Source organism: Methylobacterium sp. XJLW (genome assembly GCF_003254375.1).
GTDB classification, from domain to species: Bacteria; Pseudomonadota; Alphaproteobacteria; order Rhizobiales; family Beijerinckiaceae; genus Methylobacterium; species Methylobacterium fujisawaense.
The window spans coordinates 5,039,483-5,132,500 of record NZ_CP016429.1 but is presented as its reverse complement, the minus strand read 5'-3'; the positions used below and the strand labels follow the sequence as shown (position 1 = coordinate 5,132,500).

At 72.7% G+C, this 93,018-nt stretch carries 76 protein-coding genes, 2 pseudogenes and 2 riboswitches (2 of these 80 only partly in view); of the genes and pseudogenes, 45 read left to right on the top strand and 33 right to left on the bottom strand.

Annotated features, from left to right (window positions below):
- Together A3862_RS23685 and A3862_RS23680 are read left to right on the top strand one after the other, a co-directional pair.
- On the top strand, positions 1–784 hold the 3' portion of the coding sequence (locus A3862_RS23685) for a Do family serine endopeptidase (protein ID WP_043347519.1). The gene continues 674 nt to the left of window position 1, outside the view; the window shows 784 of its 1,458 coding nt (coding positions 675–1,458); the start codon falls outside the window, past its left edge; the stop codon is at positions 782–784.
- Between the two features lie 99 nt (positions 785–883).
- Complete coding sequence (locus A3862_RS23680) at positions 884–2,227, top strand: replication-associated recombination protein A (RefSeq protein WP_043756679.1); 1,344 nt, start codon at positions 884–886, stop codon at positions 2,225–2,227.
- 38 nt (positions 2,228–2,265) lie between these two features.
- Here A3862_RS23680 and A3862_RS23675 read toward each other — a convergent pair whose 3' ends face one another.
- Entirely contained in the window at positions 2,266–2,730 is a 465-nt protein-coding gene (locus tag A3862_RS23675) for an Lrp/AsnC family transcriptional regulator (protein ID WP_043385985.1), read from the bottom strand.
- 254 nt (positions 2,731–2,984) lie between these two features.
- Between A3862_RS23675 and A3862_RS23670 the strand changes: the two genes are divergently transcribed.
- Positions 2,985–3,995: a 1-aminocyclopropane-1-carboxylate deaminase gene (locus tag A3862_RS23670; RefSeq protein WP_043385983.1), complete on the top strand. Its 1,011-nt coding sequence runs from the start codon at positions 2,985–2,987 to the stop codon at positions 3,993–3,995.
- 209 nt (positions 3,996–4,204) lie between these two features.
- Positions 4,205–5,974, top strand: coding sequence for a gamma-glutamyltransferase (gene ggt / locus A3862_RS23665; protein ID WP_043756680.1), 1,770 nt, complete (start codon positions 4,205–4,207; stop codon positions 5,972–5,974).
- 173 nt (positions 5,975–6,147) lie between these two features.
- On the opposite strand, the gene purD is transcribed toward ggt, so the two are convergent.
- The 3 genes from purD to A3862_RS23650 all read right to left on the bottom strand — a co-directional run bounded on the left by purD (position 6,148) and on the right by A3862_RS23650 (position 9,174).
- Complete coding sequence (gene purD, locus A3862_RS23660) at positions 6,148–7,422, bottom strand: phosphoribosylamine--glycine ligase (protein WP_043385979.1); 1,275 nt, start codon at positions 7,420–7,422, stop codon at positions 6,148–6,150.
- 96 nt (positions 7,423–7,518) lie between these two features.
- Positions 7,519–7,866: a hypothetical protein gene (locus A3862_RS23655; RefSeq protein WP_043756681.1), complete on the bottom strand. Its 348-nt coding sequence runs from the start codon at positions 7,864–7,866 to the stop codon at positions 7,519–7,521.
- Positions 7,867–7,950: 84 nt separating this feature from the next.
- Positions 7,951–9,174 carry an oxalate decarboxylase family bicupin gene (locus A3862_RS23650; RefSeq protein WP_043756682.1) on the bottom strand — a complete coding sequence of 408 codons (1,224 nt, stop codon included), beginning with the start codon at positions 9,172–9,174 and terminating at the stop codon, positions 7,951–7,953.
- 191 nt (positions 9,175–9,365) lie between these two features.
- Here A3862_RS23650 and A3862_RS23645 point away from each other — a divergent pair, with 191 nt between their 5' ends.
- Both A3862_RS23645 and A3862_RS23640 read left to right on the top strand, forming a co-directional pair.
- Complete coding sequence (locus A3862_RS23645; RefSeq protein ID WP_043756683.1) at positions 9,366–10,637, top strand: efflux RND transporter periplasmic adaptor subunit; 1,272 nt, start codon at positions 9,366–9,368, stop codon at positions 10,635–10,637.
- Positions 10,638–10,894: 257 nt separating this feature from the next.
- Positions 10,895–13,321, top strand: coding sequence for a membrane-bound PQQ-dependent dehydrogenase, glucose/quinate/shikimate family (locus A3862_RS23640; protein WP_043761080.1), 2,427 nt, complete (start codon positions 10,895–10,897; stop codon positions 13,319–13,321).
- 94 nt (positions 13,322–13,415) lie between these two features.
- Here the strand turns inward: A3862_RS23640 and A3862_RS23635 are convergent, their stop codons facing one another.
- From A3862_RS23635 to A3862_RS23610, 6 genes are all read right to left on the bottom strand, one after another.
- Entirely contained in the window at positions 13,416–14,351 is a 936-nt protein-coding gene (locus A3862_RS23635; RefSeq protein WP_043345416.1) for a dihydrodipicolinate synthase family protein, read from the bottom strand.
- 116 nt (positions 14,352–14,467) lie between these two features.
- Complete coding sequence (locus tag A3862_RS23630; RefSeq protein ID WP_051044588.1) at positions 14,468–16,732, bottom strand: xanthine dehydrogenase family protein molybdopterin-binding subunit; 2,265 nt, start codon at positions 16,730–16,732, stop codon at positions 14,468–14,470.
- 10 nt (positions 16,733–16,742) lie between these two features.
- Positions 16,743–17,786 (bottom strand): FAD binding domain-containing protein, encoded by a 1,044-nt coding sequence (locus tag A3862_RS23625; protein WP_043756687.1) that lies wholly within the window; start codon positions 17,784–17,786, stop codon positions 16,743–16,745.
- Positions 17,783–18,274, bottom strand: coding sequence for a (2Fe-2S)-binding protein (locus A3862_RS23620; RefSeq protein ID WP_111474030.1), 492 nt, complete (start codon positions 18,272–18,274; stop codon positions 17,783–17,785). Before A3862_RS23620 ends, A3862_RS23625 begins: the two co-directional genes overlap by 4 nt.
- Positions 18,275–18,390: 116 nt before the next feature.
- Positions 18,391–18,621 (bottom strand): DUF2945 domain-containing protein, encoded by a 231-nt coding sequence (locus tag A3862_RS23615; protein WP_043385962.1) that lies wholly within the window; start codon positions 18,619–18,621, stop codon positions 18,391–18,393.
- Between the two features lie 100 nt (positions 18,622–18,721).
- Positions 18,722–18,985, bottom strand: coding sequence for a hypothetical protein (locus A3862_RS23610; protein WP_043756689.1), 264 nt, complete (start codon positions 18,983–18,985; stop codon positions 18,722–18,724).
- 157 nt (positions 18,986–19,142) lie between these two features.
- Between A3862_RS23610 and A3862_RS23605 the strand changes: the two genes are divergently transcribed.
- The 3 genes from A3862_RS23605 to A3862_RS23595 all read left to right on the top strand — a co-directional run bounded on the left by A3862_RS23605 (position 19,143) and on the right by A3862_RS23595 (position 22,218).
- Positions 19,143–20,387 carry a sensor histidine kinase gene (locus A3862_RS23605; protein ID WP_043345408.1) on the top strand — a complete coding sequence of 415 codons (1,245 nt, stop codon included), beginning with the start codon at positions 19,143–19,145 and terminating at the stop codon, positions 20,385–20,387.
- 128 nt (positions 20,388–20,515) lie between these two features.
- Positions 20,516–21,634, top strand: coding sequence for a hypothetical protein (locus A3862_RS23600; protein WP_083683397.1), 1,119 nt, complete (start codon positions 20,516–20,518; stop codon positions 21,632–21,634).
- A gap of 308 nt (positions 21,635–21,942) precedes the next feature.
- Positions 21,943–22,218 carry a CsbD family protein gene (locus tag A3862_RS23595; protein WP_236961471.1) on the top strand — a complete coding sequence of 92 codons (276 nt, stop codon included), beginning with the start codon at positions 21,943–21,945 and terminating at the stop codon, positions 22,216–22,218.
- Positions 22,219–22,287: 69 nt separating this feature from the next.
- Here A3862_RS23595 and A3862_RS23590 read toward each other — a convergent pair whose 3' ends face one another.
- From A3862_RS23590 to A3862_RS23560, 7 genes are all read right to left on the bottom strand, one after another.
- Positions 22,288–22,737 carry a BA14K family protein gene (locus tag A3862_RS23590; protein WP_075380026.1) on the bottom strand — a complete coding sequence of 150 codons (450 nt, stop codon included), beginning with the start codon at positions 22,735–22,737 and terminating at the stop codon, positions 22,288–22,290.
- 949 nt (positions 22,738–23,686) lie between these two features.
- A complete protein-coding gene (locus A3862_RS23585) occupies positions 23,687–25,393 on the bottom strand; it encodes a DEAD/DEAH box helicase (RefSeq protein ID WP_043756697.1) in 1,707 nt (568 codons plus the stop codon).
- A 9-nt stretch (positions 25,394–25,402) separates the two neighbouring features.
- Positions 25,403–26,191 carry a precorrin-6A synthase (deacetylating) gene (gene cobF / locus A3862_RS23580; protein WP_043345401.1) on the bottom strand — a complete coding sequence of 263 codons (789 nt, stop codon included), beginning with the start codon at positions 26,189–26,191 and terminating at the stop codon, positions 25,403–25,405.
- A 47-nt stretch (positions 26,192–26,238) separates the two neighbouring features.
- Positions 26,239–27,177 carry an ornithine cyclodeaminase family protein gene (locus A3862_RS23575; RefSeq protein WP_111474029.1) on the bottom strand — a complete coding sequence of 313 codons (939 nt, stop codon included), beginning with the start codon at positions 27,175–27,177 and terminating at the stop codon, positions 26,239–26,241.
- 142 nt (positions 27,178–27,319) lie between these two features.
- The gene (locus A3862_RS23570; protein ID WP_043756703.1) at positions 27,320–28,441 is read right to left on the bottom strand and encodes a DSD1 family PLP-dependent enzyme; all 1,122 of its coding nucleotides are present in this window, start codon (positions 28,439–28,441) and stop codon (positions 27,320–27,322) included.
- 59 nt (positions 28,442–28,500) lie between these two features.
- On the bottom strand, positions 28,501–29,640 hold the full coding sequence (locus A3862_RS23565) for a threonine synthase (protein WP_111474028.1): 1,140 nt from the start codon (positions 29,638–29,640) through the stop codon (positions 28,501–28,503).
- Between the two features lie 171 nt (positions 29,641–29,811).
- The gene (locus A3862_RS23560) at positions 29,812–31,074 is read right to left on the bottom strand and encodes a D-amino acid dehydrogenase (RefSeq protein ID WP_043385940.1); all 1,263 of its coding nucleotides are present in this window, start codon (positions 31,072–31,074) and stop codon (positions 29,812–29,814) included.
- A gap of 65 nt (positions 31,075–31,139) precedes the next feature.
- Positions 31,140–31,248: riboswitch (glycine riboswitch) on the bottom strand.
- A 3-nt stretch (positions 31,249–31,251) separates the two neighbouring features.
- Positions 31,252–31,354, bottom strand: a riboswitch (glycine riboswitch).
- Between the two features lie 168 nt (positions 31,355–31,522).
- On the opposite strand from A3862_RS23560, the gene A3862_RS23555 reads away from it, so the two are divergent.
- The 3 genes from A3862_RS23555 to A3862_RS23545 all read left to right on the top strand — a co-directional run bounded on the left by A3862_RS23555 (position 31,523) and on the right by A3862_RS23545 (position 33,009).
- Entirely contained in the window at positions 31,523–31,858 is a 336-nt protein-coding gene (locus tag A3862_RS23555) for a hypothetical protein (protein ID WP_043345389.1), read from the top strand.
- A 191-nt stretch (positions 31,859–32,049) separates the two neighbouring features.
- Positions 32,050–32,307: a hypothetical protein gene (locus tag A3862_RS23550; protein WP_043345387.1), complete on the top strand. Its 258-nt coding sequence runs from the start codon at positions 32,050–32,052 to the stop codon at positions 32,305–32,307.
- A gap of 96 nt (positions 32,308–32,403) precedes the next feature.
- Positions 32,404–33,009, top strand: coding sequence for a glutathione S-transferase (locus A3862_RS23545; protein ID WP_043345385.1), 606 nt, complete (start codon positions 32,404–32,406; stop codon positions 33,007–33,009).
- A 22-nt stretch (positions 33,010–33,031) separates the two neighbouring features.
- Here A3862_RS23545 and A3862_RS23540 read toward each other — a convergent pair whose 3' ends face one another.
- Entirely contained in the window at positions 33,032–33,505 is a 474-nt protein-coding gene (locus tag A3862_RS23540) for a DoxX family membrane protein (protein ID WP_043345382.1), read from the bottom strand.
- A 130-nt stretch (positions 33,506–33,635) separates the two neighbouring features.
- On the opposite strand from A3862_RS23540, the gene A3862_RS23535 reads away from it, so the two are divergent.
- A complete protein-coding gene (locus tag A3862_RS23535) occupies positions 33,636–33,989 on the top strand; it encodes a hypothetical protein (protein WP_236961469.1) in 354 nt (117 codons plus the stop codon).
- 63 nt (positions 33,990–34,052) lie between these two features.
- Here A3862_RS23535 and argE read toward each other — a convergent pair whose 3' ends face one another.
- Positions 34,053–35,285 carry an acetylornithine deacetylase gene (gene argE, locus A3862_RS23530; RefSeq protein WP_043385931.1) on the bottom strand — a complete coding sequence of 411 codons (1,233 nt, stop codon included), beginning with the start codon at positions 35,283–35,285 and terminating at the stop codon, positions 34,053–34,055.
- 184 nt (positions 35,286–35,469) lie between these two features.
- Between argE and A3862_RS23525 the strand changes: the two genes are divergently transcribed.
- The 7 genes and pseudogenes from A3862_RS23525 (at position 35,470) to A3862_RS23495 (ending at position 42,674) form a co-directional block, all read left to right on the top strand.
- A complete protein-coding gene (locus A3862_RS23525; RefSeq protein ID WP_053610475.1) occupies positions 35,470–35,772 on the top strand; it encodes a hypothetical protein in 303 nt (100 codons plus the stop codon).
- A gap of 65 nt (positions 35,773–35,837) precedes the next feature.
- Positions 35,838–36,703: pseudogene (locus A3862_RS23520) on the top strand (alpha/beta hydrolase).
- Between the two features lie 165 nt (positions 36,704–36,868).
- Entirely contained in the window at positions 36,869–38,788 is a 1,920-nt protein-coding gene (locus tag A3862_RS23515) for a sensor histidine kinase (protein ID WP_111474027.1), read from the top strand.
- A gap of 342 nt (positions 38,789–39,130) precedes the next feature.
- Entirely contained in the window at positions 39,131–39,460 is a 330-nt protein-coding gene (locus tag A3862_RS23510) for a hypothetical protein (protein ID WP_051044734.1), read from the top strand.
- 179 nt (positions 39,461–39,639) lie between these two features.
- A complete protein-coding gene (locus tag A3862_RS23505) occupies positions 39,640–40,317 on the top strand; it encodes a carbonic anhydrase (RefSeq protein WP_043385918.1) in 678 nt (225 codons plus the stop codon).
- Positions 40,318–40,320: 3 nt separating this feature from the next.
- On the top strand, positions 40,321–41,889 hold the full coding sequence (locus A3862_RS23500) for a SulP family inorganic anion transporter (RefSeq protein ID WP_236961467.1): 1,569 nt from the start codon (positions 40,321–40,323) through the stop codon (positions 41,887–41,889).
- A gap of 419 nt (positions 41,890–42,308) precedes the next feature.
- Positions 42,309–42,674 (top strand): hypothetical protein, encoded by a 366-nt coding sequence (locus tag A3862_RS23495; protein WP_043385916.1) that lies wholly within the window; start codon positions 42,309–42,311, stop codon positions 42,672–42,674.
- A 49-nt stretch (positions 42,675–42,723) separates the two neighbouring features.
- Here the strand turns inward: A3862_RS23495 and A3862_RS23490 are convergent, their stop codons facing one another.
- The 3 genes from A3862_RS23490 to A3862_RS23480 all read right to left on the bottom strand — a co-directional run bounded on the left by A3862_RS23490 (position 42,724) and on the right by A3862_RS23480 (position 45,015).
- Positions 42,724–42,954 (bottom strand): hypothetical protein, encoded by a 231-nt coding sequence (locus tag A3862_RS23490; protein ID WP_043351523.1) that lies wholly within the window; start codon positions 42,952–42,954, stop codon positions 42,724–42,726.
- Between the two features lie 182 nt (positions 42,955–43,136).
- The gene (locus A3862_RS23485; RefSeq protein ID WP_043756715.1) at positions 43,137–43,802 is read right to left on the bottom strand and encodes a hypothetical protein; all 666 of its coding nucleotides are present in this window, start codon (positions 43,800–43,802) and stop codon (positions 43,137–43,139) included.
- 118 nt (positions 43,803–43,920) lie between these two features.
- Positions 43,921–45,015 carry a replication protein RepA gene (locus A3862_RS23480; protein WP_043385909.1) on the bottom strand — a complete coding sequence of 365 codons (1,095 nt, stop codon included), beginning with the start codon at positions 45,013–45,015 and terminating at the stop codon, positions 43,921–43,923.
- Positions 45,016–45,829: 814 nt separating this feature from the next.
- Between A3862_RS23480 and A3862_RS23475 the strand changes: the two genes are divergently transcribed.
- Both A3862_RS23475 and A3862_RS23470 read left to right on the top strand, forming a co-directional pair.
- Positions 45,830–46,687, top strand: coding sequence for a TrmH family RNA methyltransferase (locus A3862_RS23475; protein ID WP_043385906.1), 858 nt, complete (start codon positions 45,830–45,832; stop codon positions 46,685–46,687).
- A gap of 169 nt (positions 46,688–46,856) precedes the next feature.
- Entirely contained in the window at positions 46,857–47,096 is a 240-nt protein-coding gene (locus A3862_RS23470) for a hypothetical protein (protein WP_085987657.1), read from the top strand.
- Positions 47,097–47,374: 278 nt separating this feature from the next.
- Here the strand turns inward: A3862_RS23470 and A3862_RS23465 are convergent, their stop codons facing one another.
- Positions 47,375–49,423 (bottom strand): methyl-accepting chemotaxis protein, encoded by a 2,049-nt coding sequence (locus A3862_RS23465; RefSeq protein ID WP_043756717.1) that lies wholly within the window; start codon positions 49,421–49,423, stop codon positions 47,375–47,377.
- Between the two features lie 802 nt (positions 49,424–50,225).
- Between A3862_RS23465 and A3862_RS23460 the strand changes: the two genes are divergently transcribed.
- Positions 50,226–50,651 (top strand): cupin domain-containing protein, encoded by a 426-nt coding sequence (locus tag A3862_RS23460; RefSeq protein ID WP_043761082.1) that lies wholly within the window; start codon positions 50,226–50,228, stop codon positions 50,649–50,651.
- A 3-nt stretch (positions 50,652–50,654) separates the two neighbouring features.
- Here A3862_RS23460 and A3862_RS23455 read toward each other — a convergent pair whose 3' ends face one another.
- Positions 50,655–51,836, bottom strand: coding sequence for an MFS transporter (locus A3862_RS23455; RefSeq protein ID WP_043756719.1), 1,182 nt, complete (start codon positions 51,834–51,836; stop codon positions 50,655–50,657).
- Positions 51,837–52,278: 442 nt separating this feature from the next.
- Here A3862_RS23455 and uvrA point away from each other — a divergent pair, with 442 nt between their 5' ends.
- The 7 genes from uvrA (at position 52,279) to A3862_RS23420 (ending at position 61,954) form a co-directional block, all read left to right on the top strand.
- Positions 52,279–55,398 (top strand): excinuclease ABC subunit UvrA, encoded by a 3,120-nt coding sequence (gene uvrA / locus A3862_RS23450; RefSeq protein ID WP_043345627.1) that lies wholly within the window; start codon positions 52,279–52,281, stop codon positions 55,396–55,398.
- Positions 55,399–56,079: 681 nt separating this feature from the next.
- Positions 56,080–57,060: a transporter gene (locus tag A3862_RS23445; RefSeq protein WP_043345625.1), complete on the top strand. Its 981-nt coding sequence runs from the start codon at positions 56,080–56,082 to the stop codon at positions 57,058–57,060.
- A 262-nt stretch (positions 57,061–57,322) separates the two neighbouring features.
- Positions 57,323–58,297 (top strand): S1C family serine protease, encoded by a 975-nt coding sequence (locus A3862_RS23440; protein WP_043345622.1) that lies wholly within the window; start codon positions 57,323–57,325, stop codon positions 58,295–58,297.
- A gap of 200 nt (positions 58,298–58,497) precedes the next feature.
- Positions 58,498–58,767, top strand: coding sequence for a GCG_CRPN prefix-to-repeats domain-containing protein (locus A3862_RS23435; RefSeq protein WP_043345620.1), 270 nt, complete (start codon positions 58,498–58,500; stop codon positions 58,765–58,767).
- A 283-nt stretch (positions 58,768–59,050) separates the two neighbouring features.
- Positions 59,051–59,197, top strand: coding sequence for a DUF1127 domain-containing protein (locus A3862_RS23430; RefSeq protein ID WP_012318555.1), 147 nt, complete (start codon positions 59,051–59,053; stop codon positions 59,195–59,197).
- Between the two features lie 76 nt (positions 59,198–59,273).
- A complete protein-coding gene (gene trmFO, locus A3862_RS23425; RefSeq protein ID WP_043345618.1) occupies positions 59,274–60,701 on the top strand; it encodes a methylenetetrahydrofolate--tRNA-(uracil(54)-C(5))-methyltransferase (FADH(2)-oxidizing) TrmFO in 1,428 nt (475 codons plus the stop codon).
- Between the two features lie 50 nt (positions 60,702–60,751).
- Positions 60,752–61,954 (top strand): Zn-dependent hydrolase, encoded by a 1,203-nt coding sequence (locus A3862_RS23420; RefSeq protein ID WP_043385894.1) that lies wholly within the window; start codon positions 60,752–60,754, stop codon positions 61,952–61,954.
- 66 nt (positions 61,955–62,020) lie between these two features.
- Here A3862_RS23420 and A3862_RS32475 read toward each other — a convergent pair whose 3' ends face one another.
- The 4 genes and pseudogenes from A3862_RS32475 to A3862_RS32160 form a co-directional block, all read right to left on the bottom strand.
- A complete protein-coding gene (locus A3862_RS32475) occupies positions 62,021–62,740 on the bottom strand; it encodes a CatB-related O-acetyltransferase (RefSeq protein ID WP_043345613.1) in 720 nt (239 codons plus the stop codon).
- Positions 62,737–64,443: a glycosyltransferase gene (locus A3862_RS32170; protein WP_236961465.1), complete on the bottom strand. Its 1,707-nt coding sequence runs from the start codon at positions 64,441–64,443 to the stop codon at positions 62,737–62,739. Before A3862_RS32170 ends, A3862_RS32475 begins: the two co-directional genes overlap by 4 nt.
- Positions 64,444–64,568: 125 nt before the next feature.
- Positions 64,569–64,733, bottom strand: a pseudogene (locus A3862_RS32165) (hypothetical protein); the annotation flags it as partial.
- An 81-nt stretch (positions 64,734–64,814) separates the two neighbouring features.
- Entirely contained in the window at positions 64,815–66,707 is a 1,893-nt protein-coding gene (locus tag A3862_RS32160) for a hypothetical protein (RefSeq protein WP_236961464.1), read from the bottom strand.
- A gap of 330 nt (positions 66,708–67,037) precedes the next feature.
- On the opposite strand from A3862_RS32160, the gene A3862_RS23405 reads away from it, so the two are divergent.
- The 4 genes from A3862_RS23405 (at position 67,038) to A3862_RS23390 (ending at position 70,644) form a co-directional block, all read left to right on the top strand.
- A complete protein-coding gene (locus tag A3862_RS23405; protein ID WP_043756726.1) occupies positions 67,038–67,670 on the top strand; it encodes a PadR family transcriptional regulator in 633 nt (210 codons plus the stop codon).
- A gap of 30 nt (positions 67,671–67,700) precedes the next feature.
- Complete coding sequence (locus A3862_RS23400) at positions 67,701–68,618, top strand: glycosyltransferase family 2 protein (protein ID WP_236961463.1); 918 nt, start codon at positions 67,701–67,703, stop codon at positions 68,616–68,618.
- Positions 68,615–69,571: a glycosyltransferase family 2 protein gene (locus tag A3862_RS23395; RefSeq protein WP_043756730.1), complete on the top strand. Its 957-nt coding sequence runs from the start codon at positions 68,615–68,617 to the stop codon at positions 69,569–69,571. The genes A3862_RS23400 and A3862_RS23395 overlap by 4 nt, the downstream gene beginning before the upstream one ends.
- Before the next feature lie 137 nt (positions 69,572–69,708).
- Positions 69,709–70,644: a hypothetical protein gene (locus tag A3862_RS23390; RefSeq protein WP_043756732.1), complete on the top strand. Its 936-nt coding sequence runs from the start codon at positions 69,709–69,711 to the stop codon at positions 70,642–70,644.
- Positions 70,645–70,653: 9 nt separating this feature from the next.
- On the opposite strand, the gene rutD is transcribed toward A3862_RS23390, so the two are convergent.
- The 4 genes from rutD to rutA all read right to left on the bottom strand — a co-directional run bounded on the left by rutD (position 70,654) and on the right by rutA (position 73,810).
- A complete protein-coding gene (gene rutD, locus A3862_RS23385; RefSeq protein ID WP_043379757.1) occupies positions 70,654–71,454 on the bottom strand; it encodes a pyrimidine utilization protein D in 801 nt (266 codons plus the stop codon).
- Positions 71,454–71,840, bottom strand: coding sequence for a pyrimidine utilization protein C (gene rutC, locus A3862_RS23380; RefSeq protein WP_043756735.1), 387 nt, complete (start codon positions 71,838–71,840; stop codon positions 71,454–71,456). Before rutC ends, rutD begins: the two co-directional genes overlap by 1 nt.
- Before the next feature lie 114 nt (positions 71,841–71,954).
- The gene (rutB, locus tag A3862_RS23375) at positions 71,955–72,716 is read right to left on the bottom strand and encodes a pyrimidine utilization protein B (RefSeq protein ID WP_043379752.1); all 762 of its coding nucleotides are present in this window, start codon (positions 72,714–72,716) and stop codon (positions 71,955–71,957) included.
- Entirely contained in the window at positions 72,716–73,810 is a 1,095-nt protein-coding gene (gene rutA, locus A3862_RS23370; RefSeq protein WP_043756738.1) for a pyrimidine utilization protein A, read from the bottom strand. The genes rutB and rutA overlap by 1 nt, the downstream gene beginning before the upstream one ends.
- Positions 73,811–74,262: 452 nt before the next feature.
- Here rutA and A3862_RS23365 point away from each other — a divergent pair, with 452 nt between their 5' ends.
- The 9 genes from A3862_RS23365 (at position 74,263) to A3862_RS23320 (ending at position 86,383) form a co-directional block, all read left to right on the top strand.
- The gene (locus tag A3862_RS23365) at positions 74,263–74,676 is read left to right on the top strand and encodes a DUF4864 domain-containing protein (RefSeq protein WP_043352578.1); all 414 of its coding nucleotides are present in this window, start codon (positions 74,263–74,265) and stop codon (positions 74,674–74,676) included.
- A gap of 593 nt (positions 74,677–75,269) precedes the next feature.
- On the top strand, positions 75,270–76,682 hold the full coding sequence (gene thrC / locus A3862_RS23355; RefSeq protein WP_043379743.1) for a threonine synthase: 1,413 nt from the start codon (positions 75,270–75,272) through the stop codon (positions 76,680–76,682).
- Positions 76,683–76,845: 163 nt separating this feature from the next.
- Positions 76,846–78,141, top strand: a complete 1,296-nt coding sequence (locus tag A3862_RS23350; RefSeq protein WP_043379741.1) for a M16 family metallopeptidase — start codon at positions 76,846–76,848, stop codon at positions 78,139–78,141.
- Between the two features lie 302 nt (positions 78,142–78,443).
- The gene (locus A3862_RS23345; protein ID WP_236952982.1) at positions 78,444–81,320 is read left to right on the top strand and encodes an EAL domain-containing protein; all 2,877 of its coding nucleotides are present in this window, start codon (positions 78,444–78,446) and stop codon (positions 81,318–81,320) included.
- A 302-nt stretch (positions 81,321–81,622) separates the two neighbouring features.
- Positions 81,623–81,787, top strand: a complete 165-nt coding sequence (locus A3862_RS32155; RefSeq protein ID WP_236961462.1) for a hypothetical protein — start codon at positions 81,623–81,625, stop codon at positions 81,785–81,787.
- A 108-nt stretch (positions 81,788–81,895) separates the two neighbouring features.
- The gene (locus tag A3862_RS23335; RefSeq protein WP_043352571.1) at positions 81,896–82,264 is read left to right on the top strand and encodes a hypothetical protein; all 369 of its coding nucleotides are present in this window, start codon (positions 81,896–81,898) and stop codon (positions 82,262–82,264) included.
- Between the two features lie 29 nt (positions 82,265–82,293).
- Positions 82,294–83,229, top strand: coding sequence for a ferredoxin--NAD(+) reductase (locus A3862_RS23330; protein ID WP_085987674.1), 936 nt, complete (start codon positions 82,294–82,296; stop codon positions 83,227–83,229).
- A gap of 88 nt (positions 83,230–83,317) precedes the next feature.
- On the top strand, positions 83,318–84,382 hold the full coding sequence (locus A3862_RS23325) for a hypothetical protein (protein WP_111474025.1): 1,065 nt from the start codon (positions 83,318–83,320) through the stop codon (positions 84,380–84,382).
- Between the two features lie 285 nt (positions 84,383–84,667).
- The gene (locus A3862_RS23320; RefSeq protein ID WP_236961461.1) at positions 84,668–86,383 is read left to right on the top strand and encodes a methyl-accepting chemotaxis protein; all 1,716 of its coding nucleotides are present in this window, start codon (positions 84,668–84,670) and stop codon (positions 86,381–86,383) included.
- A 76-nt stretch (positions 86,384–86,459) separates the two neighbouring features.
- Here A3862_RS23320 and A3862_RS23315 read toward each other — a convergent pair whose 3' ends face one another.
- On the bottom strand, positions 86,460–89,000 hold the full coding sequence (locus A3862_RS23315; RefSeq protein WP_075381880.1) for a glycogen/starch/alpha-glucan phosphorylase: 2,541 nt from the start codon (positions 88,998–89,000) through the stop codon (positions 86,460–86,462).
- Between the two features lie 436 nt (positions 89,001–89,436).
- Here A3862_RS23315 and A3862_RS23310 point away from each other — a divergent pair, with 436 nt between their 5' ends.
- Both A3862_RS23310 and glgA read left to right on the top strand, forming a co-directional pair.
- Positions 89,437–91,023, top strand: coding sequence for an alpha-amylase family glycosyl hydrolase (locus A3862_RS23310; protein ID WP_043756748.1), 1,587 nt, complete (start codon positions 89,437–89,439; stop codon positions 91,021–91,023).
- A gap of 567 nt (positions 91,024–91,590) precedes the next feature.
- A protein-coding gene (gene glgA / locus A3862_RS23305; protein WP_043761084.1) for a glycogen synthase GlgA crosses the window boundary here: on the top strand, positions 91,591–93,018 show its 5' portion. Its footprint extends 111 nt past the window's final position; the window shows 1,428 of its 1,539 coding nt (coding positions 1–1,428); its start codon is at positions 91,591–91,593; its stop codon lies off the right edge, out of view.

The window sequence follows — 93,018 nt, the reverse complement described above, 5'->3', positions numbered from 1 at the left end:
GATCAACCCGGGCAATTCGGGCGGGGCGCTGGTCGATCTGCGCGGCCAGCTCGTGGGCATCAACACCGCGATCTACTCGCAGTCGGGCGGAAGCCACGGCATCGGCTTCGCGATTCCCGTGGGCATGGTCAAGGCCGTGGTCGATGCCGCCCGCGACGGCGCGGGCATCGTGCGCCGGCCCTGGCTCGGCGCGCGCATCCAGAGCGTGACCCCCGACATCGCCGACAGCATGGGCCTCGACCACCCGACCGGCGTGCTGGTGGCGAGCCTGCAGGCCAAGAGCCCCGCCGAGGAGGCGGGCCTGAAGCGCGGCGACCTGATCCTCACCGTCGACGGCCAGGAAGTGGCCGACCCGGAGGCCTTCGGCTACCGCTTCGCCCTCAAGGGCATCCAGGGCAACGCCCGGTTCGGGATCCTGCGCGGCACGACCCGCCAGACGGTGGCGGTCAAGCTCGCTCCGGCGCCGGAGACGCGGCCGCGGGACATGCTCAAGGTGAAGACCCGCTCGCCGTTCCTGGGCGCGACGCTCGTGAACACCTCGCCTGCGGTGGCCGAGGAGATGCAGGTCGATTTCCCCGCCGACGGTGTGGCCGTGCAGGCCGTGGACGAGAACTCCATCGCCGCCCGGGTGGGGCTGCAGAAGGGGGACGTGATCGTAGCGGTCAACGGCGTGCCGATGGCGACCACCAAGGATCTCGACCGGGTCACCCGCAACAGCCTCAATTCCTGGGAAGTGGCGATCAACCGCAACGGCGAGGTCCTGACCTCGGTGTTCGGCGGCTGATCCCGGGCGAGCCCGGCACCGGCTCGCGACCGTGGGCAAGCGTGGGCAAGGTCGGGCGCGCCGCTTGCGCCGCCGGTCGCGCCCGGTGTTGATGCGCAGATGTCCGACCTGTTCGCTTCCGCGGAGCCGCCCTCCGCGCCGGATTCCGGCCGCGCCTCCGGCACCGAGGCGGGCCGCCCCCTCGCAGACCGCCTGCGGCCGCAGAGCCTTGCCGAGGTCGTCGGCCAGGAGCACCTGACCGGGGAGGGCGGGGCGCTCACGCGCCTGCTGCGCGGGCGCAGCCTCGGCTCGCTGATCTTCTGGGGACCGCCCGGCACCGGCAAGACCACCGTGGCGCGGCTGCTGGCGCAGGGCACGGACCTGCATTTCGAGCAGATCTCGGCGATCTTCTCGGGCGTGCCCGACCTGCGCAAGGTGTTCGAGGCCGCGCGCAAGCGCCGGGCGACCGGACAGGCGACCCTGCTGTTCGTCGACGAGATCCACCGGTTCAACCGGGCGCAGCTCGACGCCTTCCTGCCGGTCATGGAGGACGGCACCGTCACGCTGGTGGGGGCGACGACGGAGAACCCCTCGTTCGAGCTGAACGCCGCGCTCCTGTCCCGGGCCCGGGTGCTGCTGTTCCGGGCCCTCGATCCGGGCGCCATCGCGCGGCTGCTGGTGCGGGCCGAGGCGCTGACGGGCCGAGCCCTGCCGCTCACCGAGGAGGCGCGCGACGTGCTGGTCCGCATGGCCGACGGCGACGGGCGGGCGGCCCTGACCCTGGCGGAGGAGGTGTGGCGCTCGGCGCAACCGGGGGAGACTCTCGACGCGGAGGCCCTGCAGGCCATCGTGCAGCGGCGGGCGCCGATCTACGACAAGGCGCAGGAGGGCCACTACAACCTGATCTCGGCCCTGCATAAGACCGTGCGCGGCTCGGATCCGGACGCGGCGCTCTATTATCTCTGCCGGATGCTCGATGCCGGGGAGGACCGGCTGTTCATCGCCCGCCGGCTGGTGCGCATGGCGGTGGAGGATATCGGGCTCGCCGACCCGCAGGCCCTGGTGGTGGCCAACGCCGCCAAGGACGCCTTCGACTTCCTCGGCAGTCCGGAGGGGGAGCTGGCGCTCGCCCAGGCGGCGATCTACCTCGCCTGCGCGCCGAAATCGAACGCGGTCTACACCGCCTACAAGGCCGCGACCCGGCTCGCCAAGGAGGCGGGCTCCCTGCCGCCGCCGCGGACCATCCTCAACGCGCCGACCAAGCTGATGAAGCGGATCGGCTACGGCGAGGGCTACCGCTACGACCACGACGAGCCCGATGCCTTCTCGGGACAGGATTACTGGCCCGACGCGCTGGGGCGCCAGCACCTCTACGAGCCCACCGAGCGCGGCTACGAGACCCGCCTCGCCGAGCGCCTCGACCGGTGGGAGGCTCTGCGCAAGCAACGGCGCGGGGAGGCGTAGAGGCGTCCGACGTCATCGCGAGCGCAGCGAAGACAGCGTCATAGGTCGAGGGGCGCGTTGTCGATCACCTCCTTCATCACGAAGAAGGTCCGGGTCTGGCGCACCCCCGGCAGGCCGATCAGCGTGGCGCTGTGGAGGCGGTTGAAGTCGGCCATGTCGGAGACCCGGATCTTCAGCATGTAGTCGAAGTCGCCGGCCACGAGATGGCAGTCGAGGAGCACGGGAATCGCCCGCACGGCAGCCTCGAATTCGGAAAAGCTCTCGGGGGTCGAGCGGTCGAGCACGACGCCGACGAAGACCAGGGTACCGCGTCCGACCCGCATCGGATCGATCAGCGCCCGGACCGCCCGCACGAACCCGTCCGCGAACAGGCGCTGGATCCGGCGGTGGCAGGTGGCCGCGCTGGTGCCGACCCGCTCGGCGATCTCGGCATTGGCCATCCGACCGTCCGCCTGGAGCAGGCGCAGGATCTTCTGGTCGATCCGGTCGAGCCCTTCGGACATGGACGATTCTTTCATGTTCGACTGGAAAACCGGACTTTCCTGCGTGAGTTTGGCTTGGCAACGCAAGAGACCGGCCTTCGACGCCCAAAGATCGAGAGCACCTTTCATTGCAAATCGGGTAATTTTCCCTGCGCCTCGAAGATAGGAGCCGGGACCTCACGGCCCGGTCGTTCTCGGGGCCTCGCCTCGATGCATCCGGGCCGGACGGAGACCGCTCCTGCCCCCGGGCGCGTCCCGAGATCTGGAGAGACCCGATGCTGGCACAGTTCGAGCGCTATCCCCTGACCTTCGGCCCGACGCCGATCGAGCCGCTCAAGCGCCTGACGGCTCATCTCGGCGGCGAGGTTGAGATCTTCGCCAAGCGCGAGGATTGCAATTCCGGCCTCGCCTATGGCGGCAACAAGCTGCGCAAGCTCGAATACATCGTCCCGGACGCGATCAAGAGCGGCGCCGACACGCTGGTGTCGATCGGCGGCGTGCAGTCGAACCACACCCGCATGGTCGCGGCGGTCGCCGCCAAGATCGGCATGAAGTGCCGGCTGATCCAGGAGGCCTGGGTGCCCCACGAGGACGCCGTCTACGACCGGGTCGGCAACATCCTCCTGTCGCGGATCATGGGCGCGCAGACGCAGCTCGTGGATGACGGATTCGACATCGGCATCCGCGACAGCTGGAAGCGGGCGCTCGCCGAGGTCGAGGCCGAAGGCGGCAAGCCCTACGCGATCCCGGCCGGCGCCTCGGTGCACAAATACGGCGGGCTCGGCTATGTCGGCTTCGCCGAGGAGGTGCGCAAGCAGGAGGCCGAGATGGGCCTGCGCTTCGACTACGTGGTGGTCTGCACGGTCACGGGCTCGACCCATGCCGGCATGCTGGTGGGCTTCTCCGCCGACGGGCGCGCCCGCAACGTCATCGGCATCGACGCCTCCTGCACCCCGGCCCAGACCAAGGCCCAGGTCCTCGACATCGCGCAGAACACCGCCGCCCTGGTCGGCGCGGGCGACATCGTCGCCGACGACGTGGTGCTCAACGAGGACTACGCCTACCCGGTCTACGGCGTGCCCTCGCAGGAGACCGTGGAAGCGATCCGGCTCTCGGCCCGGCTCGAGGGGATGATCACCGACCCGGTCTACGAGGGGAAGTCGATGCAGGGCATGATCGACCTCGTGAAGAAGGGATTCTTCCCGAAGGGCTCGAAGGTGCTCTACGCCCATCTCGGCGGCGCCCCGGCGCTGAACGGCTACAGCTACACGTTCCGCAATGGCTGAGCCGGGGCGAACGCGCCTCCCATCCATCGCCTCATCCTGAGGTGACCGCGCAGCGGGCCTCGAAGAAGGGCTCCAGGGATCGCAGCGTCCTCTGGAAGGCTCCTTCGAGGCCTCCGCTGCGCCTCGGGATGAGGGGGAGGGTGGAGGCCGCGACTCTGGCCTGCAGTCCCCTATATGGCGGCGCGGGACCCGCACCGGAGAGGGCAGGGATGATCGCACCGGCACGCGCGCTGCTCCTGGCCGCCCTGCTCGCCCTGGGCGGCCCCGCCGCGCGGGCCGCCTCGGGGCCGGCCGTGGAGGCCGAGAACGGGATGGTGGTCTCGTCGCAGCGCCTCGCCTCGCAGGTAGGCGCCGACATCCTCCGGGCCGGCGGCAACGCCGTGGATGCCGCGGTGGCGGTGGCCTATGCCGAGGCGGTGGTGAACCCCTGCTGCGGCAATCTCGGCGGCGGCGGCTTCCTGGTGCTGCACGCCGCCGACGGGCGCAGCCGCTTCGTCAATTTCCGCGAGACCGCCCCGGCCGCCGCGACCCGGGACATGTACCTCGACGCGACCGGCACCGTGGTGAAGGGCGCGAGCCTGCGCGGCTGGAAGGCGGCCGGCGTGCCCGGGACCGTGCTCGGCCTCAACACCGCGCTGGCCGAATACGGCACCCTGCCGCTGACCCGGGTGATGGCGCCGGCGATCGCGCTCGCCCGGGATGGGTTCGTGCTGACCCGGGGCGACACCGACATCCTCGAATCCGGCACCACGCTGTTCGCAGCCCAGGCCAACGTCGCCCGGATCTTCCTGCGCCCGGACGGCAGCCCCTGGCGCCCCGGGGACCGGCTTGTCCAGGCCGACCTCGCCCGGACCCTCCAGGCCATCGCCGATCACGGCTCGGACGCGTTCTACAAGGGTGCGATCCCCGAGGCCGTCGAGGCGGCCTCACGGGCGGGCGGCGGCCTGCTGACGGCGGCCGACTTCGCCGCCTACACGGTAACGCAATCCGAGCCGCTGACCTGCCGCTACCGGGGCGCCACCGTCCTGTCGGCGCCGCCGCCCTCGTCGGGCGGCACCACGCTCTGCGAGATCCTCGGCATCCTCGACGGCTACGACCTGCGGGCGGCGGGGTTCAACTCCGCGCGAAGCGTGCACCTGATGGTCGAGGCCATGCGGCGCGCCTATGCCGACCGCAACCTGCTGCTCGGCGATCCGGCCTTCGTGGCGAACCCGGTCGACCGGCTCCTGTCGCCGGCCTATGCGGAGACGCTCCGGGCCTCGATCCGCCCGGACCGGGCGACCCCGTCCTCCGAGATCCGCCCGGATCCCGGCCTGGAGACGCGGGAGCGGGCCGAGACCACCCACATCTCGGTGATGGACAAGGCCGGCAACGCGGCCGCGCTGACCTACACGATCAACGGCTATTTCGGCGCCGGGGTGATCGCCGCCGATACGGGGTTCTTCCTCAACGACGAGATGGACGACTTCACCGTCAAGACCGGGGTGCCGAACCTGTTCGGCCTCGTGCAGGGGACGAAGAACGCGATCGAGCCCGGCAAGCGCCCGCTCTCCTCCATGGCGCCCACGATCGTGCTGCGGGACGGCAAGGTCGCGCTGGTGGCGGGCTCGCCGGGGGGCTCGCGGATCATCACGATCACCGCGCAGACGCTGATCAACATGCTGGATTTCGGCATGGCGCCGCAGGAGGCCGTGGACGCCCCGCGCATCCACCACCAGTGGCTGCCCGACACGGTCTACGCCGAGCCCTTCGCGCTCTCGGCGGACACGCAAGCGATCCTGCGGAGCATGGGCCACACGCTCGTCGAGCAGAAGCCCTGGGGGGCGCAGGAGCTGATCGCGGTACGCGCCGCGGCGCCCGCGCTCCCCGAGGCGACGTCCTCGGGCAACGACGCTTCGCGCACGCAGGGGATGCGGCCGGGACTGCTCTACGGCGCCAACGACAACCGGAGGCCCGCCGGCGCGGCGGTTGGAGAATAGGGCGCGGTCGGCTGTATCGGAACAACCCCGTCGTGGCGCAACCGCGCGGCGGAACCCGCTCACCAGCACCCTCAACGGTGCAGGCGCGGATCTACCGGCCGATGCGGGGCGCGCCTGCGGTGCGCTCGGAAAAGGGGGAGGGCCCGGGCTCGTGCGCCCGCGGACCCTGCCGCTCAGCCCTCTCCGGCCTCCCGTGCCACCGCCCGGAACCCGATGTCGCGCCGGCAGAAACCCTCCGGCCAGTCGATCCGGGCCACCGCCGCGTAGGCGCGACCTTGAGCGTCCGTGACGCTGTCGCCGAGCGCCGTGACCGCCAGGACCCGGCCGCCATCGGCCAGGAGCTGCCCGCCCTCGGCCCGGGTGCCGGCCTGAAAGACGTGAACCCCGTCGCCTTCGGCCCCATCGACGCCCCGGATCACCGATCCCCGGACCACGGCACCCGGATAGCCCGCCGCCGCCATCACCACGGTGAGGGCGGCCCGCTGGGCGTCGAATTCCAGGCTTACGCCGGAGAGGTCGCCCTCGCAGGCCGAGAGCAGCGCCGGCACGAGGTCGGAGGCGAGGCGCGGCATCAGCACCTGCGCCTCGGGGTCGCCGAAACGGGTGTTGTACTCGATCAGCTTGGGGCCGTCGGCGGTGAGCATCAGGCCGGCATAGAGGATGCCGGTGAACGGGCAGCCCCGCGCCCGCATGCCGGCGAGCGTCGGCGCGATGATCTCGGCCATCACCCGGGCCTCGATCTCCGGAGTGACCACCCGGGCGGGGGAATAGGCGCCCATGCCGCCGGTGTTGGGACCGCGGTCGCCGTCGAAGACCCGCTTGTGGTCCTGGGCGGTGCCGAGGGAGATGGCCCGCGTGCCGTCGCACAGGGCGAAGAAGCTCGCCTCCTCGCCGAACAGGCACTCCTCGACCACCACCTCGGCGCCGGGCTCGGCGAACAGGGCGGTCAGCGCGTCCTCGGCCTGGTCGAGGGTCTCGGCCACGGTGACGCCCTTGCCGGCGGCGAGGCCATCCGCCTTCACGACGATCGGGGCCCCCTGCTGCCGGACATAAGCCAGCGCCGGCTCCAGTTCGGTAAAGCGTGCGAAGGCGGCGGTGGGGATGCCGCAGGCAGCGCACAGGTCCTTGGTGAACCCCTTCGATCCCTCGAGCCGGGCGGCGTCGCGGGTCGGCCCGAAGGCACGGATCCCGGCAGCCTTCAGGTCGTCCACCAGCCCGGCGACCAGGGGAGCTTCCGGCCCGACCACCACGAGGCCGATCGATTCCGCCGTGCAGAAGGCCGCCACCGCCGCGTGGTCCGTGACGGCCAGGTCCGGCCGGTTCGTCCCATGGCGGGCCGTGCCGGGATTGCCGGGCGCCGTGAACAGGCGCGTGCAGAGGGGGCTCTGGGCCAGCCGCCACGCCAGGGCGTGTTCACGGCCGCCGGAGCCGATCAGGAGAATGTTCATGCGCACGCCACCATGGACCGAGCTTGTGGGCGAAGCCTGCCGGTGGGCAAAGGTTTTTTTCGGGCTGTCCCCGCTCTGCGCGGATATCCCGGCCGCTCAGCAGCCGATGCAGACGCCCGTGTTGACGCCCGTGTTGACGCTACCGCGCAGCCCACCCCCGTGGCGACCGAGATGACGGCCTCCATGGATTCCCCTCCGGACTCCCCCCCGGATGCCGCGATAGGGCAGGACGGGTCCGAAGGACTCGAATTGGACGTTGCGCTGGATCGTCTGGTTCAGCGTATTGAAGTCCGAGACCCGCTGCTGGTTGAGCGCCCGGATCTGACCCTGCAGGGCGAACGAGGCGTTGGCGGCGTTCGGGTCGTTCTGCTGCACCTGGGCCTGGGCGGCGCCGGCCGGGAGGGCGAGCGCCAGGGCGAGGAGCGCGCGGGATGCGGGGCGCATGGGTCCCTCGGTGCAACGTATCGCGATGTATCGTGTGGTCTTTCGAACTCGACGCGCCAGGATCGGTCCGGGTTCCGGGCCGCGTCAACCCGGCACGACCGGGGATTTCGTCTCCGGAAGGGTCGCGACCAGCTTGGCATCCAGCCCGGTATGCGCCTGGACCAGAGGATGCGGGGTCAGAGCCAGCCACTGGGTCAGGGAGATATCGGCATAGCGCGGGCTCTTGAAGATCTCCAAGAAGGTCAGTGTCGTGTCGCCGGTATTCTCGATGTAATGGCCCATGGCGAAGGGCACATAGCCCACATCGCCGGCCTGGTAGTCGAAGGTCCGGGCCTTCGATTCCGAGCCGAACACGGTCATCCGGCCCTTGCCCGAGAGGTAGTACTGCCATTCGTCGCCATTCGGGTGCCAGTGCAGCTCGCGCAGGCCCCCGGGCTCGACCTCGACCAGCGCTGCGGCGATCGTCACGGAGGCCGGGAACACCGTGGAATCGGTGATGCGCACGCTGCCGCCCCGGGTGCGGATCGGCTCCTGCGCCAGCATCCGGTGGCTGAACGACTTCGGCACCGGGCCCGAGCCGCCCATCCGGTCGGCCGTGAGCGGGCCGGGCTTCGGCCCGGGGAAGATGTAGAGCTCCTTCTCGGGGATCCGGGCGAAGGCGCTCTCGGGCAGGCCGAAATTCTTCGCGAGCACGTCCTTGGGCGTGTGCGCCAGCCAGTCGGTCAGCAGGAAGGTGGAATCCTCCGAGAAGCCGCCGTCGTCGAACACGAGCAGGAACTCGCAGCCGTCGATCCCGTCGGCGGCGAGCCCTTGGATCGAGTGCGGGATGCCGCCCGGGAAGTACCAGAGATCGCCCGCGCCGACATCGTCCGCGAAGGTGCGGCCGTCTTGGTCGACCGCGGTGATCCGGGCCTTGCCCTTGATCATGTAGGCCCACTCGGCCTCCTTGTGCCAGTGCATCTCGCGGACCGCGCCGGCCTTGAGCCGCATGTTGACCCCCGCCATGGCCTTCGAGACCGGCAGCTCGCGGATCGTGGTCTGGCGCGCCCAGCCTCCCTCCTCCAGTCGCATGTGGCTGTCGCTGAACGACCATTTCAGGTTCGGCATCGTGCCGTGGTCGGTGCCGGGCGGCGCCAGGGTGAACGGCTCCTCGGCCGCCCGGGGCTTATTCTGCGGCCCCAGGATATCGGCGCCCTTGCCCCGGCGCTCGGGGAGGGGCGCGGCCGGCCCGGCGGATTGCGCCGCAGCGGAGGACGCCACCATCGCGCCGCCGACGGCGATGACGGCACGCCTGGAAATCTCGGACATCGCACTCGGTCCCTGCTCTGTCGCAGGGTAACCGGACGCCGGCCGGGAGGATCCGCAACGGGGCACCATCGTGCAGTGCGGCATCTCGCCCGGAGCCTGCGCGCGATCTATATCTTGAATGCACGATCAGACGCGTCCCGATTGGGGGACGAGCGCCCGAGCGGTGCACGGGGCGCGACCCGAGGGCGAGGATGGCGGATCGGGACAGTTCAGCCGCGGGCGAGGCCGGCCGCGCCGCGTCCCACGGCCGCCTGTGGATCGCCCTGCTCGCGCTGGCGGGCGCGGGTCTCCTCGGCTACCGCCACTGGCCGGAACAGTCCCGGGCGGCGAGCTCGGAACCGGCTGCCGCGGCAAAGCCACCGGCTGTGCGGGTCGCCCGGGCCGCCCGGGCCTCCGACACCTTCAGCCTGACCCAGACGGGCACCACCCAAGCCTTCGATACCGCCGGCCTCTATCCACGGGCGACCGGCTACATCGTCGAGCGCAAGGTCGATATCGGCACGCACGTGAAGAAGGGCGACCTGCTGTTCCGGATCAGCGCGCCCGACCTCGACCAGCAGCTGGTCCAGGCGCAGTCGCAGGCGCTTCAGCTCCAGGCGGCGCTGATTCAGGCACGGGCGATGGTCGACCAGGCCGAGGCCAACCGTCACCTCGCCGACGTGACCAACCGGCGGACCGCGACGCTCGCCGGCACCGGGGTCGAGACCCGGCAGAACGCCGACACCTCCCAGGCCGGGGTGCTGGCGCAGACCGCCAATGTCGACGCCGCCAAGGCGGCCGTGAAGGTGGCCGAGGCCAACATCGCCGCGCAGGAGGCGCAGGTCGCCCGGCTCAAGGTCCTGACCGGCTTCGAGGAGATCCGCGCGCCCTTCGACGGGGTGGTGACCACCCGCAACAACGATGTCGGCGACGCGGTGACGGCGGACACGAACACGGGCGCGCCGCTCCTGACCCTGGCGCGGGACGACGTGCTGCGCATGGCGGTGAACGTGCCGCTCTACGCCGCCGACGACGTCCGCGACGGACTCGACGCCAGGGTCGAGGTGGCGCAGATCCCCGGCAGGGTCTTCCCCGGCAAGGTCTCGCGCTCGTCGACGACCCTGCTCTCCACCGCGCGGACGCTGGCGACCCAGGTCGACCTCCCCAATCCGGACGGCACGTTGCGAGCCGGGCTCTACATCACCGTCACTTTGGAGATCCCCCGGTCCTCGCCCGCCGTGACGGTGCCGAACGAGGCCCTGATCTTCGACCAGCACGGGACCCGCGTGGCGATGATCGAGCCGGCCGGGGACGGGACCGGCGTGGTGCGGATGCGCCCGGTCACGATCTTCCGCCAGACGCGCACGCTGCTGGAGTTGCGCGACGGCCTGAACGGCGGCGAGCGCGTCGTCGTGGGGCCGCCGGCCTCATTGCGCGACGGTGACAGGGTCGTCCTGCGTCCGGAGGACAAGGCGGGGGCGTGAACGGCGGCACGCGGTCCAGGGCGATCCGGCCGCCGTAGCCTGCCTCTGCTGCCTGCCGCTGCTGCCTGCCGCTGCTGCCTGCCGCTGCTGCCTGCCGGGCGTCAGGCCCCCCTGCAGGCGGGCCTGTCCAGCCTTGGGACATGTCCAGCCTTGGGACAGCCACAACCGGCATAAGCCGTCGGACAGACGGTGCTCCGCCGCGGGGTCGCCCCCCGGCGCCGTCATGGCCGGCTGGCTCAAGGATCAGGTTGATCGCCGTGGCACTCGGAACCCTCGCATTATCGCTCGCGCTGCTTGGCCTGGCCCTGGCATTCTTCGGGGCGAAGCTGGCCTTCGCGGGGGGATCGTCGTTCTACCTCGCCCTGGGGGTCGGTTTGCTGGCCTCCGGCATCCAGCTGGCCCGGCGCCGCCAGAGCGGCCTCTGGATCTATGCCCTGATTCTGGCGGCGTCCTTCATCTGGACGATCGTCGAGGTCGGGCTCGACAAATGGCAATGGATCCCGCGCGGCGCCCTGATCTTCGCCCTCGGCCTGGTCCTCTGCCTGCCCGTCGTGGTGCATCGCCTGCGGGACGCGCCCGAACGGGCCTGGGCGCCGAGCCTCGGAAACGGCCCGCTCGCCCTCCGGGCCGTCGTCCTGCTCATCGCGGCCGCGAGCACCGCTTCCTGGTTCGTCGATCCGGTCGAGACGCACGGCATCCTGCCGAAGGTCGCGGAGGCGAGGGCCGCCGTCGATCCGAGCGGCGTCCCCTATCCGGCCGACGACTGGGTCGCCTATGGCGGCACCAATCTCGGCCAGCGCTACTCGGCCCTCGAGGACATCACCGTGGGCAATGTCCAGGGCCTCACGGTGGCCTGGGAGCACCATACGGGCGACCTGCGCGGCGACAGCCGGACGGATTCGAAGGAATTCACCTTCGAGGCCACGCCGATCAAGGTGAACGGGCTGCTCTATCTCTGCACGCCCCACAACATCGTGCAGGCCCTGGAACCCGAGACCGGCCGGCTGGTCTGGGCCTTCGACCCGCAGATGGCGCGGGACGGCCAGTACCAGCACCAGACCTGTCGCGGCGTGTCCTACAACGACTCGACCGGCTACGCGCCGCCGGCGGAGGCGGATCCGGCGACGGCGGGCGCCGTCGCGGCGGCGGTCGCCGAATGCCCGCGCCGGATCATCGCCGCCTCGGTCGATGCGCGGCTCTACGCGCTGAATGCCGATACCGGACTCCCGTGCCGGACCTTCGGGGCGGACGGGTTCGTCGATCTGACGGCGCAGATGCCGAACCTCCGGCGTGCCGCCTATCAGCAGACCTCGGCGCCGCTGGTGACCCGGAACCTCGTCGTCCTCGGGAGCGCGATCGCCGACAATTACTACGCGGAGAATCCGTCGGGCGTGATCCGCGCCTTCGACGTGCGCACCGGCGCGATCGTCTGGAAGTTCGACGCCGGCAAGCCCGACGCGACCGAACCGCTGCAGCCCGGTGCGCTCTACGAGCCCAACTCGGCGGTGGCCTGGACGCAGTTTTCGGCCGACGAGGCTCTGGGGCTCGTCTACGTGCCGTTCGGCAACCGGGCGCCCGATCAGGTCGGCGTGTCCCGGTCGAAGGCGGACGAGGCCCTCGTCGACGCCCTGGCGGCTCTCGACCTGGAGACCGGCAGGCTGCGCTGGGCCTTCCGGACCACGTATCACGACCTGTGGGACCGCGATAACCCGTCCCAGCCGGTCCTCCTGACCCTGCCGCAGGGCGACGGGACGGTGCCGGCGATCCTGATCCCCACCAAGGTCGGCAATGTCTGGGTCCTCGACCGCCGCACCGGCGCTCCGATCCGGCCGGTCTCCGAGGTCTCGGTCTCGACCCGGACCGACATCCCGGGAGAGGCGCCGTCTCCGGTCCAGCCGGTCTCGTCGCTCCGCTTCACGCCGGCGCCGCTGAGGGAGGCCGACATGTGGGGCGTCACGCCCTTCGACCAGATCCAGTGCCGGCTCGCCTTCCGGTCGAACCGCTACGACGGCAACCCGTTCACGCCGCCGCAGGCGTCAGGCGGCGCGATCATCTGGCCCGGCAATATCGGGGTGTTCAACTGGGGCTCGGTGGCCGTCGATCCGGTCCATCACTGGATGATCGCGACGCCGCAATACCTGCCCTACCTCTACCGCCTGCTCCCGCGCCCGGCGAACGAGCCCGACCGGCGCCTCATCACCACCGATCCGGATTCCGCCCCGGGCAACGAGAATCTCGGCGGCCCCTACGCGGTGTCCATCGCGCACATGCGCTCGGCCCTCGGCGTCCCGTGCAACGCGCCGCCCTGGGGCGTGCGGGTCGGCGTGAACCTCGCGGACGGCACAACCGCCTGGAGGCACCGCAACGGCACCGTCGCCGGGCAGAAGATCGGCGGGGTCGCGGTCCCGATCCCGTTCGCCATGGGTATGCTGGCCCATGGCGGCACCCTGGCCACGGCCGGCGGCGTCGCGTTCACGGCCGCCACGCTCGACGACCGTATCCGCGGCTACGACATGCAGACCGGGGCGGTCCTGTGGTCCATGACGCTGCCGGCCGGCGGTCAGGCCACGCCGATGACCTATCGCGGCAAGGACGGCCGGCAATACGTGGTGATCGCGGCGGGCGGGCACGGCTCGCTCGGCACCACGCCGGGCGATTCGGTCATCGCCTTCCGGCTCCCGTGAGCCGGCGCCCGCGGCGCGAGCCCGGGGATCGCCGGCCTCGCGCCGGAACGGATGGCGCCGGAGGGCCCGGCTCTCCGACCGGGCAGGGGGCGTTCTAGCCCGCGAGCCGCGCCCGCGCGTCGATGCGGGCGAGGCGGGCCAGCAGGTACTCGACCTCGGCCTTCGCCTGCGCGGTGAGCGCCTGCGACGGCTTGCGCTGGGCGTCAGATGAAAAAATTCCCCGGCGCATGAACACGTATTTCCGCACCGCGAGCCCCAGCGGGCCCTGCTGCTGCTCGTAGCGCAGATAGGGGAGGTGGGCGTCGAACAGGTCGTGGGCGGCGTCGCGCTCGCCGGCCCGGCCGAGGCGGACCACGTCGACCAGCATCTCCGGGAAGGCGTAGCCGGTATTGGCCCCGTCGGCGCCGCGCTCGGTCTCGAAATCGAGGAACAGGCCGCCATTCCCCACGAGGATGGAGATGTGGCGCATGGAGCCGTCGCGCTCGAAGCCGCGCAGCGCCGAGATCTTCTCCAGGCCGGGCCAGTCCTCGTGCTTGAGCATCACGCAGGAGGGGTTCTCCGACACGATCCGGCGGATCACCCCCGGGGTCATCTGGACCGAGAAGGTGAGGGGGTAATCCTGCAGCACGAAGGGCACGTCCGGCCCGATCGCCTCGGCGGCGGTGCGGTAATAGCCGACCACCTGGTCGTCGGTGCGCAGCGTGTTGGGCGGCGCGATCATCACGCCGGCGGCGCCCAGCCCCATCACCTCCCGGGCGAGGGCCCGCATGGCCGCGAAGCCCGGCGCCGTGACGCCGACGATGACCGGCAGCCGGGTGCGCCCGAGGACGCGCTTGGCCACCGCGAGGCCCTCCGCGTGGTCGAGCTTGCCGGCCTCACCGAGCTGGCCGAGGATCGTCAGGCCGTCGACGGCCGCAGCCCCGAAGAAATCGGTCATCCGGTCGAGGGAGACCTCGTCGATCCGGCCATCCGGATGGAACGGCGTCGGGGCGATCGGCACGACGCCGCGAATGTCGCTGGTGAGAGGCATACCGGTCTCCGTGCTGCTGCGGCGACCGCCGGCCGCCGGTGGGTATGCCCATACTCAAAAATCCCGGGCGCTGCGACGCACCCGGGACGGGATCGGCCTTCGGTCAGGCCGTTCGGTCAGCCCAGCAGCTTGTCCAGGGTGATCGGCATCTCGCGCACCCGAACGCCGGTGGCGTGCCAGACCGCGTTGGCGATGGCCCCCACCGTGCCGGTGATGCCGATCTCGCCGACGCCCTTCACGCCGAGCGCGTTCACCACCGCGTCGTCCTCGTGGACCAGGATCGCCTCCATGGCGGGCACGTCGGCGTTCACCGGCACGTGGTACTCGGCGAGGTTGTCGTTGAGGAAGCGGCCGGTCCGCGGATCCATCTCGGCCCGCTCGTGCAGGGCGAAGGACAGGCCCCAGATCATCCCGCCGTAATACTGGCTCTGGACGAGGCGCGGGTTGATCACCCGGCCCGCCGCGAAGGCGCCGGTGAGGCGGCTCACCCGGATCTGGCCGAGATCGGGATCGACCTTCACCTCGGCGAAGACCGCGCCGTGGGCGTGCATGGCGTAGGACGCCTGCGCGGCCGGATCGGCCCCGGCCTTGCCCTGGCCCTCGATGCTGGCGCGGCCGGCCCGCTTGAGGATGTCCGTGACGGACTCGCCCCGGCCCGGATCGTCGCGCCGGGTGAGCCGCCCGTCCGCCGCGGTGACGCCGGCATTGCCGGCGCCGTAGAGCGGGGAGGCGGGGTCGTTGGTGGCCAGCTCCGCGAGCTGCCGGATCACGTCGGCGGCGGCCGCGTGGATCGCGCCGCCGGCGGTGGCGGTGTGGCCGGAGCCACCCGCGATCCCGGCATTCGGCAGGTCCGAGGAGCCCATCCTGAAGGTGAGGGCGTCCATCCCAATCCCGAGCCCGTCGGCGGCGATCTGGGCGAGCGCCGTCCAGGATCCCTGGCCCATGTCGATCGCCCCGAGCTCCACCGTGCCGGTGCCGTCGGCGCGGATCTCGGCCCGGGCCATCCCCTCGAAGATCAGCGCCGGGAAGGTGGCGGTGCCCATGCCGGTGCCGACCAGGAACCCGTCCCTGTCGCGGGTCTGGCGGGGCTGGAGCGGCCGCCCGGCCCAGCCGAAGGCCTCGGCGCCCCGCCGGTAGCAGTCCCGCAGGGCCTTCGAGGAGAACGGCTTGCCGGTGATCGGCTCGACCTCGGCGTAGTTGGCGAGCCGGAACTCCAGCGGGTCCATGCCGAGCGCGAAGGCCATCTCGTCCAGCGCGCTCTCCAGGGCGACGCTGCCGGTGGCCTCGCCGGGGGCGCGCATGAACAGCGGCGTGCCGGTGTCGAGGCGCACCGCCTCGTGCCGGATGGCGATGGCGGGGCTCGCGTAGAGGGTGCTGGTCGCCCGGCCCGCCGGCTCGAAGAAATCGTCGAAGCTCGACGAGGCGGTGCGGATGTGGTGGTCCAGCGCCGTGAGCTTGCCGGCGGCGTCGGCGCCGAGCCGGATCGTCTGCCGGGTCGGCCCGCGATGGCCCATGGGACCGTACATCTGGGTCCGGGTCGGCACGAGCTTCACCGGCCGGCCCACGAGCTTGGCCGCCATGCAGGCGAGCACCTGCGGCCCGGCCGGCACGCCCTTCGAGCCGAAACCGCCGCCGAGATAGGGGCTGTCGATGTGGATGTCCTCGGGGCGGATGCCGAACAGGCCGGCGAGCCGGGCCTGCGACATGGCGAGCGCCTGGGTCGGCATCAGGAGCGTCAGCCGGTCCCCGTCCCAGCTGGCCACCGCCGCGTGGGGCTCCATGGCATTGTGGTACTGGGCCGGCGTCTCGTAGGTGGCGGCGATCGTCTTCGACGCGGCCGCGAGCCCGGCCTCGACGTCGCCGTCGGTCTCCACCGGCGGCGCGCCGACGCCGACCGAATCCGGCGTGAAGGCCTCGCCGGAATCGAGCCCGATCCGCGGGGTCTCGGCCGCGTAGGTCGGGGCGAGCAGCCGGGCCCCTTCGGTGGCCGCCTCCAGGGTCTCGGCGATCACCACGGCGATGGGCTGGTTGGCGTAGCGGACCCGGTCGTTCTGCAGGAGGTCGAGGCGGAAGGTGAACGGCCCGTCCTTGGCATCCGGATCCTTGGCGAGCGCCGGGGCGTGCCCCGGCCGCATCACCGCCACGACGCCGGGATGGGCCTCGGCGGCGGCCACATCGAGGCCGGTGACGCGACCGCGGGCGATCCGGGCGACGCAGAGCGCCGCGTGGAGGGTCCCGGGGGGCAGGTTGTCGGCGGAGAAGCGGGCCTGGCCCGTCACCTTGAGGGGGCCGTCGCGCCGGGTCAGCGGCTGGCCGATGCTGGAGCCGTGCCGGATCGCGCCTGCGGGGCGGTTCGAGGCGGGCGTGGAGGTCGCGGTCATGCGGGTCTCCTCAGACGATGCCGAACGGGGAGGCGGGGAGCGCCGGGATCCGGGCGGGCGTCCCGGCGGCGGCCTGGGTCAGCGCGCGGATCGCCACCCGGCGGGCGAGCTCGATCTTGAAGGCGTTGGCCTCGCCGGTGGGCTTGGCGCCGGCCAGCGCCGCGGCGGCGGCCTTCGCGAAGGCCTCGGGGGAGGGTGCCTGTCCGGAGAGCGCCGCCTCGGCCTCCGCCACCCGCCAGGGCTTCAGCGCCAGCCCGCCCAGGGCGAGCCGGGCCTGCCCGATCCGGCCGCCGGCCTCCAGGGTGAGGGCGGCCGCCGCCGAGACCACCGCGAAGGCGTAGGATGTGCGGTCGCGGACCTTGAGATAGCGGGCATGGCCCCGGAACGACGCCGCCTCGGGGGGCAGGCGCAGGCCGGTGATCAACTCGCCCGGCTGCAGCTCCGTCTCCCGCTCCGGATGGTCGCCGGGGAGGTGGTGGAACGCGGTGAGCGGTACCTCCCGGGCGCCGTCCGGCCCGGCGATCTCCACCACCGCGTCGAGGGCGGCGAGCGGCACGCAGAAATCGGACGGGTGGGTGGCGATGCAGTGATCGCTCCAGCCCTGGACCGCGTGGATGCGGGTGGCGTGCCCCAGGGCCGCGCAGCCGGAGCCGGGCGCGCGCTTGTTGCAGGGCGAGACCGCGTCGGTGAAGAAGGGGCAGCGGGTGCGCTGCATCAGGTTGCCGCCGACCGTGGCGGCGTTGCGCAATTGCGCCGAGGCGCCGGCCAGCAGGGCCTCGGCCACCATCGGGTAGGTTTTTTCGAACATCGCGTCGTGGGCGAGGTCGCTGTTGCGCACCAGCGTGCCGATTCGGGTGGCGCCGTCCGGCAGCCGCTCGATCGACGACAGGCCGGGGAGCCGGGTGATGTCGACGACCCGCTCCGGGGTGGCGACGCCGCCCTTCATCAGGTCGACGAGGTTGGTGCCGGCGGCGAGGAAGGCGGTACCCGGAACCTGCCCGGCCGCCACGGCCTCCGGCACGCTCGCCGGGCGGATGTAGTCGAAGGTCCTCACGCCGCGTCCTCCCGGTGCTCCGCTTGGCCGGCCGCGTCCTTTACGGCCTCCAGGATGCCCGCGTAGGCGCCGCAGCGGCAGAGATTGCCGCTCATGCCCTCGCGGATGCGCTCCGGATCGGTACCGGCGTGGCCCTCGCGGATCAGGCCGACCGCGCTCATGATCTGGCCGGGGGTGCAGAAGCCGCACTGGAAGCCGTCATGGGCGATGAAGGCCGCCTGGACGGGCTGCAGCCGGTCGCCCTCGGCGAGCCCCTCGATGGTCAGCACCTCGGCCCCGTCGAGGCTCGCGGCGAGGGTCAGGCAGCTGTTGATGCGCCGCCCGTCCACCAGCACCGTGCAGGCGCCGCACTGGCCGCGGTCGCAGCCCTTCTTGGCGCCCGTCAGGCCGAGGCGCTCGCGCAGGAGATCGAGGAGGGTGACGCGCGGATCGTCGAGGGCGATCTCGCGCGGCTGTCCGTTCAGGGTGAGCCTGAGGGGAATGGTCATGCGGCGGTCCCGGCTTCGAAGGCTGGAACCGTTACAGATAGCCGCCGCCCCGCTCCCGGCGAGACCTTAAGCAGAAAGCGATGTGCGCAAGATCACGGCACGCACAGGTTGGGCGCTTATGCAGACTTGACCTTAACCTCCGAGACGGATTTCAGCACCGTCTTGCCCTTGGCGGTCTTGATCTCCAGGGCCGGCTCCGCCTTCGAGGCCTCGCGCTTGACCGTGTTGCCCTTGATGGTCTTCTTGACATCCTGGGTGTGGACCTTGGTCACCTCGCCCGAGACGGTGCCCTGGCCCCACTTGTAGGTGACATCGTCCCCGGTCTTCACCTTCGCCTTGGCGGTCATGTGCGTCTCCATCGTGGATGCGGGGAAAGGCGCCCCGGGGCAGGGGCGTTCCCGGGTTTCCACGGCCGGAATGCCGCAGGCGGATCGACCCGTTCCCGGCTCACCGGCCGACCTCCCGGCGCAGGGCCGCGACCATCGTCTCGACCGCCGCCTGCGCGGTCTCGCCGAGGTCGATGTCGGTCTCGCCGGCGGTGACGAGGCCGCGCCCCTCCAACTCCTTGACCCCCTCCGGATCGGCCTCGTGGCCGGCGCCGTCCCGGCGGACCACCGCGGTGACCTTTTCGCCGCTGACGAGGCGGTGATAGGCCGCGAAGGCGAAGATCGAGAGGGCCTTGTCGGAGAGTCCGTTCACGTCGTCGGCCATGCCTGGCGCCTCCTGCGCTCCGCGCGTCGTATCCGATGGGCGAACGCCGGACGGGGCCGGGGGCTCCGGACCCCGGCCGGGGTGCGACGACGGGTGCGCCCGTCCGAGCGGCGACGCTTCGCGCCGGGCCCGCCTTCCTGCTAGTCTCACAGCTCCCATGACAGCGCATACCGACCAGACCGAAGTGGAACCCAGCCCCGAGGCGGCCCGCCCCCCCGCGCCCCCCGATCTCGACTATCGCCTGCGCCAGCAGGCGATCCTGTCCGAGTTCGGCGTCGAGGCTTTGCGCGGCACCGATGTCGACCACCTGCTGCAGCGGGCTGCGGAGCTGTGCGCGCAGGGCATGGGCGCCGAGTTCTGCAAGGCCCTGGAGTACCAGCGCGGCGCCGACACCCTGCTGGTCCGGGCCGGTGTCGGCTGGGGGCCCGACGTGATCGGGCAGGCCCGGATCGGGGCGGACCTCGCCTCCCCGGCGGGCTTCGCCCTCAAGACCGGGCGGCCGGTGATCTCGAACCACCTCGCCGACGAGACCCGGTTCCGGACGCCGCAGCTCATGGCCGATCACGGCATCCGCCGGGCGATCAACGTGCTGATCGAGAACCGGGACGGCGCCTTCGGGGTGCTGGAGGTGGACGACACCCGGGAGGGCATGTTCGAGGAGGCCGACATCGCCTTCATGCAGGGCTTCGCCAACCTGCTCGGCGGCGCCATCGAGCGCCAGCGCACCGAGAGCCTGCTGCGGGCCGCCCTCGCCCGGCAGGACCTGCTCGCCCGCGAGATGAGCCACCGGGTCAAGAACAGCCTCGCCATCGTGGCGAGCCTGCTCGCCCTCCAGGCCCGGGCCGCCGAAGACCCGGCCGTGCAGATGGCCCTCGCGGATGCGCGCAGCCGCGTCGAGGCGATCGCGAGCGTCCACGACCAGCTCTGGCGGCAAGGTGACAAGGACGGCGACAAGGCGGCGGGCGAAGGGGAGGGGGTCCCGGGCGAACTCGACCTCGCGCCCTTCCTGGAGAAGCTGGTGGCCAACCTCGCCAGCGGCGTGCCGGGCCAGCGGCTCGCCTGCACGGCCTGCCCGCAGCGGATCTCGGCCGACCGGGCGATTCCCATCGGCCTCTTGGTCAACGAACTCGTCACCAACGCGCTCAAATACGCCTATCCGCCCGAGACGCACCCGGGAGGCGGCGAGATCCGGATCCGCGCCGAGCGCCAGCCCGGGAGCCTCGTGGTCGAGGTCGCCGATGACGGGATCGGGCTGCCGGCGGAATTCGAGATCGGACGCAACTCGAAGAGCCTCGGCATGCGGGTGGTCGGCAGCCTCACGCGCCAGCTCGGCGGCAGCCTGACGATCCCGGCCCGGGGGAAGGGCGCCTGCTTCCGCCTGGAGGTGCCGCTGGACGGCTGAGCGCAGCGCCCGGCCGGGGCGGGGACGGGAGAAGGGCCCTGCCCCGTCGCGACCGGGGGCGACGGGCTCGGCGAGACAGAGCGCGAGATTGAGCGCGAGACAGAGCGGATGCAGTGACCGGGATCAGGATGACGGGGGCGCCCCTCGCCGAACGGCTCCACGCCTTTCGGAGCCTCGGGGACAATTGCGAGTTCGGCTTCGTGCAGCGCTACGGGGGGGTCGAGCCCTCCGGCCTGCTGCGCTTCTCCTACACGCCGATGGCGGACCTGATCCGCGGCCTGCGCTGCGGCTTCGCGGATTTCGGCGTGCCGGGCGACCTGCGGCTCTCCGTGAGCGCGGGCGGCACCTACTATTGTCACAGCCTGGCCTACAACATCTGGGCGAATACCGGACATCCGGCCGGCTCGATCGCGCCGGAGGTGCTGCTGGAGCGGGAATACGGCCGGCTGGCCCATCTCAAGCGCAAGATGCTGGACGACCTCGCCGACGGCTCGAAGATCCTGGTGCGCAAGGTCGGCCGCGACGAGCCTGAGGCCGACTTCGCCCGCTTGGCCGAGGCGGTCTGGGCGCATGGGCCCTCGACGCTGCTGCGCGTGACCGAGGCCGGGCCGGACTGGGCTCCCGAGCCGGCCCGGCGCGTCGCCGACCGCCTGATCGCGGGACGGGTCCGCCGCTTCGCGCCGGCGGAGCAGGCCTGGGAGGTCGACCTCGAACCCTGGATGCACCTCGTGGACAGCACCTACGCGCTGGAGCGCGGCGCGGCGCCGAGCCGCCTCGACGCCGCCGCCTTCCCGGAGGCGCTGCCGCTGCCGGGCCGCCTGCGCCGGCATGTCGGCCGGCACCGGGCAAGGGCGCTCAGCGCCTACACCCGGGCGGTGGATCCCGCCGGCTTTCGCGCCGATGCGGTCCACGTGTTCTCGAGCTGGGTGTGGATTCCGGAGGAGTTTGCCGGGGACCGCATCTTCGCGGCGGCCGGCTATGCGCGGCTGGGCTGGCGCGACGCCGACCTGTCGCGGCGGCGGTGCTGGCAGCGCGTCTGGGCCGCGGGTCGGCTGCGGCCCGACGCGACGCGGGAGCCCGTCGGGCTCGGGATGATCGGCACGTGGCGGGACGGATTCTGGTCCGCCGGGGCGCGCTTCGCCGAGGGGCCGATCCCCGGGGATGAGCCCGCGCCGGACCTGCGGATGCCGCCGTTCCGGTTTCCGGGCCAGGATCTCCTCGGACGGCTGCGGCCGCGGTTCCGATAGACCGCCGGGCCCACCGGATCCGGGCTCAGCTTTCGCTTCCCAGAGCGCGGAGGAGTGTGCCGAGGTGGCGTCGTCGGTCCAGCCTCCGGCCCGATGCGCGTGGCCGCCGGGGCGGAGGCCGAGCCCTGGATGCGGGCGGCGTGACGGACCTTGAAGGAGGGCGGGGATCGGAGACGATCGGGCCGCCCGCGCAGGGAGCCGGTCCCGGGATACCGGTTCGATTCCGGCCGATCCGATACGGCTGCACCATTGCCCGGGCGCGCCCCGCCCGTAAATCGCGCTCCCTCGCACAGAACGGGAGATTCCGGATGCGCAGCAGATCGATGATGACCCTGGGCGGCAGCGTCCTCGCCCTCGCCCTCGCCGGCCCGGCCTGCGCCGACGACACCCCGACCACGGCGGGTGCGGTCGATCGGCTCAAGGGCCTGACCAACGAGGCGATCGGAAGCGCGAAGCGCGGGGTCGGCAACCTGACGGAGGACGAGGCCCTCAAGGCGGAGGGCCGTGCGCAGAAGCTCCGTGGACAGGCCGAGCAGGGGCGGGGCAGGGCCAAGGACGTCCGCGAGAACGCCCTCGACCAATAGGGATGCGGCGGGCCCCGGCCGCGCCGGGCGGCCGGGGCCCGCTCCCGTCGGGGCAGAAGCGGGAGGAGCCTACGGGCAGGGATGGCGCAGGCCGTCATAGCCCAGGTAGGTCCCGGAGGCCGGGTCGTAGGAGGCGTAGCGGGCGGCGCAGGACGCCGAGCCGCGCACGACGACCGGGGCGGCGTAGACGGGTGCGGGCGCCCCGTAGACGGCCACGGGCCGCGCCGCGGCGTTGGCCGCCGCCGAGCCGATCACCGCGCCGGCGGTGAAGCCGAGCAGGCCGGCCCCCACGGCCGCCCCCACGCCGGGACCGCGGCGGTCGCCGTAACCCCAGCGGCCGTACCCGCCGCGGTGCCAGCCTCCCCAACCGGCATGGTGCCAGCCGCCACGGAACTGAGCGTACGCGGTGGGAAGGGCGCCGGCCCGGAGGGCCTCAACCGCCTGTCCGGATGCGGCCTGAACGGGGGCAGCGAGACCCGCCAGCACGGCCAGAGTGGCGACGCCGGTCACGATCCTCATCGGTTCTCTCCATTCTCCAGAGGGGTGGAAATGCCCGCATCAGGCATTCACGAAGCCCAGTAACAATGGATCCGCAGGACCGTTCCAGTCGTGAGAAAGATCATTTTTGTCGCACCGGACGGGTCTAAAACAATCCGATACGAACAAGAGCGACGCGGGCGCGGCGTCGGGCCTCCCTCATCGCTGCCGTTGGCGTTCGGTGCGGGGATCCGCATCAGCCTCGTCTTTCGGTACGGCGCAGCTGACCATCGCCCGGGGGCGCGAATACAGGATCCGGTATCGGGCTGCTTGGACCAGCGCACCTCGGGCGATCCCGTCGACGGCCTGGCACCGCATGGCACCGCACGGCACCGCGGGCGCCCGCGGCGATGCGGCGGACAATCGTGCCGCGGGGAGGGGGCCCGAACAGCCCTCCCCGGGTGATCGCCCGGCCCGTCCCGCTGGCCGGTGCGCGGCCTCGGTGCGGCTCTGAAGTCGGACCGGTCAGGCGTCAGGGCGGTCGGCAGACGCACGGAACGCAGGGGCCGGTGCGCGGACGGTGACAGAAACCGGCGCCCGCCGCGGGCACCATTGCCCAAATGTTTTTCAAATGTACATTTTTTGTTCCACGGCCCGCCTGAGACCGGCCCTCGCTCTGGTGATATCCAGAGTTCGCATAAGATATATTATGGAACATAAGCGTCATCCTCGCTCGGGCGAGGGGGCTTGGCTCGGCTTCCGACCCGGTTTGGCGCTCAGGTTCGGCGTGTCGAGCGGACCGGTTCGTAACCGGGATCCTGTCCGGCTCTGTGGCCGGCGCCGGCGGCGCGACCGGGACCGGTGCCGGGACGGCCCGCCGGGCGAGGGCCGTTCGAGCGCCCTCCCCGGTCCCGCCCCTCGGACGGCCTCAGGACCCGTCGGGGCCGTTGCGGCGCGCCGATGGCGGCGAAGCGATCATCCGGAGACGGCGTCAGCCGGCGGGACCGGGCGTCCGGCGCTCGCCCAGGATCCGGCCTTCGCGGGTGCGACACTCGATCTGCTCCGATACGCGGCCCGGTCGGACACGGACGGCGGCCGGCCGCGCCAGGCTCCCGGCGCCCTCCAGGAAGCCCGCGGCGGTCATCGGCGCGTCGCGCCCGCCGCCGAGACCCCGCCACCAGGACACCGCCTTCTCCCGCTCGTAGCCGCTGCGCTCCGGCCGCAGGCGCACGCGCCAGCCGGCCTCGGCGGCGCCGTCCCGCCAGCCGAGCACGAGGTCGAGTCCGTCCGGCGCGGCTTCCAGGTTCAGGGTCGTGACCGGATGCCAGGCGGCCCCGGACCCGCCGGTCTCCGGCGCGGGGGCAGGGCCGGCCGGTTCGGGATCCGGCAATCCGGGATCCGCCGAGAGGATCGCCAGCTCGTCATCGGCCGCGGCCTCGTGCGGGGCCTCGGCGTCCGCGTCCGCCTCCGGCTCGGTCCAGCAGGCCTCGCAGGTGGAGGCGTTCAGCGCGATCAGGGCGCCGCAGCCGGGGCAGGGCTTGGCGCGCGGGGCCCCTGCCCCGCTCAGGCCCTGGGTGGCGCTCCGGACCGTCACGGCGTCCACGGGACCGTGCATCCGCACCAGCCCGGCATAATCGAGGATCAGCGCGTCGGCCTTGCCGGGGGCGCAGCGCAGCGCCCGGCCAACCTGCTGCACGTAGAGCCCGGTGCTGCGGGTCGGGCGCAGCAGCGCCACCAGATCGACCTCGGGGACGTTGAAGCCGGTGCCGAGCACGCCCACCGAGGTCAGGCAGCGGATCTGTCCGGCCCGGAACGCCGCCACGATCCGGTCGCGCTCCCGGCGCGGGGTCTCGCCCGAGACGCTCTCGCAGGCATACCCTTCCGCCCGCACGGCGTCGCGGACGGCGTCCGCATGGGCGAGGCCGGCGCAGAAGGCGAGCCAGGCCCGGCGGGAACCTCCGTATTCCGCGAGTTCGGCGACCGCCGCGCGGGTGATCCAGTCGCGGTTGACCGCCGCCTCCAGCTCGCCCGGGATGTAGTCGCCTCCCCGCCGGCCGACGCCGGAGACGTCGAGCTGGGTCAGCGTCGCCTTGGAGACGAGGGGCGCCAGGAAGCCGCGCCGGATCAGCGTGAACGTGTCGGCCTCGTAGGCGATGCCGGAGAACAGCCGGTGCTCGCCCGCGTCGAGGCGGCCCGAATCGAGCCGGTAGGGGGTCGCGGTGAAGCCCGCCACCCGCAGCCCGGGGGTCAGCGCCCGCAGGCCCGCCAGGAACCGGCCGTAGCGGGTGTCGGCGGCGCGGGGGATCAGGTGGGCCTCGTCGACGATCACGAGGTCGCGGGGCCCCACCGCGTCGAGCCGGTCGGCCACCGACTGGATGCCGCAGACCAGCACCTGCGCGTCGGCCTCCCGCCGCCCGAGCCCGGCGGAGAAGATCCCGGCCGGCGCCTCCGGCCAGGCGCGGCTCAGTTCCGAGAAATTCTGGGCGACGAGTTCGCGGCTGTGGGTGACGATCGCCACCCGGGCGAGGGGGTCTTGCTCCAGGGTCTCCCGGGCGAGGGCCGCGATGACCAGCGCCTTGCCGGCCCCGGTGGGCAGCACGATCAGGTGGCCGGGCGCCGCATCGTCCGCCCCTCCCCGCGCCCAGGCGGCCGAGAGCGCGTCGAGGCTGGCGCGCTGATAGTCCCGCAGGCGCAGCATGGCGGCGGTCTAAGCGGGTTTGCCGGTCCTGTCCGTGGCGGCGCGGTCACGGCGCAGCAGGTAGATGTCCATGATCCAGCCGTGGCGGTCCCGGGCCTCCGCCCGGACCCGGCGGATCGCGTCGCCCGTATCGCCCAGCCGGCCGGAGAGCAGGATCTCGTCCGGGCCGCCGAGATAGGCGCCCCAGTAGATCGTCAGGTCCGGGTCGAGATGGCCGAAGGCCGGGTCGCCGTCGAGCATCACCACGACGCTCTCGGCGTCCGCCGGCCAGCCCGCCGCGAGGCGGCGGCCCGTGGTGATCAGCACCGACCCGCCGATGCCGTTCAGCGGCACGCCGTGACGGGCGGCGAGCACCTGCACGCTCGTCAGGCCGGGGATCACCGTCCGGGTGACGGCGACGCGCCCGCGGTCGGCGATGCGGTCGAGGATGCGGAGCACGCTGTCGTAGAGGGCCGGGTCCCCCCAGGCCAGGATCGCCCCCACCTCCCCCGGCCGGAGATGCGCGGCGAAGGCCGCCTCCAAGCGCTCGGCCCGGGCCGCGTGCCAGGCCGCGACGGTGCCGCCGTAATCGGCCGGGCGGCGCTCCCGGGGCGGGTCCTCCACGGTGACGACCCGATGGGGCTTGGCGATATGGGCCGCGCAGATCCGGCGGCGGATCTCGACGAGGTCGGCGGTCTCGGCGCGCTTGTCGAGGACGAACACCGCGTCGACGTCGGCGAGCGCCCGCACCGCCTGGAGGGTCAGGTGCTCGGGGTCGCCCGTGCCGATGCCGATGACCCGGATCTGCCTGTCCTGCATGCCGTCCGTCCTCCGCCGGGGCGGGGGAGGGCCGGCGCCGGCCTCCCCTACAAGCGCGCGTCGGCTTTGGCGAGGATCGCCCGGGCGATGGTCAGGTCCTGCAGGGCGATGCCGGAGGAGTCGAACACGGTGATCGCCTCCGGATCGGTCCGGCCCCCCTCCCCGGTCCGGAGCACGTCGCCGAGGGCCCGCAGGCCGGCGGAAGCCCCCGCGGAGGCGTGCTGGAACTCCCCGATGGTGCGCGACTGCTCCGGCAGGTCGCAGAACAGCTGCGCCCGCTCCAGCAGGGCCGGGGGCAGTTCCTGCTTGCCCTTCGCGTCCGCCCCCATGGCGGCGACATGCGTGCCGGGGCGGACCCAGTCGGCCTCGAACAGCGGCGCGCGGGCCGGCGTCGCCGTGACGATCACGTCGGCGGCCGCGCAGGCCTCCCGGGGCGCGGCCGCCCGCACGGCGATCCCCGAGGCCCCCTGCCCCGCCAGGCGCTCGGCGAAGCCCGCGACCTTGGCGGCGTCCCGGGCGACCACCAGCACCGTCCGGATCGGCAGGATCCGGGCGAGCGCCGCGCACTCGAACTCCGCCTGGTTCCCCGCCCCGAAAACGGCGAGCACCGCCGAATCCGGCCGGGCGAGGACGCTGGCCGCCACCGCGTCGGCGGCGGCGGTCCGGTAGGCATTGACGCGGCCCGCCTCGATCACCGTGTCGACCCGGCCGACAGCCTGGTCGAACAGAAGGATCACCGAATTGTGCCGCGGCAGGCCCCGGTCCGGATTGCCCGGCCAGAACGAGCCGACCTTCAGGCCGGCATAGTCGGCCGTCGAGCCCGACTTGATCGAGAACCGGTTGGTCGGCTCCGAGCCGTGCCCGAGCACCGCCGGGAACAGGGTGGTGCCCGGGGCGACCGCGGCGATCAGCACCTCCCGGGCCGCCTCGAACGCCATGGCGTGGTCGACCAGGGCCGCGGAGTCCTCTTCCGAGATGAAGCGCATGGATTCGAAGACCTCCAGAGTCCGGGTTTCAAAAGGGCGTGCCCTTTCGCGGGTGCAGGGCGGCGCCCTGCGGTCGGGGACGCCCGAGCGTCGGGGCGCCGCCCCGACACCCCGCCGAAGGGCTTCAGCCCTTCGGAATCCCCTACAGGGTCATGCCGCGGGCGGTGACCGGCCAGACGGCCTCGACCCGGCCGTTCCGCACGCCCACGTACCAGTCGTAGACGTTGACCGTCGGGTCGCAATGGCCGGGGATCAGCTTCAGGCGCTCGTTGAGCTTGAGCACGTTGCCGGGATCGCTGATCACCCCGTGCTCGTCCGAGCACTTGATGTACGCCACGTCGTCGCGGCCGAACACCACCGGCAGGCCGCTGTCGATGCTCTGCGCCTTCAGGCCGGCATCGCAGATGGCCACATCCGCCTTCGCCTTGCTCATGATCGCCGTGACGATGAACAGGCTGTTCTCGAATTCCGCGATCGGCCGCCCCTCCGCGTCCTTCACCCGCTGGTAGTCCGCGTCCATGAAGACGTAAGAGCCGCATTGCAGCTCGTTGTAGACGCCGCTGCCGCCCTCCAGGGCGAAGCTGCCGGTGCCGGCGCCCGCGACGATGTCACAGGCCAAGCCCTCGGCCTTCAGGAGGTCGACGGTGCGCTGCGTCGCGTCGATCGCCGTCTGGATCAGGGCCTTGCGCTCGCCGAAGTCGCGCACGTGCTGGGCCTTGCCCTGGTAGGCCTGCAGGCCCGCGAAGCGCAGGCCCGGCGCCGCCGCGATCTTTTTGGCGATCGCCACCGCGGCCTCGCCCGGGGCGACGCCGCAGCGGCCGGCGCCGACATCGATCTCCACCAGGGCCTCGAGGGTGACGCCGTACCGGACCGCCGCCGCCGAGAGGTCGTCGACATTGCCGGGGTCGTCGACGCAGACCAGCACCCGCGCCCGGGTGGCCAGAGCCGCGAGGCGCTCGATCTTCTTCGGCGCCACCACCTGGTTGGAGACCAGCACGTCGCGGATGCCGGCGCTCACCAGCGCCTCGGCCTCGCTGACCTTCTGGCAGCAGACGCCGCAGGCCCCGCCCCGCTCGATCTGTACAGTCGCGATGTCGGAGGATTTGTGCGTCTTGGCGTGGGCCCGGTGGCGCAGGCCGTGCTCCTTCATGAAGCGGCCGAGCGTGTCGACGTTGCGCTCGAAGGCGTCGAGATCGACCATCAGGCAGGGGGTGTCGATCTCCTCGACCGGCATGCCGACGCAGGCGGGAATGTTGTTGCGCATGGTCCGTCTCCTCCGGATCGGGGTGTCTTGATCGGGATGTCTTGGTCAGCAGGCCTGGGTCACGGGGCGAGGCCCAGAAGCTCGGCGATGCGCGGCGTCGCCTTGATGCCCGTGCCGGTGAGCACCACCACGGAGGTCTCCCCGGGCCGGATCGCGCCGCTTGCGGTGAGGTCGGAGAGCGCCGCCGCCGCCATGGCGCAGGTCGGCTCGACGTAGAGGCCGGTGCGGGCGAGCTCCATCAGGGCCGCCTCGATGGCCGCCTCGGAGACCGCCACGGTGCCGCCGCCGGACCGGCGGAGCGCCGCCAAGACCTCGCGGCCGCGCACCGGCTGGGCGATCGAGGCGCCCTCGGCCAGCGTCGGGCGCGGGGTCACCGGCACGAAATCGTCGGCGCCCGCCGCGAACCCGGCATGGAGCGGCGCGCAATGGGCCGGCTGGACCGCGTAGAGCCGCGGCAGGCGGGCGATCTCCCCCCGGCGCAGCAGCTCCGAGAAGCCGATGTCGCAGCCGAGGATGTTGCTGCCCGCGCCGCAGGGGATGATGACGGCGTCGGGCGCGGAGAAGCCCAGATCCTCCCACAGCTCGTAGGCCAGCGTCTTGGTGCCCTGGAGGAAATGGGCCTGCCAGTTGTGGCTGGCGTAGAAGATCTTCTCCGCCTGCCGCACGGCGGCGTCGGCGGTGTCCTGGCGGGTGCCGGGCACCAGCTCGACCGCGGCGCCGGCGGCGCGCATCTGCACGGTCTTGGCCGGCGAGGTCGAGGCCGGGACCAGGATCTTGGCCCGCATCCCGGCGGCGGCCGCGTAGGTCGCCACCGCGGCGCCGCCGTTGCCGGAGGAATCCTCCAGCACCGCGGCGATCCCCTGCTGGCGCAGGATCGACAGCATCACGGACGCGCCCCGGTCCTTGAAGCTGCCCGAGGGCGCGAACCATTCGAGCTTGAAATGGGCGTGGCCGCCCCGCCAGGGCCGGTGCACCAGCGGGGTGCAGCCCTCCCCGAGGGAGACCGGGTCGGAGACCGCCACCGGCAGGGCGGCGGCGTAGCGCCAGAGGGAGCGCTTGGCCGTGTCGATCTCCCCGCGTCCGATCCCCGGCAGGTCCGTGATCATCAGCGGACCGCCCGTCTCCGAGCGCCAGCGGGGCGTCTCGATCGGGTAGGTCGCGCCGGTGGCGGGGTCGAGATAGGCGGCAGATGGAGGCATCGCGGCTCGGTTTCCGGGGCGGTTCGGGAAGATAATACAAAATAATCTTGGTCGGCGCGCCTCCCTTCTCGCGGAGACGACGCCGGGCCGAGGCGGGCGGGGCCCGCCTCGTCAGGGCTCCGCCCCGACAACCCGCCAAAGGGCTTCAAGCCCTTTGGAAACCCGGGCCTCTCAGGCCGCGAGCGGCAGGATCGTCCGCTCCGGGGCGTGCTCGGCGGCGATCGCCCCGGCGACGATCTCGGCGGTGGCCCCCGAGAGGGTCCAGCCGAGATGGCCGTGGCCGGTGTTGTAGAAGACCCCGGGCCGGCGGCCGCGACCGACCTTGGGCAGCATGTTCGGCAGCATCGGGCGCAGGCCGCTCCAGGCCACCACCCGGTCGGTGTCGACCAGCGGGAACTGCTCGCGGGTCCAGTCGACCAGCGGCTGGATCCGGTCGTGGCGGATGTCGCGGTTGAAGCCGTTGAACTCGGCGGTGCCGGCGACCCGCAGGCGCTCGTCGCCGAGCCGGCTCGTCACGATCTTGGCCGCCTCGTCGAGGATGCTCACCTCGGGGGCCGCCTTCTGGGCCTCCGGAGTCAGCAGGTTCACGGTGATCGAGTAGCCCTTGACCGGGTAGACGTTGACCCGGTCGCCGAGCATCGCGGCGAAATGCCGGCTGGCGCAGCCCGCACAGATCACCACCGCGTCGGCCTGCAGGACCTGCGTGTCCCCGGCAGGATGGCCCGCAGCGCGCCAGCCGATGTCATAGCCCCCCTCCCCCGGCGCGATCGTCTCGACGCTGGCGTCCTGGACGAAGCGGACGCCCCTGCGGGCGCAGGCGGAGGCGAGCCCCCGGGTGAACTTGTGGATGTCGCCGGTGGCGTCGGAGGGCGTGAAGAAGCCCCCGTGATAGGTCCCGGCCAGCGTCGGCTCGATCGCCCGGATCTCCTCCGGAGTCACGGCGTAGCGCTCGAGGCCGCCCTCCCGCAGCAGGGCGTTGACTCCGGTCGCCTTCTCGAAGCTCGCCCGGTCCCGGTAGAAATGCAGGATGCCGCGGGTCTTCAGGTCGAAGTCGATCCCCTCGGCCTCGGCCATGGCGAACAGCGCCTCCCGGGCCTTCAGGGCCAGCCGCACGGTCTCCACGGTGTTCTCGCGGTAATGGGCGATCTCGCGGACGAACGCGGCCATCCAGGACAGCTTGTGCCAGGAAGGCTTGGGATTCATCAGCAGCGGCGCGTCCCGGCGCATCATCCAGCGCAGGCCCTGCATCACGGTGGAGAGCTTGTTCCAGACCTCGGCGTTGCAGGCCGAGAGCTGGCCGCCATTGGCGAAGGAGGTCTCCATGGCGGCGTAGCGCTGCCGGTCGAGGACGGTGACGCGGTAGCCGCGCTGGGCGAGCGCATAGGCGGTCGTCACGCCGGTGATGCCGGCGCCGATCACGGCGATGTGGGTCATGGGCTTGGACTCCGGGACGTGGACGCGTGGAGGCCGCCTCAAGCGGTCGGCCGGTTGCGCGCCCCATCTGTCCCGGTGCCTGAGAGCTTGATCCGTCCCGCCCTGGCGCGGCGAAGTACGGACGTCCCCTTCGGCGGGTGCCCACGGGTTCCCCCGCTGCACCTCTCTCCAGATCGCCCTGACGACACGGTTCCGGTGCCTGAGAGTTTCCGGGGCGGTTGCTCCGTCGGCGCCGGGTCCCCTCTGCTGGGAAGATCCCGGTCTCTCCCGCATCGTCACGATGGGCTGTCCCTGGATACGCCGATCGGCCGCAGGGGAGAAGCCCGCCCGTCCCGCCGGCGGCCGATTTCACCGACAGCCGCTGCGCGTTGTCACCGCCACCCACGCTCTCCGCCGGAGCGATCCCGGCCGCCGCCGGTTGACGCTGGATTCTCCGGGAGACACCCCGATGCTGACCAGGACCGCGATCTACGAGGGCAGGGTGCGCGACGCCCGGGAAGAGGAATTCTTCCGCCGGGTCCGGGACGAGCTGGAGCCGTTCTGGCGGCGATTCCCGGGCGTCACCGCCGTGCGGATCCAGCGCGTGGTCTCGAAGGACGCCGACGCGCGGCCGATCGCCATGATCCTGGAGATGGACTTCCCCGATCAGGCGGCGCTGGATGCCTGCCTCGCCTCTCCGATCCGCCCGGAATCGCACGCCGCCACCGAGGCGGTGATGGAGATGTTCGACGGCCGCTTCTACCATCTGGTCAGCACCGGGCGCACCATGTCGCTGGTGGATTAGGACCCGGCCTCGGAAGGTCAATCTCCGCTCGAACGCAACGGCAAGTTTACCGCATATAAACCTATACTGACATATTATAATAGCCTGAAGATAAAATATCAGGCCTGAACATCAGTTGATCCAGCACTCTTTAAGGGTCTCGGCGCAGGTTCCGCCCGAGCGACACCCTTCTTGTTCAGGCGGACGGCGCGATGGCGAAATGGATTCCTGGCGCGGCCGTCTTCGGCCTCCTGTGCCTGATGATCATCCCGGCTCCCGGGATCTGGGGCGTCCTGATCGGGGCTGCCTGCGTGCTGGCCATCGTCGGCAGCCTGTGCATGCTCGCCCTCGATCGGGTGGCGAGCGCCATCCTCGTCTGGCGCTCGCGGATGCGGGCGCGACGCCCGAGCCCGAGCCGGAGCCGGAGCCGGGTGGTCCATGCCGGCTCCAGGATGACCCGGAAGGTCTGAGCCTCCGGCGGGGCGCCGGGGGCTGGATTCCCCGCGGCATCGGTGCAAGGTCCCGGCGCCGCGACCACGGCGCCTAAGACCAACCGGGACGGTCCGATGAAGCTCCTCTACTCCCCCGCCTCGCCCTATGCCCGCAAGGTGCTGGTCCTCGCCCACGAGACGGGACTGATCGACCGGATCGCCGTCACCGTCGCCGGGGCCTCGCCGACCGGGCCCTCCGCGGAGGTCGCCGCCCACAATCCGCTGGGCAAGATTCCCGCCCTGGTCCTGGAGGACGGCACCGCCCTCTACGACAGCCGGGTGATCTGCGAGTATCTCGACGGCCTCTCGTCCGGGCCGCGCCTGTTCCCCGAAGGCGCCGCCCGCTGGGACGCGCTGACCCGGCAGGCGCTGGCCGACGGGCTGCTCGATGCCGCGCTGCTCGCCCGCTACGAGCGCGTGCTCCGCCCCGAGCCCCAGCGCTGGGACGCCTGGGAGGCCGGCCAGATCGGCAAGATCCGCGCGGCGCTGGACCGGTTCGAGAGCCTGGTCGGCGGGATGCCGGCACTGGATATCGGCACGGTCGCGATGGCCTGCGGGCTCGGCTACCTGGACCTGCGCTTTCCCGATCTCGCGTGGCGGGAGGGCCGTCCGGCGGTCGCGGCCTGGTACGCGCAGTTCGAGCGCCGGCCCTCCATGGCGGCCACCGTGCCGAAGGGCTGAGCTCCCGCTGCGCCGGGCCCCGCTACGGCCGGGCCCGGTCCGCGATCGCGTAGGGATGGGTCGAGCCGAGGGGATCGGCGAGGAAGTCCTGGACCGTCCCGGCGCCCGTGCCGAAGGTGATGAGCAGGAAGCCGCCCGCCAGGGCGAAGTTCTTTAAAAAATCCCAGAACAGCGCGCGGCCCTTGCCCCCCGCCCAGAAATCCCCCGGCACCCAGAACTGCTTCCACAGCAGCGCCGTCACCCCGCAATAGCCGGCGAGCACGAAGGCGGCGGCCCGGTCGGCGACCCCGGTCAGGATGCAGAGCGACATCCCGATCTCGACGCCGAGCCCGATCAGGATCAGCACCGTTGCGGGCGCCGTGGCATGCACGGCCTCCCGCGCCTGCCCGACCGCGCCCCGGAAGTTCAGGATCTTGTCGAGGGCGCTGAACGGCAGGAACAGCAGCACGAGGAGCAGGCGGACGCTGAACGCGATTGCGACGCTGAGGCTGGCCATGCGCTGAACGGTCTCCCGATCCGGCCCGGTTCGGGCCGCCGATCCAAGGCGCTGATCCAAGCCGCGAGCGGCGCAAAGGTTTCGCGCGGCCCCGCCGGCCGCGTGCAGATCCTGCCCCCCGAAGCGCCCCGTGCGGGCCGGCTCCGGCGGTGCGCAGCGCGTCTTCGATCACGGGCGGCATCCCGGCAACGTAGACTCGGACGCCTCAGCCGAGACCGGCCTGCGCCGCGCCCACCTCGTCGAGGCGACGGCGCCCGGCACTCTCGAGAACGCCGTTCAGATCCGCCCGTGGCACGCCGACGTGCTTCGGCTCGGCGGCCCCAACATACACCTCGCGCGCCACAACTTCGTCCTGCCGCTGGTGTGCCGCCTGGTGCATCCCGGCTCCGGAAGCTCGGATGTCGGCCAGGGCGGGACGTCGAGAGCCGAGAGCGAAGCCGAGTCCCGGCGGCTGGTCGACCGCTTCGGCCGCATCCCCTGGTGAGGTCGCGCCGCGCGGCGGACGCCCTGCGGGCCGGAAGCGCGCTCGACCGGCGCGGATGTTGGTTCAGACTGGGAGCGCCCCTCGGGACGATGACGCGGAGCCGGTCGTGCAGGTGCGGATCAGCCGCCGCACGAAGCCCGCGCACGCCTCAAGTTCGTCCCGGGTGACGTACTCGTCGGCCCGGTGGGCCCGGGCGATGGAGCCCGGTCCGATCACCACGGCGGGCACGCCGCCGAGCCGCTCGAACAGCCCACCCTCCGTGCCGTACGAAACCTTGGCGTGGCCGTTGCGGCCCGCGAGGCGCTTGGCCAGGGTCACGATCTCGGCCTCCGGATCGGTGTCGAGGCCCGGATAATCGATCAGCGGCTCGACATCGACGCCGCAGGCCGGATCGCCGGCCCGCATCAGCGGCGCCAGCGTCCCGGTGGCGTACCCGATCGCCGCGGCCGCCAGCGCCGCGGCATCGTCCGCGCCGATGGCCCGGTACTCGAACGCGACGCTGCAGGTGTCGGGCACGATGTTGAGCGCCGTGCCGCCCCGGACCACGCTCGACAGGCCGGTGGTGTGGGGCACGTCGTAGAGCGGGTCGCGGGCCCCGTCCCGGGCGATGGCCTCCGCGGACAGGCGGACATGCTCGATGAAGCGGGCGGCGTATTCCACCGCGTTGACACCCTGGGGCGCCAGGGCCGAGTGGCTGGCCCTGCCCCGGAAGGTGAGGCGGGCCGCCGACTTGCCCTTGTGGCCGACCACCACATCCATCCCGGTGGGCTCGCCCACGAAACAGCCGAGCGGCCGCGGCACGCGCTCGAGCATCCGGGCGATCAGCGGGCGCACGCCGAGGCACCCCACCTCCTCGTCGTACGAGATCGCGAGGTGGATCGGGGTGGCGAGATCCGCCGCGACCATTTCGGGCAGGAGCGCGAGGCAGACCGCGAGGAACCCCTTCATGTCGGAGGTGCCGCGCCCGTAGAGCCGCCCCCCCGCCTCCCGCAGGGCGAACGGGTCCGACGACCAGGGCTGGCCCTCGGCCGGCACCACGTCGCTGTGGCCGGAGAGCACGTAGCCGGGGCGGGTCTCGAACGGCCCGACGCTGACCAGCAGCGCCGCCTTCCGGCCGGTCGGATCCGGCACCCGCTCCACCGCGGCGCCGTGGCCCCGGCAATAGGCCTCGGCCCAGTCGATCAGCGGCAGGTTCGAGCGGTCGCTCACCGTGTCGAAGGCGACGAGCGTCCCGAGCAGCGCCACCGGATCGGGCGGGCCGGAGGGCGGCAGGACGGTCTGTGCGGGCTCTGTCATGGATGGCGTCCTGCAACCGCGCGCGAATCGGCCCGGATGGGGCGCCCGGATTCCTACGGGGTTTTCGGCGCTTCGGGGATCCCGGGCAACGCCCGGACCGCCCGACCGGTCCCGGGAACCGGTGCGGCACCCGAGCGTCGCTCTCGGGGGTGGCCGCCGGAGACCGCCCCTGGGAGCCCGAACCATGCGTCGCCGTCCCGCTCCGATCCGCGCCGCCCCGATCCTCGCGACCCTGTTGCCGGCGGCCCTGCTGCTGGCCGCCCCGGCCGAGGCCCGGCCACAGGCCGGGACGCCGCGCCATCGCGTCGCGTCCGACATCGACCGGACCCTCGCCCGAAGGGCGGCGCGGGACCGGCCGGACTGGCGGGTCTGGCAGCGGCCGCTCGTCCCGGCCTTCGCTCCGGCGACGCGCGAGCGGGTCGCGGCCCCGCCCTTCACGGGCTGGGGCTACGGCGGCACCCTCCCGGGGGCCTGGCCCGGCTTCTGATCCGCCTCGACCCGGGCCCGACCGCCTGCCATGGTGCGGGCGACCGAAGGCCTGAGACGGACGCGATGGTGCTGGAGTTCCGCCTGGACGATCCGACCCCCGCGGATCCGCGCCGCCGCTGGAACGCCCTCGCGCAGGAGGCGCGGGACGCCTGCTACGACAACACCCGCGCGGTGGCCGACAGCGCCGCCCAGGTGGCCGCCCGGAATGCCGCCTCGGCCGCCTACCGGGCCGCGCATCCGGCGGGCCTCGACGTGCCCTACGGCCCGGGCCCCGCAACGCCCTCGACCTCTACCCGGCCCGGGACGGGGCGGCGCCCTGCCTGGTCTTCATCCATGGCGGCTACTGGCAGCGCGGCGCGCGGGAGCTGTTCGCCTGCTTCGCGCAGGGCCCGAACGCCGCCGGCTGGTCGGTGGCGATGGTCGGCTACACCCTGGCGCCGGAGGCGAGCCTCACCCGGATCGTGGCGGAGATCGGCGCGGCCCTCGACTGGCTCGCCGCCCACGGGGCCGCGCACGGGATCCGCGGCCCCCTGATCCTGTCGGGCTGGTCGGCCGGCGGGCTGCTCACCGCATTGCATCTGGGCCATCCGGCGGTGGCGGCGGGGCTGGCCATCTCCGGCGTCTACGACCTCGCGCCGATCCGCCAGACCGAGCTGGACGCCAAGCTGAGCCTCACCGACGCGGAGGTCGAGACCCTGTCCCCCCTGCGCCGTCCGGCGGTGGCGAAGCCGCTCTGCATCGCCTACGGCTCGCGCGAACTGCCGGCGCTGATCCACGACGCCCGCAACCTGCACGCCCTGCGGGCGGCGGCCCACGCCCCGGGGGCCCTGCTGCCGGTGCCCGATGCCGAGCACTTCTCGGTGCTCGACGCCCTGCGCCGGCCGGGCGGGATCCTGGTCCGGGCGGCCCATGCCCTCCTCGAGGGCTGACGATCCGGGCAATGGGACGATTCCGGGCGTATTTACAACTCCCGATAGAAATTTCGCATCGCCGGAGACCGCTCCCGTCTTGCTGAGGCCCGCGGCGCGTGCTGAGACGGGGGTGCGGGCGCGATCTCCCTCCTCCGGGAGCCGGCCGGATCCGAGGGAGATCGGATGCAAGCGGTCGCGCGATCGGAAACCCCTGCGGCGGCGGCCCGCGCCGATCCCGCGGACCGGGCCGACCGCCGCCGCCGCGGATGGGGCACGCCGCGGCTGCGCGTCGTCCTGGCTTTGGGCTTCGGCACCCTCGGCTTCCTGGCGACCCTGGCGCTCGCCGCCCTTGTGAGCCGGGAGGCGACCCGACGGCTCGAGGCGGAGGTCGGCGGCCAGCTCGCCGAGATCGCCGGCCAGATGGCCCGGAACCTCGATATCGGGATGTTCGAGCGCTGGCGCGACATCCAGATCGCCGCCGCCTCGGACAGCCTGCGCGATCCCGGAACCGCGACGGCGGCCAAGCGCGCCGTGATGGAGCGGCTCCAGGCGACCTACCCGGCCTATTCGATCATCGGGCTGGTCGACGCCGACGGGCGCGTATCCGCGACCAGCACGGGCGCCCTGGAGGGCGCGGACGTCTCCGGCCGGGACTATTTCCGCCGCGGCCTCGAGGGGCCCTATGTCGGGGACGTGCATCCGGCCAAGCTCCTCCAGAGTCTGATGCCCCCGGTCGACACCGGTGCGCGCGGGGCGGCGCGGGAGCCGCTGCGCCTCGTCGATGTCGCGGCCCCGGTCCGGTTGCCGGACGGCCGCGTCCTCGGAGTGCTGGCCGCCCATCTCGACTGGACCTGGGCGCGCGACATGGCGCGCATCCTCGAAGGCGCGCTCCGGGGCCATCGCCAGGGGGCCGAGATCCTGATCCTGTCCCGCGACGGCACCGTGCTCCTCGGTCCGCCCGCCCTGCAGGGCGCGGCCCTGCCCCGGGCGGTCCTGACCGGCGACAGATCCCTCGATCCGCAGGGCACGAGCCGGGTCGGGCCCTGGCCCGACGGCGCCGCGGCGTATCTGAGCGCCCACGCGTCCACGACCGGTCACCGGGACTATCCCGGTCTCGGCTGGCAGGTGGTGGTGCGGCAGACGGCCGACCGGGCCCTGACCGCGGTGGCGGCCCTGCGCGGGGACATCCTGGTGGCGGGCAGCGTGGTGGCGCTCGCGGCGGCACTGCTCGCGTGGCTGCTCGCCGGCCTGATCGCCCGCCCGCTGCTGGACCTGGCGGTGGCCGCCGAGACGCTGGGCCGCGACCAGCGGCCGCCGCCGCTGCCCCGCGCCTTCGTGCGCGAAGGCGCGATGATCGCCGACGCCCTGGGCGCGGCGGCGGACGAGCTCGCCCGGCGCGCGGACACCCACCGGCTGCTGATCGATGAACTGAACCATCGGGTGAAGAATACCCTCGCCACCGTGCAGGCGATGGCGGCCCAGAGCCTGAAGAACCTCGGCGGGGACGCCGCGGCCGGGCGCGACGCCTTCGAGGCGCGGCTGCTCGCCCTGTCGCGGGCCCACGACATCCTGACCCGCGAGAGCTGGGCGAGCGCGGACCTGCGCGGCGTCGCGACCCAGGCGATGCGGCCCTTCCTGGGCGCGGAAGTCCCGGGGGGCGCTCGGTCCGGCAGCGATCTGGCGAGCCAGACCTCATCCGGTGCGCTGCCGCCGCGCATCAGCCTGGAAGGTCCCGACCTGCGGCTGCCGCCCGAGGGCGCGCTGGCGCTCACGATGATCCTGCACGAATTGTGCACCAACGCGGTCAAGCATGGCGCCCTGTCGGTTCCGGGCGGTCGCGCGGCGCTGGTCTGGACGGTGGAGGCCGGCCCAGACACCGATACCCTCCGGGTGACATGGTGCGAGTGCGGCGGCCCCCCGGTCGTCCCGCCGACGCGGAAGGGATTCGGCACCCGCCTGCTGGAGCGAGGCTTTGCCGGGAACAGGACCGCCAGCCTCACCTACGAGGCTGCGGGCGTCGTCTACAGGGCGGCCAATCCCCTGCCCGCCCCCGGCCGCGCGGCCGCGCAGCCCACGCCGCGTCTGCAGGCCGGACGGGCCTGATCCCGCTCCGGCCCGATCGGCTTTCCCTCCCGTTCCACCCCGACATCGACCCCGCCTCGCGGCGTCGGGACAGCGGCCGCGCATTCCCTTAGCCCGGCCCCACGGTCCGACAGAGCCCGATCCGGCGCATCGGAACCAGATCCGGCTTTAATCCCGGCGCTGATTTCGTGACGAGACAAAGACGTGCGCAAACACACTCTGTAGTACATTGGTGATGGATTAAAGTCTTCATTGATGTGATGTGCTGAGACGCACATGAGATTTGCAAGAGTTTGACTAGGTTCGACTGACCGGCAGGGATTCGGTGTCCCCGGCCACAAGACGAACGCGCGAGGAAACGCCATGCCCCAGTCACGACACGTCCCGATCCGCGGCACCACCGTCGGCCTCGCCCTGGGCCTCCTGGCCGGACTCCTCGGCGCGCCCCTGGCCGCGCAGGCCGGCGAAGGCGGCGGCGGGAGCCGCCAGGCCGCCGGCGGGGGCCACATGAGTTCCTACGTCAGCGATCCCCATCACGACCCGCGCTCCCTGCACTCGCAGCGCGCCGGGACCGGTCAGCTCCTCGGAGCGCCGATGCTCCACGAGAGGGCCGGCACCACGGTGGCGCGCCGCCGCGCGGTCGATCCCCACTGGGCGTCCGGAACCGTAGAGCCCCGCCGGGCCCGACGCTGAGACCGCCCGCCCGGCTCCGGGACGGCTCGCCTTCCTCCCCCCGGCCTGGCCGGGGGACCTTCACCCCGACCCAAACGCTCGGGCCGCACGACCCGCCCCCCTCGGGACGGGTCGTGCGGCCCGAGCGGTGTGCCCGCCCCGGTTTCTCCCCCGGTTCTCCCAGCGTCAGAGACCCCTTCATGAACAACATCATCCAGGGCATCGCCAGCTTCCAGGGCAACGTCTTTCCCGGACAGCGGCAGATGTACCAGCAGCTCGTGCGCGACGGTCAGCAGCCGAGCGCGCTGATCATCGCCTGCGCGGATTCCCGGGTCTCGCCGGAGCACATCACCCAGGCGGGGCCGGGGGACCTGTTCGTCTGCCGCAACGCCGGCAACATCGTGCCCCCGGCATCCGACGTGGTCGGCGGCGTCTCCTCGGCGATCGAGTATGCCGTGGTGGCGCTGGGCGTGCGCGACATCGTGGTCTGCGGCCATTCCGATTGCGGCGCCATGAAGGGGCTGATGAACCGGGATCTGCTCAAGCGGATGCCCAGCGTCGCGTCCTGGCTGCGCCACGCCGAGGCCGCCGAGCGGATCGTCTGCGAGGCCTATCCCGAGGGGATGGACGCGCAGGCCCGTCACCACGCCCTGGCCCTGGAGAACGTGGTGGTCCAGCTCGCCAACCTGCGCACCCATCCGAGCGTCGCCGCCGCCCTCGCCAAGGGGTCCCTGCGGCTGCACGGTTGGTTCTTCGAGATCGAGACCGGCGCCCTCCTGGCCTATGACGGCGCGAACGGGCGCTTCCGGCCGATCGCCGGGGCCGACATGCCCGTGGCGCAGGATTCCTCCACCGGCAGCCGCCTGCAGGCGGCCTGACCCATGCGGATCCCCAGCAGCCTGACCGCCGCCCTCGCCCCGGGCGGCGCCATCCGGACGAACCTCGCCCGGGACCTGCCCGCCTCCGTGGTGGTCTTCCTGGTGGCGCTGCCCCTGTGCATGGGCATCGCCATCGCGTCCGGCGTACCGCCGGAACGCGGTCTCGTCACCGGCATCGTCGGCGGCATCGTGGTCGGCCTCATCGCGGGCTCGCCGCTCCAGGTCAGCGGGCCCGCCGCGGGGCTCGCGGTGATCGTGTATGGGTTCGTGCAGGCGCACGGGCTCGACGCCCTCGGCCCGGTCCTGGTGGTGGCGGGCCTCGTCCAGCTCGCCGCCGGCGCCCTGCGGATCGGCGGCTGGTTCCGGGCGATCTCGCCGGCCGTGGTGCACGGCATGCTGGCCGGCATCGGGATCCTGATCGTCCTGGCCCAGATCCACGTCCTGACCGACGCCCTCCCCCGGGCGAGCGGCCTGGACAACCTCGTGGCAATCCCGGCCGCGTTCTTCGACTTCGTCACCGGCACGGGCGACCGCACCGGCGCCGTGATCGTCGGCGGGTTCACCATCGCGGCGATGATCGCCTGGGAGCGGCTGCGCCCGGCGCGGCTCCGGCTCCTGCCCGGGGCGCTCGTCGGCGTGCTGGCGGGCAGCCTGGCGGCCGGCCTCGGTGGCTTCGCCGTCAAGCGCGTGGCGGTGCCGGAGGCGCTCTTCTCCGGACTCGCCCTGCCGGGGGCCGAGGCCTGGGCGCGTCTCGCCGAGGCCGAGATCCTGATCATGGCCCTGGTCATCGCGGTGATCGCCAGCGCCGAGAGCCTGCTCTCGGCGGCCGCTGTCGACCGGATGCATGACGGCCCCCGCACCCGCTTCAACCGGGAGCTCGGCGCCCAGGGCATCGGCAACCTGATCTGCGGACTCCTCGGCGCGCTGCCGATGACCGGGGTGATCGTACGCTCCTCGGCCAACGTCCAGGCGGGGGCGGTGAGCCGGGCCGCCACGGTGATGCACGGGACCTGGATCCTGGCCTTCCTGCTCGCCCTGCCCTGGCTGCTCGCCCTGGTGCCGACCGCGAGCCTTGCCGGCATCCTGGTGGTCACCGGCTGGCGACTGGCGAGCCCGGCCCACGCCCTGCACCTGCAGGCCCGCTACGGCTGGCTGACCGCCGCGATCTGGCTGGCCACGATGGCCACCGTGGTGGCGGTGGACCTGCTCTCCGGCGTGCTCACGGGCCTCGCCCTGAGCCTCATCCAGGCCCTGCCGAGCCTGCGCAAGGGCCGGCTCCGGATCGAGCACGCGGCGGCCCCGGAGGTGCCCGGCGTGCCGGAGCTGCGCCTGTCGGGGGCGGCGACCTTCCTGCAGCTTCCGAGCCTCACGGCGGCCCTGGAGCGTACCCCCGAGGGTGGCGAGGTCCGCCTCGCCACCGACAACCTCGCGGCCATCGACCACACCTGCCTGGAGATGATCGGCGACTGGGCGAGCCGGCGCAGCGCCGCCGGCAGCCGGATCGCCGTGGTCGGCGGGTCGGGAGTCCCGCACGACCGGCTCGCCGCCGCGGTGGCGGCCCCGGCCCACTAGGAAGCCCTGTGCCGAAGGGGCAGACCCTTCGGCACAGGGCGCGTCGGAGCAGGCCGTTCGGACGCGGGCCCGAAGCGGACGCGGGGCGGGCGGGGTCCGGGCGGGATCCGAAGGCGGGACCGTGGGTCCTGCGGCGGCGCCCCGATGTTTCCACGCGGATCCGAGCGGACGGCGCCCCCGGGCCTGTCCGCGTCGCGGCAGACGGTCGCGGCAACCGGTCGACGGGGCCGCCTTCCGGTCCGTCCCGACGCGGGCCGGGAGCCGCCCGGGTTCGTCGGAACCCGGAATTCCATCGTTTTCACAACCGGTTAATCCTGAATCTTTGCGCCCCCTTAACGGGCGGACCGCCAGACTCGCCGCTACGGCAGGCCCGCTGCGCGGGATCGGCCGCGGAATGGTACTCGTCAGGAGCTTCGTCGATGATCAGGTTCCTCGCGGCTTCGGCCGCATGCCTGGTCCTGTGCGGCGCCGCGGCGGCGCAGGACATGCCCGGCCTTGCGACGCTGCATCCGCCCGATCCCGCCCAGCCGGTGGCGGCGAGCGCCCCCGTCCCGATGCCGGACGGCGGGGTGGCGCCGGGACTGCGCCTGGGATCCGTTCCCGATCCGGACGCGGCCCGTCCCGACCCGGTCCCGACGCCCCCCGGCAGCCTCGCGCTCCGCAGCACCGCGGCCGACGCCGCGCAGACGACCGCCAGCCTGAAGGCCCCGTCCGCCACGCCCAAGCCGTGGTGCGCGCAGGAGCGGCGGGTCGGCACCGGTCTCGGTTTCTGCCTCGTCAATTGAGCGGTCCGCCCGGGCCGTGCCGGGCTCTGCCCCGGACCCGGTCGCCGGCTCAGGAAGCCCCGTAGACTGCGACCGCGTCGAAGGTCTCGCCGTCCTCCGGGGCTTGGTCGCGAGAAGCGACGAGGGAGGCGACGAGGAGGACCAGCACGGCCGCTGCGACGGCCGCGACCGCGAGCGGCCGCGTGATCAGATCCGCATGGGCGCGGGCGGCGTGGATCACCGCGCAGCCGAGAAGGAAGATGCACACCTGCGCGGCCGGCGTCGCGAAGGCCGCCGTCATCGCGGCGTCCCGGTCGTCCAATGCCGGCCGATCACGCCGATCGGGTCCATGACGGTGTTCATGACCGTGTCCATGGCACGCCCTCCCCGGCTGAGGCTGCCGATGCCCGGCTTGACCCGCAGGCGGTCGGCCGCGCCGGCCGGCGTGCCCGAACATGCGGGCGCGGGCGACCCGGCCGGGCGTCACGTCTGCGTGACCGGGCCCCCTCGGGCGGGTTCCGGATCCGGCGGCGCCAGGGCGTAGGTGGCCTCACCGACCCGGCTCAGGGGCCCGCCCGGCCCGGACCGCTTCCACAGGCGCGTGTTGAGGGCCGCCACCGGATCCCGCCCGGGCAGGGTGAAGCCCTGCCCGACGAGCACCTCCAGGATTTCGGCCGCGTGCAGCGGCCGGCCCGCGCGCCCGATCGCCGCGCAGGCCGCCTCCACCACGGCCCGGCCGTAGCGGCGGGCCCCGGCGGCATCCTCCGTGAAGGCGATGGCCGGCGGGATGGCGCCGCGGGCGCCGGCGGCATCTGTCCGGACCACGGGACGCGCCTCCGGACGCACTTCCGGACGGGCTTCCGCCCCCCGTCGTCCGCGCGGCGCGCCGGAATCCTCCGCCGCCGGTCCGGACCGATCCCCCGGCACGCCCGGGTCCCCCAGCGCCGGATCGTCGGCCGGGTCTCCGCGAAGGCGCGCCCCCGGCTCGGGGACCGGATCCGATGCCGCCCTCGCCCCGGATCCGGCGGCTCCCAGGCGGCGGCCGAGTTCGAGGTAGAGCACGAGGTCGGCGATCTGCCGGTCGAGGGCCTCGCGCTGGCGCCGCAACGCGGCGAGCCGCGCCTCGATCTCGGATTCCGACAGGCCCACGCGATGGTCCCTCCGACCTGAGGGAACATCTACCCGTTCTCAGCACCGGTGGGAATGCTCTAAGTCGGAATATTCCGTACCGCCTGAGCGACAGTCGGAATATTCCATCCGGCGAGCCTTATTCCCTTGCCCGCTTCCGCATTCCCTTGGCGGCCGGCCTGGGCGGCACGAGCAGCGTGCTCGGATCGGCCGGATGCAGGGTCAGGCCGCCCTCGTCGAGGACCAGCGGCAGCCGCGGGAAGACCTCGCGCAGATGCGCGAGATCCGCCTTGAACGCCTGCCGGAAGCTGCGGATCGAGGCGTTCTCGGCGCCGAACTGCGCGTGGAGGTTGGCCCAGGTCAGGCGGAGCGGTCGCTGCAGCGACCGCAGGCGGTAGCCGGTCCAGAACAGCAGGTCGAGCTTGCGCGCCGAGCCCGAGAAGGCCCGGGCCGCCCGCACGTCCACCGGCAGGGCGTGCCGGATCAGGGTCTCGTAGAATTCGGGGTCGAAGCGCACCGTGCGCCCCGCCTCGTCGGCCCCCTCGCCGGCGCGGGGGCGCCACAGTTCCAGGCTGCGGAACGGCGGAACGTTGAGGGTGGTGGCGCTGTCGCGCCCGTCCCAGAGGCCGATCTGCATGGAGCAGGCGGCCAGCCGGTTCAGCTGCTCCTTGAACTGGCGGATGGTGCCGCGCTCGCCCCCCGTGACCGCGAAGCCCATCTCGCGCATGAAACCCGACAGGGTCTCGGCCACCTTCACGGTGGGGCTGCGCTGGCGCACGGCCTCGGTGCAGAGGTGCAGCAAGACCAGCCGGGCCTTCGGGCCGTAGGGCAGCCCCTGGGGCTCGAAGGCGCCCGTCTCCGGATCCTTGATCCGGCCGGCGATCAGGCTGAGGGAGTTGCGCCCGTAGCTGCGGGAGAATTCGCGCACCGGCCCGGGGTCGCGGTAGGGCAGGCCGCACAGCGCCAGGACCGAATGGATGTGCTGGAGGCTCGACGGGAGCGCCGGCTCGCTCTCGATCACGAGGCGCACCGCGTCGCGGCGGCGCTGGTCGCGCGACAGGCCGGCCCGGCGGCTCTCCTCCTCCCCCAGGAGGGCGGCCTGGGCATCGCGCTCGCGCTGACGGTGGAGCACGTGCTCCACGATCTGCGCGAACAGAAAGCCGCCGCGCGCCGCCTCGATCTCGGCCTGCAGGTCCGGGTCGTGGATCCCGGCGATCTTCTCCTCGATGCTCATCGCCCCTCGGTCCGCGGCACAGGGGCGCGTTCGTCCGGCGAACGGGAGAACGGCCCGATCCTGCCATGCCACGATTCGGACGCCGCGGACCCGGTTCGATCGGGCTTGTCCCGGCAATCCACGCTTCCCCACTCCCGGCCCGCCCCCGAATGCAGGCGCATGACCGGGGCCGGGTGACCGCGGCCCCCCTCCGGCCCCGCGCGACGCAGAGTTCGATACGGGGTCCGTCCGCCGCCCGATCCCACGCAGAGTCCGATACGCCCACCCGCCCGCGTTCCGTCCCCGTTATCCACCGGCGCGGGCCGGAATCCCCGCCGAATCCGATACGCGGCCGCGCAGATTCCGATACGCCACGTCGCCGGTCCGGCGCAGAATCCGATACGCGGCCGCGCAGAGTTCGATGCGCACCCACGCAGAGTCGGATGCGCAAAACCACATCAACCCCATGGCCAAAATGAGGAATTTCCGACTGCATATAACTTGCCGAACTGACTCTCTGAAAGACTCTCCCAGATAATCTTCCTAGTGTCGGAGAGCCTGTTCGTTCTGACGAACGAACCCTGACCGCACCGGAAGCGCACAGGGTACGAAGGGAATGTATGATGGTTTTCCACATTCCCTCGAATTGCCGCCGTCACCGCTTGACGATCCGCAGAGCCTGGATGGCGGCGGGCCGGCCGGCTTCGTCACGGGGACCGTCGCGATCCCCGCGATGGCGGCTTGACGCGGGCGATGCCGCCCGGTTTCTCGGAGTCGTCCCAGAGGGCCCTCAGATGAAGAGCGTGCCGATGCCTCCCTTCCCGATCGAATCCCGATGACGGACCGCCGCGATGACGGCCGTCCGTCCGGCGGTCGCCCCGCCCCGAATCGCCCGCACGGGCCCCGACGTCCGGCTCTGCGGCCCGGCAACCGCCCCGGCAGCCGTCCCGGCGCGGCGGGCCGCCAGCGGGAGGCGGACGGCGACGGGCCGGCCGTGCTCTATGGCTGGCATCCCGTGGTTCAGGCCCTGGGCAATGCGCAGCGCGGCCTGCAGCGGCTGCTCGCCACCGAGAACGCGGCGGCGCGGCTGGAGGCGGAGTTCGGCGGCGCCTTGCGGATCACCCCGGAACTGGTCCGGCCGAGCGAGATCGGCCGCCTGCTCGGACCGGACGCCGTCCACCAGGGACTGTATCTCGAGGCCGAGCCCCTGCCCGCCCCGGGGCTCGACGATCTGCCCGCCGACGCGCTGCTGCTGGCGCTCGACCAGATCACCGACCCGCACAATGTCGGGGCGATCGTCCGCACCGCCGCGGCCTTCGGGGTGGCGGGGATCGTCACCACGGCGCGCCACGCCCCGGGCGCAACCGGGGTCCTGGCGAAATCCGCCTCCGGCGGCCTGGAGCACGTGCCGTTCGTGACCGTCCGGAACCTCGCCGAGGCGCTGATCGCCCTGGGGGAACGCGGCTTCACCCGGGTCGGCCTCGATTCCGACGCGCCGGAAAGCCTCGACGCCGTGACGGTCGCCCGGCCGCTGGTGATCGTGCTGGGCGCCGAGGGCAAGGGGCTGCGCGAGCGCACCCGGAGCTGCTGCGACCTGCTGGCGCGGATCCCCTTCGCGGGGGCGATCCGCAGCCTCAACGTCTCGAACGCCGCCGCCATCACCCTCTACGCCCTCGGCCGGACCGAGACCTGACCGAGGCCTGACCGCGACGCGGACCGACGGCCCGGTCGCGACACGTTCGGAAACACGGAACCGGCGCCGGAAACCCCTCTTCCGACTAGGCAGTTTCCGCAACTTCCCGTAGAGTTGCGGATGAGGGGGGCGTAGGCTGGAAGGCTGCGTCCGGATGCTGGACGATGTGATGACCTATGGCGGCTGGGCCGTCGGCCTGGTCGCTGTCGGCGTATGGACTTGGCTCGCGCGGCGTGCCTTTCCGAGTTTCGAATCCTTCGTGAGGGGCTTCGACGACGAGCTGCAGCTGGGCGCCAGCCCGGAGGAGCGCGCGCGCAGCGCGCGCTGGCATCAGGTCCGTCAGGCCGCCGTGGCGCTGACGGCCGTCGCGGCCCTGTGCCTGTCGATCGGGTTCGCGATTCCCGACTGAGCCCACCGATTCGGCCGCGCCGGATCCGCGCGCTCACCGCCTCGGCCAGATCGATGTGGCGCTCCTGACCTTCCGGCACGGTTCCGGAGGCCGGCGTGGACTGAGGGCGCGGGGCGTCCCGGCGTTGGGCCGCGGCAGGACCCACGACAGATCCCGGATTCGAAGGCGCCGGGACCCTTCGCGGGTGCAGGGGGTGCCCTGCCGTCGGGCATGGCCCGGTGACGCCGGGGCGCCGCCCCGACACCCCGTCCGAGGGCGCGCCCTTCGGAAGCCCCGGCTCAAGCCGCCCGGATCCGGGTGAGGAAGCCCTCCGCGGCCTCCCGCAGGTCGCTGGCTTGGCGGGACAGGTCCCCTGCTGCCCGCAGCACCTGTTCGGAGCCCCGGCTGGCCGCGGCGGCGGCCTCGCCGACGCCCGCCATGTGCCCCGAGACCCCGCGGGTGTCCTGCGAGGTCTGGGCGGTGGTCCGGGCGATCTCCGCGGTGGCCGCGCCCTGCTCCTCGACCATGGCGGCGATCTCGGCCCCGATCCGGGCGAGGTTGCGAATCACCTCGGTGATGCTGCCGATGGACCGGACCGAGGCCTCCGTCGAGCCGGTGATCTCGGCGACCTTGGCGGCGATCTCCTCGGTGGCCCGGCTGGTCTGGGTGGCGAGGTCCTTGACCTCGGCGGCGACCACCGCGAAGCCGCGGCCCGCCTCGCCGGCGCGGGCGGCCTCGATCGTGGCGTTGAGCGCCAGCAGGTTGGTCTGACCGGCGATCTGCGAGATGATCGCGACGATCTCCCCGATGCTCCCGGCCGCCTGGGCGAGACGGTGCACCTCGCCGGCGGTCCCGTCCGCGTCCCGGGTCGCGGCGGCGGCGAGGTCGGCCGAGGCCCCCACCTGTACGCCCATCTCCCGGACCGAGGCGGTGAGTTCCTCGGTGGCCGCCGCCACCGTGTCGGCCGAGCGCGCGGCCGAATCGGCGGATCCGGCCACCGTCCGGCTGAGATCCGTGGTGTCCTGCGCGGTCCGGGCCATGCCGTGCGCGGAGGCCTCCAGCTGGGCGGCCGCCGCCGAGACGGCCGCGACGATGCCGCCGACCTGGCGCTCGAAGCTGTCGGCGAGGCCCAGGGCGGCGGCGCGCTGCGCGGCACTCGCCTCGGCGGCGAGCCGCTCCTGCGCGGCCCGGGCGGCGCGACGCTCGGCGACGCTGTCGCGGAAGGCGACGGCGGCGGCGGCGATCGCCCGGACCTCCCGCGGGCCCCCCGACGGGATCGCCAGATCGGCCGTCCCCTGGTCCCGGCCGATCGCGGTCAGAACCTGCGCCATCCGGGCGAGGGGGCGCGCGATCGCGGTGCCGAGCCAGACCGCGAGGCCGGCCGAGAGGGCGAACAGGGCGAGGCCTCCGGCGATCCAGAGGGTCAGCATCCGGTCCGCCCGGGCGCGCAGGGCGCCGGCGGCGGCCTCCAGATCGGCGGTGAGCCGGTCCTCCACGCCCTTCAGGGCATCGATGCGCTGCGTGGCGAGGCCGAACCAGGAAGGCGCGTCGCGGAAGGCGAGCGGCGTCCCCGGCATCGTTTCCTGGGCGATCCTGCGCAGGCGCGCGACCGCCCGGGCCGGCTCGGTCGCCTCGGCGGCGTCGAGCAGGGTCGTCTGGGCGGCCTCGGCCCCGGCCCGGAACAGGCCCGCATAGGTCGCCTGCTCGGCCGAGAGGGTGGCGAGCCGGCGCGCGGCCGCGAGGTCCAGGTTGCCGGAGGCGAAGACCGCCGAGGCGGCGGCCCGCTCCTGGCCGGCGGCTTCCTTCATGGCCAGGAAGGCCGCGTAGGCGTTCGCCCGGGCGGCGAGGCCGGCCTCGTCGATCGCCCCGCCCATCGCCCGCACGAGCCCGAGCCCCTCGCCGATCAGGCCGGTGTAGTAGCCGGCCGCCTGGGGGACGCCGGCCGTCAGGGCGTCCACCGCCCGCCGCTGGTCGGCGAGCCCGGCGAGCGCCTGGCCGAAACCCGCGCCGCGCGCCGCGAAGGCCGGGCCGTACTGCGTGGCCGCCGCCATCGCCCCGGGAAGGTCTGCGAGCGCCGCGTCGGTGCGCACGCGCTGGGCGGCGAGTTCGGGCCCGAACTGTGCGCCCTTCGCGCCCAGGAACAGGCTGGAGGCGCCGCGCTCGCGCTGGGCCTCATGCACGAAGGCGCTGATCCGCGAGGCGAGGCCGACGAGGCTCTCCACCCGGTCCATCTCGGCGCGCCGCGCCCACTGGTCGGACACCGTCCAGCCGGCGGCCCCCGCGAAGGCGAGGCTGGGGGCGAGCGCCACGACCAGGATCCGGGCGCGAAGCGAGGAGAGGAGGATCATCGGCGGCAGGACATCTCGGAGAACAGAACGGAGCTTGGCCGCAGGTCATAAAGATCTGGTTATGCTGACCTGCCCGGATTCGGTGCAGCTCTGCCTGATCGGATGGCAGTTTCGATCGGGGCGGCGCTGTCGGTGTGCAGGTTTGCCAGGTCTTCAGCGCGGGGATCATCGGTTCCGGGGATCGCCCGTGCGGGGGCGGGCCGTCTTTCATCAGCGGCGGTACTTCGGCGGAGGCCGTCCGGGGAATTCGCTCCCCCGGTTCTATTGCGGGGCGCGGGATCGTGACCCTGCGCCGGGTCATGCGGGACCGCCGCCGCCGGAGCGCCCTGAACCGCCGGGTCCTCTCCAGCGGGGGGCGACAGCTGCGCCTTTCCGCGCCCCGGCCCGCGTCGTCTCCGCCACCGCCGCCCCCCGGGCCGGGATCGTCGCTCTCGCCACCCCGCTCGTCACCCCGATCGACGACCCGGAGCGGCTGATTTCGGGCTCCGCAAGCGCCGGAGCCTGTGGCGGCCCCGGGCGTTCCCGTCGTCCCGGCGCGCGATGTGCGGCCCGCAGGATGGGCGGCCCGCAGGATGGGCGGCCCGCAGGACGTCGCCGCCGGGGCGCACGCCTCGACGGGCTGTCTCGCCGCGTTGACGCGGGGCGCCTGCGCACCACCCTGGGTGAGCATGACGGGGGGATCGACGCCGCGAGCCCGCGGCGCGCCCCGGCGCCGATCGAGAGCGGGCGGGCCGAGGACAGGATCGTGCGCGACGGTCTTCGGAGTGAGGAGGACGTGATGTCGGAGGCGGAGGCGGAGGCGATGGCGGACGCGGCGGGGACCGGCATCTTCGACGTGGCGGCGCTGGCGGCGGCGCTGCCCGGCAGCGCCCAGACCCTCCTGGTCGACACCTATCTGACCGACCGGGAGGCGGCGAGCGCCCGGGTGTTCCGGGTCTACCGGCCGACTCCGCCGCACTACCACGCCACCTGCGACGAGTATCTCTACTGCCTGTCGGGCCGGGGCACGGTCTGGCTGGGCGACCCGGCCGCCGCGACCGCATTCGGCCCCGGTCAGCTCCTGGTCTTCGAGAAGGGCACGGTCCACGCCATGCCGGAGATCGATCCCGCGGAAAAGGTGGTGTTCCTCGCGATCGACACCCCCCGGCGGGCGCCCACCGACATCGTCTTCGTGAACCCAGAGGACGGCAGCCCCGCCACCTTCATGGCGCGCAACGCCGAGGCGTGAGCCTCACACCGGCAGGGACCGCCCGGCCGCCGCCACGGCGAGGAGCAGGGCCGCCACGAGCAGGAGCGCGGCGGACAGGCCCAAAGCCTGCGCGGCGAAGCCGATCAGCGCCGGGCCCGCCAGCACCCCGGCATAGCCGAGCGTCGTCACCGCCGGCACCGCCACGCGCGCGGGCATCGCGGTCTGGCGGCCGGCCGCCGTGAACAGGACCGGGACGATGTTGGCGCAGCCCGCCCCGACCAGGGCGTAGCCGGCGAGGGCCGCCTCCCAGGCCGGGACCAGGACCGAGAGCGCGAGTCCGGCGGCCGCCAGGAGGCCGCCGAAGACCACCACGGGCCGCCGCCCGAGCCGGGCCACGACCCGATCGCCGGCAAGGCGCCCGGCCGTCATCGTCACCGAGAAGGCCGCGTAGCCGAGCGCCGCCCAGGCCGGATCGAGGCCTCGCTGCTGGATCAGGAACACCGCGCTCCAGTCGAGGGCCGAGCCCTCGGTGAGGAACACCACGAAGCAGAGCAGGCCCAGCACCAGCACGATGCCCCGGGGGCGCGCGAAGGCGGGGACTCCGCTCCCCCCTGCCCGCTCCGCCGGCAGGATCCCGGGCCAGGCGGCCGCGAACAGGGCCGCGATCCCGGCGACCAGGAGCAGCACGCTCCAGCCCGCGCCGAGCCCGGCCGCCAGCAGGCCGCTGGCGATCAGCGCCCCCAGGATGCAGCCGAGACTGTAGAGGCCGTGGAAGCCCGACATCATCGGGCGCCCGCTGGCGTGCTCCACCACGACGGCCTGCAGGTTCATGACGCAGTCCACCGCCCCCATCCCGGCGCCGAACAGCACCAGCGCCAGGGTGAGCTCCACGAGCCCATCGCCCACGGCCAGCACCGGCAGGGCGAGGCCGATCGCCAGCGTGCCGGCGAGCAGGACCGGCCGGAAACCGAGCCGCGAAGCCGCCGCCCCGGCGCTCGGCATCGCCAGGATCGAGCCGATGCCGAAGGTGAGGAGCAGCAGGCCGAGCCCCGCCGCGTCGAGGCCGGCGCGGTCCTGCACCAGCGGCACCAGGGGCGCCCAGGTGGCGTTGGCGATGCCCACGATCAGGAACAGCAGCCGCGTGGACACGCTCTGTCCGCGGGCCGCATTCCGGTCCCCCGCCCCGCCGAGGGCGACCGGGTCGGTCAGGTCGAGCGCTGGCATCGGCACCTGTCGATGGAGTCGAGTCCGAGGGTGGATCCCGGCGACGTGGGGCCTCGGTTCCCGCGGTGCAACACCGGGCCGTCGTCGCGCGCGCCGTGCCGCGCGCCCGGAGGGGACACCGGCGGCCCCATGCGTCGGCGACTCGCCCGGTTCCTCGCAGGCGCCCTCGCGCGCCCGCTCGGACGACCGGTTGGACGCCCGCTCGGGCGCTGCCGGAACGCTTTGCCGCGCGCGCAAGGGCGGCGGCTCGTTCGCCGAGCGGTTGCCGCCGTACGCGTTTCGTTCTAGCAAGGGCGGCGCATGACGGACCTGCGTCCCGCCGGCCCCACCTTGCCGTCGGCCCCCTCGGGCTCGACATGTGTCGGAGCGGCGGCTGGCCCGCGCGCGAATCCGATCCGGATCCGATCCGACTGCGTCGACGCCTCGAAAGACCGCCGCCCTCATGGCCAAAGCCCAAGCTGGAAGTCGTGCCGCAAGCCGCGCCGGCGCCGCCCAAGCTGCCCCGACAGCCGCCGCGCAGACGGCGTCCAAGGCTCCGAAAGCCGCCACCGCCGCCCCGGCCCCGCAGCCCAAGCCGGCCCGCGCGAAGTCCGAAAAGCCCGCCCGCCCTGGGGCGGCTGCCGAGGCCGCGATCGACGCCAAGCTGGCGGCCCTGTTCGACGCCGCGCCGGCGAGCGCCCATGACCGGCGGGTCATCGCGGTCCGGGGGGCCCGGGAGCACAACCTCAAGAACGTCGACCTGACGATCCCCCGGGACAAGCTCGTGGTGTTCACCGGGCTGTCGGGCTCGGGCAAGTCGTCGCTGGCCTTCGACACGATCTACGCCGAGGGGCAGCGCCGCTACGTCGAGTCGCTCTCGGCCTATGCCCGCCAGTTCCTGGAGATGATGTCCAAGCCCGACGTCGACCAGATCGACGGGCTGTCGCCGGCGATCTCGATCGAGCAGAAGACCACCTCCAAGAACCCCCGCTCCACCGTCGGGACGGTCACCGAGATCTACGACTACATGCGCCTGCTCTGGGCGCGGGTCGGCATTCCCTACTCGCCCGCCACCGGCCTGCCGATCGAGAGCCAGACCGTCCAGCAGATGGTCGACCGGGTGCTGGAACTGCCGGAGAAGACCCGGCTCTACCTGCTGGCCCCCGTGGTCCGCGGTCGCAAGGGCGAGTACCGCAAGGAAATCGCCGAGTACCAGAAGAAGGGCTTCCAGCGCCTGCGCGTGAACGGCGAATACTACGCCATCGACGACGTGCCCAAGCTCGACAAGAAGTTCAAGCACGACATCGACGTGGTGGTCGACCGCATCGTGGTCCGGGCCGATATCGGCTCGCGGCTGGCCGAGTCCTTCGAGACGGCCCTGGAGCTGGCCGATGGCATCGCGGAGGTCGTGTTCGCGGATGCCCCCGAGGGCGAGACGCCCCGGACCATCACCTTCTCGTCGCGCTTCGCCTGCCCGGTCTCGGGCTTCACCATCGCGGAGATCGAGCCCCGGCTGTTCTCGTTCAACAACCCGTTCGGCGCCTGCCCGACCTGCAGCGGCATCGGCCACGAGATGCGGATCGACCCCGAGCTGGTGATCTCGGACCCCGGCTTGAGCCTGAAGCGCGGCGCCGTCGGCCCCTGGGCGAAATCGACCTCGCCCTATTACGGGCAGACCCTGGAGGCGCTGGCCGAGCATTTCGGCTTCAAGACCAGCGTCCCGTGGCAGAGCCTGTCGGAGACGGCCCGTGCCATCGTGCTCTACGGCTCGGGCAAGCAGGCGATCCGCTTCGCCTACGACGACGGGTTGCGCAAGTACACGGTCAACAAGCCCTTCGAGGGCGTGATCCCGAACCTGGAGCGCCGCTACAAGGAGAGCGACTCGGACGCCGTCCGGGAGGAGATCGGGCGCTTCATGAGCGAGACGCCCTGCGCCGCCTGCGGCGGCAAGCGGCTGAAGCCCGAGGCGCTCGCCGTGAAGGTCGCCATGGCCGACATTGCCGATGTCACGGCCCTCTCAGTCAGTGAGGCGCATCGCTGGTTCTCGGAGCTGCCGGAGAAGCTGACGGCGAAGCAGAACGCCATCGCGGTCAGAATTCTCAAGGAAATCCGCGACCGGCTGAGCTTCCTGGTGGATGTCGGCCTCGAATACCTGACGCTCGCCCGCGGCTCCGGCTCCCTCTCGGGCGGCGAGAGCCAGCGCATCCGGCTGGCCTCGCAGATCGGCTCCGGCCTCACCGGCGTGCTCTACGTCCTGGACGAGCCGTCGATCGGCCTGCACCAGCGCGACAACGAGCGGCTGCTCGGCACGCTCAAGCGCCTGCGCGACCTCGGCAATTCGGTGATCGTGGTCGAGCACGACGAGGACGCGATCCTGCAGGCCGATTACGTGGTCGATGTCGGCCCGGGCGCCGGTATCCATGGCGGCGAGATCATCGCCCAGGGGACGCCCGCCGAGGTCCTGGCCAACCCGGCCTCGCTCACCGCGAAATACCTCACGGGCGAGATGGCAGTCCGGACGCCCACCGCGCGCCGAAAAGGCCGCAAGGGCAAGCTCGGCCTGTTCGGCGCCCGGGGCAACAATCTGAAGGATGTCGATGTCGAGATCCCGCTCGGCACCTTCACCTGCATCACCGGCGTCTCGGGGGGCGGCAAGTCCACCCTGGTGATCGACACCCTCTACAAGGCGATCGCCAAGAAGCTGAACGGCGCCCTGGAGCACCCGGCCCCCTACGGACGGCTGGAGGGGCTGGAGCACCTCGACAAGGTCATCGACATCGACCAGTCGCCGATCGGGCGCACGCCGCGCTCGAACCCCGCCACCTATATCGGCGCCTTCACGCCGATCCGCGACTGGTTCGCGGGCCTCCCCGAGGCCAAGGCGCGGGGCTACCAGCCGGGGCGCTTCTCGTTCAACGTGAAGGGCGGGCGCTGCGAGGCCTGCTCGGGCGACGGCGTCATCAAGATCGAGATGCACTTCCTGCCCGACGTCTACGTCACCTGCGACGTCTGCAAGGGCAAGCGCTACGACCGCGAGACCCTGGAGGTGAAGTACCGGGCCAAGTCCATCGCCGACGTGCTCGATTCCACCGTCGAGGAGGCGGCCGAGCTGTTCAAGGCGGTGCCGGCGATCCGCGACAAGCTCGAGACCCTGAAGCGGGTCGGCCTGCACTACGTCCATGTCGGTCAGCAGGCCACGACCCTGTCGGGGGGCGAGGCGCAGCGGGTGAAGCTCTCCAAGGAGCTGTCGAAGCGCGCCACGGGGCGCACCCTCTACATCCTCGACGAGCCGACCACCGGCCTGCACTTCCACGACGTCGCCAAGCTCATGGAGGTGCTCCACGAGCTGGTCGACCAGGGCAACACCGTGGTGGTGATCGAGCACAACCTCGAAGTGATCAAGACCGCCGACTGGGTGATCGACATGGGTCCCGAGGGCGGCGACGGCGGCGGCCGGGTCGTGGCGCAGGGCACGCCGGAAGAGATCGCCCGCTCCAAGGCCAGCCATACCGGCCGGTTCCTGCGCGAGGTGCTGGAGCGGCGCCCCGCGGCGCCCGCGCGCCGAGGCCGCGCCGCCGAGTAGCGCGCCAAACCTTCCGGGTAAGCTGCGGCGTCGGACGCACCGGCGACAGGGCCGGCCGCGGGCCCTCCCCCACACGGGACGGGCGGGACGCGCGGCCCCGGAGGATCGGCCCCTCCGGGGACGCGCAAATCCGCGAGCCCGACGGGACGAGGCAGGCGGTTCGGACCGGCCCGATCGCAGGCCGGCGCGGCAGTTTCTGCCGGGTGCCGTCCGCATATCCGCCCGGCCGGGCGGTGATTCGAGCCGCGGGGCGCCGGTTCGGGCCAGCCGCGGGCCGGTTCGAAGCCGGATTCCGGTCCGGATCCCGGCCGGGCGGCCCGCCCGGCGGCCTGCCCGATCACCTCCCCGGCCTTGCCGGATTCTCCCGTGCCCCGGCGCGACAACAGCTTGACCATTCAACGATATTTTGCCGGACCCCCCGTTTGGGCAGGGTCTGTGGACAGTGTTGCATCGCCGCAAAAATGCGGCTTTTGCGCAACGGTTCAGCCGGTTGTGGCGTTTCGGCGAGCATTCCACTGTCTTTCCGCAGGTCTCTGTAGAATAGTCGCAGACGTTGAGACGGGCAGGCTCCGTGGGGGCGCTCGGTAGGTCCGAAGCCGGCAGCCGCGATTGGCGAGCAGACCGGCAAGGAAGTGCCGAATGCGGGACGGAAGCCGTGGGACCTTGGGAAGGAATGAGAAAATGATGAAGAACTGGCTCGCGGCCGGCGCGGTCGCGCTCACGGTCGGCATGACCTCGACGATCGCCCAGGCGCAGACCACCACGGTTCCCGGCGAGCAGGTCGGCCTCGCCGTCGGCGCGCCGCTGCCGGAAGGCCTCTACGCGATCAACACGTTCACCTACCGCCGCACCGACGCGCCAAACTCGCCCGACACGGCCGTCAACATCCCGGTCCTGGTCTGGTCGACCCCGTTCGTGCCGTTCGGCGGCCGCGTCGAGCTGCTCGTGGCGCCCCCGACCGTGTTCGCCTTCACCCGCAACCCGGCGGGCGTGCGCAACAAGGACATCTCGATCAACGTCGGCACCTTCGTCGGCGGCATCTGGGCCTTCGACCTCGGCAACAACTTCGGCGTCAGCTTGCTCGGCGGCGCCTACCTGAACGACCTGAACGGCGACCGCGGCTCGATCATCACCGCGAACGGCACGACGGCCACCCCGGTCCTGCCGCAGCTCTCCTCCAACACCTACCGCTTCGGCATCGCCGGCAGCTACACCGGTGACGGCTGGAACATCACCGCCAACCTGACCGCCAACATCTACGACTCGCCCGGCCGCTTCCCCGGCCAGGTCGGCGCCGCCATCGGCCCGATCCGCCTCTCGGACGCCCTGAACTTCGACCTCACCGCGACGAAGAAGTTCGGCAACTTCGAGATCGGCCCGATCGCCTACGGCACCTACAACTTCGACATCAGCCAGGCCAGCGCGGCGGCCGGCAACCGCGGCCGCTTCGCCATCGGCGGCCTCGTCGGCTACGACTTCAAGATCTTCACCGTCCAGGCCTACGTCGCCCGCGACGTCGTGACCGGCGCGCAGTACACCAACGCCTTCGGCCGCACCCGCGACAACTACTCCACCGACGGCTGGATCCGGTTCATCGTGCCGCTCTACTCGCCGGCCCCGGCCGCCTCGCCGGTCCCGGCGGCCCTGGTCCGCAAGTACTGAGACCAACCCGAGACACCGGGCTCCCCGCCGCGCGGCGGGGACGCCCGGATCTCCGACAGGCCGTCCTCCGGGACGGCGCGCCGCCCGGCACCGCCGGGCGGTTTTTTGTTGTGCCGGCCCCGCCGCGGGCCGCCCCGAACGGGCCCGTTCCATGGGTCGCAACCGACCGCGGGTGACGCGGGCGGCGCTGACATCCTATGGTGTGCCGATGGCGCGGCTCCGGCGCCGACCGGAGCGCAGGCGGACGAGCCGAAGGAAAGTCATGGCGACGCAGGGCGAGTGGAAGATCCCCGCGCAGGCCCAGCCCAGGCCCGCGGATTACGGCTACGACCTCGACCGGGCGCTCTCGGCCGTGCTGGCCCTGTCGGCGCGGATCCCGGAGAGCGCGTTCACCGCCGAGACGCTCGGCACCGAGCGCGCCGGCAACGGCGTGGTGATCCGCGAGGACGGTCTCGTGCTCACCATCGGCTACCTCGTCACCGAGGCCGAGAGCGTCTGGCTCACCACCCGGGACGGCCGCTCGGTGCCCGGCCACGTCCTCGGCTTCGACGCCGCCACGGGCTTCGGCCTGGTCCAGGCGCTCGGCGATCTCGGCGTGCCGGCCCTCCCGCTCGGCCGCTCGGCCGGGCTGAAGACCGGCGACCGGGCCGTGCTGGCGGGGGCGGGCGGGCGCCAGCGCTGCGTCGCCGTCGAGGTCGTGGCCCGGCAGGAATTCGCCGGCTACTGGGAATACGTCCTCGACGAGGCGCTGTTCACCGCCCCCGCGCACCCGCATTGGGGCGGCACCGCGCTGATCGGTCCCCAGGGCGACCTGCTCGGCATCGGCTCGCTGCAGCTGCAGCAGGGCGGCGCCGGCGCGGCGCGGCCGATCAACATGGTGGTGCCCATCGACCTGCTGACGCCGATCCTCGAGGACCTCGCCACGCGCGGGCGGGCCAACCGGCCGCCGCGCCCCTGGCTCGGCCTCTACGCCACCGAGAGCGAGGAGGGCATCGTCGTGATGGGCCTCGCCGATAACGGTCCGGCCGAGACCGGCGGCCTCCAGGCCGGCGACGTGATCGAGGCGGTGGCCGGCGAGCCGGTGGCCGATCTCGCCGCCCTGTTCCGCAGCGTCTGGGCGCTCGGCGAGGCCGGGGTGCGGGTGCCCCTCACGGTCCGCCGCGAGGGGCGCGGCGTGAAGCTCGCTCTCGTCTCCGGAGACCGGGAGCGGTTCCTGCGCACGCCCTCGCTGCACTGAGGCCGCCCGGAGCGCGCAGCCGTCGCGCTCCGGGCGGCGTCGCCGCGGGTGCCGTCGTGGGTGCCGTCGTGGGTGCCGTCTTGGGTGCCGTCTTGGGCCTGTACCGGGCACAACTTACGGCTCAGCGACTGTTCAGGTGGCGGCGTCGAATCTGCAACGACCGGCTCCCGATCCGCCGGAAGCGTTGAGGAGATCCAGTCATGACGGTTCTGAGCGCACCGCGCGCGAAGGCGCTCGTGATGGCCGCCGCGATCGCCGGCGGCCTCGGGCTCGCGGGCACCGCCGAGGCGGCCGGGGGCTGCGGCCCCGGCTTCCACCCGAATCCCTGGGGCATCTGCCGGCCGAACTGGGGGCCCCGGCCCTACGGATACTGGCGGCGGCCGATCTACTATGGTGGCTATGGCGGCTATTACCGGCCGCGGCCGTTCTACCGGCCCTACGGCTTCTACGGGCCGCGCCCGTTCTACTGAGCCTCGCGCCGGGCGATTCGAACGGCATGACGGGCGTCCCGCCGACCGGCGGGGCGCCCGTCGCGCGTTGTGGGAGGCTTTCCGGGGCCTGCATGCGCACAAAGAATGACCATTTGGAAACCTTGCCGGTTTCTTAAGCTCGGTATGCACTTTCCGCAGGTCTGATGCTTGACCTTGCGACTCCTGCTGCGCTGCGGCGGGATTATATGTGCGTTGCACCAACAAGAGGCAGCGATGCGCAATGAGGCGCCGTCGTCTGCTCGAACAGAGGTCACAGCACACCATGTCCGCCGCCCGTAGCGTCCTGAGCCGCGTCCGCGCCTATCTCCGGTACCGCGACACCGTTTCCCAGCTGTCCCGCCTGTCGGACCGCGACCTGGCCGATCTCGGCATCAACCGCAGCGAGATCCGCGGCGTCGCCCGCGTCTGATCCCAGCGTCCGAGCCGAACGCCGTGAAGGACCGTTGCCCGTTGATCCGGGCGGCGGTCCTTCGCTATTTTCAGGCATGACACAGACCATCCATATCGTCGGCGGCGGCCTCGCCGGATCCGAGGCCGCCTGGCAGGTGGCCGAGGCCGGCCATCGCGCCGTGCTCCACGAGATGCGCCCCGTGCGCGGCACCGAGGCCCATCAGACCGACGGGCTCGCCGAGCTCGTCTGCTCGAATTCCTTCCGGTCGGACGACCCGGAGGGCAACGCGGTCGGGCTGCTGCATCAGGAGATGCGCACGCTCGGCTCGCTGATCATGCGGGCGGCCGACGCCAATCAAGTGCCGGCGGGCGGGGCGCTGGCGGTCGACCGGGAGGGGTTCTCCGCGGCGGTGACCCGGACCCTGGAGCAGCACCCCAACGTGACCCTGGTCCGCGGGGAGGTCGAGGGGCTGCCGCCGGAGGCGTGGGGCCCCTGCATCGTCGCCACCGGCCCGCTCACCGCACCCGCCCTCGCCGAGGGGATCCGGGGGCTTACCGGGGCCGAATCCCTCGCCTTCTTCGACGCCATCGCGCCCATCGTCCACCGCGACTCGATCGACATGGAGGTGGCGTGGTTCCAGTCCCGCTACGACAAGCCGGGGCCGGGCGGCACGGGGGCGGACTATCTCAACTGCCCGATGAACCGGGAGCAGTACGACGCCTTCGTGGCCGCCCTCGTGGCGGGCGAGAAGATCGGGTTCAAGCAATGGGAGGGCACGCCCTATTTCGACGGCTGCCTGCCCGTCGAAGTGATGGCCGAGCGCGGGCCCGAGACCCTGCGCCACGGCCCGATGAAGCCCGTGGGGCTCACCAACCCGCGGGACCCGCTGGTCAAGCCCTGCGCGATCGTGCAACTGCGCCAGGACAACGCGCTGGGCACCCTCTACAACATGGTCGGCTTCCAGACGAAGCTGACCTATGCCGAGCAGGTCCGGATCTTCCGCACGATCCCCGGCCTGGAGCGGGCCGAGTTCGCCCGCCTCGGGGGCCTGCACCGCAACACCTATCTCGACAGCCCGCGCCTCCTCGACGCCACCCTCCGGCTGAAGGCCCGGCCCGCCTTGCGCTTCGCCGGCCAGATCACCGGCTGCGAGGGCTACGTGGAGAGTGCCGCGGTCGGGCTGATGGCCGGCCGCTTCGCCGTCGCCGAGGCGGCCGGCCGGCCCCTCGCCCCCCTGCCCCAGACGACGGCCCTCGGCGCGCTCATCGCCCACATCACCGGCGGCCACGTCGCGGCGGACGGCGAGGCCAACGCCCCGCGCTCGTTCCAGCCGATGAACGTCAATTTCGGCCTGTTCCCGCCGCTCGCGCAGGCCCCCCGCAACGAGACCGGCCGGCGCCTGCGCGGGCCCGAGAAGGCCGCGCTGAAGAAGCGCGCGCTCACCGACCGGGCCCGGACCGACCTCGCCGCCTGGATGGCGGGGACGCAGCCGGCGGACTGGAGACCTGCGGCGGCGGAATAGGAAGGCGCATGCGGCTTGCAGGGGGGCGCCCTCCAGCATCCGGGCCCCGCATGATCGAGATCGACACCCGCGCCTTCCTGGCCGACCTGTACGCCCTGCGCGAGATCGGCCGGTTCCGCACCGGCGTCCACCGGCCGACCTTCTCGCCCGAGGACATGGAATCCCGCCGCTGGCTGATGGCCAAGCTGGAGGCCTGCGGGCTCGCGGCCTCCATCGACGGGATCGGCAACGTGCTGGGGCGCCACCGCGGCCCCGGCCCGCATCTCCTGGTCGGCAGCCATATCGAGACCCAGAACGAGGCCGGCTGGCTCGACGGGGCGCTGGGGGTCGTGGCCGGGGTGGCGCTGGCCCGGGCCGGCCTGCCCGTCGACGTCGTCGCCTTCGCGGACGAGGAGGGGCATTTCTCCGGCGGTTTCCTGGGCAGCCGCTCGGCGATCGGCGACCTGACCGAGGCCGAGATCGACGAAGCCCGCAACCGCACCGACGGCACCCCCCTGCGCGCGGCGCTCGAAGCCGCGGGCCTGGCCGGCCTGCCCCGGATGCGGCTCGATCCGGGCCGCTACCGCGGCTTCCTGGAGATGCATATCGAGCAGGGCACGCAGCTCGAATCCGCCGGCCTGCATCTCGGCGTGGTGAGCGGCATCGTGGCGATCTGGCAGTTCCGGATCGTGTTCGAGGGCAACCAGGACCATGCCGGCGGCACCACCATGGCGGAGCGCCGGGACGCGGGCCTCTCGGCGGTGCGGCTCCTGGCGGCGATCGACCAGGCGTTTCCGAAGGTCTGCGGCCCGCGCAGCACCTGGACCACCGGGCGGATCACCCTGGATCCCGGCGGCTTCAGCATCATCCCGGGCCGGGCGGAGGTGTTCTTCCAGTTCCGCGACGTGGCGATGCCGGTGCTGGAGCGGATGGAGGCCTGCCTGGAGGCGCTGGTGCGCGAATCGAACCGGCGCGAGCGCTGCCCGGCGACGCTGACGGCTCTCTCCAAGGCGATCCCCGCCCCTTGCGACCCGGACCTGATGCGCGCCCTCTCGGAGGCCGCCGAGCGGGTCTGCCCCGGCGGATGGCAGGTGATGCCCTCGGGGGCCGGACACGACGCGCAGAACGTCGCCCGGATCCTGCCGGCCGCGATGCTGTTCGTGCCCTCGATCGGCGGCATCAGCCACCATTGGGCGGAGGATACGAGCGACGCCGACCTCGCCCTCGGGGTGCGGGCGCTCGGAGACGCGGCCGCCCGGGTGCTGGCGGGGTGAGCGTACCGTGCCCCGGGCTCTCTGCCGATCGGCCGGAGGGAACGGGCCGTCGCGGCGCCCCGGACCTCAGGCGCCCGGCAGCAGCGACTGGATCGGGATCAGGTCCGGCCGGTATTCCTGCATCCCGCCGGCGATCCGCTCCTCCACGGCGTCGAGGAATTTCTCCGGGTCGGTGATCGAGCACTGGCGCAGGTCCCAGAAGGCGTAGCGCCACCACTGCACCTTCAGGTAGCGCTCGATCAGCGCGTCGGGGAAGCGCATCTTCACGATCCGGGCCGGGCTGCCGGCCACGATCGCGTAGGGCGGCACGTCCTTGGTCACCACCGCCATGGCGCCGATGATCGCCCCGTCGCCGATCGTGATGTCGGGCATCAGGAAGGCGCCGTGGCCGATATAGACGTCGTTGCCGATGCGCACGCGCTTGGGCCACAGATAGGGGCCGCAGATCTCGTAATCCTCCGCCCGCGGGTCCAGGCGGTCGAACACCGCCGAGTGGTGCGTGTAGAACAGCGGCGAGGTCGAGCCGCAATGGACCGGGTGGCTGCCGCGCCCGACCTGGACGCTCTCGCCGATCGAGCAGTAGCGGGCGATGTCCGCGCCGAAATAGTAGCCGCTCACCGCGTACGAGAAGGCTCCCATGGTGAGGCAGTAATCGATGCCCATCCACTTGATGCTGCACGGTGGCTCGAAGGTGCAGTCCTCCGGCAGTCCGAACGGAGCCGGATGCAGCACCGAGATGCCGCGCCGCAGCATCTCCTGCTTCATGTCCTCGTTGACGGAGATCATGCGGCGTCCTCGTCGATGCGGCGGCGTTCCGACCCGGCCGGTGCCGGGTCCAGGCCATAATAATCGTGCAGCAGGTCGCCGTAGACGGCGGCCCGGATCGGTCCGGAGAATCGCCCCGCATCCGAGACGTCGAGGGCGAGCAGCCGGTCGTTGAAGGCGGCCGGGTCGGTGACGAGGGCGCAGGGCAGCAGGTGGCCGTTCGGATAGGCGCGCAGCCGCTCGGCCGGTGCGCCGAGGTCGAAGGCCGCCACCGGCAGGCCGGTGCGCAGCGCCAGCGTCAGCGCGTACGAGTAGGTCTCCGGCCAGATCGCCGGCAACAGGACCAGGTCGGCCGAGACCCGCCAGACCAGGTCCAGGGCCTCGTGGTCGCCGGCGTAGCGCCCGGTCTGGGCGACCCCGACCTGCTCCAGGCCGACGGCCAGGGCCGGGTCGGAGAAGCCCACGATCGAGAAGCGCAAAGGCAGCTTCCGATCCTGCGCGTCGGTGGCCAGCGCCTGCAGGAACAGCCCGCCCTTCGTGGCGCTGATCGCGCCGAGCACCGCGACGCGGCGGACGCGTCCGGGCCGCTGCAGGGCGGTGGAGCGCACGCTGCGCTCCGGCTCGACATGCGGCCGGACCGTGACCGCGAGATCCGGGTACACGCCCCGGATCCGGCCCGCCGTGTCGGCGGACGGCGCGAACACCCGCGAAGCCCCCGCCAGGAACGCCCCGAACGCCGCCCGCCGCTCCCCCGGATCCGGCTCCTCGAACCCGTCCGCGTCCGAAGCCAGACAGGCCCGGCACGCGCTGACCGGCGCCAGCCCGCAATAGCGCCCGTCCGGCTGCACCAGGTGGTTGCGGTGGCAGACCGGCGAGTAGTCGTGCAGCGTCCAGGCGTAGGGCCGGCCCGACCCCGCCACCCGATCCATCAGCGCCCGCGCCGCCGCCCAGCGCAGCCCCGCCAGCGAGTGCACGTGGATCAGGACCGGCGCCAGCTCTGCGATGAAGCCGGCGAGTTCGTCCGCGTCCCGCGGCAGGTACAGGCTGTCGAGGTTGGGCAGGTACAGGAATTCGGGGCTGCGGTAGGCGACGTGGACCTCGAGGTTGCGGGTCCGGTCGATCTGCAGGAGCACGACGCTCAGGCCCTCGGCCCGGGCCTGGGCGACCATGTCGTCGATGTGCCGCTGGATGCCCCCGCCCCAGGAATGGGTCACGTACAGGAGCGCCCGGCCGGCGAAGTGCCGGGCCAGCCGCGCCCGGTCGAGCCGCGCCCGCCCGCGCCGGCCGGGATCGGCCTGGACGAACTGGCCGACCCGGGCCGGGTAGTCGGGGTGCTTGGCCAGCAGGGCCGCCTGGCCCTGGACGTACTCGCCGCCCTCGTCGAGCCCGAACGAGATCTGGCCGGCATGGTAGACGAACACGTCCTCGGCGAGCAGGTTGACGAAGCCCGCCTTGATGGCGCGCAGGCACCAGTCGTTCTCCTCGCCGTAGCCCTTGCCGAAGGCCTCGGCGTCGAGGGTGCCGACGGCGTCGAGCGCGGCGGCGGTCATGTACATGCAGAAGCCGACGCCGGTGGGCACGGGCACGGCGTGGCCGCGGTTGACCTGCGCGGCCATGCGGTCGAGATCGGCGCGGTCGATCTCCAGCGGCATGGTGTTGTTGGCGTTGAAGCGCGGGTAGGAGCAGATCGTGGCGTTGTTGGACAGCGGCGTGACGCTGCCCACGCGCAGCCCCGCCCCGGGTTCGGCCTCAGGTTCGGCCCTGGGGCGGCCTCGGGTTCGACCTTGGGGTCTGCGTGGGCGACGAGCCGGTCGAGCCAGTCGCCGAAGACCTGCGCGTCGGAATTGAGCAGGACGACGGCGCGGCCCTGGCGCAGGCCGAGGGCGCGGTTGACCGAGCGGACGAAGCCGAGGTTGCGTTCGTTCTCGACGAGGTGGAACAGGCCGCGGCCGGCGAGCCGGGCGAGGTCTGCGGTGAGTTCCGGGTCGGGGGAGCGGTCGTTGACGGCGAGCAGGGTGAAGGGGTGGCCTGGGCTGGGACAGGCAGGCGTGGAGGGCGCGCAGGGTCTCGCCGCGGCCCTTGTAGACCGGGACGATCACGACGACCCGGGCCTGGTCGATGGGCAGGGCCCGGGCAGGCGGTCCCATGCGTCGGGCGCGGGGGCCTCCATCGGCGGGTAGGTGCCGAGATCCTCGGGGGCGGCCATCAGCCCGGCGGCCCGGCCCGTGCGCACGTAGTGCAGGAACGGCGACTCCCCCGCACCCAGGAGATGGCCGTAGGTCTCCCTGTAGAACGCGATGGAGAAGGTCGCGCTCGGATCGCGCCCCTCGTGCTGGCCGTAGGCGACGAAATGAGCGAGCGGTCCGCCGGGGGCGTCGGCGGCGTCGGGGTTGCGCTTGGCGTAGAAGGCGGCGTCGAAGAACGGCGCGATCAGGCGGGCCTCGTCGGCCAGCGCCGCCGCCCGCGAATCCGGCGTGCCGTAGCGGGGGTGGAAGGCACCGGCCGAGATGTCGGCGCCGTGCAGGAGGGCCGTGGCGAGGACGTGAACGAGGGGCGCCAGCCCGGTCTCGCGCACCCCGGGATGCGCGTCGCAATAGGCCTGTCCGTCGAAATCCGGCCTGGGGTTGCGGCCGTTCCGCCAGCCGGTGTCGCAATAGTCGCGCACGGCGTCGTCCGCCTCTGACAGCCCGTAGCGCGCCCGGTAGAAGCCGTGGTCGAAATGCCCCGCCACCAGCCGCGCCTGCAGGTCCAGGAGCCCGTCCCGGTCGCAGGCCGCCTGCCCGATCGCCCCAGCCAGCCCGTATCGGCGATCGGCGCCCGCGCCGGGCGCAGGCCGCAGACGCCCAGCAGCGCGGCCAGCGTCGAGCGCCCGGGCCCCGGGTCGCGCAGCTCCCGCCAGCCCGCCTCGGCGAAGTGCAGGTACGGCTCCCGCCCGCCCACGTCCGGGTAGGTCGCCCGGTACCAGTCCGCATCCACCGCCGGCAGGTTCAGCCGGTGCGGCTCGGCGAACGGCGCGCCCCCGGACAGCCGGGTCTCGGCGACGTAGCGGAAGAACGGGTCGTCGCCGACCGCCCGGCTGCCCGCGCGGGCCTGCACGAAGCCGGCCGGGTCGAAGTCCGGCCGCGGGCTGACCCGCGCCCGCCAGCCCTCCGCCACGTAGTGGCGCAGCAGCGCGGCGTCCGAGGCCCCGGCCAGCGCCTCGGCCTGGGGCCGGGCAGGCGCTGCCGGTAATGGGCGGCGTCGAAGTAGGGGCGAGGGTCTCCATCCGCAGGGCCAGCGCCGCGTCCGGGTCCGGCCGGGCGGGTCCGCCGTTGCGGACGTAGTGCACCAGCGGGTTCTGGGTGGCGAAGGTGAAGCCGCGGGTGAGGCAGTAGGCCAGGGTGTCGAACTGCGGTGCCGGCTCGCGGCCCTCGCGCCAGCCGGAGGCCATGTAGTGGTCGACCGGATCGACGCCGGCGGCGGCGAGGTCGGGGTTGTTGGCCAGGTAGAAGGCCCTGTCCACGAGGCGGCGGGCGAGGCGCTCGGCCTGGGCCGTGTCGGGCTTGGGCAGGGGCGCGCCGGCCGCCCCGCCCGCGTTGCTGCCCTCGCCGCCACCCTCGCCGCCACCCTCGCCGCCGGCCCGGGCGCGCCGGCGCGTGAGGGCGTGCAGGAACGGGTTGATGCCGGCCCGGGCGAGGTAGGGGCGGTCGGCGAGGTAGGCGGCGGAGTCGAAGTCGGGGCGCGGGTCGCGGCCCTCACGCCAGCCGTGGACGAGGTAGTCGCGCACCGGATCGGCCGTGATCCCGTACCAGCTCGCGTAGAAGGCCGCGTCGACATGCGGGGCGAGGGCGCCGATCAGGCGCGCCTCGAGATCCGCACCGGTCGCCGCACCGGCCCAGCGGCGGTGCAGCGCCGCCGGCTTGGCCAGCGGATCGCGCAGCCGGCCGAGGCGGCGCCGCATCCGCGTCAGGGCCGAGGTCCGGCCGGTCCCGTCGGAGCCGCGGCGCATCTCAGGACTCTGCGGAGGGGCGTTCGCCGCGGGCCGTCACGAGGCGCGGCATCCATCGGCCGCCCGCCGGGCGGGCGCGGTCGAGGCGCGGGGCTCTGATCGGGTCATGGGCGGCAGCTGGCGGGCAGCGTCGGGGGCGCAAGGCGGCGCGGGAGCGGTCATCCTGTCGGACACCTGTCGCACTAACGGAACCGGCGGAATCCGTAAACCGTGGGTCGCCGGCACCGTCCGCCCAGGATGGCTGCCTCGCGGGTCGGAGGCAGGCGCCTTGCGGGCATCCGGTTTTCGATATATCTTATATTTAGACATATCGAAATCGAGTCGAAAATCATGCGCCCACACCGCCCGGATGTCCTCCACGCCGATCCCTTCGATGCCTTCCGCGTCCGCGCCCATCGCGGTCCGATGGGGGGCGATCCCCGCGGGCGGCACGGTCCGCACGGCCACCACGGTCGCGGACCCGGGGAGCGCCGGATGTTCGGCCGGGGCGGCCGGGGCGACCTCGCGCGCTTCTTCGCCCACGGCGACCTGCGCCTCGTCATCCTGCACCTGATCGCCGAGAAGCCGCGTCACGGCTACGAGATCATCAAGGCGATCGAGGAGCGGGTCGGGGGCGCCTACAGCCCGAGCCCCGGGACGGTCTACCCGACGCTCACCCTGCTGGAGGAGCTCGGGCACGTCACGGTCACCCCCGGGGAGGGCACCAAGCGGTTGCACACGATCACGCCGGAAGGGCAGTCCGTCCTGGACGGCAACCGCCCGGTCCTCGACGCGATCCTCGCCCGGATGGCGGAGGCCGAGGCCGCCCGGGGCGACGGTCCGCCGCCCTCGGTGGTGCGCGCTCAGGAGGGTCTGAAGCTCGCCCTGCAGATGCGGCTCGCCCGCGGTCCGCTCAGCGCCGAGCAGGCCGCCGCCGTCACGGCCGCGCTGGAGGCGGCGACCGCCGCGGTGGAACAGGCGTGAGGGATCGCGATCGCCGCCGGGACGCGACCGGTGCCTGACCCGCGGCTCAGCCGCCTCATGCTCGGGGTCACCCTGTTCCGGCCGGGTCCGGAACAGGTGGAGCGCCTGTGCGCCCTGGCCTCGGCCGGCTTCGCGGCGGTGATCGCCTTCGACAATGGCGGCCTCCCCGCCGGGGCGGCGGAGCGCCTCGCCCGGGCCGGCGTCACGCTGCTGTCGGAGGGGACGAATCTCGGCATCGCCGAGGCGCTCAACCGGATCGCCGCGGCCGCCCAGGCCGCGGGCGCCGGGGCCCTCCTCCTCCTCGACCAGGATGCCGAACCGCCCGGAGATCTCGCCGCCGCGCTGCTGACGGCCCAGGACCGGCTGCGGGCGGCCGGGATCCCGGCGGCGGTGGTGGGCCCGGCCCCGGCCCCGGCGCCCGGCCACAAGGCGCCCGCCTACCCGCCCCGTCCCGGCGCGCCGGGGCATGGCGACCTCGCCCCGGTGCAGTTCCTGGCGACTTCGGGCTCGCTCGTCGACCTCGCCGCCTTCGCCCGGGTCGGGCCCTTCCGCGGCGACTTCTTCATCGACGGGGTCGAGCTCGAATGGTGCTTTCGCGCCTGGAGCCTCGGCTACAGCTGCTACCAGACCCGCGCCGTCGCGATCCCGCACCGCGTCGGCGGCGGGACGATCCGCGCCTTCGGGATCGCGATGCCGCGCCAGCCCCTGTTCCGCATGGGGACCTATCTGCGCAACGCGATCTACGCGTGGCGGCTGCCGCACGTGCCGCTGCGCTGGAAGCTCGCCCAGGCCGCCTACCTGCCGCTCCAGGCCGGGCTGTACTGGGCGGATTCGGGCTGGCGGCCCGCCGTGCTGCTCAGGCTCCTCGCGGCCGCCCGCGATGGCGCCCTCGGGCGCCTCGGGCCGCCCCGGGATCTGCCCAGAGATGAGCCGAGAGATCTGCCGTGACCGACCGCCCTGCCCTCGACGTGGTGATCGTCAACTGGAACGGCGGCGGGCTGCTGCGCGCCTGCCTCACGAGCCTCGCGGCCGCGCAGGACGCCGCGGCCGTGCAGGTCACCGTGGTGGACAACGCCTCGACGGACGGCTCCATCGAGACCCTGCCCGCCCTGCCCCGCCCGCTCCGGCTGATCCGGAACGCCACGAATCTCGGCTTCGGCCGGGCCTGCGACCAGGGCGCCGCCGCCGGCGACGCCCCCGCGATCCTGTTCCTCAACCCGGACACGCAGGTCGCGCCCGACGCGCTCGGCGTGGCTCTGGCCGCGCTGATGGCCGACCCGCGGACCGGGATCGTCGGCGCGCGCCTCGTCGAACCCGACGGGCGGACCGCGCGCTCCTGCGCCCGGACCCCCTCGGCGCTGGGCCTCCTCGGCCGCGCCCTGGCGCTGGACCGCCTCGGCCTCCTGCGGCCGCACTTCCTCCTCGAATGGGACCATGCCGCGGACCGCGCCGTCGACCAGGTGATGGGCGCCTTCCTGATGATCCGCCGCGACCTGTTCCGGATGCTCGGCGGCTTCGACCCGCGCTTCTTCGTCTACTGGGAGGATGCCGACCTCTGCGCCCGAACCCGGGCGGCGGGCTTTTCCGTGCGGCACGTGGCCGGGGCGGTCGCCCGCCATCTCGGCCAGGGCACGACCCGGCAGGTGCGGGCGCGGCGGCTGTTCTACTTCCTGCGCAGCCAGATCCTCTATGCCGGCAAGCACCACGGCGTCGCCGCGGCCCTCGCCCTGACGGCGGCGAGCTTCGGCGCGCAGGTGCCCCTGCGGCTCGCCCTGGCCCTCGCCCGCCGCTCCCCCGGGGAGGCCGCGGAGGTCCTGCGGGCGGCGGGCCTCCTGGCCGCGGCGCTGCCGGGGCTCGTGCCGGACCTCCTGGGGTCCGCGCGCGCGCGGGCCGCCGGCTGAGCGGGCCGGCTGAGCGGGATGGCGATGCCGCACGCGACCCGAAGCGCCCTCCGCGCATCCCCGCTCACATCCGCCGTCACATCCGCCTGCCGCCTCATCGGCCGGGCCGGGGCCGCGGCGCCGCACCGGATGCGGCCGTGAACCTGACCTTCGCCGGGGACGGCCGGTTCTGGGCCTGCGCCTTCCTGGGCCTCGGCCTCCCGGTCTGCCTCGCGCTGGCGTGGGTCGGTCAGCCCGGCGAGACCCCGTCCGCCCTCGATGCCTTCGTCCGGCTCGCCCGCATCGCCGCGTTCCTGAGCCTGGGTGTCGCCGCCCTGGCCGTGGCGACCCGGGGACGGGCCGCGCTGTTCGCGCTGCTGTGCTGGCCGGCCTCCCTCGCGGCCGCCTCCGGTCCGGACGGGCTCGTCCTCGCGCTGGCGGCCCTCGCCGCCGCGCTGCTCAGCCCCCGGCCGATGACGGGCCGGTACAGGCCGGCGCGCCTCGCCGGAGCGACGCTGGCGATCGCCCTGGTGGTGCTGGCGCGGCCGGCCTGCGCCCCCCTCGCCGGGATGCTGCTGGTGCCGTTCCCGCCGCCGGGACGGCTTGCCCGCACCTGCCGGGAGCGGCTGCCCCTCGCCGCACTCGCCCTCTTGCCGGCCCTTCTGCCGGCCCTTCTGCCGGCCCTCTCGGCTGCGAGCCTCGGGACGCCGCACCCCGCCGGAGCCGGGCACGGGCCCATGGCCCTGCCCGTCCCGCTGCCCGGTTTCCTCTCCGGGCTCTGGGCCGTCGCGCTGCTGGTGCCGCTGGTCGCGCTGCGGCGCGGCCCCCTGCCCCCGCGGGCGGAGCGGCTGTGGCTCTCGGGGGGCGCGCTGCTCGGCCTCTGGCTGATGGTCGGGGCGCAGGCCCTCGCTCCGGCGGGCGGCCCCGGCGGGCTGCAGATCCGAGACCTCCTGCCGCTGGCGCCGATGCCGATTCTGGCCTTCGCCCGGGGGCGGATCGGCACCGCGGCGGCCCTGCGCTGGCCGGCCCTGCTCGTGGTGCTGGCCGCCGCTCTCGACGCGGTGGCGCTGCCGATGATCGCGCTGCGGCTGTAGGAGAAACGCTCAGTCCCGGTCGAGGAAGTCCAAGAGTGCCCGGTTGAACGCCTCGGGCCGGGTGACGCTGTGGGCGTGGCCGCCGTCGGGGGCGAGGGCGAGCCGGGCCTTGGGCAGCGCCGCCGCCAGCCGCTCGGACCGCGTGTAGGGCACCAGCACGTCGTCCCGGGCCGCCATCACCAGGGTCTCGTGGCCGATCGATCCGAGACGCTCCGCCACCGTGAAGCGCTCCAGGGCGGCGATGCGCGCCAGCACGGTCTCGGCGCCTGGGAAATGCGCCAGCGCCTGCGCCTCGTCGCGGGCGACGCGCTCGGCCTGCGCGGAGAGCCAGGGCGCCGGGTACAGGAAGATCGCCTGGGCCCGCACGAAGGCCTCCGGGCCGCCCCCCGCCAGGATCGCCCGGCGGGCCGCGAAGCAGCGGCGCGTGGCCGGGTCCAGGGCATCCCAGCCGTTGATCACCACGATCCGCCCGACCCGGTCGGGCGCGTCCAGCGCCATCTGGAGGGCGATCAGGCCGCCCAGGGCGTGGCCGACCACGTCCGCCCGATCGATCCCGGCTTCGTCCAGCACCGCGCACGCGTCCCGCGCCATGGCGGGGATGTCGTGGTCCGGCCCGAGGGGGCCGGGCGAGCGCCCGGTGCCGCGATGGTCGTAGGTGACGACCCGGAACCGCGCGGTCAGGGCCGCCATCTGCGGCGCGAAATAGCCGGCCCCGCCGCCGAGCCCCGGCGAGAGCAGCACCGGCCGCCCGTCCGCCGGGCCCGCCACCGCGTGATGGAGGGAGGCCGCCCCCGCCGCGCGCCTGGCCATCAGCGGCCGATATGGGCGACGGAGGCGATCTCCACGCGGGCCTCGGGCTTCACGAGGCCGCACTGAATGCAGTAGCGCGCCGGTTTCTCGCCCGGAAAATACTCCGCGTAGACGGCGTTGATCGCCGCATAGTCGGCCCAGTCCGCCAGGAAGACGTGGTTGAAGGTGACGTCGGCCATCGTGCCGCCCGCGGCCTCCACCACACCCTTGATGGTCTCCAGCACGTGGCGGGTCTGGGCCGCCGCATCGCCGACATGGACCACCTGGGCATCCGCATCCAGCGGCAGCGTGCCCGAGACGTACAGGACCCCGTCGGCCAGCGTGCCCGGCACGTAGGGGGCCAGCGGCTTGCCGGTTCCCGGCGGTATCACGACCTGCTTGGGCATTCCCCTGCGCCTCCCGCACGCGACCTGTCGGCCGGCCCTTGCAGGCTGCGCGGGAGGCCGCAGCGCGGCGGCGTTCGGGCACCCTGCCGGTCACCGGCCGGATGCGCGATGCACTTATCCGGCCAGGTCGACGCCGGCAGCGTCAACCGCAGCGGGTGAAGGCGCCCCGAGGGCCCTCTCGAAGGCGGGGACGTCCGAGACCCAGCCGAAGAAGGTCTCGATATTGGCGAGCGCCGCGTGGTGCAGGCTCTCCGGCCCGGCCTGGTGCGTGGCGTCGGCCAGCACGATCCCGAAATACTCCCGGTGGAACCCGTCCCGCAGGGTCGACTCGACGCAGACGTTGGTGGCGATGCCGGTGAAGACCAGCGTGGTCACGCCCCGGGCCCGCAGGGTGCTGTCGAGGGGCGTGTTGTAGAAACCGCTGTAGCGCGGCTTGCCCATCACGATGTCGCCGGGCTCCGGCCTCAGGGCGTCCACCAGCGCGTAGTCCCAGGATCCCTTGGCGAGAAGCTGCGTGTTCGCTTCAGGATTCCGGCGCATCGTCTTGAGGGCGTTGGATTTGTGCCAGTTCGGCGAGCCCGGGCCTCCGGCCTCGACATAGGCCGGGTCCCAGCCGTTCTGGAACCACAGGACCGGAATGCCGGCGGCCCGGGCCGCCGCCACCGCCCGGGCGATCCGGGCGATCACCGGGCCCGTGCCCGACACGTCGAAGCCGGCCCGGTCGAGGTAGCCGCCCGGGCTGGCATAGGCGTTCTGGACGTCCACGACGATCAGGACCGTGGTCGCTGGATCGAAGGCGATCGGCTCCGGGCGGGCCGGCAGGATGACGCCGCCGTGGCGGCCGTTCGGGTCGCGATATCCGGCGGGGGCGTCCATCAGGCCACCTCGGGCAGCGGCGCCGCCGTCACGTGCCGGCGCGACCGCATCAGCGGCTGGATCCGCGTCCCGAACGCGTCGAGGCCCTTGAGGAAGTCGTCGAAGACCAGCAGCACGCCCTCCACCCCGTCGATGGTCATGACGGCGTCGAGCATCGCGGCCACGCCGGCGTAGCTGCCCACCAGGGTGCCCATGTTGAGGTTCACCGCCGAGGCCGGGTCGGCGAGCTGGCGCACGTTGGTGTCGCCGCCGGACTTGGTGTCGGCCGCGCCCTGGAGGCCGAGCCACGCGATCGCCTCGGAATCCGCACCCGCCTTGTAGTGCGCCCAGGTGGCCATCGCCGCCTCGTCGGTCTCGTCGGCGATGATCATGAACAGGGCGAAGGCCGTCACCCGCCGCCCGGTCCGCGCGCTGGCTTCCGCCAGCTTCTCCACCACGGGGGCGAAGGCGGTCGGCGTGTTGAGCCCCTTCCCCAAGCAGAAATTGTAGTCCGCGTACTGGGCCGTGAAGGCCAGGCCGGCGCCGCTCTGGCCGGCGCAGATGATCTTCATGGGGGCCTGCGGACGGGGGCTCAGCCGGCAATCGTTCATCTGGAAGAACGTGCCCTTGCGGTCGCTGACACCCGTCTCCCACAGATCGCGCAGAATCTGAGCATACTCCGCTAAATAGTCGTAACGCTTGGCAAAATACTCATCCCCGGGCCAGAGGCCCATCTGGTCGTATTCCGGCTTCTGCCAGCCGGTGATGAGGTTCAGGCCGAAGCGCCCGTCCGAGATCGAGTCGATGGTCGCGGCCATGCGGGCGACGATGGCGGGCGGCAGGCACAGAGTCGCCGCGGTGGCGAACAGCCGGATCCGGGTGGTGACGGCGGCGAGCCCCGCCATCAGGGTGAAGGATTCGAGGTTGTGGTCCCAGAACTCGGTCCTGCCGCCGAAGCCGCGCAGCTTGATCATCGACAGGGCGAAGTCGAGGCCGTAGCCCTCCGCCTTCAGGGTGACCGCCTTGTTGAGCGCGAAGCTCGGGCGGTACTGCGGGGCGTTCTCCGAGAGCAGCCAGCCGTTGTTGCCGATCGGAATGAACACCCCGACGCTCATGGCCGGCCCGGCTCCGGGCGCCGGCCCCGCTCCGGGCACCGGCCCGGCTCCACGGTCCGGAGCGGCCGCGTCCGGGATCGCGTCCAAGGGCGGCCTGGTTCGGGGGCCGGCGCGATCGTCCGCATGGCTCTGCATCATCGTCCCACGCTCCGTCCGGTCGGTTCCGCCGGAACCGAGTCGACGCGCGGAGGCTCGCAAAACCGCGGCGGAGGGTCAAACCCGCGGCGCCCGTGCGGCGCGAAAATGCCTATCTTTCCAGCGGCTTGAACAACTGAGGCGCGATGTCTGCTCAACCCGTGCGCGCGTCCCGTCCGGCCGCGCCGACCCGCCGAGACAAGCTTTCGTGCGGCAAGATTACCGGCGATGTCGGGCATCGATTGCCGTCGACGGAGCGGAGACCATCTTCACACGACAATGATAAATCTCGATCCGACCCTGCCGGAGTGACATCGATGCGCGTGTGGCCCGTCCTGCTCCTCGTCCTCGGCCTCGCGGGACCGGCGGTGGCCGACGAGGCGGCGCGCGCGGCGGCCCGGGCGGTGATCGCCAAGCAGGAGCAGGCGCTGGGCCGCGACGACGCGCAGACCGCCTACGAGCAGGCCGCGCCGGGGATCCGGGACCTGTTCCCGAATGCCGACCTGTTCATCGGCATGGTCCGGAACCAGTATCGTCCGGTCTACCGCCACCGCAGCTTCGTGTTCGGCGAGGCGCGGGACACGGACGAGGCGGGCGTGGTCCAGTCGGTGGCGATCCAGGACGAGTACGGCATCGACTGGACGGCCGAGTACAGCCTCGCCCGGGACGCGGACGGGCAGTGGCGCATCACCGGCTGCCGCCTGGTCAAGGCACCCGGCGCGCGCGCCTGAGGGGTGCCCGCCACCGTCGCGGCGGGCACGGGCCTGTCGGCCTCAGGGCCGGAACGCCGCGAGCCTGTCGAGCATCTGCAGGGCGACGTCGGCGCAGGCCTTCGTCGAATCGTCGTCGGCGCATTTCACGTCGAGGCGCGCGTCGCCGCGCTCCAGCACGATATGGGCGGCCCGCGACGGCGGTGGCGGCGGCGGCGGAGGTGGCGGCGGGGGCCCGTCGGGCCCGGGGCCGCGTCTCGGGTCGCCGGGCGGCGGCGGCGGGGTGGCGCGCCGGCCTCGGGGCCGGGCCGCGGGCCGCCGGGCGGCGGCGGTGGGGCCTGCGCGAAGGCGGCGGTGCCGCACAGCAGCGCCGCGGCACCCGCGAGGGCGATGAGTCGGGTCATGTCGGCTCTCTCCGAGGCTCGATCCGCCCCGCCGGCTGGGGCGCCACGGGGTGCGCCGGCTCTAGGGCGTGCCCGGGAAACCGGCCCTGAACCGGCCCGTTCAGCCCCGGTTAAAGGCCGGGCCCCCCGGGCGGACCGGCCGCGTCGTCCGGAGCTTTCGACAGGCCCGCCCGCATCGTGTAGAGGGAGCGCCTTCCCTCGGAGGACCCTGTGCTCCACGTCTCGACTCGCGGCGCGGCCGCGCCGCTCTCCTTCTCGGACGCGCTCCTGGCGGGCTTGGCCCGCGACGGCGGGCTCTACGTGCCGCAGACCTGGCCGCAGATCGGCCGTCCGGAGATCGCCGCCCTGGCGGGCCGCCCCTACGCGGAGGCCGCCAAGTGCGTACTGCGCCCGCTGATCGACGGCGACGTCGCCGGTCCGGACCTCGACCGGATGATCGACGCGGCCTACGCGACGTTCCGCCACCCGGCGGTCTGCCCGCTGACCCAGCTCGACGACAACCTGTTCCTGCTGGAGCTCTTCCACGGGCCGACGCTCGCCTTCAAGGACGTGGCGATGCAGCTGCTCGGGCGGCTCATGGACCACGTGCTGACCCAGCGCGGCGCCCGTGCCACCATCGTGGGCGCGACCTCGGGCGATACCGGCTCGGCCGCCGTGGAGGCCTTCGGCGGCCTCGACCGGGTCGACGTGTTCATCCTCTACCCGCACGGGCGGGTCTCGGAGGTCCAGCGGCGGCAGATGACCTCGGTGCCGGCGCAGAACGTCCACGCGCTGGCCGTCGACGGCACGTTCGACGATTGCCAGAACCTCGTCAAAGCCCTGTTCCAGCACGCCGATTTCGCCGACGCGGTGCGGCTGTCTGGCGTCAACTCGATCAATTGGGCCCGGGTCGCCGCGCAGGCGGTCTACTACTTCACCAGCGCGGTGGCGCTGGGCTCGCCGCACCGCCCGGTCTCCTTCGCGGTGCCCACCGGCAATTTCGGCGACGTGCTCGCCGGCTGGGTCGCCAAGCAGATGGGCCTGCCGGTCGGGCGGCTGATGATCGGCACCAACGCCAACGACATCCTGGTGCGCACCCTGGAGCACGGCGCCTACGAGCTGCGCGGCGTGGTGCCCACCACCTCGCCCTCCATGGACATCCAGATCTCGTCGAACTTCGAGCGCCTGCTGTTCGAGGCGCTGGGGCGCGATTCCTCCTCTCTGTCGCGGCTGATGGCGGGGCTGAAGCAGTCCGGCGGGTTCTCGCTGAGCCCCGAGGTTCTCGCCACGGTCCGCTCGGACTTCGACGCCGTCGCGGTGCCGGAGCCTGACGTGATGGAAGAAATCGCCCTGACCCAGGCTGCCACCGGGGTGGTGCTCGACCCCCACAGCGCCATCGGCGTGCGGGCCGGGCGGCGGCTCCTGGAGCAGGATCCGGCGACCCCCGTGGTGGCGCTCGCCACCGCGCATCCCGCCAAATTCCCGGACGCGGTCGCCAAGGCCACGGGCGGCCTGCGCCCCGCCCTGCCCCCGCACCTCGCCGACCTGATGGACCGGCCCGAGCGCCTGACCCGGGTGGCCAACGACCAGGCCGCTCTGGAGACGCTCATCCGCGAGCGCGCCCGCATCACGAGGGGGGCGTGAGCTTGGCGCGAGTCGCGCGACGAGCCCCCTCTCCCGAGCGGGAGAGGGTTGGGGTGAGGGTCGAGAACCGTCCGGAGAGGTCGCACCCCTCACCCTGTCCCTCTCCCGCACGGGAGAGGGGACCCGCGCCGCATCCGGCACCCCGCGCGACGACGAGCCGTCGATGAACCAGCACTTCTCCACGCACGCCGCCTCGCCGTCCCTGCGCACCACGCGGCTCGACAACGGCGTCACGGTGGTCACCGAGCCGATGCCCGGGGTCGCCACCGCCAGCCTCGGCGTCTGGGTCGGGGCCGGCTCGCGCAACGAGCGCGCCGACGAGGCCGGCCTGTCCCACCTCATCGAGCACATGGCGTTCAAGGGGACGCGGACGCGCTCGGCGCAGAAGATCGCCGAGGAGATCGAGAATGTCGGCGGCGAGATCAACGCCGCCACCTCCACGGAGGGGACGAGCTACACCGCCCGGGTCCTGGGCGAGGATGCCGGCCTCGCCCTGGACGTGATCGGCGACATCCTCACCGATTCGGTGTTCGACGCGGGCGAGCTCGCCCGGGAGAAGGGCGTGATCCTGCAGGAATACGCCGCCGTCGAGGACACCCCCGACGACGTGGTCTACGACGCGTTCACGGAGGCCGCCTTCCCGGACCAGCCGGTCGGCCGGCCGATCCTCGGGCGGCCCGAGACGATCCGGAGCTTCGACGAGGCCGGCATCCGCGCCTATCTCGACCGGGAATACACGCCGGACCGCATCGTCGTCGCCGGCGCCGGGGCCGTGACCCACGAGGCGATCGTGGCGGCGGCCGAGCGCCATTTCGGGGGGCGGCCCGCCAAATCCGCCCCCGCCTCCGTGCCGGGCGTCTACGGCGGCGGCGAGCGGCGGATGCCGCGCAAGCTCGAGCAGGCCAACGTGGTGATCGGCCTGCCGGGCCTCTCCTTCCGGGACGACCGCTACTACGCGCTGCACATGTTCGCGCAGGTGCTGGGCGGCGGCCTGACCTCGCGGCTCTGGCAGGAGGTGCGCGAGACCCGCGGCCTCGCCTACGAGATCCAGGCCTTCCACTGGCCCTTCTCGGATTGCGGCCTGTTCGGGATCGGCGCCGGCACCGCCGGGGCGGACCTGCCCGAACTCGTCGACGTGACGCTGGCGGCCACCGCCCGGGCGGCCCGCGACCTCGACGCCGTCGAGATCGCCCGCGCCAAGGCGCAGCTCAAGGTCTCGCTGCTCTCGGCGCTGGAGACGCCGGGCGGGCGCATCGAGCGCAACGCCCGCCAGATCCTGGCCTGGGGCCGGGTGATCCCCGCCGGAGAGGTGATCGACAAGGTCGACGCCGTCACGGTGGCGGATGTCCGGGCCGCGGCGGCCGCGATGCTGCAGGGCACGCCGACGCTGGCGGCGATCGGCCCGATCCGCAAGCTGCCCGCCCTCGACAAGATCGCGGGTGCGCTCCGGGCGGCCTGAGAGGCGGTCGGATCTCCGCGAACAGGGATCCGGCTCCCCCGCAGCCCGAGGCGCCCGCCGACGCGGGCACCGCAGGCTGCGGGCGCGCGGGGGATGGACCGGTTCCGAGACGCTCAGAATCCTGCCGCGGAGCCGCCCCCCGCCCCGCCCAACTTGATTTGGCCGCAAAGGGGCGCGATCCGCGGGCGGTGGACCGGCCCCGGGGCGACCTTGCCCCAGGTGAGGCCCACCCCTATCGATCAAGGCCGCCCGGGCGGCTGACGCCGAACCTCGCACGGCCGGAAGTCAAGACACCCTTGCGCATCCTCGCCCTCCTCCTGTCCCTGGTCGGCGGTCTCGTCGGTGCCCTCGCGCTGGGGGGGCCGGCCCGGGCCGTGGAAGCGGTCCGCGTCACCCTCGACGCGCCGGTGATCGACCTGACCACCGCGATCGAGCGCTACCGCTCCGACGGCGACCTGATCCAGATCTCCACGGCGCCCGGCAAGGACGGCATCGTCCGCCGCATCGTCGTGAAGGCCCGCGACGCCGGCGCGCGGCCCGACTGGATCGTGTTCGCGCTCACCAACGACACCGACGAGCAGATCGACCGCATCCTCGTCGCCCCGCATTTCCGGCTGGTGGATTCCGGGGTGATCTGGCCCGATCTCGGCGGCTCGCGGATCGCCGCCATCACGGCGAGCCAGGGCATCCGCCCGGAGCGCGACGAGAACCCGGAAGCCGACCAGTTCACCATCACGCTGGATCCCGGCGCCACCGTCACCTACGTGGCCGAACTGCGCGGCTCCAACGTCCCCCAGCTCCGCCTCTGGGACCAGGACGCCTACCGCCGGAAGGCCGCAGGCCTGACCCTCTACAAGGGCATCATCATCGGGATCAGCGGCCTGCTGGCCCTGTTCCTGACCATCGTGTTCGTGGTCAAGGGCGCGATCATCTTCCCGGCCGCCGCCGCGCTCGCGTGGTCGGTGCTCGCCTATGCCTGCATCGATTTCGGCTTCCTGCAGCGGGTCTTCCCGGTCACCGAACTGGCCGAGCGGGTCTACCGGGCCTCCGCGGAGGCGGTGCTCGGGGCGACGCTGCTGGTCTTCCTGTTCGCCTATCTCAACCTCGCCCGCTGGCACGTGCGCTACAGCCATGTGGCGTTCTTCTGGCTCGCCTTCCTGGCCGGCCTCGTGGGGCTCGCGGTGTTCGACCCGCCGGTGGCGGCGGGCGTGGCCCGGATCTCCATCGCGGCGGTGGCCGGCATCGGCCTGCTGCTGATCGTCTACCTCGCCGCCCATAACGGCTACGACCGCGCCATCCTGCTGGTGCCGACCTGGCTGCTCCTCGTCGTCTGGGTGACGGCGGCGGGCTTCGCGGTCACCGGCCAGATCGGCAGCGACCTCGTGCAGCCGGCGCTGATCGGCGGCCTCGTGCTGATCGTGATGCTGATCGGCTTCACGGTGCTCCAGCACGCCTTCGCGGGGGGCGGGCTCAGCCACGCCCTCGTGTCCGACACGGAGCGGCGTGCGCTGGCGCTGACCGGCGCCGGCGACGTGGTGTTCGACTGGGACGTGCCCGCCGACCGGGTCTTCGTCGGCCCCGAGATCGAGGGCCAGCTCGGCCTCGCCCGGGGGACGCTGGAGGGGCCGGCCACCAACTGGCTCGGCGCGCTCCACCCCTTCGACGTGGAGCGCTACTCGGCGGCCCTCGACACGGTGATCGAGGAGCGGCGTGGCCGCATCGTCCACGATTTCCGCCTGCGCTCGGAGGCCGGCGCGTTCTTCTGGTACCGGCTGAAGGCGCGGCCCGTGATCGGCGCCGACGGCGAGGTGATTCGGGTGGTCGGCACCATCGCGGACGTCACCGAGGTGAAGACCGCCGAGGAGCGCCTGCTCCACGACGCCGTGCACGACAGCCTCACCGGCCTGCCGAACCGCGAATTGTTCGGCGACCGGCTCGATGCGGCGCTCGCCTTCGCCGGCCAGGACCAGCGCCTCAAGCCCACCGTGATCGTGCTCGACGTCGACCGGTTCAAGGGCATCAACGACGCCATCGGCCTGTCGGCCGGCGATTCGATCCTGCTGACCCTGTCGCGCCGGCTCGGCCGGCTGCTGCGGCCGCAGGACACCCTGGCCCGGGTCGCGGGCGACGAGTTCGCGGTGATCCTCCTGTCGGAGCGCGACCCCGACCGGATCCTGGCCTTCGCCGAGATGATCCGCCGGGCGATCGCCACGCCGATCACCTACGCGGACCGGGAGATCTTTCTGACCGTCTCGATCGGGCTCGCCCTCTACGAGGCCGGCGCCAACCTGAAGCGCGACGAGGTGTTCAAGAGCGCCGAGATCGCCATGATCCAGGCCAAGCGCAACGGCGGCGACCGCATCGAGGTGTTCCGCGCCCATATGCGCACCGACCGCTCCGACCGGCTGATGCTGGAGAGCGACCTGCGCAAGGCGATCGAGCGCAACGAATTGCGGGTGCTGTTCCTGCCGGTGGTCCGCCTCGAGGACCGCACGGTGGCGGGGTTCGAGACCGTCCTGCGCTGGGACCATCCGAAGCTCGGCCGCATCCCGGCCTCGACCTTCATGCCGCTCGCCGAGGAGAGCGGCTTCGTGGTCAATCTCGGCATCTTCGCCCTGGAGCGCACCGCGCTGGAACTCGCCGCCTGGCAGCGCTCCCTGGAGGTCGAGCCGCCGATCTTCGCGGCTTGCAACCTGTCCTCGCGCCAGCTCCTGCGCCACGACCTCCTGCACGACGTGAAGACCGTGCTGGCCCGCTCCGGGGCCCTGCCCGGCTCGCTCAAGCTGGAATTCAGCGAGAGCCTCGTGATGGAGAATCCGGAATACGCCGCGCAGATGCTGGCCCGGATCCACGACCTCGGCGCCGGCCTGTGCCTGTCGGATTTCGGCACCGGCTACTCGGCGCTCTCCTATCTCCAGCGCTTCCCCTTCGACACGATCAAGGTCGACGCGACCTTCGTGCGCCAGATCGGCACCGGGCAGACCGCGATCCTGCGCTCCATCGTCCGCATGGCGAGCGAGTTGAACCTCGCCATCGTGGCGGAGGGCTGCGAATCGGAAGCCGACGCCCAGGCGCTGGCCGGGCTCGGCTGCGAATACGCGCTGGGCCCCGCCTTCGGCGAGCCGATGACCATGCTGCAGGCCCGCCAGATCGTCGGCGCGGCGCCTGAGGCGGCCTGAGATCCCTCCTGCGGGGCCGACAGGTGTGCTGCCGGCCACCGACACCATCGCGGCCGGGGATGCGATGACTCCGGACCACGTCAGGCTCGTGCGGGACGGCTTCGCGAAGGTGCGGCCCATGGCCGGGACGGCCGACCTGCCCTGAGGCCGCCTGTTCGAGGTCGCCCCGCAGGCGCATCGCATCCCCGCGGACAGGACTGAGCAGACGCTGACGCCGACGGCCATGCTCGGGCCGGCGGGGGGCCCGCCCGAACCATCCGGAGACCGCGGCGCCGGCGCTCCAGGCTTCGGACGCAAGGCCCGTGGCCTACGGCACGCAGGACGCCCCCTGCGCGCCGGTGGGCGCGGCCCTGCCGTGGCCCCTGGAACAGGGCCTCGGCGCGGACTTCACCCCGGAGGTCCGGGGGGCCCGGACCGAGACCGACGCGCTGGCCGCCCGCGCGATTCAGCAGGCGGACGCGGCCTGAAGGCCGAAACGGCGAAAGCCGCCGATCGGCTTAAGCCACCCTTAACCATGTTCGACCAAGCTCCTGTGGATGGACGGGCCCTTCAGCGCCCGGGAAGGGGATGGTCGGATGGCCGAGGCGGCACGGCGTTACCAGCAGGCAGGGGGCTCCGACCTCGTGCGCCGCCTGATGGCCCGGCCGGTCCGGCTGGAGCAGCAGGCCCGGACCCGGATGCCGCTCCGCGATCCCCGCCATGCCGATCCATCCCCCGAGGCCTTCGACGATCCGTCGGATGCGCTGGACGAGGCCGACGAGATCGCCCGCCTCGAGACCGAGCTGCAGGTGATGAAGGCGGTGCTCCGGGCCCAGCGGCAGGAGGTCGAGTCGCTGCGGGCGCAGCGCCAGCTCCTCACCGACTCGGCCCCGACCGACGATGTCCGCGCGACCCGCGAGCGCTGGGCGGCCCTGGTCGACTCGCTCCTGATCCGCGCCCGCTGATCCGTCACAAGCGCATGCGGGGGAGAGCCATGGGGGCGCGCTGCTCGCTCGTCGTCAACGGTCGGTCGGTGCGTGTCTCGACCGGCGATACGCCGCTGGAGGCCGCGCTGGCCGAGGGCATGATCGCCCCGCTCCAGGCGCAGCCCGGCAACCTGCTCGCCGGCCAGGGCCTCGCTCAGGGCAGCGCCGCACCGTCCGGTCGCCGTCATCCGGCCCGCCGGGCCAGGGCCGAGGCCCTGCGCCCGGCCCTCCCCGGCGCCCCGATCCAGGGCCAGGAGGCGGCGGCGCCGCCGCCCGTGGCCGTCCGCAAGGGCACGGTCACGGAAATCCGCCGGCTCAGCCCCGGAATCCTCGAGGTCGTCGCGACCCTGACCCGGCGCCCCACCGGCGAGCCGGGCCACCAGGCGCTGGTGACCTTCGCGGGGCTGCCCACCCTGACGCTGTCCCCGACCCTGCGGGTCGACGGCACGACCGAGATCAACGACGTGGTGTTCCACGTCGCCCGCGACCCCGAGGGCGATCCCCTCGACGCGCTCCGCCTCGACCAGCCGGTGCGCCTCAAGGGGCCGGTCGGCCGGGGGCAGTACCGCCCCGGGGGCGGGCGCCTCGTGCTGGTGGCGGCCGGCGCCGGCTTCGGCGCGATCTGGGCGATCGCCCGGGCGGCCCGCTACGTCGAGCCCGCCCGCGAGATGGCCCTGGCCGTCGGCGCCCGCGACGCCCTGGACCTCTACATGCGCGAGAGCCTGGACTGGCTGCGCCGCACCGGCGTCGGCCGGATCGTGCTCTGCGCCGATCGCGGCCGCCAGCGGCCGCCGGACGTGCGCTCCGGCCCGCTCAGCGCCCACCTGCCGAGCCTGCGCGCCACCGACGTGGTCCACGTGGCGGGCGACGTCTCGACGGTCGGCGCCGTGCAGGTGCTCGCCGCCGCGGTGGGCGCCCGCTGCTACCCGATCGTGATCGACTGACCGCCGTCGCCTCGACGCGGCGGCGTCCGGCTGCTACCGGCGCCGGGCCGGCCGCACGGGGCCGATCCTGAGCCCGATCCGAGCCCCGATGGTCCGCGTCCTCTGCCTCGGCTACAGCGTCACGGAGCTGCCGGGCTATGTCGAGCGGGCCAACGCCCTGGCCGAGGCCGAGGGGCGTCCGGTCACCTTCCTCCGCAGCGGCTGGGGCGGCCATTCCCTGCCCTCCATCGCCGCCCTGATCGACGAGATCCTCGACGCGCTCCCCTGCGACGGCGTCCTCCTCGAGCTGTTCACCGGCAACGTCCGCTACTTCGACGGCGCGACGATGCGGGCCTATCTCGACGACATCCTCGCGGCGACCGCCCGGCGGGACCTGCCCGTCGCCTTCCTCAACCTCCACCAGGGCGGCGTCGACTACGCGGCCGAGCCCGTCGCCGGCCTGCTGGCGGAGTACCGCGCCCTCTACGGGATCCCCTATCTCGACATCGCCGCCCCGGTGGCGGCCGCGGGCGCGGGCGACATCACCTACCTCCTGACGGATGCGACCCACGTCACGCCGGTGGGCGCCGACCTCTACGGCACCCTGGTCTACAGCTTCCTGCGCGCGCCGCCCCCGGGCCGCGCCTATATCGACCGGTTCCGGACCCTGCCGGGCCGGTTCGAGGCCGTGCCGCTGCGCGCCCTCCCCGGTCTGACCTGCGGGTTCGCCCTGCGCCGCAACGGCATCCCGCTGGACTTCCTGGAGATTCCCGAGGGCACCCGCGTCACCGTCCCCCTCGGGCGGTCCCGCGACGTGATCGGTCTCCTCGTGACCTACGGCCCCCAGGCGGGCACGCTGACGGTCCAGGACCCGGCGAAGGGACGGGGGCACGATCTCGTCGCCTACGACGAGTTCTCCTACTACACGCGCTCGATGTTCCGCAGCGTCACCCTCCCGGCGGCGCGCGCGCTGACGATCGCGCAATCGGCGGAGCGGCCGGACATCGCTCTGCGCAAGGGCGCGCCGGATCCGGGCCCGCGGATCGGGCGCGTGTCGCATGTCGTCTGCCGGCGCAGGCTGAGCCTCGCCCAGCGCGCCGCGCGCCTGCTGCACCGGCTGCGGCGCGGCCTGCGCCGCCTCGGACCGCGGGTCGGCCTCGTCCGCGGGGCCTGAGATTCCGGCCCGGGCCGGGCGCGAAGGGGACGCCGGGCCTCACGGCGCCCGCCCGCGCCCGCCGGCGAGACCGCTCCATCCCCGACCCGGATCGGCCAGGCTCTCCCGGACGCGCGCCCACACCGCTCGATCGGTTCAATGGCTCTGATGTATTTCTTCGATATTATCAGTATTTGCATATGAATAAATATTCGTTTCATTCTTCGAGTGATCTGTCGTCGCCAGATGATCGTGGCAGCGCGTGGATCTCTGCCGCGGTCTTGTGCTAAGGGATATTTTGAGTTCATGAGGGGATCGGACGATATGCGATTTCTACGGAATGCGAGCCTGCATGTAAAAATGTCGTTGCCCATCGGTTTCTTGGTGATCGTCACTGCGGGGGTCGTATTTTATTCGATTTCAGGTCTCAAATATATGGAGGAAAGGAATAGATATCTGGTAGATTATTATTTCGCCAGGCTCGAGATATTCGCGAAAGTTCGCGAAAAATTCGTCGATGCCGCGCTCATGAATCGCAATTTGATCATCGGCCGACCGGAAGGGGACCTCCCGCTCTTTCGCAGGCGCTTCGACGAGGACGTCAAGGCCGTGGCCGACAGCATCGAGACGCTGGCCGAGGGCTCGCGGCGCGAGGAGATCGCGGCGATGCAGCGCCAGATCGGGGCGATCGCCCGGGACTATTTCGACCTGCTCGACCGCTCCAACTACCTCGCCCTCCGGAACGACCGGTCTGCGGCGATCCAGGTCGGCGTCGTCGCGAGCCGTGAGGTCCGGGCGCAGTTCGACAAGGCGGCCCAGGATTACGAGGCGCAGGCGACGGCCCGCCTCCGCGAGGCGAGGCGCGCGTCCCGGCAGGAGGCCGAGCAGGCGCGGACGGTCCTGATCGGCTCCGCCCTGGCGGGCCTGCTCGCCGCCTTGAGCCTTTCCGCGGTGATCGTCGTCTTCGGCGCGACGCGGCCGCTGCAGCGCCTCGTCGCCGTCCTGCGGCGCATGGCGCAGGGCGACGTCGAGGCCGCGATCGTCGAGGCGCAGCGCGGCGACGAGATCGGGATGGTCGGGCGGGCGGTCGAGGCGATCAGGACCATGGTCGCCCGCAACGCCGCCGCGGAGGCCGAGCGCCGACGGCGGGCGGACGCCGAAGCCGCCGCCGTGCGCAAGGAGGCCACGATGGACCTCGCTCGGACCTTCGAGGAGGCGGTGGCCAGGATCGTCGAGCAGGTCTCGTCGGCCGCGGGAGAACTGGAGGGCACCGCCCACCAGATGACGACGACCGCCCAGGAGACGGCCAGCCAGTCCGGCGCGGTGGCGGCGGCGGCCGAGGCGGCGGCGGCCAACATCAACGCGGTGGCGGCCTCGACCGAGCGGCTCGGCAGCGCCATCCAGGCGATCGGCCATCAGGCGAGCGGCTCGTCCGACCTCGCGCAGCAGGCGGTCGGCGAGGCCGACCAGACCGCCGGCCTCGTGGCCGAACTGCAGCAGGCGGCCTCCGAGATCGGCGACGTGGTGCGGCTGATCGCGTCCGTCGCCGAGCAGACCAACCTGCTCGCGCTCAACGCGACCATCGAGGCGGCGCGCGCCGGCGAGGCCGGGCGCGGCTTCGCGGTCGTGGCGGCCGAGGTGAAGGCCCTGGCCGAGAAGACCGCCAAGGCGACCGACGGGATCGCCGCCCAGATCGGCCGGATCCAGGGCGTGACCGGTTCCGCGGTCGGCGCGATCGGCGGGATCATCGACCGGATCCGCGAGATCAACGGCGTGGCGATCGCGATCGCGGCGGCCGTGGAGGAGCAGGGCGCGGCGACCCAGGAGATCGTGCGCAACATCGCCCACGCGACCCGGGGTGCCACGGCGGTGACCGGCACCATCGTCGGGGTGGTCGAGGCCTCGGAGCGCACGGGCGTGGCGGCCGATCACGTGCTCGCGGCCGCCACGGCCCTGTCACGCCAGTCGGAGCGGCTGTCGGCGGAGATGGACCGCTTCCTGGTCGGCGTTCGCGCCGCCTGAGGGCCGGAGCCTTCCGGAGCGGGCGGGCCCCGCGCCGACCCGCTTCCGCATGGGAGCGGGTCGGGCGGCCGACGGCTCAGCCCAGGCGGACCCGCCAGATCTCCTCGGCGTATTCGCGCATCGCCCGGTCGGAGGAGAACCACGCCATGCGGGCGGTGTTGCGGATCGCCTTCGCCCACCAGCCGCGCGGATCGCGCCATGCGGCGTCGATGGCGCGCTGTACCCGCCAGTAATCGTCGAAATCGGCGGTGAGCAGGTACTGGTCGCGCCGGCGCAGGTCGTCGGTGAGCGGCCGGAACCGGCCCGGCTCCTCCGGCGAGAACCGCCCCGCGGCGATCATGTCGAGGGCCGCCGCAAGCCGCGGCGAGGCCTGGATCGCCTTGGCCGCGTAGTCCGGCTCGGCCTGCCGGGCCTTCACCCCGTCGGCCTCCAGGCCGAAGATGAAGATGTTGTCCGCCCCGACATGGTCGCGGATCTCGATGTTGGCGCCGTCGAGGGTGCCCACCGTGAGCGCGCCGTTGAGGGCGAACTTCATGTTGCCGGTGCCCGAGGCCTCCAGCCCAGCGGTGGAGATCTGCTCCGACAGGTCGGCGGCCGGGATGATCGCCTCGGCAAGGCTCACCGAGTAGTTCGGCAGGAACACCACCTTCAGCCGGCCCGCGACCTCGGGATCGTCGTTGACCGCCTTGGCGACGTCGCAGGCGAGCTTGATGATCAGCTTGGCCTGGACGTAGCTCGGCGCCGCCTTGCCGGCGAAGATCTTCACCCGGGGCGTCCAGTCCCGGTGCGGCTCGGCCTTGATCGCCTGATAGAGCGCTACGGTCTCGAGGATGTTGAGAAGCTGGCGCTTGTACTCGTGGATGCGCTTGACCTGTACGTCGAACAGCGCGGCCGGATCGACGTCGATGCCGGTGCGCTCGGCGATGAGGTCGGCCAGGGCCTCCTTGCGCTCCCGGCGCACGGCCGCGTAGCGCGCCACGAAGACTGGGTCCTCGGCATGGGCTTCCAGGCCCCGCAGCAGCTCGGGATTGTCCAGCACGCCGGCGCCCACCGTCTCCACGGCGAGCCGGGTGAGGCCGGGATTGGCGTTGTGGAACCAGCGGCGGAAGGTGATGCCGTTGGTCTTGTTGACGATCTTGTCCGTGTCGAGGGCGTGCAGGTCGGAGAAGACCGTCGAGCGCATCAGGTCGGTGTGGAGCGCCGAGACGCCGTTGACCCGGCGCGCGCCGTGGAAGGCGAGATGCCCCATGCGCACCCGCCGCCCGTGCGACTCGTCGATCAGCGAGATCGAGGCGAGGTAGGCGGCGTTGTCGGAGGCGGTGTCCTGGCGGGCGTGCTTGGCCTGCTCCTCCAGATGCATCCAGTTGATCAGGTAGATGATCTGCATGTGGCGCGGCAGCAGCCGCTCCATCAGCTCCACCGGCCAGGTCTCCAGCGCCTCGGGCAGGAGGGTGTGGTTCGTGTAGTGCAGCGTGTGCGTGGTGACGTGCCACGCATCCTCCCAGGAGAGGCCGTGCGCGTCGATCAGGATGCGCATCAGCTCCGGCACCGCGATGGCCGGGTGCGTGTCGTTGAGCTGGATCGCGGCGTGGTCCGGCAGGGACCGGACGTCGCCGCGCTCGGCCACGTGGCGGGCCACGAGATCCTGGATCGAGGCCGCGGTGAAGAAGTATTCCTGGCGCAGGCGCAACTCCTGGCCCTCGGCCGAGGAATCGCTCGGATAGAGCACCCGGGAGATCGCCTCGGCGCGCATCCGCGCCGCCACCGCGCCGACATGGTCGCCGCCGTTGAACCGGGCGAGGTCCACGGGCTCGCCGGCCTCGGCCTTCCACAGGCGCAGGGCGTTGACGTGGCGCCCGCGCCAGCCGACCACCGGCACGTCGTGGGCCACCGCCCGCACGGTCTCGGCCGGCTGCCAGTGCCGCCGGATCACCCCCTCCTCCGCGGAGGACATGGTCACGGTGCCGCCGAAGCCGATGGCATAGGTCGCCTCGGGCCGGGCGAATTCCCAGGGATTGCCCTCGGCGAGCCAGGTCTCCGGCGCCTCGCGCTGCCAGCCGTCCTCGAAGGACTGGCGGAACAGGCCGTGGTCGTAGCGGATCCCGTAGCCCATGGCCGGGATGCCGATGCTCGCCATGCTCTCCATGAAGCAGGCGGCCAGCCGCCCGAGGCCGCCATTGCCCAGAGCCGCGTCGGGCTCGGCTTCCTGCACGGCGTCGAGGTCGACCCCGAGTTCCCGCAGGGCGGCGCGGGTGGTCTCGGTCAGGCCCAGGTTGTTCATCGCGTCCGACATCAGCCGGCCGATGAGGAATTCCAGCGACAGATAGTAGACGCGCTTGTTCGGCACGCTGCGCTCGGCGGCCAGGGCGGCCGCCACGATTCGCTCGCGCAGGGCCAGGGCGGTCGCCGCGAACCAGTCGCGCGGGCGTGCGGTCTCGGGCGTGCGGCCCAGCGCGAAGGTGAGCTTGGCGCGGATCGACTCCCGCAGGTCGACCCCCGCGTCACCACTTGCGGACAGCACCGGGGCGGTCCAGGAGCCTGCGGCCGGGGCCTCGGGAGCGCGCTCGTCGCGCGCGACATCTTGTGGCACAGGCCGGGTCAGAACATCGTTCAACACGTGCGGGTCCCCCAAAGTCGTCGCCCCGGATTCTAGCGCCGGGGGTATCGTGGGCGGATTATCTCTTTTGATGGATTGCCGCCGCATGAACGGACGGACGATCCGTGCCCCGAAGCATCCGACGATGCGGTCGGCTTCCGGCGAAGTCGTGGCAGCGCCGCTCGATCGGAGCCCGCGGGTACGCTGAGAGACATATGGCGCGGCGGCGTGACATTCCAGGCACAGATCTGCGCGACGGCGCTGCGCGAAGGTCATGCACGCCGGCGATGCGGCTCACGGTCATGCCCGGGACGCGGTTCTCGACGGGCGCTCCGTGTCGGGCGCGCCGATCCGCGCCCGCCCGGCACGCGCCCGGAGCGCGCCCGGAGCGCATCCGTCGCCGGTCGCCAGCACGCCGGTCAGCGGTTAAGCGTGGGCCGCCAACGGGAGGGGCAGCATGACCGACACTGTCTGGTGGAAGCGCGGGACCGTCTACCAGGTCTATCCCCGCTCCTTTCACGACACGAACGGCGACGGGGTCGGCGACCTGCCGGGCATCACGGCGCGGCTGGACTACCTCGCCTGGCTCGGGGTCGACGCCGTCTGGATCTCGCCCGTCTACCCCTCGCCCATGGCGGATTTCGGCTACGACGTGGCCGATTACTGCGGGATCGATCCGCTGTTCGGCACGCTGGCCGACTTCGATGCCCTCGTGGCGGAGGCCCATCGGCGCCGGCTGAAGGTGATCCTCGACTTCGTGCCGAACCATTCCTCGATCGCGCATCCGTGGTTCGCCGAGAGCCGGTCGTCGCGCACGAGCCCGAAGCGCGACTGGTACATCTGGCGCGATCCCGCCCCCGACGGCGGGCCGCCCAACAACTGGCTGTCGAATTTCGGCGGCCCGGCCTGGACGCGCGACGAGGCCACCGGCCAGTACTACTACCACGCCTTCCTGGCGGAGCAGCCGGACCTGAACTGGCGCAACCCCGCCGTGCGGGCGGCCATGCACGACGTGCTCCGCTTCTGGCTGGAGCGCGGGGTCGACGGGTTCCGGGTCGACGTGATCTGGCACCTGATGAAGGATGCGGGGTTCCGCGACAACCCGGCCAATCCCGACTACGCGCCGGGTTCCCCGGAGATCAACCGCTTCACCCAGGTCTACTCCGCCGACCGGCCCGAGATCTTCGACGTGATCGCCGGCATGCGGGCGGTGCTGCGCGACTACGGCGAGCGCGTCCTGATCGGGGAGATCTACCTGCCGGTGGAGCGGCTGGTCGCCTATTACGGCCCCGACCTTACCGGCGCCGACCTGCCGTTCAATTTCCAGCTGATCCAGACCCCGTGGCGGGCCGACGCGGTGGCCGAACTCGTGGCCGATTACGAGGCGGCCCTGCCCGAGGGCGGCTGGCCCAACTGGGTGCTGGGCAACCACGACCAGCCGCGCATCGCCGCCCGGGTCGGGCAGGCGCAGGCCCGCATCGCCGCGATGCTGCTGCTGACCCTGCGGGGCACGCCGACCCTCTATTACGGCGACGAGATCGGGCTCGGCCATGTTCCGATCCCGCCGGAGCGCGCCCGCGATCCCTGGGAGTACAACGAGCCCGGGCACGGCCGCGACCCGGCGCGCACCCCGATGCAGTGGGACGACAATCCCCAGGCCGGCTTCTCCACGGCCGAACCCTGGCTGCCGCTGGCGGAGGATTGGGCAGCCTGCAACGTCGAGAGCCAGCGCTCGGATCCGGGCTCGATGCTCACCCTGTACCGGCGGCTGCTCGCCCTGCGCCGCGACCAGGCGGCGCTCGCCGTGGGCGGCTACCGGGAGGTGCCGCTGGGGATCGCCGCGGTGTTCGCCTACGAGCGCTTCGCCGACGATGCCGTTCTGCGCGTGCTCCTGAACTTCGGCGCGGCGTCGCAGGATCTGCCGCTGCCCGAGGGCGACTGGACCGTGCTGCTCTCGACCCGTGCGGGGCGGGCGGGCGAGACGGTCGGCCTCACCCTGGCGCTCGGACCCGCCGAGGGGGTGATCCTGCGCCGCGGCGGGTGAGCCGGACCGGATCCGCCCATCCGGGCGCGGCGCCTCGGCGCGGGCGCCGGTCCAACGGCCCGGCGGCGCCTCATGGTCCGAGCCGGGGGCACGACATGGCTTGCGGCCGGAGCCTTTGGCTGCTGCGGCCCTCGACCGTCATCACGCGCGCGCGGCGGTGCGGTGCCTCAGGGCTGCGCGCCGTCGGCCGTCGGGCGCGGGGTGGATGGCCTCGCTCCGCTCGCAGAGACGGCAGGGCCGAAGCCCCCAGCCGGACACGGTCCAGGCGCGCAGAACGTGATTCGGGATAGGGCGGTGCCGCTGCGGCGCGGCCCTGTGCATCGACGTCGGGCCGATGCCGCCCCATCCCGGAAGCCGCCCGGCCCGCCGAAACTTGCCGCGCCGCCACGATTTCGTGCTGCGACGCCACATAGGTAAGTGAAGCTTAATTCTCACGGTGGCCTATTTTGTGCGTCGCAGCGGAACCGTCGCGACGGAGGAGTATTAGCCGTGGTTGAGATCGCGACAGCCGTGCCTGCCCGATCGTCTGCCAGACCGGGGCATTCCGCCCGGCCAGGATCAATGCTGATGCTCGATACGCGCCGTGGTGGTTCCTTCGCCGAGTGGTCGTCCGGCGAGGGGGACGGCGTCGTATCCGTACCGGTGCCGGCCCGTCCGGCCTCGCTGCGCCGCCGCATCCTGTACGCCACGCCCGAGATGGCCGACTTCGTGAAGACCGGCGGCCTCGGCGAGGTCTCGGCCGCCCTGCCCCGGGCGCTGGTGCCGCACTACGACATCCGCGTGCTGATCCCGGGCTACCGGCAGGTCCGCGCGGCGTTCCCCGAGATTCCGGTGGTCGCCCGTCTCGAGGGCTTCGCGGGGGTTCCGGCCTGCGACCTCGGCCTGGTCGAGGCGGCCGACGGCCTGCGGATCTACGTGCTGCTCAGCCCCGACCTCTACGAGCGCGACGGCACGCCCTACGGCGACCAGCACGGCGATTTCGGCGACAACGACCTGCGCTTCGCCCGCCTCAGCCTCGCGGCGGCGGACCTCGCCGCCGGCGCCGACCCCGACTGGGCGGCCGACCTCCTGCACCTCAACGACTGGCAGGCGGCCCTGGCCCCGGCTTATCTCGCCTGGCGCGGCCGGCGGGTGCCGAGCGTGCTGACGATCCACAACCTCGCCTATCAGGGACTGTTCCCCCGGGACGCCCTGCCCCGGCTCGGCGTGCCGGAGGCGGCCTTCCAGGTCGACGGCGCCGAGTTCTACGGGCAGCTGTCCTTCCTGAAGGCCGGCATCTTCTACGCCTCGCAGGTCACCACGGTGAGCGAGACCTACGCGCGGGAGATCCAGACCCCCGAGTTGGGCTGCGGCCTCGACGGGCTGCTGCGCACCCGCGCCGGTCAGGGCCGGCTCGCTGGCATCCTCAACGGCATCGACGAGACCTGGGACCCGAGCACCGACCCGCACCTCGCCACGCGCTTCGAGATCGACGACTGGAAGGGCAAGCGGGCCAATGCCGAGGCGGTACGCCAGCAATTCGGCCTCGCGGTTTCCCGCGGGCCGCTCTTCGCCATCGTGTCGCGCCTCGTCCACCAGAAGGGCATCGACCTGAGCCTGCAGGCCGCCGAGGCGATCGTGGCCGAGGGCGGCCAGCTCGTGGTGATCGGCCAGGGCGAGGGCCGGTTCGAGCAGGCGCTCCGGGGCTTGGCCAAGCGCCATCCCGAGGCGGTCGGCGTGCATGTCGGCTTCGAGGAGGCGCAGGCCCGGCGGATGTTCGCGGGCAGCGACTTCCTGCTGATGCCCTCGCGCTTCGAGCCCTGCGGGCTGGCCCAGATGTACGCGCAGCGCTTCGGCTCCCTGCCGATCGTGCGTCGCACCGGGGGCCTCGCCGACACGGTCGAGGACGGGGTGACGGGCTTCACCTTCGCGGAGGCCTCGGCCGCGTCCTTCGGGGCGGCGGTCCGCCGGGCGCTGGAGGCCTTCGGCCAGAAGAAGCGCCTCAACGCCATGCGG

Bases quoted from the DNA above. Each gene is read 5' to 3' on its own strand.
- A3862_RS23680 (WP_043756679.1), top strand. From the start codon at position 884: ATGTCCGACCTGTTCGCTTCCGCGGAGCCGCCCTCCGCGCCGGATTCC.
- A3862_RS23675 (WP_043385985.1), bottom strand. From the start codon at position 2,730: ATGTCCGAAGGGCTCGACCGGATCGACCAGAAGATCCTGCGCCTGCTC.
- A3862_RS23670 (WP_043385983.1), top strand. From the start codon at position 2,985: ATGCTGGCACAGTTCGAGCGCTATCCCCTGACCTTCGGCCCGACGCCG.
- ggt (WP_043756680.1), top strand. From the start codon at position 4,205: ATGATCGCACCGGCACGCGCGCTGCTCCTGGCCGCCCTGCTCGCCCTG.
- purD (WP_043385979.1), bottom strand. From the start codon at position 7,422: ATGAACATTCTCCTGATCGGCTCCGGCGGCCGTGAACACGCCCTGGCG.
- A3862_RS23655 (WP_043756681.1), bottom strand. From the start codon at position 7,866: ATGCGCCCCGCATCCCGCGCGCTCCTCGCCCTGGCGCTCGCCCTCCCG.
- A3862_RS23650 (WP_043756682.1), bottom strand. From the start codon at position 9,174: ATGTCCGAGATTTCCAGGCGTGCCGTCATCGCCGTCGGCGGCGCGATG.
- A3862_RS23645 (WP_043756683.1), top strand. From the start codon at position 9,366: ATGGCGGATCGGGACAGTTCAGCCGCGGGCGAGGCCGGCCGCGCCGCG.
- A3862_RS23635 (WP_043345416.1), bottom strand. From the start codon at position 14,351: ATGCCTCTCACCAGCGACATTCGCGGCGTCGTGCCGATCGCCCCGACG.
- A3862_RS23630 (WP_051044588.1), bottom strand. From the start codon at position 16,732: ATGACCGCGACCTCCACGCCCGCCTCGAACCGCCCCGCAGGCGCGATC.
- A3862_RS23620 (WP_111474030.1), bottom strand. From the start codon at position 18,274: ATGACCATTCCCCTCAGGCTCACCCTGAACGGACAGCCGCGCGAGATC.
- A3862_RS23615 (WP_043385962.1), bottom strand. From the start codon at position 18,621: ATGACCGCCAAGGCGAAGGTGAAGACCGGGGACGATGTCACCTACAAG.
- A3862_RS23610 (WP_043756689.1), bottom strand. From the start codon at position 18,985: ATGGCCGACGACGTGAACGGACTCTCCGACAAGGCCCTCTCGATCTTC.
- A3862_RS23605 (WP_043345408.1), top strand. From the start codon at position 19,143: ATGACAGCGCATACCGACCAGACCGAAGTGGAACCCAGCCCCGAGGCG.
- A3862_RS23600 (WP_083683397.1), top strand. From the start codon at position 20,516: ATGACGGGGGCGCCCCTCGCCGAACGGCTCCACGCCTTTCGGAGCCTC.
- A3862_RS23595 (WP_236961471.1), top strand. From the start codon at position 21,943: ATGCGCAGCAGATCGATGATGACCCTGGGCGGCAGCGTCCTCGCCCTC.
- A3862_RS23590 (WP_075380026.1), bottom strand. From the start codon at position 22,737: ATGAGGATCGTGACCGGCGTCGCCACTCTGGCCGTGCTGGCGGGTCTC.
- A3862_RS23585 (WP_043756697.1), bottom strand. From the start codon at position 25,393: ATGCTGCGCCTGCGGGACTATCAGCGCGCCAGCCTCGACGCGCTCTCG.
- cobF (WP_043345401.1), bottom strand. From the start codon at position 26,191: ATGCAGGACAGGCAGATCCGGGTCATCGGCATCGGCACGGGCGACCCC.
- A3862_RS23575 (WP_111474029.1), bottom strand. From the start codon at position 27,177: ATGCGCTTCATCTCGGAAGAGGACTCCGCGGCCCTGGTCGACCACGCC.
- A3862_RS23570 (WP_043756703.1), bottom strand. From the start codon at position 28,441: ATGCGCAACAACATTCCCGCCTGCGTCGGCATGCCGGTCGAGGAGATC.
- A3862_RS23565 (WP_111474028.1), bottom strand. From the start codon at position 29,640: ATGCCTCCATCTGCCGCCTATCTCGACCCCGCCACCGGCGCGACCTAC.
- A3862_RS23560 (WP_043385940.1), bottom strand. From the start codon at position 31,074: ATGACCCACATCGCCGTGATCGGCGCCGGCATCACCGGCGTGACGACC.
- A3862_RS23555 (WP_043345389.1), top strand. From the start codon at position 31,523: ATGCTGACCAGGACCGCGATCTACGAGGGCAGGGTGCGCGACGCCCGG.
- A3862_RS23550 (WP_043345387.1), top strand. From the start codon at position 32,050: ATGGCGAAATGGATTCCTGGCGCGGCCGTCTTCGGCCTCCTGTGCCTG.
- A3862_RS23545 (WP_043345385.1), top strand. From the start codon at position 32,404: ATGAAGCTCCTCTACTCCCCCGCCTCGCCCTATGCCCGCAAGGTGCTG.
- A3862_RS23540 (WP_043345382.1), bottom strand. From the start codon at position 33,505: ATGGCCAGCCTCAGCGTCGCAATCGCGTTCAGCGTCCGCCTGCTCCTC.
- argE (WP_043385931.1), bottom strand. From the start codon at position 35,285: ATGACAGAGCCCGCACAGACCGTCCTGCCGCCCTCCGGCCCGCCCGAT.
- A3862_RS23525 (WP_053610475.1), top strand. From the start codon at position 35,470: ATGCGTCGCCGTCCCGCTCCGATCCGCGCCGCCCCGATCCTCGCGACC.
- A3862_RS23515 (WP_111474027.1), top strand. From the start codon at position 36,869: ATGCAAGCGGTCGCGCGATCGGAAACCCCTGCGGCGGCGGCCCGCGCC.
- A3862_RS23510 (WP_051044734.1), top strand. From the start codon at position 39,131: ATGCCCCAGTCACGACACGTCCCGATCCGCGGCACCACCGTCGGCCTC.
- A3862_RS23505 (WP_043385918.1), top strand. From the start codon at position 39,640: ATGAACAACATCATCCAGGGCATCGCCAGCTTCCAGGGCAACGTCTTT.
- A3862_RS23500 (WP_236961467.1), top strand. From the start codon at position 40,321: ATGCGGATCCCCAGCAGCCTGACCGCCGCCCTCGCCCCGGGCGGCGCC.
- A3862_RS23495 (WP_043385916.1), top strand. From the start codon at position 42,309: ATGATCAGGTTCCTCGCGGCTTCGGCCGCATGCCTGGTCCTGTGCGGC.
- A3862_RS23490 (WP_043351523.1), bottom strand. From the start codon at position 42,954: ATGACGGCGGCCTTCGCGACGCCGGCCGCGCAGGTGTGCATCTTCCTT.
- A3862_RS23480 (WP_043385909.1), bottom strand. From the start codon at position 45,015: ATGAGCATCGAGGAGAAGATCGCCGGGATCCACGACCCGGACCTGCAG.
- A3862_RS23475 (WP_043385906.1), top strand. From the start codon at position 45,830: ATGACGGACCGCCGCGATGACGGCCGTCCGTCCGGCGGTCGCCCCGCC.
- A3862_RS23470 (WP_085987657.1), top strand. From the start codon at position 46,857: ATGACCTATGGCGGCTGGGCCGTCGGCCTGGTCGCTGTCGGCGTATGG.
- A3862_RS23465 (WP_043756717.1), bottom strand. From the start codon at position 49,423: ATGATCCTCCTCTCCTCGCTTCGCGCCCGGATCCTGGTCGTGGCGCTC.
- A3862_RS23460 (WP_043761082.1), top strand. From the start codon at position 50,226: ATGGCGGACGCGGCGGGGACCGGCATCTTCGACGTGGCGGCGCTGGCG.
- A3862_RS23455 (WP_043756719.1), bottom strand. From the start codon at position 51,836: ATGCCAGCGCTCGACCTGACCGACCCGGTCGCCCTCGGCGGGGCGGGG.
- uvrA (WP_043345627.1), top strand. From the start codon at position 52,279: ATGGCCAAAGCCCAAGCTGGAAGTCGTGCCGCAAGCCGCGCCGGCGCC.
- A3862_RS23445 (WP_043345625.1), top strand. From the start codon at position 56,080: ATGATGAAGAACTGGCTCGCGGCCGGCGCGGTCGCGCTCACGGTCGGC.
- A3862_RS23440 (WP_043345622.1), top strand. From the start codon at position 57,323: ATGGCGACGCAGGGCGAGTGGAAGATCCCCGCGCAGGCCCAGCCCAGG.
- A3862_RS23435 (WP_043345620.1), top strand. From the start codon at position 58,498: ATGACGGTTCTGAGCGCACCGCGCGCGAAGGCGCTCGTGATGGCCGCC.
- A3862_RS23430 (WP_012318555.1), top strand. From the start codon at position 59,051: ATGTCCGCCGCCCGTAGCGTCCTGAGCCGCGTCCGCGCCTATCTCCGG.
- trmFO (WP_043345618.1), top strand. From the start codon at position 59,274: ATGACACAGACCATCCATATCGTCGGCGGCGGCCTCGCCGGATCCGAG.
- A3862_RS23420 (WP_043385894.1), top strand. From the start codon at position 60,752: ATGATCGAGATCGACACCCGCGCCTTCCTGGCCGACCTGTACGCCCTG.
- A3862_RS32475 (WP_043345613.1), bottom strand. From the start codon at position 62,740: ATGATCTCCGTCAACGAGGACATGAAGCAGGAGATGCTGCGGCGCGGC.
- A3862_RS32160 (WP_236961464.1), bottom strand. From the start codon at position 66,707: ATGCGCCGCGGCTCCGACGGGACCGGCCGGACCTCGGCCCTGACGCGG.
- A3862_RS23405 (WP_043756726.1), top strand. From the start codon at position 67,038: ATGCGCCCACACCGCCCGGATGTCCTCCACGCCGATCCCTTCGATGCC.
- rutD (WP_043379757.1), bottom strand. From the start codon at position 71,454: ATGGCCAGGCGCGCGGCGGGGGCGGCCTCCCTCCATCACGCGGTGGCG.
- rutC (WP_043756735.1), bottom strand. From the start codon at position 71,840: ATGCCCAAGCAGGTCGTGATACCGCCGGGAACCGGCAAGCCGCTGGCC.
- rutB (WP_043379752.1), bottom strand. From the start codon at position 72,716: ATGGACGCCCCCGCCGGATATCGCGACCCGAACGGCCGCCACGGCGGC.
- rutA (WP_043756738.1), bottom strand. From the start codon at position 73,810: ATGAGCGTCGGGGTGTTCATTCCGATCGGCAACAACGGCTGGCTGCTC.
- A3862_RS23365 (WP_043352578.1), top strand. From the start codon at position 74,263: ATGCGCGTGTGGCCCGTCCTGCTCCTCGTCCTCGGCCTCGCGGGACCG.
- A3862_RS23350 (WP_043379741.1), top strand. From the start codon at position 76,846: ATGAACCAGCACTTCTCCACGCACGCCGCCTCGCCGTCCCTGCGCACC.
- A3862_RS23335 (WP_043352571.1), top strand. From the start codon at position 81,896: ATGGCCGAGGCGGCACGGCGTTACCAGCAGGCAGGGGGCTCCGACCTC.
- A3862_RS23330 (WP_085987674.1), top strand. From the start codon at position 82,294: ATGGGGGCGCGCTGCTCGCTCGTCGTCAACGGTCGGTCGGTGCGTGTC.
- A3862_RS23325 (WP_111474025.1), top strand. From the start codon at position 83,318: ATGGTCCGCGTCCTCTGCCTCGGCTACAGCGTCACGGAGCTGCCGGGC.
- A3862_RS23320 (WP_236961461.1), top strand. From the start codon at position 84,668: ATGAGGGGATCGGACGATATGCGATTTCTACGGAATGCGAGCCTGCAT.
- A3862_RS23310 (WP_043756748.1), top strand. From the start codon at position 89,437: ATGACCGACACTGTCTGGTGGAAGCGCGGGACCGTCTACCAGGTCTAT.